This is a genomic window from Frankia sp. Cppng1_Ct_nod, assembly GCF_920656135.1.
Lineage (GTDB): Bacteria > Actinomycetota > Actinomycetes > Frankiales > Frankiaceae > Protofrankia > Protofrankia meridionalis.
Genome location: NZ_CAKKTK010000001.1, coordinates 1 through 101,571 on the forward strand (window position 1 = coordinate 1; position 101,571 = coordinate 101,571).

Annotated in this window: 99 protein-coding genes, 1 pseudogene and 1 riboswitch; of the genes and pseudogenes, 51 read left to right on the forward strand and 49 right to left on the reverse strand. The window is 68.5% G+C overall.

Translation table 11 applies throughout. The features are described 5' to 3' along the window. The 8 genes from NBW77_RS00005 to NBW77_RS00040 form a co-directional block, all read left to right on the forward strand. On the forward strand, positions 1 to 1,337 hold a 1,337-nt coding region (locus NBW77_RS00005), incomplete at its 5' end, for a helicase-related protein (RefSeq protein ID WP_250279098.1). Between the two features lie 165 nt (positions 1,338 to 1,502). Further along, positions 1,503 to 1,805: a helix-turn-helix domain-containing protein gene (locus NBW77_RS00010; protein WP_131746768.1), complete on the forward strand. Its 303-nt coding sequence runs from the start codon at positions 1,503 to 1,505 to the stop codon at positions 1,803 to 1,805. Positions 1,806 to 2,012: 207 nt separating this feature from the next. After that, positions 2,013 to 2,783 (forward strand): iron-containing redox enzyme family protein, encoded by a 771-nt coding sequence (locus NBW77_RS00015; protein WP_207387001.1) that lies wholly within the window; start codon positions 2,013 to 2,015, stop codon positions 2,781 to 2,783. Next, a complete protein-coding gene (locus NBW77_RS00020; RefSeq protein WP_207387002.1) occupies positions 2,773 to 3,441 on the forward strand; it encodes a hypothetical protein in 669 nt (222 codons plus the stop codon). Before NBW77_RS00015 ends, NBW77_RS00020 begins: the two co-directional genes overlap by 11 nt. Before the next feature lie 166 nt (positions 3,442 to 3,607). Beyond that, on the forward strand, positions 3,608 to 5,977 hold the full coding sequence (locus NBW77_RS00025) for an efflux RND transporter permease subunit (protein WP_250279099.1): 2,370 nt from the start codon (positions 3,608 to 3,610) through the stop codon (positions 5,975 to 5,977). After that, complete coding sequence (locus NBW77_RS00030) at positions 5,974 to 7,827, forward strand: AMP-binding protein (protein ID WP_131746771.1); 1,854 nt, start codon at positions 5,974 to 5,976, stop codon at positions 7,825 to 7,827. Before NBW77_RS00025 ends, NBW77_RS00030 begins: the two co-directional genes overlap by 4 nt. A 245-nt stretch (positions 7,828 to 8,072) precedes the next feature. Then, positions 8,073 to 9,257 (forward strand): peptidase M50, encoded by a 1,185-nt coding sequence (locus tag NBW77_RS00035; RefSeq protein WP_131746772.1) that lies wholly within the window; start codon positions 8,073 to 8,075, stop codon positions 9,255 to 9,257. Between the two features lie 64 nt (positions 9,258 to 9,321). Then, positions 9,322 to 10,212 (forward strand): PfkB family carbohydrate kinase, encoded by an 891-nt coding sequence (locus tag NBW77_RS00040; RefSeq protein ID WP_131746773.1) that lies wholly within the window; start codon positions 9,322 to 9,324, stop codon positions 10,210 to 10,212. A gap of 197 nt (positions 10,213 to 10,409) precedes the next feature. On the opposite strand, the gene NBW77_RS00045 is transcribed toward NBW77_RS00040, so the two are convergent. From NBW77_RS00045 to NBW77_RS00070, 6 genes are all read right to left on the reverse strand, one after another. Further along, positions 10,410 to 11,354 (reverse strand): class I SAM-dependent methyltransferase, encoded by a 945-nt coding sequence (locus tag NBW77_RS00045; protein ID WP_217497591.1) that lies wholly within the window; start codon positions 11,352 to 11,354, stop codon positions 10,410 to 10,412. Continuing rightward, a complete protein-coding gene (locus NBW77_RS00050) occupies positions 11,351 to 11,977 on the reverse strand; it encodes a thioredoxin-like domain-containing protein (RefSeq protein WP_131746774.1) in 627 nt (208 codons plus the stop codon). The genes NBW77_RS00045 and NBW77_RS00050 overlap by 4 nt, the downstream gene beginning before the upstream one ends. Before the next feature lie 234 nt (positions 11,978 to 12,211). Beyond that, positions 12,212 to 14,278: a copper resistance CopC/CopD family protein gene (locus NBW77_RS00055; protein ID WP_250279100.1), complete on the reverse strand. Its 2,067-nt coding sequence runs from the start codon at positions 14,276 to 14,278 to the stop codon at positions 12,212 to 12,214. A gap of 163 nt (positions 14,279 to 14,441) precedes the next feature. Beyond that, positions 14,442 to 14,783, reverse strand: a complete 342-nt coding sequence (locus tag NBW77_RS00060) for a glutaredoxin family protein (RefSeq protein ID WP_131746777.1) — start codon at positions 14,781 to 14,783, stop codon at positions 14,442 to 14,444. Further along, positions 14,780 to 15,481: a peroxiredoxin family protein gene (locus NBW77_RS00065; RefSeq protein ID WP_131746778.1), complete on the reverse strand. Its 702-nt coding sequence runs from the start codon at positions 15,479 to 15,481 to the stop codon at positions 14,780 to 14,782. The genes NBW77_RS00060 and NBW77_RS00065 overlap by 4 nt, the downstream gene beginning before the upstream one ends. Beyond that, positions 15,478 to 16,488: a cytochrome c biogenesis CcdA family protein gene (locus NBW77_RS00070; protein WP_250279101.1), complete on the reverse strand. Its 1,011-nt coding sequence runs from the start codon at positions 16,486 to 16,488 to the stop codon at positions 15,478 to 15,480. The genes NBW77_RS00065 and NBW77_RS00070 overlap by 4 nt, the downstream gene beginning before the upstream one ends. Positions 16,489 to 16,897: 409 nt before the next feature. On the opposite strand from NBW77_RS00070, the gene NBW77_RS00075 reads away from it, so the two are divergent. The 6 genes from NBW77_RS00075 to NBW77_RS00095 all read left to right on the forward strand — a co-directional run bounded on the left by NBW77_RS00075 (position 16,898) and on the right by NBW77_RS00095 (position 21,645). Beyond that, positions 16,898 to 17,377 carry a hypothetical protein gene (locus NBW77_RS00075; protein WP_131746779.1) on the forward strand — a complete coding sequence of 160 codons (480 nt, stop codon included), beginning with the start codon at positions 16,898 to 16,900 and terminating at the stop codon, positions 17,375 to 17,377. A 98-nt stretch (positions 17,378 to 17,475) separates the two neighbouring features. Next, positions 17,476 to 18,408, forward strand: a complete 933-nt coding sequence (locus tag NBW77_RS00080) for a DUF8832 domain-containing protein (protein ID WP_250279102.1) — start codon at positions 17,476 to 17,478, stop codon at positions 18,406 to 18,408. 158 nt (positions 18,409 to 18,566) lie between these two features. Continuing rightward, positions 18,567 to 18,677, forward strand: a complete 111-nt coding sequence (locus NBW77_RS22655) for a metal-sensing transcriptional repressor (protein ID WP_254697839.1) — start codon at positions 18,567 to 18,569, stop codon at positions 18,675 to 18,677. A gap of 28 nt (positions 18,678 to 18,705) precedes the next feature. Beyond that, entirely contained in the window at positions 18,706 to 18,864 is a 159-nt protein-coding gene (locus NBW77_RS22660) for a metal-sensing transcriptional repressor (protein ID WP_254697840.1), read from the forward strand. A gap of 86 nt (positions 18,865 to 18,950) precedes the next feature. Beyond that, a complete protein-coding gene (locus NBW77_RS00090) occupies positions 18,951 to 19,175 on the forward strand; it encodes a heavy-metal-associated domain-containing protein (RefSeq protein WP_131746780.1) in 225 nt (74 codons plus the stop codon). A gap of 19 nt (positions 19,176 to 19,194) precedes the next feature. Next, positions 19,195 to 21,645, forward strand: a complete 2,451-nt coding sequence (locus NBW77_RS00095; RefSeq protein ID WP_250279103.1) for a heavy metal translocating P-type ATPase — start codon at positions 19,195 to 19,197, stop codon at positions 21,643 to 21,645. Between the two features lie 114 nt (positions 21,646 to 21,759). On the opposite strand, the gene NBW77_RS00100 is transcribed toward NBW77_RS00095, so the two are convergent. The 6 genes from NBW77_RS00100 to NBW77_RS00125 form a co-directional block, all read right to left on the reverse strand. Then, entirely contained in the window at positions 21,760 to 21,990 is a 231-nt protein-coding gene (locus NBW77_RS00100; RefSeq protein ID WP_131746781.1) for a hypothetical protein, read from the reverse strand. A gap of 361 nt (positions 21,991 to 22,351) precedes the next feature. Further along, positions 22,352 to 22,912 (reverse strand): hypothetical protein, encoded by a 561-nt coding sequence (locus tag NBW77_RS00105; RefSeq protein WP_131746782.1) that lies wholly within the window; start codon positions 22,910 to 22,912, stop codon positions 22,352 to 22,354. A 35-nt stretch (positions 22,913 to 22,947) separates the two neighbouring features. Then, positions 22,948 to 23,202: an SHOCT domain-containing protein gene (locus tag NBW77_RS00110; protein ID WP_131746783.1), complete on the reverse strand. Its 255-nt coding sequence runs from the start codon at positions 23,200 to 23,202 to the stop codon at positions 22,948 to 22,950. 641 nt (positions 23,203 to 23,843) lie between these two features. After that, positions 23,844 to 24,872 carry a M56 family metallopeptidase gene (locus NBW77_RS00115; protein ID WP_131746785.1) on the reverse strand — a complete coding sequence of 343 codons (1,029 nt, stop codon included), beginning with the start codon at positions 24,870 to 24,872 and terminating at the stop codon, positions 23,844 to 23,846. Continuing rightward, the gene (locus tag NBW77_RS00120) at positions 24,869 to 25,354 is read right to left on the reverse strand and encodes a BlaI/MecI/CopY family transcriptional regulator (protein ID WP_131746864.1); all 486 of its coding nucleotides are present in this window, start codon (positions 25,352 to 25,354) and stop codon (positions 24,869 to 24,871) included. The genes NBW77_RS00115 and NBW77_RS00120 overlap by 4 nt, the downstream gene beginning before the upstream one ends. Before the next feature lie 252 nt (positions 25,355 to 25,606). Further along, on the reverse strand, positions 25,607 to 26,551 hold the full coding sequence (locus tag NBW77_RS00125; protein ID WP_250279104.1) for a cytochrome c biogenesis CcdA family protein: 945 nt from the start codon (positions 26,549 to 26,551) through the stop codon (positions 25,607 to 25,609). A gap of 79 nt (positions 26,552 to 26,630) precedes the next feature. On the opposite strand from NBW77_RS00125, the pseudogene NBW77_RS22665 reads away from it, so the two are divergent. After that, positions 26,631 to 26,840, forward strand: a pseudogene (locus tag NBW77_RS22665) (TlpA disulfide reductase family protein); the annotation flags it as partial. Between the two features lie 26 nt (positions 26,841 to 26,866). On the opposite strand, the gene nicT reads toward NBW77_RS22665, so the two are convergent. The 4 genes from nicT to NBW77_RS00150 form a co-directional block, all read right to left on the reverse strand. Beyond that, positions 26,867 to 28,012, reverse strand: a complete 1,146-nt coding sequence (gene nicT, locus NBW77_RS00135; protein ID WP_175324704.1) for a Nickel transporter NicT — start codon at positions 28,010 to 28,012, stop codon at positions 26,867 to 26,869. 290 nt (positions 28,013 to 28,302) lie between these two features. Next, positions 28,303 to 28,611: a heavy metal-binding domain-containing protein gene (locus NBW77_RS00140; protein ID WP_131746867.1), complete on the reverse strand. Its 309-nt coding sequence runs from the start codon at positions 28,609 to 28,611 to the stop codon at positions 28,303 to 28,305. 193 nt (positions 28,612 to 28,804) lie between these two features. After that, positions 28,805 to 29,464 carry a TetR/AcrR family transcriptional regulator gene (locus NBW77_RS00145; RefSeq protein WP_131746786.1) on the reverse strand — a complete coding sequence of 220 codons (660 nt, stop codon included), beginning with the start codon at positions 29,462 to 29,464 and terminating at the stop codon, positions 28,805 to 28,807. A 130-nt stretch (positions 29,465 to 29,594) separates the two neighbouring features. Beyond that, positions 29,595 to 31,151 (reverse strand): type 1 periplasmic-binding domain-containing protein, encoded by a 1,557-nt coding sequence (locus tag NBW77_RS00150; protein ID WP_131746787.1) that lies wholly within the window; start codon positions 31,149 to 31,151, stop codon positions 29,595 to 29,597. Position 31,152: 1 nt separating this feature from the next. Between NBW77_RS00150 and NBW77_RS21965 the strand changes: the two genes are divergently transcribed. Continuing rightward, on the forward strand, positions 31,153 to 31,284 hold the full coding sequence (locus NBW77_RS21965) for a hypothetical protein (RefSeq protein WP_284346864.1): 132 nt from the start codon (positions 31,153 to 31,155) through the stop codon (positions 31,282 to 31,284). Between the two features lie 343 nt (positions 31,285 to 31,627). On the opposite strand, the gene NBW77_RS00155 is transcribed toward NBW77_RS21965, so the two are convergent. The 3 genes from NBW77_RS00155 to NBW77_RS00165 form a co-directional block, all read right to left on the reverse strand. Continuing rightward, entirely contained in the window at positions 31,628 to 32,569 is a 942-nt protein-coding gene (locus NBW77_RS00155; RefSeq protein WP_250279105.1) for a hypothetical protein, read from the reverse strand. A 352-nt stretch (positions 32,570 to 32,921) separates the two neighbouring features. Beyond that, on the reverse strand, positions 32,922 to 33,356 hold the full coding sequence (locus tag NBW77_RS00160) for a VOC family protein (RefSeq protein ID WP_131746789.1): 435 nt from the start codon (positions 33,354 to 33,356) through the stop codon (positions 32,922 to 32,924). A 368-nt stretch (positions 33,357 to 33,724) separates the two neighbouring features. After that, positions 33,725 to 34,078 carry a YbjQ family protein gene (locus tag NBW77_RS00165; RefSeq protein WP_131746790.1) on the reverse strand — a complete coding sequence of 118 codons (354 nt, stop codon included), beginning with the start codon at positions 34,076 to 34,078 and terminating at the stop codon, positions 33,725 to 33,727. 398 nt (positions 34,079 to 34,476) lie between these two features. Here NBW77_RS00165 and NBW77_RS00170 point away from each other — a divergent pair, with 398 nt between their 5' ends. Then, on the forward strand, positions 34,477 to 34,851 hold the full coding sequence (locus NBW77_RS00170) for a TetR family C-terminal domain-containing protein (protein ID WP_131746791.1): 375 nt from the start codon (positions 34,477 to 34,479) through the stop codon (positions 34,849 to 34,851). 123 nt (positions 34,852 to 34,974) lie between these two features. Here NBW77_RS00170 and NBW77_RS00175 read toward each other — a convergent pair whose 3' ends face one another. Then, on the reverse strand, positions 34,975 to 35,661 hold the full coding sequence (locus NBW77_RS00175; protein ID WP_131746792.1) for an MBL fold metallo-hydrolase: 687 nt from the start codon (positions 35,659 to 35,661) through the stop codon (positions 34,975 to 34,977). A gap of 240 nt (positions 35,662 to 35,901) precedes the next feature. Here NBW77_RS00175 and uvrA point away from each other — a divergent pair, with 240 nt between their 5' ends. Continuing rightward, on the forward strand, positions 35,902 to 38,820 hold the full coding sequence (uvrA, locus tag NBW77_RS00180; RefSeq protein WP_131746793.1) for an excinuclease ABC subunit UvrA: 2,919 nt from the start codon (positions 35,902 to 35,904) through the stop codon (positions 38,818 to 38,820). Between the two features lie 113 nt (positions 38,821 to 38,933). Here uvrA and NBW77_RS00185 read toward each other — a convergent pair whose 3' ends face one another. Further along, positions 38,934 to 39,347, reverse strand: coding sequence for an SsgA family sporulation/cell division regulator (locus NBW77_RS00185; protein ID WP_131746794.1), 414 nt, complete (start codon positions 39,345 to 39,347; stop codon positions 38,934 to 38,936). A 472-nt stretch (positions 39,348 to 39,819) separates the two neighbouring features. On the opposite strand from NBW77_RS00185, the gene uvrC reads away from it, so the two are divergent. The 6 genes from uvrC to NBW77_RS00215 all read left to right on the forward strand — a co-directional run bounded on the left by uvrC (position 39,820) and on the right by NBW77_RS00215 (position 49,158). Further along, positions 39,820 to 42,033 (forward strand): excinuclease ABC subunit UvrC, encoded by a 2,214-nt coding sequence (gene uvrC / locus NBW77_RS00190; RefSeq protein WP_250279106.1) that lies wholly within the window; start codon positions 39,820 to 39,822, stop codon positions 42,031 to 42,033. Beyond that, positions 42,030 to 42,902, forward strand: a complete 873-nt coding sequence (gene rapZ / locus NBW77_RS00195) for an RNase adapter RapZ (RefSeq protein WP_131746795.1) — start codon at positions 42,030 to 42,032, stop codon at positions 42,900 to 42,902. Before uvrC ends, rapZ begins: the two co-directional genes overlap by 4 nt. After that, complete coding sequence (locus NBW77_RS00200; RefSeq protein ID WP_165486076.1) at positions 42,899 to 44,053, forward strand: gluconeogenesis factor YvcK family protein; 1,155 nt, start codon at positions 42,899 to 42,901, stop codon at positions 44,051 to 44,053. Before rapZ ends, NBW77_RS00200 begins: the two co-directional genes overlap by 4 nt. Positions 44,054 to 44,058: 5 nt before the next feature. Further along, the gene (gene whiA / locus NBW77_RS00205; protein ID WP_502799404.1) at positions 44,059 to 45,045 is read left to right on the forward strand and encodes a DNA-binding protein WhiA; all 987 of its coding nucleotides are present in this window, start codon (positions 44,059 to 44,061) and stop codon (positions 45,043 to 45,045) included. 283 nt (positions 45,046 to 45,328) lie between these two features. Continuing rightward, a complete protein-coding gene (locus tag NBW77_RS00210; protein ID WP_131746797.1) occupies positions 45,329 to 48,115 on the forward strand; it encodes an aconitate hydratase in 2,787 nt (928 codons plus the stop codon). A gap of 749 nt (positions 48,116 to 48,864) precedes the next feature. Beyond that, a complete protein-coding gene (locus NBW77_RS00215; RefSeq protein ID WP_131746798.1) occupies positions 48,865 to 49,158 on the forward strand; it encodes a hypothetical protein in 294 nt (97 codons plus the stop codon). A 172-nt stretch (positions 49,159 to 49,330) separates the two neighbouring features. Here the strand turns inward: NBW77_RS00215 and NBW77_RS00220 are convergent, their stop codons facing one another. The 4 genes from NBW77_RS00220 to NBW77_RS00235 all read right to left on the reverse strand — a co-directional run bounded on the left by NBW77_RS00220 (position 49,331) and on the right by NBW77_RS00235 (position 51,477). Next, entirely contained in the window at positions 49,331 to 49,675 is a 345-nt protein-coding gene (locus tag NBW77_RS00220) for a hypothetical protein (protein ID WP_250279107.1), read from the reverse strand. 97 nt (positions 49,676 to 49,772) lie between these two features. Beyond that, positions 49,773 to 50,753: an alpha/beta fold hydrolase gene (locus tag NBW77_RS00225; RefSeq protein WP_165486077.1), complete on the reverse strand. Its 981-nt coding sequence runs from the start codon at positions 50,751 to 50,753 to the stop codon at positions 49,773 to 49,775. Positions 50,754 to 50,821: 68 nt separating this feature from the next. Beyond that, positions 50,822 to 51,208 carry a PIN domain-containing protein gene (locus tag NBW77_RS00230; RefSeq protein ID WP_131746800.1) on the reverse strand — a complete coding sequence of 129 codons (387 nt, stop codon included), beginning with the start codon at positions 51,206 to 51,208 and terminating at the stop codon, positions 50,822 to 50,824. Next, on the reverse strand, positions 51,205 to 51,477 hold the full coding sequence (locus NBW77_RS00235; protein WP_242605829.1) for a type II toxin-antitoxin system CcdA family antitoxin: 273 nt from the start codon (positions 51,475 to 51,477) through the stop codon (positions 51,205 to 51,207). Before NBW77_RS00235 ends, NBW77_RS00230 begins: the two co-directional genes overlap by 4 nt. 9 nt (positions 51,478 to 51,486) lie before the next feature. On the opposite strand from NBW77_RS00235, the gene NBW77_RS21970 reads away from it, so the two are divergent. From NBW77_RS21970 to NBW77_RS00325, 17 genes are all read left to right on the forward strand, one after another. After that, positions 51,487 to 51,609: an SDR family oxidoreductase gene (locus tag NBW77_RS21970; protein ID WP_284346868.1), complete on the forward strand. Its 123-nt coding sequence runs from the start codon at positions 51,487 to 51,489 to the stop codon at positions 51,607 to 51,609. Positions 51,610 to 51,968: 359 nt separating this feature from the next. Continuing rightward, a complete protein-coding gene (locus NBW77_RS00245; protein WP_502799405.1) occupies positions 51,969 to 53,039 on the forward strand; it encodes a C40 family peptidase in 1,071 nt (356 codons plus the stop codon). An 83-nt stretch (positions 53,040 to 53,122) separates the two neighbouring features. Beyond that, the gene (gene clsA / locus NBW77_RS00250; protein ID WP_131746801.1) at positions 53,123 to 53,794 is read left to right on the forward strand and encodes a cardiolipin synthase ClsA; all 672 of its coding nucleotides are present in this window, start codon (positions 53,123 to 53,125) and stop codon (positions 53,792 to 53,794) included. An 11-nt stretch (positions 53,795 to 53,805) separates the two neighbouring features. Continuing rightward, positions 53,806 to 56,313: a mannose-1-phosphate guanyltransferase gene (locus NBW77_RS00255; protein ID WP_131746870.1), complete on the forward strand. Its 2,508-nt coding sequence runs from the start codon at positions 53,806 to 53,808 to the stop codon at positions 56,311 to 56,313. 115 nt (positions 56,314 to 56,428) lie between these two features. Then, the gene (locus tag NBW77_RS00260) at positions 56,429 to 57,289 is read left to right on the forward strand and encodes a DUF881 domain-containing protein (protein ID WP_165486078.1); all 861 of its coding nucleotides are present in this window, start codon (positions 56,429 to 56,431) and stop codon (positions 57,287 to 57,289) included. Then, the gene (locus tag NBW77_RS00265) at positions 57,286 to 57,618 is read left to right on the forward strand and encodes a small basic family protein (protein WP_131746803.1); all 333 of its coding nucleotides are present in this window, start codon (positions 57,286 to 57,288) and stop codon (positions 57,616 to 57,618) included. Before NBW77_RS00260 ends, NBW77_RS00265 begins: the two co-directional genes overlap by 4 nt. A gap of 86 nt (positions 57,619 to 57,704) precedes the next feature. Continuing rightward, positions 57,705 to 58,370: a DUF881 domain-containing protein gene (locus NBW77_RS00270; RefSeq protein WP_242605830.1), complete on the forward strand. Its 666-nt coding sequence runs from the start codon at positions 57,705 to 57,707 to the stop codon at positions 58,368 to 58,370. Between the two features lie 55 nt (positions 58,371 to 58,425). After that, entirely contained in the window at positions 58,426 to 58,830 is a 405-nt protein-coding gene (gene gcvH, locus NBW77_RS00275; protein WP_250279108.1) for a glycine cleavage system protein GcvH, read from the forward strand. 261 nt (positions 58,831 to 59,091) lie between these two features. Further along, positions 59,092 to 59,643: an FHA domain-containing protein gene (locus NBW77_RS00280; RefSeq protein WP_131746872.1), complete on the forward strand. Its 552-nt coding sequence runs from the start codon at positions 59,092 to 59,094 to the stop codon at positions 59,641 to 59,643. Between the two features lie 16 nt (positions 59,644 to 59,659). Next, positions 59,660 to 60,436, forward strand: coding sequence for a transcriptional regulator FtsR (gene ftsR / locus NBW77_RS00285; RefSeq protein ID WP_131746805.1), 777 nt, complete (start codon positions 59,660 to 59,662; stop codon positions 60,434 to 60,436). A 275-nt stretch (positions 60,437 to 60,711) separates the two neighbouring features. Further along, positions 60,712 to 61,197, forward strand: coding sequence for a bifunctional nuclease family protein (locus tag NBW77_RS00290; RefSeq protein WP_131746806.1), 486 nt, complete (start codon positions 60,712 to 60,714; stop codon positions 61,195 to 61,197). 304 nt (positions 61,198 to 61,501) lie between these two features. Then, positions 61,502 to 62,062 (forward strand): MerR family transcriptional regulator, encoded by a 561-nt coding sequence (locus NBW77_RS00295; protein WP_131746873.1) that lies wholly within the window; start codon positions 61,502 to 61,504, stop codon positions 62,060 to 62,062. Between the two features lie 587 nt (positions 62,063 to 62,649). Continuing rightward, positions 62,650 to 65,658 (forward strand): FtsK/SpoIIIE domain-containing protein, encoded by a 3,009-nt coding sequence (locus tag NBW77_RS00305; protein ID WP_131746807.1) that lies wholly within the window; start codon positions 62,650 to 62,652, stop codon positions 65,656 to 65,658. Then, positions 65,655 to 66,692, forward strand: coding sequence for a hypothetical protein (locus NBW77_RS00310; protein ID WP_131746808.1), 1,038 nt, complete (start codon positions 65,655 to 65,657; stop codon positions 66,690 to 66,692). Before NBW77_RS00305 ends, NBW77_RS00310 begins: the two co-directional genes overlap by 4 nt. A 70-nt stretch (positions 66,693 to 66,762) precedes the next feature. Beyond that, a complete protein-coding gene (locus tag NBW77_RS00315; RefSeq protein ID WP_131746809.1) occupies positions 66,763 to 67,026 on the forward strand; it encodes a hypothetical protein in 264 nt (87 codons plus the stop codon). Positions 67,027 to 67,371: 345 nt separating this feature from the next. Then, positions 67,372 to 68,877, forward strand: coding sequence for an alpha,alpha-trehalose-phosphate synthase (UDP-forming) (locus NBW77_RS00320; RefSeq protein ID WP_131746874.1), 1,506 nt, complete (start codon positions 67,372 to 67,374; stop codon positions 68,875 to 68,877). Positions 68,878 to 69,049: 172 nt separating this feature from the next. Next, entirely contained in the window at positions 69,050 to 69,244 is a 195-nt protein-coding gene (locus tag NBW77_RS00325) for a hypothetical protein (RefSeq protein WP_131746810.1), read from the forward strand. Between the two features lie 48 nt (positions 69,245 to 69,292). Here the strand turns inward: NBW77_RS00325 and NBW77_RS00330 are convergent, their stop codons facing one another. The 6 genes from NBW77_RS00330 to NBW77_RS00355 form a co-directional block, all read right to left on the reverse strand. Next, on the reverse strand, positions 69,293 to 69,820 hold the full coding sequence (locus NBW77_RS00330) for a SixA phosphatase family protein (protein WP_250279109.1): 528 nt from the start codon (positions 69,818 to 69,820) through the stop codon (positions 69,293 to 69,295). Between the two features lie 301 nt (positions 69,821 to 70,121). Further along, positions 70,122 to 70,490: a WhiB family transcriptional regulator gene (locus NBW77_RS00335; RefSeq protein ID WP_131746811.1), complete on the reverse strand. Its 369-nt coding sequence runs from the start codon at positions 70,488 to 70,490 to the stop codon at positions 70,122 to 70,124. A 585-nt stretch (positions 70,491 to 71,075) separates the two neighbouring features. After that, positions 71,076 to 71,870 carry a C40 family peptidase gene (locus tag NBW77_RS00340; RefSeq protein ID WP_250279110.1) on the reverse strand — a complete coding sequence of 265 codons (795 nt, stop codon included), beginning with the start codon at positions 71,868 to 71,870 and terminating at the stop codon, positions 71,076 to 71,078. Positions 71,871 to 72,035: 165 nt separating this feature from the next. Further along, positions 72,036 to 72,446, reverse strand: coding sequence for a rhodanese-like domain-containing protein (locus NBW77_RS00345; protein ID WP_131746814.1), 411 nt, complete (start codon positions 72,444 to 72,446; stop codon positions 72,036 to 72,038). Further along, positions 72,443 to 73,102 (reverse strand): cysteine dioxygenase, encoded by a 660-nt coding sequence (locus NBW77_RS00350; RefSeq protein ID WP_250279111.1) that lies wholly within the window; start codon positions 73,100 to 73,102, stop codon positions 72,443 to 72,445. The genes NBW77_RS00345 and NBW77_RS00350 overlap by 4 nt, the downstream gene beginning before the upstream one ends. Positions 73,103 to 73,322: 220 nt before the next feature. Then, positions 73,323 to 74,018 carry an MOSC domain-containing protein gene (locus NBW77_RS00355; protein ID WP_242605831.1) on the reverse strand — a complete coding sequence of 232 codons (696 nt, stop codon included), beginning with the start codon at positions 74,016 to 74,018 and terminating at the stop codon, positions 73,323 to 73,325. 16 nt (positions 74,019 to 74,034) lie between these two features. Between NBW77_RS00355 and NBW77_RS00360 the strand changes: the two genes are divergently transcribed. Beyond that, positions 74,035 to 74,229, forward strand: coding sequence for a hypothetical protein (locus NBW77_RS00360; RefSeq protein ID WP_207387008.1), 195 nt, complete (start codon positions 74,035 to 74,037; stop codon positions 74,227 to 74,229). 90 nt (positions 74,230 to 74,319) lie between these two features. Here the strand turns inward: NBW77_RS00360 and NBW77_RS00365 are convergent, their stop codons facing one another. The 4 genes from NBW77_RS00365 to NBW77_RS00375 form a co-directional block, all read right to left on the reverse strand. Further along, positions 74,320 to 74,904, reverse strand: a complete 585-nt coding sequence (locus NBW77_RS00365) for a DUF1003 domain-containing protein (protein WP_165486080.1) — start codon at positions 74,902 to 74,904, stop codon at positions 74,320 to 74,322. A 117-nt stretch (positions 74,905 to 75,021) separates the two neighbouring features. Continuing rightward, the gene (locus tag NBW77_RS00370; RefSeq protein ID WP_131746817.1) at positions 75,022 to 75,903 is read right to left on the reverse strand and encodes an SAM-dependent methyltransferase; all 882 of its coding nucleotides are present in this window, start codon (positions 75,901 to 75,903) and stop codon (positions 75,022 to 75,024) included. A 209-nt stretch (positions 75,904 to 76,112) separates the two neighbouring features. Further along, positions 76,113 to 76,355, reverse strand: coding sequence for a helix-turn-helix domain-containing protein (locus NBW77_RS22200; RefSeq protein WP_349816931.1), 243 nt, complete (start codon positions 76,353 to 76,355; stop codon positions 76,113 to 76,115). 172 nt (positions 76,356 to 76,527) lie between these two features. Next, a complete protein-coding gene (locus NBW77_RS00375; RefSeq protein ID WP_131746818.1) occupies positions 76,528 to 77,520 on the reverse strand; it encodes a tyrosine-type recombinase/integrase in 993 nt (330 codons plus the stop codon). 150 nt (positions 77,521 to 77,670) lie between these two features. On the opposite strand from NBW77_RS00375, the gene NBW77_RS00380 reads away from it, so the two are divergent. Together NBW77_RS00380 and NBW77_RS00385 are read left to right on the forward strand one after the other, a co-directional pair. Then, positions 77,671 to 77,976: a PPOX class F420-dependent oxidoreductase gene (locus NBW77_RS00380; protein WP_242605833.1), complete on the forward strand. Its 306-nt coding sequence runs from the start codon at positions 77,671 to 77,673 to the stop codon at positions 77,974 to 77,976. Between the two features lie 37 nt (positions 77,977 to 78,013). Beyond that, the gene (locus NBW77_RS00385; protein ID WP_131746819.1) at positions 78,014 to 78,199 is read left to right on the forward strand and encodes a hypothetical protein; all 186 of its coding nucleotides are present in this window, start codon (positions 78,014 to 78,016) and stop codon (positions 78,197 to 78,199) included. 115 nt (positions 78,200 to 78,314) lie between these two features. On the opposite strand, the gene NBW77_RS00390 is transcribed toward NBW77_RS00385, so the two are convergent. The 6 genes from NBW77_RS00390 to NBW77_RS00415 form a co-directional block, all read right to left on the reverse strand. Beyond that, a complete protein-coding gene (locus NBW77_RS00390; RefSeq protein WP_165486081.1) occupies positions 78,315 to 79,175 on the reverse strand; it encodes an aminoglycoside phosphotransferase family protein in 861 nt (286 codons plus the stop codon). Between the two features lie 60 nt (positions 79,176 to 79,235). Next, positions 79,236 to 80,246: a TniQ family protein gene (locus tag NBW77_RS00395; protein ID WP_131746821.1), complete on the reverse strand. Its 1,011-nt coding sequence runs from the start codon at positions 80,244 to 80,246 to the stop codon at positions 79,236 to 79,238. After that, positions 80,243 to 81,295: a TniB family NTP-binding protein gene (locus NBW77_RS00400; protein WP_250279112.1), complete on the reverse strand. Its 1,053-nt coding sequence runs from the start codon at positions 81,293 to 81,295 to the stop codon at positions 80,243 to 80,245. Before NBW77_RS00400 ends, NBW77_RS00395 begins: the two co-directional genes overlap by 4 nt. Positions 81,296 to 81,297: 2 nt before the next feature. After that, positions 81,298 to 83,331 (reverse strand): TnsB C-terminal domain-containing protein, encoded by a 2,034-nt coding sequence (locus tag NBW77_RS00405; protein WP_250279113.1) that lies wholly within the window; start codon positions 83,329 to 83,331, stop codon positions 81,298 to 81,300. After that, positions 83,328 to 84,077 carry a TnsA-like heteromeric transposase endonuclease subunit gene (locus tag NBW77_RS00410; RefSeq protein ID WP_207387014.1) on the reverse strand — a complete coding sequence of 250 codons (750 nt, stop codon included), beginning with the start codon at positions 84,075 to 84,077 and terminating at the stop codon, positions 83,328 to 83,330. Before NBW77_RS00410 ends, NBW77_RS00405 begins: the two co-directional genes overlap by 4 nt. Positions 84,078 to 84,351: 274 nt before the next feature. Then, positions 84,352 to 85,761 carry a DHA2 family efflux MFS transporter permease subunit gene (locus NBW77_RS00415; protein ID WP_131746822.1) on the reverse strand — a complete coding sequence of 470 codons (1,410 nt, stop codon included), beginning with the start codon at positions 85,759 to 85,761 and terminating at the stop codon, positions 84,352 to 84,354. Positions 85,762 to 85,855: 94 nt separating this feature from the next. Between NBW77_RS00415 and NBW77_RS00420 the strand changes: the two genes are divergently transcribed. From NBW77_RS00420 to NBW77_RS00430, 3 genes are all read left to right on the forward strand, one after another. Continuing rightward, entirely contained in the window at positions 85,856 to 86,341 is a 486-nt protein-coding gene (locus NBW77_RS00420) for a winged helix-turn-helix transcriptional regulator (protein ID WP_250279114.1), read from the forward strand. Positions 86,342 to 86,557: 216 nt separating this feature from the next. Next, entirely contained in the window at positions 86,558 to 87,469 is a 912-nt protein-coding gene (locus NBW77_RS00425) for a polysaccharide deacetylase family protein (RefSeq protein ID WP_242605835.1), read from the forward strand. A gap of 406 nt (positions 87,470 to 87,875) precedes the next feature. Then, a riboswitch (cyclic di-AMP (ydaO/yuaA leader) is annotated at positions 87,876 to 88,053 on the forward strand. Between the two features lie 2 nt (positions 88,054 to 88,055). Then, positions 88,056 to 88,403, forward strand: a complete 348-nt coding sequence (locus tag NBW77_RS00430; RefSeq protein WP_242605836.1) for a transglycosylase family protein — start codon at positions 88,056 to 88,058, stop codon at positions 88,401 to 88,403. Positions 88,404 to 88,607: 204 nt separating this feature from the next. Here NBW77_RS00430 and NBW77_RS00435 read toward each other — a convergent pair whose 3' ends face one another. From NBW77_RS00435 to NBW77_RS00460, 6 genes are all read right to left on the reverse strand, one after another. Beyond that, positions 88,608 to 89,090 carry an NUDIX hydrolase gene (locus tag NBW77_RS00435; RefSeq protein ID WP_207387016.1) on the reverse strand — a complete coding sequence of 161 codons (483 nt, stop codon included), beginning with the start codon at positions 89,088 to 89,090 and terminating at the stop codon, positions 88,608 to 88,610. Between the two features lie 257 nt (positions 89,091 to 89,347). Then, positions 89,348 to 90,823, reverse strand: coding sequence for a multicopper oxidase domain-containing protein (locus tag NBW77_RS00440; protein WP_250279115.1), 1,476 nt, complete (start codon positions 90,821 to 90,823; stop codon positions 89,348 to 89,350). Between the two features lie 282 nt (positions 90,824 to 91,105). Next, positions 91,106 to 91,402, reverse strand: a complete 297-nt coding sequence (locus NBW77_RS00445; RefSeq protein WP_131746824.1) for a hypothetical protein — start codon at positions 91,400 to 91,402, stop codon at positions 91,106 to 91,108. Between the two features lie 729 nt (positions 91,403 to 92,131). Continuing rightward, positions 92,132 to 92,953: an SDR family NAD(P)-dependent oxidoreductase gene (locus tag NBW77_RS00450; protein ID WP_131746826.1), complete on the reverse strand. Its 822-nt coding sequence runs from the start codon at positions 92,951 to 92,953 to the stop codon at positions 92,132 to 92,134. A 28-nt stretch (positions 92,954 to 92,981) separates the two neighbouring features. Further along, a complete protein-coding gene (locus NBW77_RS00455) occupies positions 92,982 to 93,797 on the reverse strand; it encodes a mycofactocin-coupled SDR family oxidoreductase (protein WP_131746827.1) in 816 nt (271 codons plus the stop codon). 87 nt (positions 93,798 to 93,884) lie between these two features. Next, on the reverse strand, positions 93,885 to 94,553 hold the full coding sequence (locus tag NBW77_RS00460; protein WP_165486085.1) for a haloacid dehalogenase-like hydrolase: 669 nt from the start codon (positions 94,551 to 94,553) through the stop codon (positions 93,885 to 93,887). Positions 94,554 to 94,631: 78 nt separating this feature from the next. On the opposite strand from NBW77_RS00460, the gene NBW77_RS00465 reads away from it, so the two are divergent. From NBW77_RS00465 to NBW77_RS00480, 4 genes are all read left to right on the forward strand, one after another. Next, on the forward strand, positions 94,632 to 95,810 hold the full coding sequence (locus NBW77_RS00465) for a coiled-coil domain-containing protein (RefSeq protein WP_165486086.1): 1,179 nt from the start codon (positions 94,632 to 94,634) through the stop codon (positions 95,808 to 95,810). Positions 95,811 to 96,011: 201 nt separating this feature from the next. Then, positions 96,012 to 97,718 carry a SulP family inorganic anion transporter gene (locus tag NBW77_RS00470; RefSeq protein ID WP_131746829.1) on the forward strand — a complete coding sequence of 569 codons (1,707 nt, stop codon included), beginning with the start codon at positions 96,012 to 96,014 and terminating at the stop codon, positions 97,716 to 97,718. A gap of 310 nt (positions 97,719 to 98,028) precedes the next feature. Further along, positions 98,029 to 99,447: a metal-dependent hydrolase family protein gene (locus NBW77_RS00475; protein WP_131746830.1), complete on the forward strand. Its 1,419-nt coding sequence runs from the start codon at positions 98,029 to 98,031 to the stop codon at positions 99,445 to 99,447. Positions 99,448 to 99,622: 175 nt separating this feature from the next. Beyond that, positions 99,623 to 100,081: a four-helix bundle copper-binding protein gene (locus tag NBW77_RS00480; RefSeq protein WP_242605837.1), complete on the forward strand. Its 459-nt coding sequence runs from the start codon at positions 99,623 to 99,625 to the stop codon at positions 100,079 to 100,081. A 58-nt stretch (positions 100,082 to 100,139) separates the two neighbouring features. Here NBW77_RS00480 and NBW77_RS00485 read toward each other — a convergent pair whose 3' ends face one another. Continuing rightward, on the reverse strand, positions 100,140 to 100,334 hold the full coding sequence (locus NBW77_RS00485; RefSeq protein ID WP_131746831.1) for a DUF5703 family protein: 195 nt from the start codon (positions 100,332 to 100,334) through the stop codon (positions 100,140 to 100,142). Between the two features lie 84 nt (positions 100,335 to 100,418). Further along, the coding region (locus tag NBW77_RS00490) for a mannosyltransferase family protein (protein WP_349816932.1) at positions 100,419 to 101,571 on the reverse strand (1,153 nt) is incomplete at its 5' end.

Sequence of the window (101,571 nt, forward strand, 5' to 3'; positions counted from 1 at the left end):
GCCCGGAACGGATGGAACGGGCCATCACGGGCATCGAGACGGAGCTCACCGACCGGCTCGCGGAGATGGAACGCCAGAGCCGGTTGCTGGAGGCCCAGCGACTGCGGATGCGAACCACCTACGACATCGAGATGATGCGCCAGGTCGGTTTCTGCTCCGGTATCGAGAACTACTCCCGGCATATCGACGGGCGTGTCGCGGGTACCCCGCCGTTCACGCTGCTCGACTACTTCCCGGACGACTTCCTGCTGGTCATCGACGAGTCGCACGTGACGGTCCCGCAGATCGGCGGGATGTACGAGGGCGACATGTCCCGCAAGCGCAACCTGGTCGAGCACGGTTTCCGGTTGCCGAGCGCCATGGACAACCGGCCGCTGCGCTGGGAGGAGTTCTGCGCGCGCATCGGCCAGACCGTGTACCTGTCGGCGACCCCCGGGCCGTATGAGCTGTCCCGGTCCGACAGCGTGGTCGAGCAGATCATCCGGCCGACCGGCCTGCTCGACCCGGAGGTCGTGCTGAAGCCGACCCAGGGCCAGATCGACGACCTCATCGGGGAGATCCGGACGCGCACCGCACGCGACGAGCGTGTGCTGGTCACCACGTTGACCAAGAAGATGTCGGAGGACCTCACCGACTATCTCCTCGAGCTCGGGATCCGCGTCCGCTACCTGCACAGCGAGGTGGACACGCTGCGCCGCATCGAACTGCTCACCGAGCTGCGCCGGGGCGAGTTCGACGTGCTCGTCGGTATCAACCTGTTGCGCGAGGGCCTGGACCTGCCGGAGGTTTCCCTGGTGTCCATCCTGGACGCGGACAAGGAGGGCTTCCTGCGGTCGGACAAGTCACTGATCCAGACCATCGGCCGGGCGGCCCGCAACGTCTCCGGGCAGGTACACATGTATGCGGACACGGTGACGCCCTCGATGCGCAGGGCCATCGAGGAGACGAACCGGCGGCGCGCCAAGCAGATCGCCTACAACACCGAACGGGGGGTCGATCCGCAACCGCTACGCAAGAAGGTCATCGACATCCTCGACGACCTGGTGCGCGAAAGCGCCGAGGGTGAGCTGATCGGTGGTGGTGGGCGCGCGCAGTCCAGGGGGAAGGCGCCCGTGCCGGGCATGTCGTCGAGGACGGGCCGTGACGGCGCGGTCGGGCGGCACGCGGCGGCGTTGGCCGGCATGCCCCGTTCGGATCTTGCGGCGCTCATCCGCCAGCTCGACGACCAGATGCACGAGGCCGCGAAGGAGCTGCAGTTCGAGCTCGCCGCACGCCTGCGCGACGAGATCGCCGAGTTGAAGAAGGAGCTTCGCGGCATGCAGGCCGCAGGGCTATGACTTTTCGGGCGCGGACAGCCCGGACTGGCCAGCCGCATGTAGTCGACGACGGGTTCGGGTAGCCTGTCGCGTAACGGTCACTTTGAGGAATGGACTTGTGTCGTAACGTACAACATCTCTCATGGGTAGGAGAACGGCCGCTCTCGGTGGAGAAGGAGCTGTGCCATGAGGTGGAACCTGCGGTTGGTCGCAGCTCAGCGCGGCATCTGGAAGTCCAGCGAACTGCAGCGCATGCTCGCCGACCATGGTCTTACGATCAGTACCGGGAAAATGTCCGGCCTGTGGTCCGGCCAGCCGGCCAGCGTCAAACTCGACGACCTTGACGTCCTCTGTGCCGTCCTCGACTGCGGCGTTGACGAGCTGCTCGTCCCCGACCCGGGCACGGTTCGGCGGCCGGTCGACACCCCCGTGTCCTCACCGTTCCGGCAGGAGAACTCGGTCGGGACGGCAAGTCCTCGGAAATCCTGAAGAATATTCAGGATAATGTTGGTGGACGGAAGATCGAGGAACCCATGAATTTTCTCGGGGCATTCCGGAATTCGGCAATTTAATCCGGATTCGGTCACCCGGTCCAGCTGTCCGATCTTTGACATGCGGACCAAGAAGGTCGTCCTTCGTGTAACCCTTGTGAAGTCGTACGGATCTTGTCTGTTTATTCGCACATAGGGGGCGGTGGTGGTGGTCCAGGATATCCTTGACGCGGTATCCATGCCGGAGGAGATCGTATCGAGCTCCATGCATGACGAACTGTTCACTCGACTCGACATCTCGATCGGCGACCTCTGGGCACAGGCCCGAAACGGCGCCTTCTGGCGGCACGTCACTGCGCATGGATTCGACCGTGAGCTGTACCGCATCATGATGACGCAGATCTACCACTACACGCGGCACAATTCGATCAACCAGGCGGTTGCCGCTTTCCGTGCCGAGCCGGAGCAGATCGGTCTTCTCCGTTTTGTCTACAGCCATGCACGCGAGGAACTGGGGCACGAGAAGCTGGTCCTGCACGACCTGCGCGCGGTCGGTCTCCTCGGCCCGGACGCGTCGGTCGACGACGTGCCGCTGCCCGCGACCGACGCGCTCATCCAGTACCTCTACGGCGTCGGGCTTCGTGAGGGCCCGGTTTCCCGGTTGGGCTACTCCTACTGGGCGGAGACGGTGTACGACCACATCAGCCCGGTGCTGTCGAAGGCCCGGGAGTCTCTCGGCCTGAGCGATCACGACATGGCCTTCTTCGCGGCGCATTCGGAGATCGATTCCAAGCACGCCATGGAGGTGCAGCACACCATCCGGCGTTCGGTGATCTCGCGTGAGCAGGCGGACGCAGTCCACCGTGTCGCAGTCACCACACTGTGGCTGACCACTTCCCTGATGGAGCAGTCCTACACGGAATGGGCGCGTCGCCGCAGCGACGGATCACCGAGGGAATCCGGCGATGGCCGCTGACGTTTCCGGGTCGCTTGACGTTCCCGGGTCGCTCACGGGCGGTATCCAGCTATTATGCTGCAATTCCGAAAGTGAGCGGCAGCTCGCCCGAGGCTTCCGGAACGAGGTCTTCCTGAATCGGCGCAGCGTCATGTTCAGCGATGCTCTGGAATGCCGTCGAGACGCGGAAAGTCACGTCATGCTTCTGCTGTACGACGGCACTCCTGTCGCCACCGCACGTTCACAACCGTATCCATCCGACGTCTCGGACGTGCTCGGGGTCTCGCGCGATCTGCCCGACTGGGGTGCGGACTCCGAGGTCGGCAGGATGGCGGCGGTGCGTTCGCCGTGGTCTGCCCGCTATTCACTCATGGTGTTGGTACTGGGGTCGATGTGGCTGCTGGAGCACACGAGCCACCGACGTTACGTCGCCTACTGCCTCCCGAAGATGTTGAGAATATTTCGACTGATCGGTGCGGAGGATACCGGAGAAACCTGCGTCGTCCCCGGCCGCACCGGCCGACACAGTATCATTCTCGGCAGCTATGAGGACTGTGCCCGGCTGGGCATGGCCCATCTGGGGATGAGCGGGGCCGAGGCACGCTCCGCCGTTCGCTGGCAGGTGGCGAACCCACAGCCCCGGGAAGACCACGCGATCATCTCCGGACATGGACAGTGAAGGCCAAGCCTCACCCCGAAAATGGTACACACGAACATGTCACCAGCAACGGCTCCCGCGGGATGGACACTGTTGTCGTGCGGACCAGCCAATGCCAGGACTGTGCCGGGGTCCCGGCCGCGAGCCTTCGGCCCACAGTCGGGCCGGAGAACTGAGGAGCGCGTGGGTGTCAGCATCGGGAGTCGCGGGTGGTGTACGCGCCGGTCGTATCTATGACAGGTTGGCGCGCCACCGCACGTTTGTTCTGGTCTGCCTCGTCCTCGGCGTTCTGGCCGGCGCGGTCGGCACGCTCGGTATGCGGATGGACATGTCGTTCCGTCCCGTCTTCACCGGTAACCATCAGCAGCTGGCACGGACGTCGGCGTTCGAGAAGGCTTTCGGCGACCTGGGGTTCAACGACCTTGTGGCGATTGCGGACGTCGGTGACGCAGGGGACCCGCGTGCGTTGACCCGTACCCACGAACTTGCGGACCGGCTGCGCGGCCTGCCGCATTTCGTCACGGTTCGGGACCCGCTGACGTTCCCGTTCTTCGACGCCGATGGTCGGCTGCATCCCGCCGGCGTGGCCGCAGAGCTGAGCGATGCCCGCACGCCGGGCGAGCAGCGGGCGGTCGTCGACTCGGTGCTGCACTCGGCGTCGGCCCGGCGGATCATCTTCGGCGACGACAACCGGCAGGTCGCGGTCACCGTCGCGCTCGATATCGCCAACGACGATTTCTCGCACTGGCGTGACGCGGTGAAACAGTTCCGCGCCACGGTACGTGACTGGTCCCGCCAGACCGGCATCGCGACCAGCTTCACCGGTTATCCCGAGGTCGAGCAGGTTTATGCCCACGAAGTGCTGTTCAGCGTGCTGCGCAGCATCGCGCTTCTGCTCGTGGTGATGCTGGTGATCCTGTTCGTCTACTTCCGCCGGGTGCGGGATGTGGTGACCTGCCTTGCCGGCGTCACCCTGTCGGTGCCACTGGTGCTCGGCGTCATGACGCTGCTCGGTCAGCCGTTCTCCATCGTCAACAGTCAGGTCCTGACCCTGGTCCTGATCGTCGGCATCGCGGAGGCCCTGCACCACCAGCAGGAGTACCTGCGGCGGCGCGAGGCGGGGCGGGACCACGCCACGGCGAACCGGGAGGCGTTCACGATCCTGGCCTGGCCGGCGTTCATGACCGGTCTGGCGACCACGGTGGGATTCGCCGCGCTGCTCACCGCGGACATGACGGCGATCTCGTCCTTCGGGATGTCCACGGCGCTCGGTGTGATGATTGTCTACGGCGTCAACTGGCTGACCGTGCCGTCGCTTATTCACCTGTTCTACCGCAACACCCCACCGAATGCGTTCCGCCGGCGCAGCGCGTCCTGGACGGTCGCGATGCTGAGCCGCGCCGACGGACTGCTGCAGCGCCGCCCCGGCAGGGTGGTCCTCGGCTTCGTCATGGGCACCACAGCCCTCGGGATCGTCGGTGCTTCCGGACTATCGATCGACCAGAAGGTGAACGAAGAGCTACCGAAAAATCATCCTGCCGTAATCGCCCAGTCAACATACGAACATCAGTTCGCGGGGTTTCTCGGCCCGGTGCTGTGGGTCAGGCCGCGTTCCGGCACGGTTGTCGGTACTGAGGGGCAGCTCGCCGCGCTGGTGAACCGGCTCTGCGCGATGCCGGATGTGCGCTATGTGGCGTCTCCGCTTGATCTGGTGCCACAGCCGTCGCTCACCGCGGGGCAGAGCGACCCGGGCTGCCTCCGTCGCCCTGCCGATCTGCGTGGTGCGGTGGCTGCACGGCAGGGCCGGGCGGGACCTGTCGTGCAGCGGTTCGCGGACACGCTGCTCACCCCGGCCGGCGACCAGGCCGCAGTGATCGTTCGGGTGCCGGACATCGGCACGGCCAGGTCCCTGCCGTTCGTCGAGCAGGTTCGTGCCGCGGCGCGGGAAACGATGCCGGATGCCGACGTGGCGACGGTCGGCGAATGGTGGCTGGCACAGCAGGGCATGCACAGCCTCTCGTTCGAGATGATGCTTTCGGCCATCACCGCGCTTGCGTTGATCCTGCCCATCATGTGGTTCGCCATCCGAGACGCGAAACTGTTCCTCGCCGGCATCGTGCCGACCGTCCTGCCGGTCTTCGCAACCCTGGGCTTCATGGGACTGACCCACATCAGCGTGCGCATCGGTACCGCGATGATCCTGGCCATCGCGCTCGGCCTCGCCGCTGACGACACGATTCACCTGTCGGTGCGCATCCGGGACCGGGTCCGGGCAGGGTCGGCCCCGTCGAGCGCGGTGACCGCCACGATGCTGCGCACCGGCCGGCCGGCGAGCTTCTCCTCCTACGTGCTGATCGGTGGTTTCGCGTCGATGACGGCCAGCTCGCTGATCGCCTTGCAGGAGATGGGTCTCATCGCCGCGTTCACCATGTCGTTCGCGCTCGCGACGGACCTGCTGCTGGGCCCGGCGCTGTACCTGCTGTTCGTCCGCGGCCGGCCGCGCCGCCGTGCCGCGCCACCCGCAGTCGTCCCGCAGCTTGTGGAGGTAGGAGCATGACGGCGTCATCGGTGATGACCGGTGCGGGCCAGCACACGATCACAGTGTCCGCCATGCTGGTGGACACCGTCCACGCGCACCCGGAACAACCGGCGATCACCTACCGTCGCCAACCGGCGGCGGAGAAATCGAGTCCCCGGCAGCGGCATGACGACTGGCACACGCTCACCTGGCACGAGTTCACCCATCTGGTACTCGGCGTCGTGGACGGGCTCGACCAGGTTCTTGCGGGGGCCCGAAGGGTCGCGGTCCTCGCCGAGACCGACGCCCGCTACCCGGCGCTGGAACTGGCGCTGGGGCTGTCCGGCCGCGCGGTGCAGCCGCTGTACGTGACATCCACGGACGACGACCTGCGCCGCGCAGCGCGGACGGCCGGAGCCGAGGCCCTCGTGGTCGGCCGTTCTCAGCGGGAGCGGGCGCGGGCAGCCGCGCTGCATCTGCCGGTTGTCGAGCTGGACATGCTCGTTCCCCTGCCGGGCGTCGAGGGAACGCCGCTGGCCACTCTCGCCGCCGACGTGGAGCCGTTCGACACCGCGCTCGTGCGCGAGCGGCTGTCCGCGCTGCCGACCCGCCCGCCCGGTGACACCCTGCTGTACCTGCAGAGCACCGGTACCACAGGCCCGGCCCGGGTCATCGAGGTGTCGGAGACTGCGGTGCTCGCCGCGGTGCTCGCGGTGCGCGGCGAGACCACGCATCCGTTTCCCCGGTTCCTGTCGTTCCTGCCGACCGCGCATATTTCCGAGCGGCTGTTGACCCTCTATGTCTCGCTCACGCTGGCCGGTCACACCTGGTATGGCGGTGGGTTGCCAACCCTGGAATCCGATCTCCCGGCCTGCCGGCCCACCGTGCTGCTCGCGCCGCCGCTGGTCTACGAGGCGGTCCGAGGACAGGCGCTGGCCTCGGCGGCGTCCAGCGCACTCGGACGGCGGCTGGCGGCCTCGGTGCAGCGCACCGCCGACGAGGCGCTTTCCGCCGGCCGTACCGGCGGGACCGGACGGCGTCCCGGCGCGTGGGTCTTCGGCCGCCAGCTGCGCCGCCGGGCCGGCCTCGCGCGGGTCCAGGACGCATTTGCCGGCACGGCGCCCGTCCCCGCCGACCTGCGGGCATGGTGGGAGGCGGTCGGCGTCCCGGTGCGTAACGTCTACGGCCAGACCGAGGTGGCCGGAGCAACGTCGATCACAGCCCGGTCCGGTGCGGCGTTCGACGGCGTCGGGGTCCCGGTCCGCAGGGTCGAGGTCACGATCGGCGACGACAACGAGCTGTTGGTACGCAGCCCTTCACTGTTCACGCGGTATGTCGGCGAGGACGCCGTTACCGCTCGTACACTGCGGGATGGTTGGCTGCACACCGGCGACCGCGCCACCATTCGTGGCGATGGCGAGATCGTGCTGCTAGGACGGGTGCAGTCGCTGGTGAGTGCCCCGGACGGTACGGTCGTGGACACCGGCGTACTCGTCGTGCAGATCGGCGCCGAACTCGGCCCCGCCGACATCGCTGTCGTTCCTGCCGGATCGGAAGCCGGGATGTTGCTGTACGTGGCGATCCACCCGGCGGGCACGCCGGAGCACACGCTGCGCGAGGCTGCCCGGCTGGACCCGGTCGCCGGCGAGGACCCGCGGTGGGCTCGGCTCGCCGCACTCGTGGTGCGCTGGGACCCGCACGCTGTGATCCGCCGCTTGGCGATGTTCGATGGGGCGTTCGCCATGTCCACCGGCGAGGTAGGGCCCACCGGCAAGCCACGCGGCTGGCGCATCCACGAACTGCGATCCAGCCACCTGCGTGAGCGATGCTCCCCTGCGGAGCTCGAAGGGCAACAGAGTCGTGAGCACCGCCGCGACGTACCAGCGTGAACGATGGTGAAAAGCGGGCGACGGCCGCGGTCCGGCCGTTGCGTGGCCTGACTCCGCAGCCGCGGCAACACGTCCGACCAAAAATCCGCTGACTCCGGGTGTCCGGCTGACCGGGAGTCGTAGTGGCGCAGGGCGGGCATAACGAGGTCGGCGAGGGCCACGCCCACGATGAACACCAGGAAGCCATCCAGCGACGCGACTTTTGCCACAGGTTGCGTCCGGGATGAAGAGGGGATTGAACGGACATGACAGCCGACCACGTACCGACAGGAACGGTCCACACACCGGTGTCGGTGCGGCCCGGGGCCTCCGTCACCGTGGCGATCCTGACCTTCCTGCTGGCCGCTTTCACCCTTCCCGACGCGGCGCCCGACCGGCCCGCCGTCGCCTACCTGTCCGCTGGTCTTGCCGGTGCCGGGCTGCTCCTCGGCCTGCTGCTGGTCGCAGACCTGGCCCGTGCCGCTGTTGCGCGTCGAGTGGGCGTGCGGGTGGACGGGATCATCGTTGGCCTTTTCGGCAGCCGGCTGCGTGCCGCGACTGACATCAGCGAGCCCGGGGCGGCGGCTCGCATCGCCTGCGCGGGCCTGCTGGTCACCGGGATCGGTGGCACGGCGCTTTTCGTCCTCGGCCGGCGGGCCGGTGACGGCAGCCTGGCCCTTGTCGGCGGCGTCGGGCTGTGGGTCGGGGGTGTGGCGCTCCTGCTCACCCTGTCGGCGCTGCTTCCGACCCCGCGCACGACCGGTGGACGGTTGCTCGCGGCAGCGGTGTACCGGCGGACGGGAAGCCGTGAACGCGCGGCCGAGGCCACCGCCCGAACCGGATTGATCACTGGTTGGCTTCTGCTGGCCCTGGGCGCCGCGGCGATCTTCCTGGTCGGTGTGGTGGGTCTGTGGGTGGCGCTGCTCGGATGGTTCGCGCTTGGTTCGGGTCGCCTCGAGCTCTCCCGGCTGCGGACGAAGGAGGCGCTCGCAGGTGTCCGGGTGGGGGATGTGATGGGGCCTGCCCCCCAGGTTCTGCCCGGCTGGCGAACAGTGTCCGCGGTGGTGGAGGAGACCGTGGTCAAATCGGACCAGTGGGTGTTCGTCGTCGCGGACTTCGGCGGTGACCTCGTCGGTGTGGTGCTGCTGCATGACCTCGCGTCGGTTTCGACCGATGACCGTGGGCTCACCCGGGTCGCCACGGTAACCGTGCCAATGGCCGCGGTGGCGACCACCACCCCCGGTGAACCTCTGGCCGACCTGCTTCCGCGGCTGGCCGACCGTCCAGCCGCCGGCCTTGCCCTTGTCTTCGACGGTGCCGTCGAGGACGCGGCCAGGCCGCGGCTGGTCGGCATCGTCAGCCATGTGGAGATCACGGAGGCGTTGGCGGCCGCGTCGCTGCGGGCCGCGGGGGCAGCCCTGCCCTCGGACCCCGGTCGGCTGATCGGCTGATCGGCTGACGGGCAGCGCACCGGATCCACGGGAAGCGACGGGTCGCCCGAGTACTCTTGCGGCCATGACGATCAGGACTTCGGAGGCGTTGGCCAGTGATGTAACCGTTGATTATCTGGCGGTGGGGAACCCAACGCTCGACGTCCGTCCCGACTCGTCCCTCGCGGTCGGTGGAAGTGTGGTCTACGCCGTTATCCAGGCGGCCCGGCTGGGCCTTTCCGCCGCCGGTTTCGGTCGTGGCTGCGGCCGGGAGCTGGAACCGGTATGGACGCCGTCCGAGACGGAGGCATTCCTCTACGTCCAGTCCTCGGCGGACACGACCCGTTTCCGCAACGAAAACACCGACAGCATCCGGACCCAGTGGCTGGAGAAGTCCGCGGGTGCCGTGTCGGGGCTCGACCGGCTTCCGGAATGCCGGGTGCTGCACCTCGCGCCCGTTGCGCAGGAAATCGTTCTCGACGAGGCTGTCCGGGGGAGTAGGCGAGGGCTTCTCGGGCTGACCCCGCAGGGCCTGATTCGTTCCTGGGACGGCCAGGGGCTGGTCCGCCACCGTTCGCTGGAGATTGACGGCCCGACCGCCGGCAGCATCGACGTGGTGGTGTTCGCGGACTATGAAGCCGCCTATCTGAGCAACGTGGCCGAGGCGGTCCGCCGGGCCGGTGGAATCGTCGTGGTCACGAAGGGCGCCCGGGGATGCGAGGTTCTGTTGGCCCACGGCACGCAGGAGTTTCCCGCCATCGCGGCTACCCGGCTTGTTGATGACACCGGAGCCGGTGATGTTTTTGCCAGCTCGTTGTTCATCGCGCTGGAGAGCGGGTCGCTGGTGAGTGACGCGGTCCGGTTCGCGGCGGCGGCGGCCACGTTGAGTATCGAGGGGATCGGCCCGTGGGCGATCGCCCCCCGCGGGGAGGTCCTGCGGCTCGCCGGTCAGGACACTACGGTCGCCGTGTCCTGACCGGCAAGTCGACGGCCACCGTCGGATATCGGGCTGTCCGGGGGTCCTTTTCTTTGCCCACAACATAGTCAACGCTGTTGACGACTCCGCCGGCGCATTTGATCTTTGGTGAGGTCACGCGGCCGGCAGCGCCTCGGTGAACAGTGACAGCGCCCGCTGCCAGTGCTGTTCGGCGCTGTTGCCGTGGTGTCGGACGACTAGGTGATGAACGTGGGCGGCTTGCGGGCCACGAGCCGTTCGACGATGCCGAGTTTGTAGCGTTCCTGTCGTTCGATCTTGAAGCCTTCGGTTTGCGCCTGTAGCAGGGGACGTCGGCGTAGGTGTTCGCCGCCAATCCGAATGGTGATCGTTTCGAGTAGTCGCTGGGTTGCTCGTACGTGCCACGGCGAGCCGGCCACATGGTCCAGGAGCAGCAGCCGGCCGCCGGGACGCAGCACCCGCTTCATCTCGGCGAGGGCCCGGTGGACGTCGGGGATGGCGCACAGGGACAGGGTGCATACGACGGTGTCGAAGGAGGCGTCGGGCAGGTCCAGTGCCTGAGCGTCGCCGACGTGGAGGTCGACGGTGCGGCCGAGGTCCTGCGCTCGCTGCCGGGCGATGTCCAGCATCGCCGGGCTGAGGTCGATTCCTGTGAGTGTGACGGTGTCTGGATAGTAGGCGAGGTTGCGGCCGGTGCCGATCGCGACCTCGAGCACGTCGCCGGTGGCCTGTGCGCAGACCCAGGCACGGCCGTCGCCGAACAGGACTCGCTCGAGGAAGGCCATTTCCCGGTCGTAGGTGTGTGCGTGCCTGTCCCAGTAGCGGCGCAGGTATTCGGTATTGCCAGGGTGGGGAGTTTCCGGCATTCGATCACGTCCTTCGCCCGGCGGGGGACGGTTACTGGGTAGGAACGTCGAACGTACGGAGTCACGGGGATCGTGACAGGGCGCGTGTGGCGGTTCTACCTGGACCGTACGGGACGGCTCGGGGGAATTGCCGCGGACGAGCGTGGGTGGCCGCTGGTTCGGGTCGGGCGGTGTGGTTGGTCGGGTGATGCGGCGCCAGCCGCGCAGGGTCAGGGCGGCCAGCCCGAGGGCTACCCGGCCGGCGACAATGTCGATCAGGTAGTGGTTGGCGGTGGAGGTGGCTTGGGTCGGGGTCACCCGGTCGGGGTGCCGGTTCCACCGGTGCACGGCCCTGCGGGTTCGGGTGCCTGGGCGCCGTTGCGCAAGGCGCGGAGGAACTGGGGCAGGCGGGGGTCGTCAGCGCTGGTCAGTTGGAGCTGGCGGGCCCAGGCGGAGACGACGATCGGGGCGGGAAGGTCGGGATAGGGGCTGAGGATTTCCTTGGCGTTGGTGCCGACGATCCGTCGCAGGGCGGCGACCTGGTTGGCTGCCAGGTCGGGCTGGTAGGTGATCCAGACGGCGCCGTGTTCGAGGGAGTGGACCGCGTTCTCGTTGCGGACGGGCTGGTTGTAGATCCCGCAGTTGAGCCATGCCGGGTTGTGGGGGCCGCCGGCGGGTGGGGTCTGCGGGTAGCGGACCGGCTGGTCGGTGTGCGGGTTGGTCAGGCCGCTGATTTTCTGCAGGCCGGTGATGTCCGACGGATTCCTACGGCCGGCGACCTGGACCACGACGATCGCGAGGATGACGACGGCGAGCAGCGCGGGGACGCCGAGGATGAGTAGCCGCCGGCGCCGTTCATCGCGACGCTGGGCGCGTTGCAGTTCGGCGAGTTGTCCGTGGCGTGCGGCTTTGCTCGGCGTGCGGCTGATCTTGTTGTTCATAACTGTCCTACCTGACGCGGGCGACGGATCCAACTACGCTCGCACAGAGTACTAACTTCCATCGTAGATGGATTGGGTGGCCCGGTCCCGCCTGCCCCGGGACGCAACGGCGCGGCTTCGGCATCGGTCACACCCCGTGGCTTCCTGGCACGGACTGTTATCGGGTGGTGGCAGGGTCTGTGCCGGCGGGTCTGTGCCGGGCGGGTCGATGCCGGGAGGGCGCCAGAAGAACCGTTATGGCCCGGTTCGGTGTTCCGCGCTGTCGGGTGGGCGGGCATCGGGATAGTCGAAGGTGCGTGCGAGGAGGTGGCCGGGTGCGGTGACCGTCTCGTGGAGGATCCGATGGTCGGGTCCGACGTCGAGGACGAAATAGAAGCTTGAGGGGACGAGCGCGAAGGCGAGCTGGGTGTGTCCGTCCCGGCGGCTCAGGATGGTCCCGTCGGTGGGTGCGGCGGCGCCATAGGGCTCAACGTCGAGGAACCGCTCTCCGCTCATCGGCGTGTCGGTGCCCGATGGTGCGGCAGCCGCGGTGTTGCTGGTGACGGTTTCGTGCAGGGTCAGGGATCCGACCGCCCGCATCGTGTCGATCACCTGGGTGAGCAGGGTGGCATCGGATGCCGGGGGCCAGGCGATGGTGAAGGTGGTGCTACCGCCGGTCCACCCGTCCGCGGCGGCGTGCAGGGTGAGCTGGCTGTCGGGGGAGGCCCAGCTGACCGGCGCCAGGTAGCAGCCGGTGCCGCAGCGTTGCGTTGTGAGGGTTCGTCTGACCCCGGCGGCGGTGAGTTCGGCGGTCAGCCGGAGGCGGGGCTGGCTGGTCGGGGTGTCGTCGGGCACGGCGAGGCGGACTTCCAGTTGTCCGTCGCTGGCGGCGATCGCGACGGTGACCTGGCCGGCGAGGCTGGCCAGCCGGAGGGTCGGCCCGTCCGGTGGTGGCGGGAACGCCAGGTCGGTGCTGGTGGGGGCGGGCGGGGTCATGGATACCAGCAGGCCGGTCAACGCCAGGACGCCGACCAGGGCGGTGCGTTCGATGCGTGCCGCGCCGGCAGGCCGGCCCGTGTCGGGTCCGGGTCCGGGTTCGGGTCCGGGTCCGGTGTCGGGTCCGGACCCGGTGGCGGTGGCGGTGGCGGTGGCGGTGTCGGTGAGCCGGGTCCGGGCCAGGTGTCGGCGGGCGGCCAGCGCGAGGGCGATGGCGAGGGTGACGAGTCCGAGTTTGACCAGCAGCACCCGGCCGTAGCCGGTGTGGAGGAGCGCGGGCAGGTTCGGGACGAGTTCGATGGAGGTGAGGGTGCCGGTGGCGACCACGACGAGGAACAGGCCGAGGGCGATCCGGCTGTATCCGGCGAGCAGTGCCCGCACCGCGAGCGGGCTGTGCCGCATACGGGCGGCGACGCGGACGACGTGCAGGAGCGTACCCACCCAGATCGCCGCCGCGGTCAGGTGGATCGCGGTGACCAGACCGCCCCAGCCGGGCGCCGCCGCGGTCAGATGGCTACGCCACGCCTCCGCGCCGACCATCGCCACCATCGGAACGACGATGAGGCCGCGGGGGCGGCGCAGGGCCGCCAGCCCGACGGCGGCGGCGAAACCGAGGGCCTCGACGAGGGCGATCCGGCCGGGCGCGGTGTCTGCCAGCCCGGACAGGGACAGCCGCCGTAGTCCATCGGCGATGCTGCCGTTACCGAGCAGGTGGACGGCCAGGCCGACCGCGGCGGTGAAACCGAGCAGGCTGCCGGAACGCAGCAACGGCGCTACGGCCGGCACGGTCTCACCCACTGGGGCGCGACGCCGCGTCCGGCCGGTCAGCTCGGCGCCGACGACGCCGCCGAGTACCAGCGCCAGCCCGGTGAACAGCAGCCAGCGCAGCACCGCCGCCGTTGCTAACCCTCGGGTGCCGGCGGCACGGGCGTCGCCGCCGGTCGCGGCGGGTATCCCGACGGCGAAGCCGACGCTGCCGGTGACGATGTCGCCGTCGTCGGCGACGACCTGCCAGTCCACGGTGTACCGGCCTGGGGGCAGCACGGCGTCCGGTCGTGCCGACAGCCGCCGGCCCGCATCGGTGACGGCCGGCGTGGACAGCGGGATCGGCCCCCGGGCCTGCCCATGTAAGGTCAGCGCCTGCCCGCGGATGGTGACGGGCTCGTTGAAGATCAACGTGAGCTGTGTTGGGGAGCTGGAGACGGAATAGCCGGCTGGTGGGCTGGTCGTCAGCAGCGCCGCGTGCGCGGAGGCCGGCGCCGCGGATATCAGGATCAGCCCCGCCGCGAAGACCATCAGGCTGGCCGCACGCCGGGTGTGGCTCACGGTTCCCCGCCTGCGGCCATCAGGACCTCGCCGGTCGGCGATGATCCGCCGTTTGCGGAGGTACCGCGTCCGGCGTCCGGCTGCATTGCGTTCCCGCGGCGGCGGGTCCGGATGGGTGTGCCGCGGCGTCGTCGCGTCCGTCTCTTCTCCAGAGAGTCGATCATCAGGATCCGGCGGGTCCGGATGGGCGCGCAGATCGTGCTGGCGAGGGAGGCAGGCGCGCGAGCGTGCGGCGTAGCCGGCGTTCGGAGAGCCGGCCGTAGGAGAACGGTGCGCCGTCCACCAGCACACCCGGCGCGAACAGCATCCCCGCCTGCGCGGCGAGGGTTCGGCCGGCGTCGCTGTCCAGGGTGACCTCTTCAACGGTGAGGGGATGATCGCGTGCGACGCGGGCGAGGACGGCCTTGGCGTGGTCGCACAGCGTGCAGTCGGCCTGGGTGAGTAGCGTCACCGTGACCGTCCGGACGGCCGGTGCAGGGATGGCGCTGGTGGGTGTGTCTGTCATGACGGGCGTTGCCCGGTGCGCAGGTCGGTGAGCAGGCGGGTCACCGGCACGTACATGGTGTAGCGGGGGGCGCCGCCGTAGTCGGCCCGCCAGCGGATCTTTCCGTCGGGGTCGACGAGGATGAAGCTGTGCCCGTCCCGGCTGGTGCCCATCATCCCGTACCGGTTGGCCTGGTAGGTCGCCGAGACGGCGAGGTCCGGGTCGGACAGGACCGGGGTGGACAGGCCCTCGTCCCGGACCTTCTGCGTGAGCAGGCCGACCGGATCGGTGGTGATGGACAGCAGCTGGTCGACGCCGGCGGCGCGCAGCTGGCTGCGGGACTGCTCGAGGTCGCGGATCTGATCCCAGCAGGGCTGGCAGGACAGGCCCTCCTGGAAGTACAGCAGCACGGTCTTGCCGCGGTAGGCGGCGAGGTCGACCTGGCCGCCGCTGGTGGCGGCCAGCCGGATCGGTGGCGCGGCGGCGCCGACGCCGGGGGCGCCGACCTGATAGGTCGCCGGGGCGCCGCCTGACGTGGTGTCGCCGGTGCGGCTGGTCTGGAAGATTGCGAACAGAACCAGCAGGACGGCGCCGACCGCGACGGCGGCCACGGCCGGGCGAACCCACGAACGCCGACGCACAGGCGCCGGGCGGGTACCGCCGGGTGCGCCCCGCGGGCGGGTGCGCCCCGCGGGGCGGGACGGCGTGGTTCGTGTCATCGGTGGGCCTCCAGCTCGGCGAGGGCGGTCCCCGTCCTCTCGGCGCAGCACGCGTCCGGCTCACCGGTCGGTGGGGACAGCGGCGCGGGCGTCATCGCACCGGCGGTGACCGCGGCGGGGTGGCGGCCAGCAGGTGTCACGTCGGTCGGTGGGGACAGGTTCCGGCGGCGTACGGCGTGGCGGACGAGCAGCCCCAGCACCCCGACGAGGATCAGGCCGGTGGCCCAGCCGGGCAGCCAGCGCAGGCCGTCGACGGCGGTCGCGGCGACGTGTTGCAGTTCGGCGCTGAACATCACCCGCCAGCCGCGGTTAGGCATCGACGGCCCGGCGATCGCCGACGCGATGGACAGTCCGCCCATCGCCACCAGCAGCACACCGGCCGCGGCGCTCCCGAGCGGGACTGTCCGCGTCCACCGCCGCCCGCCGAGGGTGACCGTGCCGCCGGCGAGTAGCCGGCTCGACCCCCAGCCGCGGCGGTCCCACGTCCAGGCGATCGCGCACAGCGGAGCGACCATCCCGAAGGTGTAGGTGACACCGATCGCCAACGCGGCTGTGAACGAGCCGGCGGCCCCGGACAGTACCGCCACCCCGGCCAGCACCGGGGCGCAGCAGGCGCTCGCCGCCCCGGAGAACGCACCCAACGTGAACACCGAGGTGACACCGCGGCCGGAGCGGGCCCGCATCCCGAGCATCGGCAGCCGTGGTTTCCACCCGACCAGCAGCCCCGCTCCGGCCAGCGCCATCGCTACCCCGCCGGCCGAGAACACCAGCGTGTGGTGGCCGGCCAGCGTGGCGCTGATCACGGACGCGCCCAACCCGATCGGGATGATCACGGTGCCGACACCGGCGGCGAACACCAGCGTCATCCCGACGAGGTTCGCCCGCCGGTGGAAGCCGCTGGCGAAGTAGGCCGGCAGCATCACCGAGATGCAGCAGGGCGCCAGCAATGCCACCAGCCCGCCCAGGAACGCCGCCAGCAGGGTCGTGCCCACCAGCACCTCGTGCACGCCGCACCCACACCTTCCCTTGACAGTCATGCCTGGTCGGGCAGTACTAGAGAGCGTAGTAGAGATGGTGGTGGTGGCGGCGCGCGGGGCCGCCTGCGACGGGACCGCACCAGCCACACCAGCGTTGTAGGGGTGCCAGCGTCCATGGCCCAGCGGACGCGGAATGAGAAGATGATCAGAATCGCGAACGTAGCCGGTAGCCGAGAAGTCGGCGATGGGGGGATGCGGTAGCGCGAGCCGGACACGGGCATCACGGCCATGCGCCAGATCGATGGTGGCGGGCGACCAATCAACCCGCGCGCGCTCCGTAGACACATGGATCGACTACTATGTCGAATAGTTGCCGCGTCACGTGGATCTGCTGCTTGCGTGGCCTCGGTCGTCGGTTTCGATGGGGCAGGGAGGCCCGGTGGGCAGCGGGACCGCATCGGCCCGGATGACCGCCCGGTTGGTGCTGGTGTACGTGGTGCTGGCCGGGTTGTTCGTCATGCACGGCGTGATGGTCGGGCCGGGGTGCCCGGGCGGCGCCGGCGCGGTGGGGTCGACGATGGCGGTGCGCGGTTCGGCCAACGGCGACGACATCTCCACGATGCCGCAGATGGCGGTCCTCGCTCCGGCCACCGACCACGCTGCGGCGTCCTCTGCGGTGGCGCAGAAGACGGCTGTGGTCAGAGGCGATGTCGGTGGGCATGGCGCGTTGTGCGTGTCGTCACCTCCGCGGCCAGGGCTGGTCGGGTTGCTGGCCCTTCTGCTCGGTGTCGGCGTGGTCGGGTGGGCGTGGCCCGCCTGGCCGTGGAGCGCCAGTGCCGGTCGTGCGGGTCATGGGTGCCGTGCCCCGCCGCCGGCGGGTTCGTGTCTGCTGGTGAGGTTGTGCGTGTCCCGGACGTGACAGGGCAGCGCTGACTGGAGCGAGGGCTCGGGTCGGCCGAGGTGTCCGTCCATCCGCACGCGAGCGTCGCGTGCCGTCCGGGAAGATCACTGATTTCGATGTTGACTGTGCTGCGTTCACCCGCCCAGGTCCACGCCCGTGCCCGTTCCGTGCTCGTGGCGGCCGGTGTCACCGTTGCCGTCGGGCTGACGGTCACCGCCTGCGGCGGTGGTTCCACGACCACGCCGACGATGCACCACACCATGACGGCGCCCACGATGATGTCACCCACGATGGCGGGGCACGCCGGGATGGCCGGGATGGAGGACCGGCCGGTTGGCGACGGCCTGACCGCTGAGGCGTCCGGTTTCCGGTTCGTCCCGGCCGTGTCCTCGCTGCCGGCCGAGGCGCCGACCTCGTTCCGGTTCCAGATCGTGGGCGGGAACGGTGCTCCGGTCACCGCGTTCAAACCGGACCAGACCATGTTGATGCACCTCTATCTGATCCGGTCCGATCTCACCGGCTTCCAGCACGTGCACCCGACCATGGCCGGCGACGGTACCTGGACGGTGCCGCTTGCGGCGGTGCAGCCGGGCACCTACCGGGTGTACGCCTCGTTCATCACCACGAACAGCTCGGGGCAGGACCTGCCACTGGTCCTCAGCCAGCCGGTCACCGTCGCCGGGAGGTCCGCCGTCACGCCGCTGCCGCCCGCGTCGACCACGTCCCAGGTCGACGGCTACACCCTGACCCTGGCCGGCGAGGTGATGGCCGGGGCGGCGCACACCCTGACGGTCACGGTGTCCAGGGACGGCACGCCCGTCACCGACCTGCAGCCCTACCTGGACACCTATGCGCACCTGAGTGCCTTCCACGAAGGTGACCTTGCCTTCGCCCACCTGCACCCGATGGGCGCGACCAGCGGTGCGGGTGGCGGCCCGACGCTGGCATTCGAGGCGATGCTGGCGAAAGCCGGCAACTGGCGGCTGTTCGTGCAGTTCCAGACCGCGGGGGTGCTGCACACCGCCGTCGTGACCCTGCCCGTCGGCTGACCGTCACCTGCCCGTCGGCTGACCGCCGGCGTCGGGTGCGTCGGTCAGCGCGGGCGCGCGATCAGCCGACGGACGCACTGGCTCCACTCGCGTGACCGCTACCCCCTAGGGGTATAGCCTCGGCGTGCGATATACCCCTAGGGGGTAGTGGAGGATGGATGGGCGCGGGCCACGGCTACATCGGCAGCAAGGACGACTACCTCAAGCGGTTGCGCCGCGTCGAAGGCCAGATCCGGAGGCTGCAGCGGATGGTCGAGCAGGAGGAGTGAGGAGTACCGCATCGACATCCTGACCCAGATATCGGCGGCGACGGAGGCGCCGCAGTCGGTCGCGTCGGGTTTGCTGGAGGAGCACATGGCGCACTGCGTCGTGCGTTCCGTGGCGGCCGGCGGTGACGAGGCCGACTGCAAGGTACGGGAGGCCTCGGAGGCGATCGCCCGCCTGGTCCGGTCCTGATCCGACGCGGCCCGCGCGGTCCTGTGAGGCCGCACCGGCAAGCCCGGTAAGCGATGACCTGTCCCAGCGAACGGAAGGAACGGCCTGTGACCACGAATACGTACACCGTTGTCGGCATGACCTGCGCGCACTGTGTCAGCGCGGTGCGCGGCGAGATCGGCCGGCTTGCGGGCGTCACCGACGTCCTGGTCGATCTTGCTGGCGGCACGGTGACGGTGACCAGCGGGCAGCCGCTCGACGAGGTGGCGGTTCGGGCCGCCGTGGATGAGGCCGGTTACGCACTGGCCGGCCCGGCGTCGAAAGATCGCTGAGGGTGGAGGGAGATTCTCGATGAGTACGATCGTGGATGCTGCGCGGCCTGTCGGCGGCGGCGAAATCGACCTGTCGATCGAGGGGATGACCTGCGCGTCCTGCGCGGCGCGCATCGAGAAGCGACTGAACAGGCTTGACGGTGTGAGCGCTGCGGTCAACTACGCCACCGAGCAGGCGCGTGTCGTCTACCCCGGCCGGCTCACCGCGGCCGACCTGATCGTCGAGGTGGAGAAGGCCGGCTACCGCGCCTCGGTACCCCAGCCGCGTCGGGAGCGGCCGGCCGGGCCGGTGGCGAGCCTCGACGGGGATGCCGGCGAGACCACCGGGGCGGCGCAGGCGGAACAGAACGGTCCGCTGCGTACCCGGCTGGTCGTCTCCGCGGTGCTGAGCCTGCCGGTGTTGCTGCTGGCGATGGTGCCCGCGTTGCAGTTCGACAACTGGCAGTGGCTGTCGTTGACGCTGGCCGCGCCGGTCGTAGTGTGGGGTGGGTTCCCGTTCCACCGTGCCGCGGGGAAGAACCTGCGGCACGGCGCGGCGACCATGGACACGCTGATCTCGATCGGCACGCTCGCTGCGTTCGGCTGGTCGCTGTACGCACTGTTTCTCGGCCACGCCGGCGAGCGGGGCATGACGATGCGCTTCACGCTCCTCGCCACCCGGGACAACGCCGCGGACAGCATCTACCTCGAGGTCGCCGCGGTGGTGACGACGTTCATCCTCGCCGGCCGCTACTTCGAGGCACGGGCGAAGCGCCGGGCCGGCGCCGCGCTGCGGGCGTTGCTGGAGCTCGGGGCCAAGGACGTCACGGTCCTGCGCGACGGCCGGGAGCAGTCGGTCGGAGTGGAGCAACTGGCCGTGGGGGACCGTTTCGTCGTCCGACCGGGGGGGAAGATCGCTACTGACGGGGTGGTCGAGGAAGGTCGCTCCGCGGTCGACACGAGCATGCTCACCGGCGAATCACTACCGGTCGAGGTCATGGTGGGTGACGCGGTCACCGGCGCCACGCTGAACGCCGGCGGTCGGCTGGTGATCCGGGCGACCCGGGTCGGGGTGGACACCCAGCTTGCGCAGATGGCGAAGCTGGTCGTCGAGGCGCAGAGCGGCAAGGCCGCGATCGCGCGGCTCGCCGACCGGGTCTCGGCGGTGTTCGTCCCCGTGGTGATCGTCCTCGCTGTCGCCACTGCCACGGTGTGGCTCGCACTCGGCGACGGGGCGACGGCCGCGTTCACGGCCGCCGTCGCCGTACTGATCGTCGCCTGCCCGTGCGCGCTGGGCCTCGCGACGCCCACCGCCCTGCTTGTCGGCAGCGGCCGGGGCGCCCAGCTCGGGATCCTGATCAAGGGGCCGGAGGTGCTGGAATCGACCCGGCGGGTGGACACCGTCGTCCTGGACAAGACCGGAACGGTGACCACCGGACGGATGAGCCTGGTCGACCTGGTGCCGGCCGATGGTGTCGACCCCGATGAGGTGCTGCGGCTGATCGGCGCGGTCGAGGACGCCTCCGAGCACCCGATCGCCCAGGCGATCGCCCGCGGAGCACGCAAGCGGATCGCCGACCTGCCAGACGTAGCGGATTTCACCACCCTCGAGGGACTCGGCGTGCAGGCGGTCGTCGCTGGTCACGCGGTCCTCGCCGGTCGTCGCCGGCTGCTGGCCGACCGCTCGGTCCACATCCCCGACGAGCTCGATCTGGCAGCACAGGCCGCCGAGCAGGAAGGCCGGACACCGGTCTTCGCCGGCTGGGACGGTGCCGCCCACGCGGTCCTCGTCGTCGCCGATACCGTCAGACCCACCTCGGCCGACGCGGTCCGCCAGCTGCGCGACCTCGGTCTGACACCGGTGTTGCTCACCGGCGACAACACCCGCGCCGCCCGCGCCGTCGCCGCGCAGGTCGGCATCGACGAGGTGATCGCCGAGGTACTCCCCAAGGACAAGGTCGACGTCGTATCCCGGCTCCAGGCGCAGGGCCGGGTCGTCGCGATGGTCGGCGACGGCGTCAACGACGCCGCCGCGCTCGCCCAGGCCGACCTGGGCCTGGCCATGGGCACCGGGACGGACGCCGCGATCGAAGCCGGCGACCTCACCCTGGTCCGCGGGGACCTGCGCGCGGCGGTGGACGCCATCGGTCTGGCCCGGCGCACCCTCGCCACGATCAAGGGCAACCTGTTCTGGGCGTTCGCCTACAACATCGCAGCCCTGCCGCTCGCCGCCACGGGTCTGCTCAACCCGTTGATCGCCGGCGCGGCGATGGCGGCGAGCTCGCTGTTCGTCGTCTCGAACAGCCTGCGGCTACGCCGCTTCCAGTCCACCAGCGGTGGCGAAGCTGCGGGCAGGCTCAGCCGGGGCGGTCGGTGGCCGACAGGCTGGCCGTCGAGCGTTCCCGTAGCCGGTCGGCCTCGGCACGGGCCGCGGCCAGCTGCCGGTCCATATCATCCGGCGGGGCGCAGCAGCCGGCGGCCCGGGGCGTGACCGATCCGGCCGGGTCGCCCGTCATGCGCGTGCCGCGCAGCATCGGCCGGACGCAGCACCGGTAGGTCAGCATGGCCGCGACGGCCGTCAGGGCGAGCGGCAGCAGCACCCCGGTCATCGGGGCTGCTGCTTGCTGCCAGCGGGCGCCGGACGCTGCGCGCCGCGCAGGTGCTGGATTTCCTCCCGCAACGCGGCGAGTTCGGTCTCCCGCGGATCGGCCTGCCTGGTACCTGCCAGGGGGGTCTGGCTGGGCCGGTTGCTCTTGCCGCGCATCATCAGCCACATCATTGCGCCCATCCCGACTGGGCAGGCCAGCGCCGGCAGGGCGTAGAGCACCGTGTCCATTTCTCCTCCTGGTGGGTCGATCGGTGGGTCGATCGGTGGGGTCGAGTAGGCGTCGGGTGATTCGGGTCCGATGGCGGATCGATGGCGGATCGATGCGGTGGGGCGGGCAGCCGGGCGAGGGTGTGGTGTAGCCGCTGTTCTTCCCGCGACGATCACACGAGTCTTGCTCGTACTATCCAACATAGTAATCAGGTTGGTGTCTCGGCGATACCTCGGGATGGGTTTACGCAGAGTGATACGCCGCAGACGGTGGGGTCCGTTCACCCTCGTCCGGTTCGGCCGGGTGGCGCAGGTGCAGGCCGGTGATGAGCCGGTTGGTAGGGGCGTAGTCGACGAAGTGGACGATGAGCCCGCCGTGGTGTCAACGGGTGTCAAGCTCGGTGTACATGCCAGCCGCATAGTGGTAAGGCAGGTTGCATACCAATTCGTAGCGGCCAGGAGACAGCGTCACCGTTGTCCAGCCCGTCGAACCGGTGGTGATTCCGGCCCCGGACCCGGCCCCACAGCTCCGCGACGCCTCACCGAGGCTGCCCGCCTCATCGATGCGACCATCGCCACCGACCGGGCGTTGCCCGACCATCTGGCCGGCCGGCAGCGGAAGCACCATCAGCTCGTGGGGCCGTCCCCCCTCGTTGAGCGCCCGCAGCGACACCGTCCCCGCCGCAACCACGCCAGCGCTGGCGAGGACACCCATCATGCCCATGCCCCCTGGGCCGCCCATCATCGGACCCGGTCCGTAACGCCCGCTCATCATGCCCCCGCCCCTGTCGGCCAAGGTCACGTTCACGACCGTGCCGGCCAGTGGGGGTGTACCGCACCGGGGCGCCGTGGGCGCCGGGCCGCGGAAGGATCCGCTCATCGCGGCGAACGCCACTGCCGAGGCGGCAGCTAGCACGAGCGTGGCCGCCACGGCCCCGGCCACGGCCGGCCGAGCCTTCCTACCCCCACCTGCCGGATTCACCGGCCTGCGCGTAGCAGGTCGGACCGCCGCTTGTACTCGTCCTCGTCGATCTCCCCGCGGGCGAACCGCTCGGCCAGCACATTCTCGGCATCGGCCCGACCGCTACCGGCATCCGGGCGGGCGGCCGTATGACCGGCGCCCGCATAGCGAACGAGTGCGACGACACCAGCGATGACCAGGCCCCAGAACAGGACCATCAACACCGACATCGCAAGCCAGGCACCCCAACCCCAGTCCCAGCCCCACATCATCGCTATCACCCTCCTGAGTGACGACGCGCCCAGCCCGTGGTGCGATCGTTCACCTCTCGTCTGGGGGCATCCCCAATTCCGCACCGCTGAACCGAAGCCCGGACAGGTCAACCCGGCCGGCCATCACCGTCGACATCGCCCTCGCGTGCAGGCCGGCTTCGCCACCCGGGTGGGCAACCCACGGCACCTCGATCGTCTTCTCGCGGACCGAGGACGTGTTGTTCCAGGCGGAATCGGGCGACCGTGCGCCGCCACGGGGATGCGACAAGCACACACCCGACTATCTACTATCACGGATAGTAGGATCATGTGGAGGAGGTCGACCACGGGTGTCCGGCACGGCTGCGGCAGCCCCACCCGGCTACCCGGGTAGCTCTCCCAACCTCACGATCGAGGGAGCAAACGGATGGACCGAAAGGGATGGATAGCAGCGGTCACCATGGGGGTCGCACTCGCGGTCGGTGTCCCCGTCGGCGCCGCTGCTACCAGCGGGAGCTCGACGCCCGCGTCACCGCAGGCAACGGCAGACGCCGCGACGATGCCCCGCCACTGTCAGCAGCAGATGTCCTCACATCCTGATGGGCGGATGCCGATGATGGGCGGCTGATCGACCGGATGGCGCTCCGGGGCGGGGGGTCCGGTCAGCCGGTGGGTGGTCGGCCGGTGGGTGGTGTGACGGTGGGTGGTGTGACGGTGGGTGGTGTGACGGTGGGTGGTGTGACGGTGGACAACGGGCAGTAGACGGCGTGGGTGGCAGCCAGCGCCGGACCGGCGGCCACGACCAATGGGGTCAGGAGCAGCACGGCCACGGCTACCGTGCCGAGGCCGGTGCGGGCAGCACCCAGGGGATGGGCGGGGCGCAGCAGGCGGCGGACCCGTCCCAGCGCGGTCTGGCCGCCGGCGGCCAGACCGGATGTGGGGCTGCCGCCGCCGGCGAGCGCGGCGAGTGCGGCGGCGATGGAGAGCCGTTCATGTCGGCGGGATGCCGCGTCGTCGGCGGCCAGTTCCAGGAGCCGGGCGACCTCGGCGCGTGCTGCGGTGAACAGGGGCACGAGCGGGAACGCGCGGGCGCATGCGTCGGCGCCGGTGAGGACGAGGTGGTGTCGCCCGGTGAGGTGTGCCCGTTCGTGGGCGAGGACCGCGTGCAGCTGGTCGGCGCTCAGTGTCTCGACCGCGGCGCTGGTGAGGACGATCCGCCGGGTGCGGCCGGGTAGGCAGTAGGCCGCGGCCGTGGGGTGCGGGAGGACGACCGCGCCGAGGGCGGGGGCGGGACGGGCGAGTAGGGCGAGTGTGTGGGCGTGCGTGCGGCGTGCGCGTCCGGCCCGGGTGAGGGCGGATGTGGCGCAGAAGGCGACGCGTAGCAGCAGGGTGGCGGTCAAGGTCAGTCCGGCGCCGGCGATCCCAGCGCCGCCGGGGGTGGCGTAGGAGTGTTGCAGCGACATCACGCAGGCGCGTAGCCATGCGGCGATATCACCGCTGATACGCGCGGAGGGCACGGCGAGTGCCAGCCCGGCGAGTGCCGTCGCGGCCAGCACCGACAGTGACAGCGCCTGCCACAGGCAGATCGCGAGTCGCGGCGCCTGGTCGGTCCAGGACGCGCCGCGCAGCAGCCGGGGTGCGACCGTGGCGAGCACGGTGGCGTAGGCCAACAGTGCCACCGCGACCGTCATGCGGTTTCCTCCCTCTGCCGCCTGGTCCTGTCGCCGTCCGCAGGCCCGGTCCGAGGAGTCTGCGGCCCGTCCACCGGGTCCCCGACGCGGGGTGTCGTAGCCCCGGAGCTGTCTTGGCTTCCGGCGTTCCCGCTGGTGTGGGCGAGAGCGTCGCGCAGCAGCCGGGCTTCCTGCGGCGACATCTGCTCCACGAAGTGGATTAAGGTCGTGGCCCGGTCGGTACTGGCGGCGAGGGCCTCACCCATCAGGTCCGCGCTGCGGGCCTCCCGCGAGCGCACCGGTTCGTAGAGGTAGGCCCGGCCGGCGAGCTGGCGGCGTAGCCATCCCTTGCGGTGCAGGTTGTCCATCACCGTCATCACCGTCGTGTAGGCGATCTGCCGCTGCTCGCGTAGATCTTCATACACCGCCCGGACCGTCCGCGGGCTGCCCGCCGACCACAGCCGGTCCATGACCACCGCCTCCAGCTCACCCAGCCCGCGCATGTCCGCAGCCTCCCCACCGCCGGTCCCGACGGATGCCCGACCCGCCGACCCGCCGGCCCGTCGTGCCCTCCCGACCGGACCGGGCAACCATCCACCTACGATCGTTGATCGTAGGTTATGGGACCGGCGGCCCGCTTCACCCGGACTGCTTGGCGCACCCGACCCCGGCCTGATCCCTACCGCGTTGTCTGATCCTTACAACGGTGTCTGATCCTTACAACGGTGTCTGATCCTTACAACGGTGTCTGATCCTTACAACGGTGTCTGGAAGCCGCTGATCAGTCCTTGCATCCGAACGATCAGCTCGGTCCACAGTCCGCTGACCTGTAACAGTCCGACGACAACGAGCATGATCCCCCCGAGGTGCATGATGGTCGCCGAATGGCGCCTGACTGCGGCGAACACCCGGACGGCCCGGTCGAAGGCCACCCCGGCGGCGATGAACGGCAGGCCCAGGCCCAGGCTGTAGGCGAACGACAGCAGCGCCCCCCGCCCGGCGGTACCGGCGTTGAACGACAGGCTGAGTACCGCGGCCAGGGTCGGCCCGATGCACGGCGTCCAGCCGATCCCGAACAGCACCCCCAGCAACGGTGCACCGGCCAGCCCCGCCGCCGGCCGGTAGCGGATCCGCACGGTCCGGCCCGCCCACGGCAGCCGTTCCAGCAGCCCGGCGAACATCAACCCGAGCAGGATCGTCACACCGCCGAGCACCCGGGTGATCACCTGCTGGTGGATCAACAGGAGGCGGCCCGCCCCACCGAACGCGGCTCCGTAGCTGACGAAGACCGCCGAGAAGCCCAGGACGAACAGCACACCGCCGACCAGCATGCGGCTGCGCCGCCACCACATCGTCAGCGCTCGGGTGGATGAGGGCGCGGCCAGCGGTGCTGCGACGGCGCCACCAGGGTCCGGGCCGCTGGTCCCGGTGCGGCCGGGTTGGCGGGCCTCGGCGCCGCTCAACCCGGTGACGTAGGACAGGTAGCCGGGAACCAACGGCAGGCAGCACGGCGACACGAACGAGATCACACCGGCGGCCACCGCAATCGGGAGCGCGACCAGCAGCGACCCGGACAGCACCACCGACCCCACCTGGCCACCCGCCGCCAGCACCATCCGCCCACCTCCCGCACCGACCCCATGGCCTCGCCGCGCGCCGCCGGCCTCGACGACCCCTTCGACCGGCCGTAGAAGCAGCAACCACTATCCGGCATAGTAGAGATATGCGTCTGCGGGGCGTCCCCGTGGTGTCCGCGATCGGACTCGCCGTTCTCGCCGGGTGCGCGAACCACGACGTGGTCGACCTGTCACCGGGCGGTCTCGGTTTCGTCGCCCAGGCGCACACCGCCACGGGTGCGATCCCATCCGTCTCGACGCCCTGCACGGCCGGCCCGTGGTCATCAACGTGTGGGCGTCGTGGTGCGCGCCGTGCCGAGCCGAAACCCCGGGGCTGGTCACGGTGTACCACCAGACCCACCCGCAGGGGGTGGCCTTCCTCGGTGGCGCCGGCCCGGATCAGCTTGCGGGTTCGACCTGGCCGGCCTCGTGGACGGTGGCGGACCATTTCTCCTCGATCCGGCCGTACTTCCACACCAGTAGCGCGACCGTCCAGGTGACGACGAACAGGCCGACGATGAAGTAGCCGACGATGTTCAGGTCGAGGCCTGAGATCCAGTCCCAGAAGCCGCCGGTGAGGTGCGCTTTCGCAGCGAGGATGCCGAGGAGCTCGATGCTGCCGATGATGAACGCGACCGCCACTGACAGGCCGGTGATAGTGATGTTGTAGTAGACCTTGCGGACTGGTTTGGAGAAGGCCCAGCTGTAGGCGAAGTTCATGAATGAGCCGTCGATGGTATCCAGCAGGCTCATGCCGGCGGCGAACAGGATCGGCAGGACGAGGATGGCGTACCAGGGCAGCCCGCTGCTGGCGGCGCCGGCGGCGAGGAACAGCAGGGCGACCTCGGTGGCGGTGTCGAAGCCCAGGCCGAACAGCACTCCGAGGGGGTACATCTGCCACGGCGTGGTGATTGCTTTGGTGAAGCGGCCGAGGAACCGGTTCATCAGTCCGCGGGAGTTGAGCTGCTCTTCGAGGGCGACTTCGTCGTAGTGGCCACGGCGCATGTCCCGGAACACGGTGACGATGCCGATCAGGATGACGAGGTTGATCGCGGCGATGAGGTAGAGGAAGCCACCGGAGACGGTGGTACCGATCCAGCCGGTGACGTTGTGCAGGGTGGAGCTGTCGTCTTCGACCTGCCCGGCGAGGGAGCGGACGCCGATGCTGAACAGGAACGCCAGTCCGAACACGATCGTCGAGTGGCCGAGGGAGAAGAAGAACCCGACCGATAGCGGCCGCTGCCCGTCGGCCATCAGCTTGCGGGTGGTGTTGTCGATCGCGGCGATGTGGTCGGCGTCGAAGGCGTGGCGCAGACCCAGGGTGTAGGCAGTGACTCCCAGTCCGACACCGAATACCTGGCTGTGGGCGCCGAAGCGGTAGTGGTGCGGCGCGATGATCGCTACCAGGCTGAACCAGCCGACCACATGCAGCCCGACGATGACCGCGGCCATGGCGGCAACCGTGGCCCACTCCCGCGGCCCCAGCGCGCCACGAACCCGCTGGTAGAGCGGTACACCGGACGCGGTGCCGGCTTCGACGGCCATGGTTGTCCCCCTCGCGTTTCCCACCCGTCCGTGCCACGCTCCCGGCCGGAGGCGTGCAGGCTGGCGTTCGACACTAACCGGCACATAGACGCTTCTGCAAGATTTTCGCAGTAGCGTAGTTATCGCAGGCTTGTCCGCTGTGCCGGGCCGTCCACAGGCCACGGCCCGGCGCAGCGGACCGCGAGCCGGTGCATGGGGCTGTCACCTGGATGCGCGAGGTGTTCCTCGCGTGTAAGCGTTGTTAGCGGCAGCCCTTCCCGGGCCAAGGGGCGATTTTGTTACGGTATGTCCTACCCCGCCCGCGGCTGGACTCCGGATCCGCCGAGGCCCGGGCGTACCCGACCGCGGTCCCGTCCGCCCAGCTCACGTGCGTGCTCGACCAGCCGCTCCAGCGCGGTGCGGCGGGCGGCGTTCACGACCTCGGTGTACCGCGGTACTTCACCCGCACGAAGCGCGCGCAATCCCCCGGTGACCGTACCGACGCTACGGACGATCAGCCTCCAGGACAGGCCCAGGGTCCGCTCGACGGTGAAGCCCGGAAGGTCGAACGTCGTGGAGATCGGCAGATCGATGATCGAGTCCTGCGGAGTCGGTGTCATACGGGTATGCGGACATTCCGCAACCTGGGTCACACCCTCCGGTAGTGCGGTGGACTCACCGGTTCCCGTCGCTGCTTTCGGCCATGGAAGCAAGTGGACCGCACCTGGACCGTCTTGGATAGATCCATATATACAAGAGTCGTCGTGGCTGATCCGATCATTTTTTCGGGACGACCGGCTCGCCGGCGATCCGTCAGATCGCGAGTGCGGCGAGGATGAGGCCGAGACCGTCGTGGAACTGCGTTTCCATCGGCTCGTCGAAGTGGTCGGCGACCGCGGCGAGGTGGGGGTAGCGGCTCGCGGCGGAGCTGACCGCGGTGGCCGGGGTGACCGGAACCTCCAGCCCTTTGCTGGCGATGGTCGCGGCGGTGTGCCGGGCTTCGGTGAGGGCGTGACCGAGCGTGTAGAAGAGCAGGGTCGCGAAGGCGTTCGCTGCGTCCCGGTCGGGCATTCCGGCGTCACGCAGCAGGCCGATCGCGTGGTTGGTGCGTTCCCAGCTGGCTTCACCGCCGGGTGGCCGGCGCAGGACGATCGGCGCGAGGGTGGGATGCCGCAACAGTGACCGGCGCAGTTGCGCGAAGGTCTCGCGGAGGTCGGCCCGGGGGTCGTCGGTGTGGGGGAGGGGTTCGTCGCCGCGGACCACCCGGTCGGCGAGGGCTTCCAGGAGCTCGTTTTTGGTACGGAAGTGCCGGTAGACGGCGGTGGGGTCGATGCTCAGGCGGGCACCGAGAGCGCGCATGCTGAAGCCGCCCACCCCGCCGATGTCGACGATCTCCATGGCGGTGTCGAGTAGGAGCCCGCGAGACAGCGTCCCGCGGGGGGTGCGGGTGTGGCGGGGCGGTGTCGTCTCCACCGTTCTCCTCCGGTAGGGCCGTGCCGGCTCTCCTCCCTGACTCTACAGTGTAGTCAACGCTGTTGACGTCATCTCGCCGTCTGTATTCGATCTTGATGTTCCCGGCTGCCTCGTCACGGTGAGGAGTGGCTCAGCCGCCCTTCCGGCAGCCGGTAAAGGCGGGCGCCGTGCCGGGAAAATCCGTGACGGACGGGAAGGACCAGTCGGTGAAATCCAGTTTGCGGATCATAATCAGCCGGTTCGCCCCGCCGCCGAACCCGTTGAAGCTGACGTAGCCGCTGGCCCCGGGAATGCATGTTCCGTTGAGAACGGTCCTGAGATTGTCCCGTAATTTTTGGCTCCCCTGGTCGTCGGACAGGTCCGCCGACGAGTTGATGAGCGCGTCGGCGAGTTTGCGGGTGAGGACCGACGTGGCATCGAAAGCCAGCATGACGTGACCGGAGATCAGGCCGGGATTATTGTCGTAGATTTCCTTCCACTTTTCGGGGAGGTAGATTTCCCCCCGTTTTTGGGTGAGTGGATTCTTCAGGTAGTCCGGTGGTATTTCCTTGATCCGTGAGAGGCCGAAGTCGGCGAAGTAGAATGGATGCCTTCCGGCGCGGTTCGTACCGATCTCGGTGTCGTCCGTCTCCAGCTCCATGGCGTCGTCCCCGGCGATGATGGGCATGGTGGGGTTGTGTTGCCCGCAGTCCGACTGGTCCAGGGCGTAGAGGGCGTCGAGGAGGATGTTGACGTTGGTGGTCCGACCTGTGTAGATGAGCAGGTTGGGCAGCTCCTGCTCACACTGGCGCTTCAGGGCCTGGATGAGCTGGTCCTCTTCGCTCCCGCCGTGGGAACCGGCCGTTGCCGTGACGCCGTCCGCGGATCCGGGAAAGGGGATGACAGCCGGCTTCCTGTCGACCAGATCGCGCTTCCGCAGTTCGTCGCCGACGTCCTGGGCCAGGTTATCGCTGTAATTGTCCTGATAGTTCTCGACGGCGCCTTCCACGATCAACGGCCGTAACGGCGCGTCGGTGGACACTTCGCTGATTTTTCTGTCCGCCACGGCGTCGGCGATCGCCTGCGCCTCCTCCCTGTTGGTCGGGCCGACCCGGAAGTACCAGGGATAGCGGCGTTTCCCCGCACTGTCCGGTGCCGTGAGGATGTCGTCGGAAGCTGTGGAGGAGACGATCGGGATCCGCGTCGTGTCGTTCAGGAACTCCACGGCTTTCTCGGCCGGGCCCACGCTCTGGAAGAAGCCGAGTACTCCCACCAGGCGATGATCCTGTCGGGCGGCGCGGTCGATCTGCCGTGCGACGACATCCGCATAGCCGGACTGCCAACCCACATTCGCGACCAACAGCCGGATGACCGGTTTTTTCGTCCCGGTCGCCTGGTTCTCTTGCACGGCCGCGCTGTTCCACGCCGCCTGCGCGAGCATCGCTCCGCGCAGTTCGTTCACCCCGCCCTGCCCCAGCGTCCCGGGGGAGTATCCCTGCCCGCTGGAACCGGTACCGGTCAACGGCGCGGCGACAACCACGGTGTACAGGGGAAGCCCTGACCCGGCTACCTCGATGTTCTGCCTGGCGATGTCGCTGAAAAGACTCTCCAGGGCTGTGCTGTCGGTGCCGAAGCGGTATCCGCCGTCACTGAAACCGATGCACTGGGTCCCCTGCCGGTCGACCCAGGTCTCGGTCGGCAGTAACAATGTGACCGACCTGGATGGCGTGCACCGCGACACGGAAGAGGGCGAGGAGAGCGCCAAGCTCCTGATCAGCCATCCCAGAGCAATGCAGCCGGCCATCAAGACCACTGTCATGACCGTCGTCCAGGACCGGTGATTGTCGACGAAGGATCCCAGGCGGGTCCGGCGGCTACGGCCCCGGTTGCCATCCGGCGTATCCGTATCCGTCGGCGAGTTGTCCACACCCGCTGCCATTCTCGGTGCTCCGTCCCCTTTGCCGTCCGGGTCCGACTGCCGTCCGGGTCCGGCGTTCTGGACGCCGTATCCCACGCCCGGAAGCCGCCTGGGCATTATCGGCCATCGTCCGGACAGCTGGGCAGCGGGTGACGGTTTCCCGACCGCGGGGCCCATCATCGATGTCCGGATCCGGCGTCGAAAGCATCGCCGCCGCCTGACCGGCCGTTGCGGAATGACAAACGTCAGGGATGGTCGGGCCATGGTCAGTCGGGTCGTCGGTTTTCCCCGCGGATCGAGCCGCCCACCTCTGTGATCTGCCCGAGTATCGGCATGGAGATCCCGGCCCGGTGCAGCAACCCGATAACGGTGACGCTGGCCAGTGTGGTCAGCATCGGGGCCACCGGGCCGAGTTTCACGGAGAACGCGGTCAGCGCCACCATTCCCGCTGCAGCCATCCCCGCCGCCGTGATAACCGCCCACTGGCGTACCCGTGACCGGGCGGTGACCGGTGTCATGGCGGATTGCGGGTCCGGCAGGTCGTGCCACCGCCCGTCGATGAGGAGCTTCAGGGCCACGTTCAACTGTCCGACCAGGTCCGTGAGGGTGGAATCTGTCGGTGTGACCGTCCGCAGCTGCAGTTCCCGCAGGCCGTCCGCTTTCACCCGGCTCACCCGGAGCGTCTCCGCGCGCACCGCCGGGGCAAGTCCCCGCCACGCGAGGGGGATGCGTTCGACGAGTATCGCCGCCCGCTCCAGATCCGCCGCGATCTCTCCGCGGAAGTCCGTCTTCTTCCAGCGTTGTCGCGGGTGGCTGCTGTCGGTGGACCGGGAATTCGGCGTCAGTTTCTCAAGAATTGTGAAGATCTGGATCGCCGCACGGCTTTCAGGCCTGCCCCGCCCCGTCCACAACCCGGTCGCGGTGAACATCAGATAGGCCAGGACGACCCCGGCCTGGACGGCCGCGAGTATCCAGGGGCGCGTCGCGAACGGTAACGCCGGGTCCGCGTTCAGCAGTGCCACACCCGCCAGCAGGACGACACTGCCCAGCCCGATCCCGACATCCCAGCGGCCACCCGGTCGGGACCGGCGTCCGTCGAGATCTGTCAGGAGCACGGCGAGCACCTCACTGTCAGCGGGGTTGAGTGAGGTACACCGCATGATTTCCGCGATCTGTTCCTGACGGTCCCCAGCCCTGCCCGCAGCCACGACCCATCTCCTCCCACCGACCCGGCGTTGCGGAGTGCACCGATTTTGCCAACGTTGGTGCCTTGCCGGGCGGCGCCTGCGTCGAGGTGGTAGCCGTTCCGCAACGGTGGCGAGGTGCACCTGACCAGCCAGAATGCGATTTCTCCAGGATCATGATCTGGTTGAGGTGGGTGCACCTCTTGCGTGCAACATACTTTGTGGGCCGACGGGCTGGAACTCGTCGGCGATGACGAGCGGCTGGTTCATACGACCGCGTCCGGACCCTCCTGGTGTTGGGGAAGCTTCAGCGCAGCCGCGGCACGCCTCGACAGCGGAGCCACTTCCAGGAGCAACAGATCCGGGAAAGGACGAGCTACGGGTTACTGAAGTCGGGGATGGTGATCGAGCCGTTCTCCGCGAGTAGAAAGCCCGGGTTATGCGCGATCTCCCAGGCATGGCCGTCGGGGTCGGTGAAGACCCCCGCGTAGCCGCCGTAGAACGTCCCGGCCGCAGGACGGGTAACCGTGGCCCCCGCCCGCTCCGCCGCCGCGAGGACATCGTTGACCTCTGCCTCGGAGCGGACGTTGTGCGCGAGGGCGACACCGCTGAAGCCACCCGCCTGCTCCTCGGCGATGCCGCAGTCGCGCGCGAGCTTGTCACGGCCCCAGAGGACCAACGCGATGCCGCCTGCCTGAAAGAACGCGGTCTCTTCGACCTCTTGGCCCTGCCAGCCCAGCCGTTCATAGAAAGCCCGAGCGCGCTGTACGTCGGTGACACCCAGTGTGATCAAGCTGATGCGCTGCTCCATGGCCGGAGGCTACTGGCTGCCACCGTCCGGCACCCGCTTCGGTACGGAGGACGCGGGCACTGACATGTGCTACGCGGTTTTCCACGCTCCGGTTCCCCGGGATTTTCCCGCCGGGTGGCCGACGTGCCAGGCCTTGTGGACCGGGCACCGGTAGGCTCTGAGCCATCGTGCGCCGCTGCGCTTCTGAATGGCGATGGCTGCCGTTATGGCATCGGCCTGTGTCCTATAGATGATCTTTTTGCACTGGCTGTCGCGCCTCATCCGGTCGCCCCGATCAGCGCGGCCGGCTTCGCCACGCCCATCCCAGGCGTGAAGACGACCTCCTGTCGCTTGCGGATACCAGCGGACCCACGGCTCATGGACCGGTCTCAGAGCGGCCGGACGACCACCGCGGTGCCATAGGCGATGATTTCGGCAAGGCCGCCGCCGACATCCGAGGAGTCGAAACGGACACCGAGGACGGCGTTGCCACCCAGCTCACGTACATGCGTGACCAGCCGTTCGAGCGCGGTGTGGCGCGCCGCGTTCACGACCTCGGTGTACTGCGGCACTTCGCCCGCGCGCAGTGCGCGAAATCCCCCGGAGATGCCCTTGACCGTGCCGACACTACGGACAATCAATCCCCAGGACAGGCCCAGGGTCCGCTCGATGGCGAAACCCGGAAGGTCGAACGTCGTGGAGATCGGCAGATCGGTGATCGAGTCCGATGAAGGTTGAGTCATGCGAAGATTTTGCCATCCCGATGCGCAGTGCCCGTCCGCGTGGTGCTTCTTCGGCGGGCGGCACGGTCGTTGTGGCGGGACCGGCCGATCCGTGATCTTTGGTCCTGTAATGAAATGCAAATAAGATAGTCAACGATGTTGACGACCACCTGTGTACTTTTTGATCTTCAAACAACAAAAACAAAACCCCACCCACAAAAACCCAAGGATCAACTACTTACCATAAAACCCATCCCCATGGCCGGTAGTCATCCCGTTTTTGAGCGGAGTGCGCTTCCGGGGCTACCCGTTCCTGGCGGGCCTGTCCGAGTCCCGCCAGGAAGGCCGCGGCAGAGCAGGGTCACGCTTGGCCATCAGGTCACAGAACTCGCGGACGATACGGGCTGGATCGCTCATTAGTGGGCGGATACCACCAGCGGTGGCGACGCTTCGCGCGTCTCCGGCACGGCCTCCCGGGATTCCTCGACGCGTCACTCCAACCCAGGGTGCAGCGCATCCTGCTGATCGACGGACCGGCCGTCCTCGGCTGGCGAGAATGGCGAGCGATCGAGGAACGCTACGGACTCGGCGCGATCCACGCCATCCTCGACCTCGCGGTGGCGGAGGAAACCATGCCAGCCCAACAGCTCAACGCTCTCGCCCATATCCTGCTCGCCGCCGTCGACGAGGCGGCCCTGTTCATCGCCAGCGGTGACGACCCGGTCTCCGCCAAAGACCAGGCCGTCACCACCATGGACCAGCTACTCACGGGACTGAAAGTCAATCACCGCTAGGACCGCCAACGACCATGTGATCGTTACCAGAACCGGGAAGTGACCGCATGCGACCATCGGTCTCGTACAGCTGCCCAGATCATCGCGGACGACCACGAACCGGTGTCGAGCCCGAGATGTGGGTCACCAGCCGCGTGCGCGCCATCCGGCCAGGTGGGGGCGTTCCGTGCCGAGGGTCGTGTCCCTGCCGTGCCCCGGGTAGATCCAGGTTGTGTCGGGTAGCGGGCCGAAGACCTTGCGCTCCAGATCGTCCATGAGCGAGCGGAACATCGCGGCGTCCCCGAATGTCGTGCCGGGCCCGCCGGGGAAAAGGCAGTCACCCGTGAACAGGTGTGGCGCTTCAGTACCCGCGTCGTAGAGCAGCGCGATCGATCCGGGGGTGTGCCCGACCAGGTGGATGACCTTCAGCGTGGCCGCGCCGACCCGCACCTCGTCGCCGTCCGTGACCCGGGTCGTGGTCGGCACCGGAATGACACCGGCGTCGTCCGGATGGGCCACCGTCCGCGCCCCGGTCGCCGACACCACCGCCTCCAGTGCCTGTACGTGGTCGCCGTGGCGGTGACTCGTCACCACGGTGGCAAGCCCGGCATCGCCGACGAGGCCGAGCAGGGTGTCGGGTTCGTTCGCGGCGTCGATCAGAAGCTGTTCGCCTGTCACGGGGCATCGCAGCAGGTAGGCGTTGTTGTCCATCGGCCCCACCGCGACCTTGGTGATCGTCAGCCCCGGTAGCGTACGGGTATCGGCCGGCCCGCCGACACGTACCGCCCCGGTGTAGCCGTCGCCGTCGATCTCGCGTCCCACGCGTCCCATCGTTCCTCTCCCGGTATCGGGTTCTGTCGTGTTCATCGTCCCCCGGATGCCGGCCCGGGGCGCCGCGACCCGTCAATGATCCAACAGCGATGAGCTGAAAACGGTGATGGATGTCCGGCGGCGGGAACCGGCCGCTCCGAAGTTGTCGGACCCCGTCCGTAGCATGGCACTCGCCGCGGACGTGCCGTTCGGTTCGTGGCATGACCCGTCACATCCGAGTAGACCGCGAAGGATCCTCCGATGGCAGACCGTCTTGTCGTGCGCGGCGCGCGAGAGCACAACCTGCGCGACGTCGACCTTGACCTGCCACGGGACGCGCTGATCGTCTTTACCGGCCTGTCGGGTTCGGGAAAGTCCAGTCTCGCGTTCGACACGATCTTCGCGGAGGGGCAGCGACGCTACGTCGAGTCGCTGTCGGCCTATGCCCGCCAGTTCCTCGGCCAGATGGACAAGCCCGATGTCGACTTCATCGAAGGTCTGTCACCGGCCGTTTCCATCGACCAGAAGTCGACGTCGCGTAACCCTCGCTCAACCGTCGGGACGATCACCGAGGTCTACGACTACCTGCGGTTGCTGTTCGCGCGGGCGGGCCGGCCGCACTGCCCGAAATGCGGCCGGCCGATCTCCCGGCAGACCCCGCAGCAGATCGTCGACCGTCTGCTCGAGCTTTCCGAAGGCACCCGCTTCCAGGTGCTCGCCCCGGTCGTGCGGGGTCGCAAGGGCGAGTACGTCGAGCTGTTCGCGGACCTGCAGGCGAAGGGTTTCGCCCGCGCACGGGTCGACGGTGACGTCATCGCGCTCACCGACGTACCCAAGTTGGAAAAGCAGCGTAAGCACACGATCGAGGTGGTGGTCGACCGGTTGGCGGCGAAGGCCTCCGCCAAGCAGCGGCTGACCGATTCCATTGAGACGGCGCTCGGTCTCGGGGGCGGTCTCGTCCTGCTCGACTTCGTCGACCGTGACGCGGGCGACCCCGACCGCGAGCGGATGTACTCCGAGCATCTGGCCTGCCTGTACGACGACCTGTCCTTCGAGGAGCTGGAGCCGCGGTCGTTCTCCTTCAACTCCCCGTACGGTGCCTGCCCGCAGTGTTCCGGGCTGGGTACCCGTAAGGAGGTCGACCCCGAGCTCCTCGTCCCCGATCCGTCGCTGTCACTCGACGGAGGGGCGATCGCACCCTGGTCCAACGGTCACAACAAGGAGTACTTCACCCGGTTGCTGGAGGCGCTGGCGAACGATCTCGGCTTCCGGATGGACATCCCCTGGGAGGGGCTTGCGGAACGGGCCCGCAAAGCCGTGCTGTACGGACGAGGCGAGACCGAGGTCCAGGTCGCCTACACCAACCGCTACGGCCGCCAGCGCCAGTACTACACGGCGTTCGAGGGTGTGGTCGCGTTCCTGCAGCGTCGGCACCGGGAGGCCGAGTCGGACAGCAGCCGCGAGCGCTACGAGGGCTACATGCGTGACGTCGCCTGCTCGGTCTGCCGCGGCGCCCGGCTCAAACCCGAGTCACTGGCGGTGACGCTGGGCGGTCGGTCGATCGCCGAGATCGCCGGTATGGCCATCGGGGAGTGCGCGCGGTTCCTGCACACGCTCGAGCTCAGCGACCGGGAACGGACGATCGCCGGCCGGGTCCTCAAGGAGATCGACGCGCGGCTCGCGTTCCTGCTCGACGTCGGGCTCGACTACCTGTCGCTGGACCGCGCGGCCGGCACGCTGGCAGGTGGTGAGGCGCAACGGATCCGGCTCGCCACCCAGATCGGGTCCGGGCTGGTCGGCGTCCTCTACGTCCTCGACGAGCCCTCGATCGGCCTGCACCAGCGGGACAACCGTCGTCTCATCCAGACCCTCGTCCGGCTCCGGGACCTCGGTAACACCCTGATTGTCGTCGAGCACGACGAGGACACGATCCGCGCCGCCGACTGGGTGGTCGACATCGGACCCGGGGCCGGCGAACACGGCGGGAAAGTCGTCGTGTCCGGCCCGGTGGACGCGCTGCTCACCGAGGAGTCCTCGATCACCGGGGCGTACCTGTCGGGCCGCCGGGAGATCCCGGTGCCCGACATCCGGCGGCAGCCGACCAAGGGCCGCGCGCTGACCGTCCACGCCGCCCGTGAGCACAACCTGCATGACGTGACGGTGTCGTTCCCGCTCGGCTGCTTCGTCGCCGTCACCGGCGTCTCCGGTTCGGGAAAGTCCACCCTCGTCAACGACATCCTGGCCGCGGTGCTCGCGAACAAGCTCAACGGCGCCCGGGAGGTGCCGGGGCGGCACCGGACCGTCACCGGACTCGACCACCTCGACAAGGCCGTCCGGGTCGACCAGTCGCCGATCGGGCGTACCCCCCGGTCGAACCCGGCCACCTACACCGGAGTCTTCGATCACGTTCGCAGGCTGTTCGCCGAGACGACGGAGGCGAAGGTCCGCGGCTACCTACCCGGGCGGTTCTCCTTCAACGTCAAGGGCGGCCGGTGCGAGGCCTGCGCCGGGGACGGCACGATCAAGATTGAGATGAACTTCCTGCCGGACGTGTACGTGCCGTGCGAGATCTGCCACGGTGCCCGCTACAACCGGGAGACCCTGGAGATCCACTACAAGAACCGCAGCATTGCCGAGGTCCTCGACATGCCGATCGAGGAGGCCGCGGAGTTCTTCGCCGCCGTCCCGGCGATCGCCCGGCACCTGCGTACCCTCAACGATGTCGGTCTCGGCTACGTCCGCCTCGGCCAGCCGGCACCGACCCTTTCCGGCGGGGAGGCGCAGCGGGTCAAACTCGCCGCCGAACTCCAACGGCGCTCCACCGGGCGCACCGCCTACGTGCTGGACGAACCCACGACGGGCCTGCACTTCGAAGACATCCGCAAACTCCTCGGGGTTCTCGGCCGGCTGGTGGACGCCGGCAACACGGTCATCGTCATCGAGCACAACCTGGACGTCATCAAGACGGCGGACTGGATCATCGACATGGGTCCGGAGGGCGGCACCGGCGGCGGCCGGGTGGTTGCGCAAGGGCCACCCGAGGTGGTCGCCGCCGCCGAGGTTAGCCACACCGGTCTGTTCCTGCGGGAGATTCTCGGTTCGCGGGTGGACACCCCGGTGTCGGCCACGCCGTCACCCCGCGTTCCGCTGCGGCGTTCCGCGGATGCCGTGGCGGGCTAGCGCCGGGAGGAGCGATCGTAGCTTCGCTCGCGCCTCCGGTGGTCGCACCGGAGGCCACGCAGACGGTCCATGCCGGCTGGGCGATCGGCGACCGACCGGCATGGATCCCTGGGTCAGGTACGCAACATGTCCGCGAGCACGGCTTCCAGTTCCTCCTCGGGACGTTCTTCGCCCCGCGGCACAACCCGTTCGGTCGCGTCGAGGAACGCCCGTGCGGCCTCGATGTCCAGCCGGACGACGGAGTGCAGTTCACCGGAGGACAGGTCGAGGCGCACACAGCCACGATCGGGTTCCGGTGTGATCCGGACGTCGCCGCCACCGGTCGGGATCTCCAGGCCGGCACGCAGCGCATCGCGCAGTACCACCCAGGTACCGCGCGGTAGCGCGGGGTGGTCGGGTCGTGAGATGAGGTCCAATGTCACAGCGAGCGGGTCGGCCCGTCGCCAGTTCACCTGGAGCACGGTCAGGCGCCCGCGGGACGGTGCGTCATCGACGATCAACTCGGTGGTCACATCCTCCACCTGCATGCGTCGTGCCTCCTTCGTCGTCCTGCGACGCTGTGCACCGCGGTATCGAGGGTGACAGCCAGTCAGGCAAGATGCCACTCGGACAGCGTGAAGGGACTTGTTCGGGACCAGACGGGACAAGGTCGGCGCCAGCCATCCAGTGTCTGTTCCGGGGGTGTCGCCGCGGAGATGTCGCGGGGTAGGTGCCCGCAGCCCTGGTTGTGTCGGCCACCAGGGCCATCCGCCTTGGAGCGCTCGACGGATCATGCTTCGCACACCGCTCATGGTCTCCGAGCATGGACCCTGATGCCGCCTGCCGCAGGACGCCATGAGCGGTGTCCCCGCAGCTGTGAGATATGCCCGAACAGGCCTGTCCCAGGGCTCCCTCGCATCGCAGGTCAGAGCCACCCCGCAAGGTTGAGCGCGCAGCGTGGTGAAATGGTTACGTGGAGGCATTGTTCTGTGGCAATCCGGCGCGCCGTAGGCTCAGTTCATGGCTGATCCGGCGTCCTACCGTCCCGCGCCGGGATCGGTTCCGCAGACCCCCGGCGTGTACCGGTTCTCGGACGAGGACGGTCGCGTGATCTACGTGGGCAAGGCGAAGAACCTTCGCGCCAGGTTGTCGAACTACTTCACCGATATCCACGGCCTCCACCCCCGCACACAACACATGGTGACGACCGCGAGTTCGGTGGACTGGACCGTCGTCGCGACGGAGGTCGAGGCGCTCCAGCTCGAGTACACGTGGATCAAGGAATTCGATCCCCGCTTCAACGTCCGCTACCGGGACGACAAGAGCTACCCGAGCCTCGCCGTCACGCTGTACGAGCAGTTCCCGCGCCTGCAGGTGATGCGCGGCCCGAAGCGGGCCGGCGTGCGCTACTTCGGTCCCTACGCCCACGCATGGGCCATCCGGGAGACCCTCGACCTACTGCTGCGCGTCTTCCCGGCCCGCACGTGCAGTGCCGGTGTGTTCAAGCGTGCGGGTCAGATCGGTCGTCCCTGCCTGCTCGGCTACATCGACCGGTGCTCGGCGCCATGCGTCGGCCGGGTCGACGCCGCCGAGCACCGGCGCATCGTCGAGGATTTCTGCGACTTCATGTCCGGGCAGACGGGCCGCCACGTCCGCAAGCTCGAGCGGGAGATGGGCGATGCCGCGGCCGGGCAGGACTACGAGCGCGCGGCCCGGCTGCGCGACGACGTCGGCGCGTTGCGCCGAGCCATGGAAAAGCAGGCTGTCGTCCTACCCGACGGCACCGACGCCGACGTCATCGCGTTCGCGCAGGACGAGCTGGAAGCCGCTGTCCAGATCTTCTACGTGCGCGGCGGCCGGGTCCGCGGGCAGCGTGGCTGGGTCGTCGACAAGATCGAGGAACTCACCACCGGGGAGCTGGTCGAACAGTTCCTCACCCAGGAGTACCTCTCGGGTGGCGTTACGGACGTCCCGGCACGCGCTGCGCACACCGCCCCCGATGCCGCCCCCGATGCCGCCGCCGGTGAGATCCCGCGGGAGGTGCTCGTCCCGGAACTCCCACCGGACGCGGACGCCGTCACCGAGCTGCTCAGTACCGCCCGCGGCAGCCGGGTCGACCTACGGGTTCCCCGTCGCGGGGACAAGCGGACCCTGATGGAGACCGTCGAGCGCAACGCCCAGCAGGCGTTCACCCTCCACCGCACGAAACGGGCCAGCGACCTGTCCGCACGCAGTCGGGCGCTGTCCGACATCCAGGACGCGCTCGGCCTCGCCGACCCGCCGCTGCGGATCGAGTCGTTCGACATCTCCAACCTGCAGGGCACCGACGTCGTCGCCAGCATGGTCGTCTTCGAAGACGGCCTGCCCCGCAAGTCGGAGTACCGGCGGTTCGCCATCCGTGGGGTCGACGGGCAGGACGACGTCGCGAGCATGCACGAGACGATCAACCGACGCTTCGGTCGTTACCTTGCCGAACGGGCCCGCTCCGGGGACCTCGCCGGTCCGCCGGAGTCCCTGGAGCAGCCGGAGTCGGGTAAACCTGAAGCCGGCGCGGAGGCGTCCAGCGGACCGCTGGACCCCACGACAGGCCGGCCGCGGCGCTTCGCCTACCCACCGAACCTCGTCGTCGTCGACGGCGGCCCACCACAGGTCGCCGCGGCCCGCCGCGCCCTCGACTCACTGGGCATCGACAGCGGCCCCGGCGGGGTCGCTCTGTGCGGGCTCGCCAAGCGCCTCGAAGAGGTGTGGCTGCCCGGCGAGGACGATCCGGTGATTCTGCCCCGCAGCAGTGAGGCGCTCTACCTGCTGCAGCGGATCCGGGACGAGGCCCACCGGTTCGCGATCGCCTACCATCGCCAGCGGCGGTCCAAAGGCATGGTCCGCTCGGTTCTCGACGAGGTGCCCGGCCTGGGGGAGACCCGCCGCAAGGCGCTGTTGGGCGCCTTCGGCTCGCTTGCCCGAATACGCGAGGCAACGGTCGACCAGATTGCCGAGGTTCCGGGAATCGGCCACCGCACGGCACAGGCCGTGGTGGACACGCTTGCCCGGACGGGCCCGGGATCCGTCGACGCCACCCCGCCCGCGGTCGACCCGATCACGGGCGAGATCCTTCAGGCTGACGAATCCGCGCCGGCAAGCCAACCCGCACCGGTGCGACCCGGATCCACCGCAACTCGTGTCCGCACCCGTGATCCCGGTTCCGATGCCACATCGACATGGGGTGCTTCCACATGACGTCCGTCGTGCCGCTTGAACTCACCATCATCACCGGACTGTCCGGCGCGGGTCGTAGTACCGCGGCCAAATGCCTGGAGGACCTCGGCTGGTTCGTCGTCGACAACCTCCCGCCGACGCTGCTGGCCACCATGACCGAACTCGGGCTGCGTTCCCAGGGCGCGGTCAACCGCATCGCCGTGGTCGTGGACGTCCGAGGCCGTGCCTTCTTCTCCGACCTGCGCACGACGTTGAACGTCCTCGAGGCTCGCGGAATGCATCCGCGGGTGGTTTTTCTGGAGGCCTCGGACGAGACACTGGTCCGCAGGTTCGATCATGTCCGCCGGCCGCATCCGCTGCAGGGCGACGGTCGCGTGATCGATGGCATCAGCCATGAACGGACGTTGCTTGCGGAGCTGCGCGGTGAGGCGGATCTGGTCCTGGACACCACGGACCTCAACGTCCACGAGCTACGGGCGAAGATCGACGCCGCGTTCGGCCAGCCGACGGCAAATCGTCTGACCGCGACAGTGGTCTCCTTCGGCTACAAGTACGGTCTTCCACTGGATGCTGATCTTGTTGCCGACTGCCGGTTCCTGCCGAACCCGCACTGGGTGGAGGCGCTGCGGCCGTTCACGGGCCGCGATCCAGATGTCCGTGACTACGTCCTCGGACAACCCGGGGCGGCGGAGTTCGTCGAGCAGTACGCGGCACTGCTGCGGCTGGTAGGGGAGGGGTATGTGCGTGAGGGCAAGCGGTACCTGACACTCGCGGTCGGATGCACCGGCGGCAAGCATCGTAGCGTGGCCGTATCCGAGCAGCTTGCGGAACGGCTCGCGGGCGACGGCGTCGGTGTTCGGGTGGTTCACCGGGATCTGGGGCGGGAGTGAGCGGTACCGGACCCGCGGTGGTGGCCTTCGGCGGCGGTCACGGCCTGGCCGCGTCGTTGCGTGCGCTGCGACGCATCACCCGCGATCTCACCGCGGTAGTGACCGTTGGTGACGATGGAGGATCCTCGGGTCGCCTGCGGGTCGAGCTGGGAGCGCTGCCCATGGGCGACCTGCGTATGGCACTGGCCGCTCTCGCTGATACCGATACCTGGTCGTCCACCTGGATGGAACTGTTCCAGCACCGGTTCGGTGGTGACGGATCGCTGGCCGGTCACGCGGTGGGCAACCTGGTGCTCACCGCCCTTGCCGAACGCCTCGCCTCCCCGGTTGCCGCGCTCGACCTCGCCGGCCGGCTGCTGGGGGCCGCTGGGCGCGTGCTGCCGCTGTCCGACGACGGCATCGACATCGTGGCGGAGGTCGCCGGGCTCGATCCACGCCGGCCGGCCGCCACCGTCGAGGTTCGCGGCCAGGTGGCCGTGGCCACCACGTCAGGTCGGGTCGTGAACCTTCGCCTGGAGCCGGCGAAACCCGCCGCGTGTCCACAGGCGCTGGAGGCCGTCGAGCGCGCCGACTGGGCGGTGTTCGGCCCAGGTTCGCTCTACACCAGCGTGCTGCCCCATCTGCTGATGCCCGAGATGATCGAACGGCTGTTCGGTTCGTCCGCTCGCCGGGTGCTGGTCCTCAACCTGGTGCCCCAGCCGGGTGAGACCGAGGGGTATCCGCCGGAGGAGCATCTGAAGGTGATCGGGACGCACGCGTCGGGGTTGTCGTTCGACATGGTGATCGCCGACTCCGATGCGGTAACCGAGTCGGCCGTGCTTGTCCGCGCCGCGGCCGACCTGGGGGCACGCCTGCTTCTGGTGCCTGTCGCGTATCCCGGTGAGCCGCGTCATGACCCGGGGCGGCTGGCGGCCGCGTTCCGCACGGTGTTCGAGACTGCGCTGGACGACGCGGCGTCACTCGACGTGGCAGTGGACCGCGCGATGCCCGGTGACGGTGTTCTTGGTGACGAGCTGTTCGGGGACGGCCGGCTGCGTGAGGACGTCGAGCCGTCCAGTGACGAAGTGATGTTTGGTGACGAGGTGGTATCAGACGATGAGGTACGCGGCGAGTCCGCTACCGCTGTCTGGGCCCGTGAAGGTGAGGAATGATTCGCGTGGCCGCAATGACTGCCACCGTGAAGGACGAGCTCAGCCGACTACGGGTGGCGAAGCCGTGTTGCCGGAGGGCGGAGATGGCCGCCCTGTTGCGTTTCGGTGGCGGCCTGCACATCGTGCGTGGCCGTATCGTTGTCGAGGCTGAACTTGATGCCGGTGCCACTGCCAGGCGGCTCCGCCGTGAGATCGCCGAGGTCTTCGGCTTCCCGTCGAGCATCGCGGTTCTCGCCGCGGGCGGGCTGCGCCGTTCCGTCCGCTACATCGTCCGGGTGGAGCGTGACGGTGAGCAACTGGCGCGGTCGACCGGCCTTCTCGACCAACGCGGCCGGCCGGTACGTGGGTTGCCGCCGCAGGTTGTCACCGGTGCCTCCTGCGACGCCGCGGCGGCGTGGCGGGGGGCTTTCCTGGCGCATGGTTCGCTGACCGAACCGGGACGGTCGTGTTCGCTGGAGATCACTTCTCCCGGCCCGGAGGCGGCACTCGCACTGGTGGGCGCGGCTCGCCGGCTCGGTGTCGCGGCCAAGAGCCGGGACGTGCGCGGTGTGGATCGGGTGGTGATCCGGGATGGGGACGCCATCAGCGCGCTCCTGACCAGGATCGGCGCCCACGACAGCCTGCTGGCCTGGGAAGAGCGGCGGATGCGCCGTGAGGTGCGGGCTACCGCGAACCGGCTGGCGAACTTCGACGACGCCAACCTGCGCCGTTCCGCCCGCGCGGCGGTCGCGGCAGGCGCCCGGGTTCAGGCGGCGTTGCGGATCCTGGGGGACGACGCGCCGGGGCACCTGCTGGCCGCTGGACGACTGCGGCTCGAGCACGCGCAGGCGTCCTTGGAGGAGCTGGGCGCGCTCGCGGACCCGCCGTTGACGAAGGACGCGGTGGCCGGCCGTATCCGGCGGTTGCTCGCCCTGGCCGACAAGAGAGCCCATGCACTCGGGTTGCCGAACACGGAGGCGAGTGTCTCCCCGGACCTTCTGGAGAACGCCTGAGACGCCGCCGGGCGTTCTGAACGCCCGGCGACGCATACTTTCGGTCATCACATGTCTGCGGTGTGCCGCCACACTTCGAGTGGCCTCGCGTGCGTGTCGGTTGATCCTCTGGTATATCCTTAGCAATCCTAAGTAAATAGGATATTGCTGGTCCCGGCTACGGTTGGCCGGGAAACTCCTGGCCCGGTGGCGTGATCATCGTCCTTCTCGCGTCACCGGAGGCCTCGAGGAGCCCAGGACGAATGCCAGGATGGTCCGCGAGGGAACGCGGCGAGGAGGAGATATGGACAGCTTCGGCAGCACAGGTCATCTCAAGGTAGGTGACCACACGTATACGATCCGCCGACTGGACGCGGTTTCCGGAGCCGACCGGTTGCCCTACAGTCTGCGCGTCCTGCTGGAGAACCTGCTGCGCACCGAGGACGGCGCCAACATCACCGCCGACCACGTCACCGCGCTCGCCTCCTGGGACCCGGCCGCCGAGCCGAGCCAGGAAATACAGTTCACCCCGGCCCGGGTGATCATGCAGGACTTCACCGGCGTGCCGTGTGTGGTCGACCTCGCCGCGATGCGCGAGGCCATGGTGGCGCTCGGGGGCGATCCTGCGAAGATCAACCCGCTGGCGCCGGCCGAACTGGTGATCGATCACTCGATCATCGCGGACGTCTTCGGCCGGGCCGACGCCTTTGCTCTCAACGCGGAGCTGGAGTTCGGTCGCAACCGCGAGCGTTACCAGTTCCTACGGTGGGGTCAGGCCGCCTTCGACAACTTCACGGTCGTGCCCCCGAACACCGGGATCGTTCACCAGGTCAACCTGGAGTACCTCGCCCGGGTGGTCTTCACCAAGGACACCGCCGACGGCCGGCTCGCCTACCCCGACACCCTGGTCGGCACGGACAGCCACACCACGATGATCAACGGTCTCGGTGTGCTCGGCTGGGGCGTCGGCGGCATCGAGGCCGAGGCCGCCATGCTCGGCCAGCCGGTCAGCATGCTCATCCCGACCGTGGTCGGCTTCAAGCTCACCGGCGAGCTGCCGCCCGCCACCACCGCCACCGACCTCGTTCTCACGATCACCGAGAAGCTGCGCAAACACGGCGTGGTCGGCCGTTTCGTCGAGTTCTACGGCGAGGGCGTGGGCAACGTCCCGCTGGCGAACCGGGCCACGATCGGCAACATGAGCCCGGAGTACGGCTCCACCTGCGCGATCTTCCCGGTGGACGCGGAGACGTTGGCCTACCTGCGGCTGACCGGCCGTCCGAAGGAGCAGGTCGACCTCGTCGAGGCGTACACCAAGGAGCAGGGCCTCTGGCACGACCCGAGCCACGAGCCGGTCTACACGACCACCCTCACCCTCGATCTGTCCACGATCGAGCCGTCACTGGCCGGGCCCAAACGCCCCCAGGACAGGGTGCCCCTGCGTACCGCCAAGCCCGGGTTCCGCGCGGCGCTCGCCGACTACGCGAGTCCGAGCGTTCTCGCGGACGGCGGGGCGGACGAGGCCAGCGCCGAGTCCTTCCCCGCGAGCGACCCCGCAGCCGCGTTCGCGGACAAACCGGGCGACGCGCCGGTGTCGTCCAACGGCGTCGCCGGTGACCTCGGCGGGCGCCCGTCCAACCCGACCCGGGTGACGCTCGCGGACGGCACCAGTTTCGAGATCGACCACGGCGCGGTCGCGATCGCTGCGATCACCTCGTGCACCAACACCTCCAACCCGCAGGTGATGGTCGGCGCGGCGATCCTCGCCCGCAACGCCGTCGAGCGCGGGCTGACCCGCAAGCCCTGGGTCAAGACCACCCTGGCGCCGGGTTCCAAGGTCGTCATGGACTACTACGAGCGGGCCGGGCTCACCCCGTACCTGGACAAGCTCGGCTTCAACCTCGTCGGCTACGGCTGCACCACCTGCATCGGCAACTCCGGGCCGCTGCAGGACGAGATCAGCCAGGCGGTGAACGCGGCCGACCTGGCCGTGGTCAGCGTCCTGTCCGGCAACCGCAACTTCGAGGGCCGGATCAACCCGGACGTCAAGATGAACTACCTGGCGTCCCCACCGCTGGTCGTCGCCTATGCGCTGGCCGGCACGATGGACATCGACCTGGCCAACGACCCGCTGGGCACCGACACCGCGGGTAACCCGGTCTACCTACGCGACATCTGGCCGAGCGAGGCCGAGGTGGCCGCGGTGGTCGGCGACGCGATCCGCTCGGAGATGTTCACCGAGGACTACGGCGACCTGTCCGGCGACAAGCAGTGGCAGTCGCTGCCGATCGGTGACGGAGGCGAGGTGTCCCAGACCTTTAACTGGGCACCTGACTCGACCTACGTGCGCCACCCACCGTACTTCGAGGGGATGGCGGCGACGCCGGCGCCGCGCCCGGACATCGTCGGCGCCCGGGTGCTCGCGCTGCTCGGCGACTCGGTGACCACCGACCACATCTCGCCCGCCGGATCCATCAAGCGGGATTCGCCGGCCGGCCGCTACCTCGTGGAGCACGGGGTGGAGCCGACGGACTTCAACTCCTACGGGTCCCGGCGCGGCAACCACGAGGTGATGATCCGCGGGACGTTCGCCAACATCCGGCTGCGCAACATGCTGGCTCCGGGCACCGAGGGCGGTGTCACCCGGCACCTGCCCGACGGCGAGCAGCTGGCGATCTACGACGCGGCGCAGAAATACGCCGCCGATGGGGTGCCGCTGGTGGTGCTCGCCGGCAAGGAGTACGGCTCGGGTTCGTCGCGTGACTGGGCGGCCAAGGGTACGGCCCTGCTCGGCGTCCGGGCGGTGATCGCCGAGTCCTACGAGCGGATCCACCGGTCCAACCTGATCGGGATGGGCGTCCTGCCGCTGCAGTTCCCGACCGGGCAGTCCGCGGCGTCGCTCGGCCTGACCGGCGAGGAGACGTTCACCATCGTCGGGCTCGCCGGCGTCGACGAGAAGACCCCGACGTTGCTCGTCCAGGCCGACGACAAGCGGTTCGACGCAGTCGTCCGCATCGACACGCCGGGGGAGGCCGAGTACTACCGCAACGGCGGCATCCTGCCCTACGTCCTGCGGTCACTGCTGTCCTGAGCCCGCGGGGGTAGTTCAGGGGTAATTCGAAACGATCTTTCGAGCTTTGTGCGATCAACGAGAGCATTCTCGGCACACAAAGCTCGAAAGATCGTTATTAACGATCGTCGGACCAGCGGTGACGTGGTGCTCAGCGCCATTTATCCAGATGCTGGCAACCAGTTCACCCACCTCGACCTGCGCAAGAAGGGCTTCGTGCCCTGGACGGTCCGGGAGGCATGGCTGATCAACGCGCCCACGCCGAACCACTACGTCGATATCACCGAGACGTTTGACCGCAAGATAGCCGCCGCCCGGGCACACCAGAGCCAAGTCGGCAACAGGCCCAACCTATATGGCGAGCTGTATAAGACGACTTCCCGGAAAAGGGGGCGGTGCGCGGGTGGACCCGGACGGGCGGTGCGTCAACAAGTGGAAAGGACGTCGGGCGGTGGCCACCCGGTACGACAAGCGGGACTACGTCTTCAACGGCACCTTGACCGTCGCAGCGATCATGATCTGGCTCCGCGATCTCGTCAAAGAGCCGTCAGATATGTTTTAGTTTTGGGTGGATCTGGCGGATCTGGCGGAGCCGGTCGGCATGGAGATGGTGCTGCCGATGAATGGACTGACGGCAACAGGCGCGCGACCGAGCCGCACGGGCTGATTCCTATATCGTCCGGCTTATGAACGCCAGTCCAGCAACTGTAGTGAGTCTCGGGGCTTGGGGCGACCTTGAGGAGGGTTCAGCCGGCGGGACGTCGTGCAAAATGCGTGAGTTCGCGCTGCTGTCCGATGGTCGTGAAGTTACGCTCCTGGACGACCGGGGGTGGACGACGTCGGCGCAGCTGGGCGGGATCTCGCTCACCCACGTTGTGCGCAACGTCTACAACGTGGTCTTGCCCGACGATGCCGAGGAGACGGGCGAAGAGCATGAGTGGCAGCGCTTCGAACAACGTTTGCGCGAAGCCGGGGTCGCGGTCACTCCGGACGAGCTCCGGGCGTTGCCGTACCGCGTCATCTTGAGCGTCCCCTGTGGAAGTGCCCGATGGCAAGCGGGGTGAGGTTGGATCACCCTGACTCCGCCGGAGGCTCCGATCTCACAAGAGCAGGCTGACCCTCGGCGCCGCCGGTGTAGGCCCGGCCTATCAGGCCTCGGGCTGGGGGCAAAGGGACCGAGGCATACCGGGTCCGGCTGGCAGTCGAATCCCCGCCAGGAGAGTTCGGCGACGTTCGTCACGTGCCGTACGCGTCGCGTGTAAGGGCGGATAGTGCCGCTCGCAGATCGGTGTGAAGCTGGCTGTGCGTCGCGCTGAGCGCCTGTTCCTTCTTCGTCCGCTCCGGGCCATACAGGTAGACGGGGCCGATCCGAAGACTCTCCTCCTCCCATCTGTAAAGCGCGTGTACATGCCCGTGGAGATGCGGCCAGAGATTTCCCAGTACCTCGTAGTTGATCCGCAGAAATCTTTGGTCCCGAGTCGCGCATACCTGGGAAACAGCCTCGCCGAACCGGCCGTAGCACAGAAGGTTCGCGATCATGTCGGCGACCATCCCCACCTTGTCGCCCCACTTCGACGCCACGCCGAACATCTACTTGACCAGCTGTAGCCACTACTCGCCGGCGGTGGACCAGCGCCAGAGCGCGGCCGGCGACGTCGGGGTTGGTGCGGATCCCGGCTCAGGACCCGGGTGCTGGGGTCACCGGATGCCGATCTGCCGATGACTGAGTTTTGCGCCCTCCTTGCCTCGGCAGCACTGGGGAGACCGTCCCGCCTTCGACGTCCTCGACGAACTCGGCAATCCAGCCGGCCAGCTGCGCCGGATGGCTCAGCGGCAGCCAGTGCCCGGCGCTGATGCGGTGACGACGCAGCACAGATGACCATCGGTCCAGGTCGTCGTAGATGTGGGGGGAGAGGAAAACATCCCGGGTCGGTACGACGAGTTGGACGGGGACTGTGGCGTAAGGGTCCTCGCGGGGGTGACGAAGCCGGGCCAGAACATTGCGGCGATAGAGGTTGGCACCCCGAACAGCATCGCCTCGCAGCGTTGGTGAGGGGTACCCGTGTGGGAGCGACCCACCGGCGGCCCGCCGCACCAGCGCAGGCCAGCGCCGACCGACCGGACCGTTCCAGGCCAACGCCGGGCCGCCTGGAATGTGCAGCGCACCCACGTACCAGGAACGCACGCTCTGCGCCGCCAAAACCAGGACATCGCTCAGGCGGTGGCGACGCCGCCGATCAGCCACCCAGTGCCCGAAGTGGTCAAGGGACGGCCCTGAGATCGAGGTGAACGAGGCCAGCCGGCCGTCCAGTCGTTCGGAGGTGGCGAACTCCCACCCTTGCACCGAACCCCAGTCGTGGCCGACCAGGTGCACCCGCAGGCCAGCCGCGACCGTATCGAGCACCGCGAGGACATCGTCGGTGAGCTGCTCAAGGTCGTATCCGCTCGAATGAGCGGGGGCGGTCGAACCTCCAGCACCGCGCACATCGTAGGTGATGACCTGATAGCGCTCGACGAGCTGCTCGCGGACGAGATCCCACACCGCACTCGTGTCGGGGTAGCCGTGGATGAGCAGGATGGTCGTCCGGCCCGGGGCGCCGTAGCTGGTGGCTGCCAACTGCACACCACGGCCAGAGATCCGATACTGCCTACTACTCAACTGCCTGCCTCCCGTATTCGGACCACCTGAACCGCGATGAACGCTCGCGCGGCCGCTACGGCGGAGGTCTATACGCCCGCGATGGCGAGTGGCCGCGTGCTGTGTCCAGCGAGGGCAGTAAGATCATGCGGGTCGCTCGTCAGTACGACGGGAGCGCGACAGGTGGCGGCGAAGGCGGCTACGACCGCGTCGGTAGCTGAAATCGTCCCAGCGCGTCCGGTCGCGGCACGTAGCCGTGCGCCCTCGCGAGCGAGCGGTTCTGTGACGTCTCGGACCTGGCAGCCGCGGAGCAGGCGGTTGGTGTGAAAGTCACGTCGGTAATCACCGGTGAGAGCCTCCGCCAGTACCACTGCGGGAACCTGCGCCGGCCAGTATCCACGCTGTCGCAGTTCCACCAGTCGGGCGCGCTGCCCGGCCAAGGCGGAGAGGCCGCCCGCGTCCAGAACCAGGGTCATGCCGTGCCTGCCCGCCGGGTTACGCCGGTGTCGGCGGGTCTGGTGGGCGCAAGCCGGTCGGCCCACTCGCGGGCAGCAGCCGTCTCGTGGGCAGGTACCGGCCCGAACTCTGCTTCCAGGTCGGCCAGGTAGGCGTCCAACTCGGCGATCTTGGCACGTCGATCCAGTTCCTCGGCCAGAGCCGTCGAAGCGAGGCGGGAGACGTTCAGATCGGCGGCCCGGGCCTGCTCCAGCAACTCGTCGGGGACCGTGATATTCACCCTCGCCATGCGCATACTATACACACTCCGGCGTGCTCGTCGGGTGGACCTGACGAGGTAGCACACACGATCACCTGGCTGTGCTCACCTGAGGCCTCCTACGTCACCGGCGCGATCCTCGACGTCAGCGGCGGCCGCTAGGACCGGTGCCGGTCACGACCTTGGCTACCCCATCTCGATGCACAACGCAAGGACTACATCGGGCCACTGGTTGAATGTGGCCAACTGTTGGGTTTGGGGGTATTGCCTACCCGTACGGGCTACCCGATATCGTTTGACACGTCATCTGCACCTCCGAAAGAGATCACCACCCGCACACACATCGAACCGAAACGCCGAGTCCTGCCCCCGGTCCGATGTTCCCTCCGAGCAGCCAGGGGCAGGAGTGAGGTCCTGCGGTCGACACCTGGCTTCTCCCGCCCGGTCGTAGTCCTGAACTTTGCCGATGGCATGGGTCGTGGTCAGGCCCATGCCGCCTCACAGGCGTCCGGGAAGGATGCGTGTTGCTTCCACGTGGCGTGATCCGGTTCCCCGCCGGTGCGGAGGAGGCCGGCCGCGGTCGCCACCGTCATCAGGCACCCGACGGTGTGCCCGAGGACAGGCCCGGTCCCCGCCGTATCCGTCTGAGCCCGCAGTCCCGTCGAGTCGCGACGATCGCCGCGGTGACGACCGGGACCCTGGCGGCCTCGACGGCGGGCTTCGCCGCGGCGACGCCGGGCTCGGGTGGGAACGCCTCGTTGGAGCCGATCGCCGCCACCCTCGACACCGCCTCCATGATCGGCGGTACCTCGTACGGGACCACTCGCGCCGCTTCCACGGTCGGTCTCGCCGGCAAGATGGGTAATCCGGATCCGATCTTCACCGCGGTGTCGATGGTTGCCGACCAGTCGACCGTCGCGCCGAACGCGCCCGTCCTACTCACCGTCCGCGCTGTGGAGATCGGGACCGAACAGCCGGTCAGCGGCCAGCACGTCCGGATCGCGGTGGCGAACGGCCCGCAGTGGACCACCACCGCCGAGCTGCAGACGGACGGAACCGGCACCGCGAAGATCACTGCGCGCCTGCTGTCGACGACCACTCTCACCGCGGTGTTCGACGGCACGAACGTCCTGCGTCCCTCCCTCGCCGGTGCGACCACGGTGACGGTCAGGAGCCCGACGGGCTCGACCACCGGTTCGCCGGGCAGCGCGGCGACCATTCCCATGGTCATCCCGGGTAGTTCCATCGGGGAGAAGGCCGTGTACCTGGCGTCGCTACAGAAGGGCAAGCCGTACGTCTACGGAGCGGAGGGCCCGTACTCGTTCGACTGCTCAGGCCTGGTGCAGTACGTCTTCAAACAGCTCGGACGGTCCCTGCCGCGTACCGCGCAGCAGCAGTACGCCGCCTCGATCCGGGTGCCGCAGTCCGGCAAGCAACCCGGCGACCTGATCTTCTTCGGAACGCCGGGCGACATCACCCATGTCGCGATCTACGCCGGTAACGGGTATGTGTGGAGCGCTCCGGAGACCGGGAAGACTGTCGCGCTCGTACCGATCTGGAGTTCGACCTACTACGTCGGCCGGATACTGTGACGGTCGGCCGGCACAGCTGACCTCGGACGCCCGAGCGGGTCGCCCCGGTCCGCCGGGACTCGGGCGAGGAGGAGGTGCCGGCCGTGACCACTGCGGTCGATCCGTCGGGCCGGGTGCTCACAATCCCGAACCTGCTCTCGGCGCTACGCCTGGCCGGTGTTCCCGTCTTCCTGTGGCTGACGCTGGGGCCGAATGCCGACGGCGTGGCCCTCGGCATTCTTGCCTTCGCGGGGGTCAGTGACTATCTGGACGGCAAGCTTGCGCGGGCGCTCGGCCAGACCAGCCGCCTCGGGATCCTGCTCGATCCGCTCGCGGACCGTCTCTACATCCTGGCGACGATCATCGCGCTCACCCTGCGCGGGATCGTTCCCTGGTGGTTCGCGGCCCTGCTGATCGGCCGGGACGTCCTGCTCGCGGGATACGTGGTGCCCATCGTGCGCAGGCTCGGCTACGGTTCGGCGCTGCCCGTCCACTATCTGGGCAAGGCCGCGACCTTCAACCTGCTCTATGCCTTTCCGCTGTTGCTGCTGTCCGCCGGGGACAACTGGATCGCCGTTGTTTCCCGTCCGCTCGGGTGGGCTTTCGCCATCTGGGGTACTGCTCTGTACTGGTGGTCGGGAATCCTCTACGGCGTTCAGGCCCGCCGGCTCACGCGGGCGGGGCGTGTCGGAGGCGACGCTGATCCACCGGTGTTGCCCGCGACCGATCCCGACTGTGGTGAGGCCGGCCGAGCAGACGCGGAGGTGGGTCGGTGAGAGCCGTCGTCATGGCCGGCGGTGAGGGCACGCGCCTGCGTCCGATGACCGCCAACCAGCCCAAGCCACTGCTTCCCGTCGTCAACCGGCCGATCATGGAGCATGTGCTGCGGCTGCTCAAACGGCACGGTTTCAACGAGACCGTGGTCACCGTGCAGTTCCTCGCCGCCCACATCCGGACCTACTTCGGTGATGGGGACGAGCTGGGAATGCATCTGTCCTACGCTACCGAAACCACACCGCTCGGGACTGCCGGGAGTGTGAAGAACGCCCAGGACGCGTTGCGGCACGACTCCTTTCTGGTGATCAGTGGGGATGCGCTCACCGATATCGATCTGACCTCGCTGGTGGCCTACCACCGCAAGCAGGGGGCGCTGGTCACGGTCGCGCTCAAGTCCGTCCCGGACCCGCTGGAGTTCGGGATCGTCATCACCTCCGAGGACGGCAGGATCGCCCGGTTCCTGGAGAAGCCGACCTGGGGGCAGGTTTTCTCCGACACGGTCAACACCGGGATCTACGTGATGGAACCCGAAGCGCTCGACCACGTTCCCGTCGGCGAGTCGGTGGACTGGTCCAGCGACGTGTTCCCGAGACTCGTCGCCGCCGGTGCCCCCGTCTACGGCCACGTCGTGGACGGCTACTGGGAGGACGTCGGCACCATCGCCAGTTTCCTGCGCGTCCAGGGAGATGTGCTCGAAGCCAAGGTCGACGTGGAGATCGGCGGATTCGAGGTCTCGCCGGGGGTGTGGGCCGGGCGGGACGCCGACGTCCACCCGGAGGCGGTGCTCTCGGGCCCGCTGGTCATCGGAGACTACACAAAGATCGAATCTGGGGCTGAGCTGCGGGAGTTCACGGTCGTCGGTAACAACGTGGTGGTCAAGCAGGGCGCCTTCCTGCACCGGGCGGTCGTCCAGGACAACGCGTTGATCGGGCCGCAGGCGAACCTGCGCGGCTGCGTGATCGGCAAGAGTACCGACGTGCTACGGGCCGCGCGGGTCGAGGAGGGCGCGGTCATCGGGGACGAGTGCGTGATCGAGGAGGAGGCGTTCGTCTCCCACGACGTCAAGGTGTACCCGTTCAAGACCATCGAGGCCGGAGCGGTGGTCAACACCAGCGTCATCTGGGAGTCCCGGGGACAGCGTTCGCTGTTCGGCCCCCGCGGCGTCTCCGGACTGATCAATGTCGAAATCACGCCGGAGCTGGTGGTCCGCCTCGCGAGCGCCTACGCCACGACTCTGCGCAAGGGGTCGACGGTGACGACGGCCAGGGACGGTTCCCGGGCCGCCCGGGCACTCAAACGCGCGGTGATCAGTGCACTGACCGCGAGCGCGATCGACGTGCGGGACCTGGAGGTCGCGCCGATGTCGGTGACCCGCTTCGACGTCCGGTCCTCGGACGCCGCCGGTGGGGTCATGGTACGCACGACACCCGGTGACGCCGAACGGGTCGACATCATCTTCGTCGACGCCGAAGGCAGTGATCTTTCCCCCGCGATGCAGCGCAAGCTCGACCGTGTGGTCAGCCGCCAGGAGTTCCGCCGGGCGTTTCCCGCGGAGATCGGGGAGCTGCGCTTTCCGGCTCGTACCGCCGACATCTACACCCGCGACCTGCTGGACCGGGTGGACACGTCAGGTCTGCCCGAGGCCGACCTCAAACTTGTGATCGACACGGCCGGGGGGGCGGCGTCGCTGGTGCTGCCGACCCTGCTCGGCCGGCTCGGGGTGGACGCGCTCACCGTCAACGGCCGGCTGGACGAGACCTTCCCGGCCCGGCCGGCGAGCGTTCGCCGACAGGCCCTGGATCGGCTGGGTGCCCTGGTCGCCAGTTCCCGGGCTGCCTTCGGGGTCCAGTTCGACCATGCCGGTGAGCGCATCACGATCGTGGACGAGCGCGGTGACCTGATCGATGACGAGCGGGCGCTGCTGGTCTTCCTCGATCTTGTCGCGGCCGAGAACCGGGGTGCCGAGGTGGCGTTGCCGGTCACCACCACCCGGATCGCCGATCAGGTGACCCGTTTCCACGGGTTGACGGTGCGGCGGACGTCGTTGTCGGCGGCGGACCTCACACGGGTCGCGGGCGAGCCGAACATGGCGTTCGCGGCGGACGCCCGCGGAGGGTTCGTGGTTCCCGAGTTCGCGCCCGCGATCGATGGCCTGGCAGCCTTCGTCAAGCTGGCCGCACTGGTCGCCCGGACCCGGCTCACCCTGAGCGCGATCGATGCCCGTATCCCGGCGGTGTCGGTGCTGCGTCGGTCCGTGTCGACACCGTGGGCGGTCAAGGGCACGGTGATGCGTCGGGTGGTGGAGTCGGTGGATCCCGACGCCGGGTGCACGATCGACACCACGGACGGCGTCCGGGTGGTCATGCCGGACGGTGCCTGGGTTCTGGTGCTGCCCGATCCCGCCGAGGCCGTCACCCACCTGTGGGCGGAGGGGGAGGACCCGACGGATGCGCGCAAACTCCTGGACCACTGGAGCGCCGTGGTCGAGGCCGATGGCAAAGGCGCGAGCATCATCTGAGCCGTCCCGGCGTCCGCGCTGTCCCCGGAGCCATCCCCTCGGGGCGCCACCTGGACCCGGCCGGATGGTGACCGCGCTGGTGACAGCACCGGCGGCCCACGACAGAATGCCGGGTGTGTCCGAATCCGCAGGAGCGCGATCCCCGGCCGCGCGGCGCCGGACGCTCGTCCACGACATCGCCCGCGATGCCCTGGAACCGGTGTATGCGGCAGTAGGGACCAGCGCGTCCCTCGGTGCAGGCCGACGCGGGCTGGTTCGCCTCACGCCTCTAGTGCTCGTGGGGTTGCTTGCGGCAACCGCTGGATACCACCAGTCGGAACGTGATCTCGACCCGTCCCGGACCCGTGCCGCGCTGGTCGCGGACGTGCATCGCTACACGGCGGCGAACAGAACTCTTGCAGGTCGGGTCGCGGACCTGAGGGAGCTCACCGACGGTGACACGACACGGCGGGACGGCGCGCGCGACGCGGATCCGGCCGCGCGCCTGGAACAGTTGCGGTCCGCTGTCGGTGGCACGGCGCTGCGGGGCCCGGGTGTGCGGATCGGACTGTCGGATTCGGTGACCGCGATGGCGAGAGCCGGCACGGATGCGTCCGGGAAGCGTGGGTACGGCGCGCAGGCCGACGACGGGCGGGTACACGACCACGAGGTGGCTGAGGTGGTCAACGTGCTGTGGGCGGCCGGCGCCGAGGCGGTTGCGGTCGGTGATGTGCGGATCACGTCCACCACTGCGATCCGTGCCGCGGGCCAGGCCATTCTGGTCGGGTTCCATCCGCTGGCCTCTCCCTACGAGGTCACAGCGATCGGGCCGGGAGCGACGCTGTCGGGGGCGGTGGAGAACTCCGCGGTGTGGCGACGTCTCGCGGACCGGCATACCGCGGTCGGCGTGTCATCCACGCTCCTCCAGCAGGGTGAGGTCACGGTGCCGGCCGCGACGTTGACCCTGCCCATGGTCGCCCGGGAACTGATACCATGATCGCTGTCCTGGCGTTGGCGGTGGGGGTCGCCGCCGGGCTGCTCCTGCACCCGGGTACCCCTGACTGGCTCGACCCGTATCTGCCGATCGCGGTGGTGGCCGCGCTCGATGCCGTGTTCGGCGGGCTGCGCGCGGCGCTGGAGAGGGTCTTCGACGACCGGGTGTTCGTGGTCTCCTTCGTCGGCAACGTCGCCATTGCCGGGCTGATCGTGCTGCTTGGGGACTCCATCGGAGTCGGCGGGCAGCTCAGTACGGCGGTGGTGGTCGTCTTCGGAATCCGGATCTTCGCGAACGCCGCGGCGATCCGTCGTGTGCTGTTCAAGGCATGATCATGGCCATGGCCGTTGACGGTTCCGTTCCCACGCAGCCGGAACCGGAGCCGCGCTCACACACACGCCGTCAACGTTCCGGCCCGTTGCGGATCGTCGTTCTACTGCTACTGGCCGTCTTGGGCTTCGGCCTGTCGCTGGCCATCCGGACGAACACGGCCACCGCGGGGCTTGCCACCGCACGGCCTGCCGACCTCGTCCGGATCCTCAACGGCCTTGATGCCGACGGGGAACGGCTGCGTGGCGAAATCGAACACCTGCAGGGCACCCGCCAGCAGCTGGCCGGCACCCCCGGCACGCAGGCAGCCCTCGACGACGCTCGGTCCCAGGCCGACGGCCTGGCGATTCTCGTCGGTACCGTTGCCGTCCAGGGACCCGGCGTCGCACTCACCGTCACCGACCCGCGGGGCACGGTCGGTTCCGAGGTGCTCGTCGACGCCCTGCAGGAGCTGCGTGACGCGGGGGCGGAGGCGATGGAGCTCTCCGGCGTCCGGGTCGTAGCCGCCACATCCGTGGTCGATCGGGCCGACGGGGGCATGACCGTGGACGGCAGCGCGGTGCTGCCACCGTACCGGCTGTTGGCGATCGGTGACGCCCACACGCTCGCTGCAGCGATGAGGATTCCTGGTGGTGTGGTGGACACGGTCGCAAGCCGGGCGGGTGCGCAGGCCGGCCTGACGGAGCTGGAGCGCATCGAGGTGCGGGCGTTGCGGCAACTTCCGCCACCCCGCTACGCTCGGCCGGCCGGATAGCCGATCCGGGCGGCCGGCCAGAGAACGAACGGTCATCACGACGATGACCGCAACGATGATTGGGAGGCGATCCCCGGTGTACCCGGACGACCTGAAGTACACCACGGAGCACGAGTGGATCCGGGTGAACAACGGCACCGTGCGGGTGGGTATCACATCCTTTGCACAGGACGCGCTCGGTGACATCGTGTTTGTGACGTTGCCGGCCGTGGGGGACCGTGTGCAGGCCGGTCAGCCGTTCGGGGAGGTGGAGTCGACCAAGAGCGTCTCCGACGTCTACGCGCCGGTCTCCGGCGAGGTCGTGGCCCGCAACGAGGTGCTCGACAGCACCCCTGAGCTGGTCAACTCCGATCCCTACGGTGAAGGCTGGCTGGTGGAGGTGGCCGTCGAGGACACTTCCGTCACCGATGCGCTGCTGGACGCCGTCGCCTACGCCCAGCACGTCAAAGCTGGTCCTTGAGACCCTCGTGACGGCACGCCGGAATGGCTGACCCGCTCCCTTTTCGCAGTAGTGGGTCTGATGCACTAGCCTCGTTGTGCGCCGGAAGGGCGACGCGAGGCCGGGATGTCACGGTCGGTGTCGTCTGTTTCGGTCGGGGGCCGTCCGGGCAGCGACGGGGGTCCCCGAGGAGGAAACGAACGTTTTCGCCACCCCAGGCAGGTGGCCCGAGCGGCCGGCCCCACCGCGACCGCGGCGGTCCGGCAGGAAGCAGACGCGACCGTGTTCTGCACGAGGTGCGGACAGCAGAACCCGTCCGATGCGTTGTACTGCGCACGGTGCGGGTCTCCACTGGTACGTCCAGGTGAGCCCGTCGCGCCGGAACGACCTGCCGAGCAGACTTCCACGCTGAACCTTGCCGCCGCACTGTCGGGTATCGAAGGTGACCATGTCGACGAGTCGACGGAGCGGGACGCGGTCGCCGCGGTCGACGCGCTGCCGCCGGGTTCCGGCCTGCTCGTGGTCAAGCGGGGACCCAACGCGGGCAGTCGTTTCCTGCTGGACGCCGACCTGACCACGGTTGGCCGGCATCCGGAGAGCGACATCTTCCTCGACGATGTGACCGTTTCGCGGCGCCATGCCGAGTTCCACCGGTCTCCGTACACGAAGGGCTTCGCGGTGCGTGATGTCGGAAGTCTGAACGGCACCTACCTCAACCGTGAGCGGATCGACTCGGCCGAGCTGTCCAGCGGCGACGAGGTCCAGATCGGCAAGTTCCGGCTGGTGTTCCTGACCGGATCGATCATCGCGACGGGTGGCGGGGGCCCGCAGTGAACCGAGGATCTCACCGATGACCGCCGGTGGTGCTGCGGCCACGTCGTTGCCCACGTCCGATCGGGCGCGTCACGGTCGAGTGGGTGGTTCCGCCGCCAGGACTCTCAACATCGGCGAGGTGCTCGACCGGCTGCGGGTGGACTATCCCGACGTGACCCTGTCCAAGATCCGCTATCTGGAGGCGGAGGGGCTTGTCGTTCCGGCGCGTACCAGTGCGAACTACCGCAAGTACTCACCTGATGATGTCGCACGGCTGCGGTACGTGCTGGGGGCGCAGCGCGAACGTTTTCTGCCACTAAGAGTGATCAAAGAGGAGCTGGAGTCCCTCGACCGTGGCGAGACCCCGCAGGAACGCCCCGGTCCGCGTCCGGTGGCGCCGCCCGCGCCACGTGCTCTCGACGTCCTGCTCGACGGCGGCGAGGCGACGCGGATGTCACGACGGGAGCTCCTCGCGGCTACCGGTCTGAGCGAGGAACAGCTCGCCGAACTCGAACAGTGCGGGCTGTTGGCACCCCGTCCGGGCGGAAGCTACTTCGACGCGGACGCGGTGGCTGTTGCCCACACGTTCGCCGCGCTGAGCGCTTTCGGTGTCCAACCCCGTCACCTGCGCTCGTCACGGGTGGTCGCCGACCGGGAGGCGGGGCTGATCGAGCAGGTGGCGGCGCCGCTGCGAGGCCAGCGCGACCGCAGCGGTGCCCGTGCGGAGGATGCCGTCGACGAGCTCGCGGGACTCCTCCTGCGGTTGCACGCGGCCCTGCTGAGGTCCCGGCTGCGGGCCGGTCCGAGCGGATGACAGTGATCCGCGAAGCCCCGCATCCTCCAGGCCGGGGGGCCGGGCGCGTCGTGCAGCGGCCGGACGGGCCTGCCCATGCCGGGACGCTTGGGGCGTCCGGCGAGCGGGCACCTATCGTGGAAAGTGTGGCAGAAGGCGTCCACAAGCGGTCGATCTTGCCGGAACCACCAGGCACGCTGACGAAGTCCGGCGACGGAGATACTGTCAGCCGGTGGGGCTCTACGGATTCGGGTTGGATCAGCCCACCCCGCCCACCTGTCCGAGGAGGTAGATCGGTGCATCGGCTGGATATCGTCGGCGTTCGTGTCGAGCTGCCGTCGAAGCAGCCGATCGTCCTGTTGAAGGAGGTCGGTGGTGAACGCTATCTGCCCATCTGGATCGGCGCGGTGGAGGCAACCGCCATCGCGTTCGCGCAGGAGGGCATCACGACCGCTCGTCCGATGACCCACGATCTGATGCGTGACGTGTTGCGGGCCATGCAGACCGAGCTCACCCGGGTGACTATCAACGATCTGCAGGACGGTGTGTTCTACGCGACACTCGTGTTCGGTAACGGCGTTGAGGTGTCGGCCCGTCCGTCGGACGCCATCGCGCTGGCGATGCGCATGGGCGCGCCGGTCTACGGTGAGGAGTCGGTGCTCGCCGAGGCCGGCATCACCGTGCCCGAGGAGCAGGAACAGGAGCAGGAGAACGAGTTGGAGAAGTTCCGGGAGTTTCTCGACACGATCTCGCCGGAGGACTTCAACACACCGGGTTCCTGACCGCGGGCTCCTGGTACCGGTTGCGGGCCGTCACAAAGCGTCACGAAGCGTGGTTCCGCACGGCCACGGCGTGTGCACGGCTGTATTCTCAACAATGGTCTGGCCTGGGAAGATTTTCGGTCTGTTACGAGACACGCCAATCGTGATCGTTGAAGGGACTGTCCAGGGCTCTTACCGTCAGGTCAAGATTCCGGTCCTGCCGCCAGCGGGGCTGCGGCCGGCAGTCGGATGGGCGGAGGACCGGGTGCACCTTCCAGGCGGTTGGCCGGGCGGACGAGATGGCGGCAGCGATGAGCGGACGGCGATGATCGTGCAGGGTCAGCTCTTCCCAGACGATCTTCCAGTGCCTCCCGGGGATGATGTCGGCTACCGGGGCCCGACCGCCTGCGCCGCCGCGGGGATCACCTACCGGCAGCTCGACTACTGGGCCCGCACGGGGCTTGTCGTGCCGAGCGTCCGGGGCGCGACGGGATCGGGCAGCCAGCGGCTGTACTCCTTTCGGGATGTCCTTGTCCTGCGGGTCGTGCGCAAGCTTCTGGAGGCGGGTGTCTCCCTGCAGAACATCCGTGCCGCCGTGGACTGCCTGCGCATCCGTGGCATCGAGGACCTCGCCGAGGTCACCTTGGTCAGCGACGGGTCGACCGTGTACGAGTGCACCTCCGACGATCAGGTCATCGACCTTGTACAGGGCGGGCAGGGGGTCTTCGCCATCGCGGTAGGACGGGCCGTACGGGACATGCGCGGGCAGCTGTCTCAGCTGCCGACGGAGCGGCCCGAGCGTCCGGTCGGGCACGCCGGGCACGCGGTGGTCGGCCATCCCCGGGACGAATTGGCGAATCGGCGTGGCCGGCGCAGCTCGGCCTGAGCAGCCGTCGGGTTTCCTCCGTCGGGTTCCCTCTGTGACAGATACCCGGCGTACGATCACGAACCGTGGCTGACAAACCCGCGGTCCTCGCGCGGGATCTTCACAAGCGCTTCGGTACGAGCGTGGCGCTGGCAGGTCTTGATCTCAGCATGGCGAGGAGAACGGTGCATGCGGTCCTCGGCCCCAACGGTGCCGGCAAGACCACCGCGGTACGGATCCTCACCACGGCTGTTGCGTGCCGACTCCGGGCGGGCAGAGGTGCTGGGGCTCGATGCGGTGTTCGTGCCGTGGTGCATCCGGGCCTACCGCCGGTCCGCGGGGGGCTGACGGAAGCTGCCTTCGGGCAGTACCCACGGCCGGCGCAGACACGCCGGGAGACCTGTGGCGGGGGAGCGATAACCCCGTCCGGTAGCGTCACATCGACGCAACCCGCCCAGTCGGGGGAAAACCCCGCCTCCGGCGGATCTCGCCGTTAGTTTGGTGCTACCGGTGGGGCTACCGATCAGGTAATGGGCTCCAGGGTGCCACACCGCCATGGTGCCACACCACCATCGTCGTGCCATCGGCTTGATCGTGGGGAGGTCGCGGTGTCGGGCACTCGGCGGGTGCGGACGCTTGTCGCCGGCATCCAGACCTGCCTCGGCGAAGCGCTGAGCCTGGCTGATCGACTGGACGCGCTGGCGGACCAGGTCGAGTCGTCCGGAGTCGATCTACCGGTGGCGGCCGGCGCCCGTCCGCCCGAGCAGCGTCACCCCCGCGACGACGCCTGGCATGCCGTCGCGGGCACCGCCGAACGGGTGCCCGCTGCGATCAGCGCTGCTGCCGCGATAGCACGTGAGCAGACCCCGGACCTCGCCGGTGCCCGCTGGTCGGCACCACTGTGGACACAGATCCGCCACGGCGGTCACCACCCCGCAGGCCCCGGATCCCCCCCCGCCATCCCACCCGGGCAGGAGACCACCGGCATGTCCTACCGGCCGGGCCTGTGGCGGTTGGGAAAAGTGATCGTCCCGCCGTTGCTGCCCGGCGGGGACACCACCGAGGTGCCCCTGGCCGTCAGCCTCCTCGACGGAGGCAACCTGCGCATCGTGGTGGGCCGCGACCGGCGTTCCGAGGGTGTCGGTGTCGTGCGGGGGCTGCTCACCCGTGTCCTTGCGGCGGCTCCGGCAGGATCGGTCCAGGTCACCGTCTACGACCCCTACGAGCTCGGTGCCGGACTCGCAGGCTTCGCCCCGCTGCGGGCCGTGGGGGTGGCGAGCCCCACCCTGACCACCCGGACCCGGCTGGAGGGCGTACTCGGCGAACTGTCCGCGGACGTCGGGCGCATCACCGTCGACCGGCTCGCCGGCCGGTTCGCCTCGCTGCGGGAACGGGAGGCTGCGGGCCTGCCGCGAGCCGAGCCGTGGCAGCTGCTGGTGCTGCTCGCCTGGCCCTCGCTCGCGGATGACGCCGCCCGGGCGTTGGAAGCGATCGCCGCGCAGGGTCCCGCGTGCGGCGTGCACATCATCGCCCTGGTCGAGGACGGTGTCAGCGCTCCCGTTACCCGGCGCGGGCATGACGCCCTGGCGAACGCCGAAACACTGCGCCTGGCCGATGACGGCGGTGGAGCCTACGTGGACGGACCCGGCGACGGCAGGCCGGTGTGGCGCTGCTCGCTGTCCGGACCGCTTCCCTGCGACCTGGACGAGCCGCCGCCGCCGGACCTGGTGGCCGCGGTGGCCGCGGTGGTGGCCGCGGCCGCGGCCAGGGAAGCCGCCCGGCCGCCGAACGCCCGGGCGCTGCTGCCCGACACCCTGTGGGGTCTTGACGCCGCGGGGGGTCTCGGCGTCCCGGTGGCGTTCGGCCCCGACGGCCCGGTGACTTTGCGGTTCGACGACGACACCGTTCACGCCCTCGTCGGTGGGCAGGCGGGTTCGGGTAAGTCGACGTTGCTCCTAGACGTCGTGTACGGGCTGGCCGCCCGCTACGCCCCCGACCAGCTGCGCTTCCACCTGCTCGACTTCAAGGAGGGCCTGGAGTTCGCCCAGTTCGCCCCCCGCGGTGAGGACCCGTTCGTTCTGCCCCACGCGGACACCATCGGGATGGACAGCGACCGGGAGTTCGGCGTCGCGGTGCTGCGCCACGTCCGCGCCCAGATGCAGCGCCGTGCTCTCACGATGCGGGCGGTCGGCGCCCGGGACCTGCGTGGCCTGCGCGCCGCGCAGACCGGCGCCGGATGGCCGCGGATCATGGTGGTGATCGACGAGTTCCAGGTGATGCTCACACCGCTGGACGCGGTGTCGCGGGAGGCGGTCTCCCACCTGGAGGTGCTGGCCCGCCAGGGACGCGCCTACGGAATCCATCTCCTGCTCGCCAGCCAGACCCTGTCAGGTATCGACGCCCTGGACGCGACGGCCGGCAAACGGGGTTCGATCTTCGGCCAGTTCGCACTGCGAATCGCGCTGCGTACGTCGATCTCGGAGTCACGGGTGCTGCTGTCCACCACGAACGAGGCGGCTGGTGCGCTCTCCGGTGTCGGTGAGGCAATCGTCAACCGGCGCAACGGCCACCCGGCCGGTAACGAGCTCGTCCGGGTCGCCTACCCCGATCCGACGGTGCTCGCGACACTACGTGCGAATCTGTCCCGGGCGACAGCGGCGAGCGTTCCGGGGATCCGACCCCCGCGGGTTTTTGTGGGCCACGCTCCGGCATTCCTGGACGACAACCCGCTCTACCGGTCGCTTTCGGGCGTGCCTGCCCCGCACGAGCGCGCCGACACCGATGCCGGCCATACCGAACCCGCGGCCGAACCCGCGGAGGTGGGCGAGCCGCTGGCGCTCGTCGGGGTTCCTCTCGACCTGCATCCCGCAGCCGTGGGCGTGCGGCTGTCTCCGCTGCCCGGACGCAACCTCGCGGTTCTCGGACCGCTGCGCCGTGAGGCGGTCGGAGTGCTGCAGGCGGCCGTCACCAGCCTCGCCGCCCAGGCCCCACCGGGCGGGGTGCTCGTCGACGTCGTCGCGGTCGGAGGTGACACGTCGCAGGCGGCCGACACTCTCGCGGACCGGGTCCGTGCCTTCGGGCAGCCGGCCCAGGTGCACCCGCCGGCCGCGCTGCGTCGCGTGCTGCGGGAGACCTGTGACGAGGTGCGGGCCCGTGAGGAGTCCTCCCTTGCGGGCATGTCGGGCGCGCCCGACATGCCGCTTCGTCTACTCGTCCTGTTTGCCGCGGACGCCGGACGGGCGGTGTTGGAGGCCAAGGACCCGGCCACCCGCCGGTCCGGCCTGGACGACCTGCGTTTCGTGACCCGTCGGGGTCCCGGCCAGCGGGTGCACCTACTCGGCTGGTGGCGTGGTCCGGGCCGGCTGCTCGACGATCTGGGTCCCACCCACCGCGACGATATCGGGGCGTGGGTCGCGGTCGGTCTTCCCGGGAACGATCTGTTCAGCCTTGCCGGGAACCGGATGGTCACAGCGGGCACCAGCCCGAACCGGGCAGTGCTGTTCGACCGTCACGGGCAAGCGGAACCGCGCACGGTCGTCCCGTTCGCGCCACTGCACCGGATCGCGGACACCCCCGGCATCTTGCCTCCGAGTTTCGAGAAGGGACCGTTTCGGTGACCCGGCCGGCTGTACGAGTGGACAAGCACGGTCCTGGGGGTTCGCTGTCGGTGTCCTCGGATGCGGCCGGGCCCGCGGCCGAGGTTGATCTGTCCGACCAGACGGGTAGATCCCTTGCCGTGCCAGGCGATGATCGACGACGTGGTGGTGGCGACGCGCACGACCCTGATCTCGACGATCCGCGGATCGCGGCCGCGCGTTACCGGGCGCTGCTTGCCGAGCTCGACCAGGCTCGGACCAAGGTGGCGGACCGGGTGCTGGCCGGTCAGGAACGGCGCGGCGCGCTCGCGCGGACACACCGGGAGTCCGCGGAAGCGATCCGTGCCCGGGTCGACGAGGTCTGGAACACCGTGGCCGGGCCACTGGCCCACCACGGCATCAGCGACCTCGACCAACTGCGGCCGGCTCCGGTCCCGGCGGCGGATGATCCGGGTTTCGACGTGTCCGCCACGGCGCTGTCCGGGCGCGGTGGCCGGGCACACCACGGTCGTCACGCCTCGGGCCGAGGCCCTGGCGGGGAGCCGGGGCGGGGAGCCGGGACGGGACAGGCCGGTAGCCCAGGCGTCCATGGCGCGGCGGCTGGTTCACCTGACGACAGCGCGTTCGATCCGTCCTCGGCGCTCGGACGTGCCCACGAGCTGTGCCTGACCGCGATGGGGCAGGCGGCCGAGCTGCGAGGGATCACCCGGGCGGGCGCGACCGGGTCGACCGCGATCGTCATCGGGTTGGCCTGCCTGCTGGTGGCCGGCGGGGTGACCGCGCTGCGGGTCTTCCTTGGTGTCCAGGCGTTGCCGCCACTTGTCGGCGCCGCCGTTGTCGCCGCTGTCTGTGTGGTGGCCCTCACTGACGCGGGCCGCGGGGATATCGCCCGTTCGGCGCTACTCGGGGCCGGTACGGCAGGTGTCGCGGTGGTGGCGACCGCTCGGGTCGCGCCGCTGGACCCACCGGATGTGATCGCTTCACTGACGGCTCTTGTGCTTGCCGGCCGCTTCGGGCTCGGCATCGGAGCACCGCGAAGCCCGCGCGGGAAGTGAACCGTCCGTCGGAGACCGGCTGTCCGGATACGAACCCACACGGGTGTGACAGAAGAAGGGCGGGACTTCCGTGACGAGCACGATCGCCGACGTCAAATCCCAGCTTGGTGAGGCGTTCAAGCGCACCGATGAGGTCACCGGACAGCTGGACGGCGCACTGACCATGATCGAGGAAGCGCAGGCGATCGTTCTGGCCGCAACCGACGGCAGCGCTCATCGGGCCGTCGAGCAGCTGACCAGCGCGCTGGTGGAGACCCGGGAACGTATCCAGGAGTCGCTGGCGGCCCTGGGCTCCGCCGTCCAGGAAGTCCGGGACTACAGCGACAGCCTGTAACGGCTGCCGGTGGGACTCGCCGCGGCGGATTGTCCATATCGGGCGCGATGCCGTCAAGGGTCATATATGGTCGGTGAGCAGCTGCCCGCATTCGGTTGCCAGTGTGTTCCAGGTGAAGATCCGGGTAACAAGTCCGCAGGTGGTTCACAACAGGATGCATCCGTTAGCGGGCCTTACTAAAGTCCGGATCGTCTGGTAAGTCGACGAGGGTATGATTGTGATTGCTTTCACGCCGTCGGAGGCCCAGGTAACGCTAGTGCGTGCGGAAGTTCCCGGGCCCGGCCGTTCTCCGGCGCCGCTTCCCCGCGCGACTGAGGAGGCCGCACCGCCGTGCCGGTTACCACAATGCTCGACCTGCCGCTCGTGCTGTTGTCCAACCGCGGCCCGGTGAGCTTCGACCGCGGCACATCCGGACGCACGGTCATCCGCGGGGCAGGGGGACTTGTGTCCGCGCTGTCCGGTCTCGCCGAACACCTCGACGACGCCGTCTGGGTGTGCGGGGCGGCGACCGAGGAGGACACCGTCGTCGCCAGCGAGGCGGAGGGAGGGTCGATCCTCGTGCAGACCTCGCCGTCTCCGCACGTGGTCGTCGGTGAACCTGATGGTCCCGCCATCCGGGTACGCCTGGTCATCACCGATCCGGGCGCCTACGCGGACTTCTACAGCGTCTGGTCGAACCCGATTCTGTGGTTCGTCCAGCATGGACTGTACGGCCGCGCACTGTCCCCCGTGATCACGCAGGCCGAGCATGACGCGTTCGAAAACGGCTATGCCGCGGTCAACCAGGTGTACGCGGAGGCGGTCGCCGACGAGGTCCACGCCCGTGGCGGCAAGGCACTGGTCCTGTTGCAGGACTACCACTTCTACCTGGTGGCCGAGCGGGTCCGGGAACTGTGCCCCGACGTGGTGCTGACCCACTTCGTGCACATCCCGTGGCCCAGCCCGGACGAGTGGCGGGTCCTGCCGACCGGCATCCGCGAACGGCTCCTGCGGGGCCTGATGGGCAGCGACGTCGTCGGTTTCCACACCCGGCGCTATGCCCGCAACTTCGTCCTGTGCGCGCAGGAACTACTCGGTCTGGATGTCGACCTGGACAACCTGGAGATCACCATCGGGAACCGGACGGTCCGGGCCCGCTACTACCCGATCTCCGTGGATACCGCCGCGTTGGAGGCGACCCTCACCACCGAGGAGGTCGCCGCGCACGTCGCCATCCTGCGCTACGCATTTCTCGACGGAGACCGCCAACTCGTCCTGCGGGTGGACCGCACCGACCCGAGCAAGAACGTCGTACGTGGCTTCCTCGCCTTCGGCACGCTGCTTGACCAGCATCCGGAGCTTGTCGGGAAGGTCAGTTTCCTGGCCCTGATGCAACCGAGCCGCACCGACGTCCCCGAATACGCCGACTACATCGCGCTGATCGGTGCGGTCGTCGCGGAGATCAACGCCCGGCACACCAAGGATGGGCAGCAACCCATCGATCTGCGGATGGCCGAGGACTTCGCGCTCGCGGTGGCGGCCTACTCGATCTGCGACGTGATCATGGTCAACGCCCTGGCGGACGGGATGAACCTCGTCACCAAGGAGGTCGCCGTGGTCAACCGGCGTGGCGGCGTCCTGACGCTGTCGGAGAACGCCGGCGCCCACGAGGAGCTGGGGGAGTACGCGGTCACCCTGCATCCCTTCGACGTGCAGCAGATGGCGGACGCCCTGTATGAGGCCCTGACCATGCCGGTGGAGGAGCGTTACCGGAGGCTGGCCGCGGCGGCCGAGCAGGTACGCACCCACGACCTGAGCCGCTGGCTCGGCGAGCAGATGGACGATCTCACCCGGCTCTCCGGGCTTTTCTGATGTCCTCTCTGATGTCCTCGGACCCGCCCCACGGCGCCCGTTTCCGGCGCGGTGGGTCCGGGTCCGGGTCCGGGTCCGTATGGTCCCGCACACCCGGACGGGACTCCGCCGCGGCTCGCGGGTAGTCTCTGAATCCGGCAGGGTAACGGTTGTCGATGTTTGGGGAGCGGACGTGGCGAGTTCCGGCGGTCACCACAAGGCGAACACGGGTTCGTGGGCCGCGGTGATTCTGATCATTGCCGGGTTCGCGATCGGTGTCTTCGCGCTTGTTCTCCACTCGGTGTTCCTGTGGATCGTCACCGGCGTGGCGCTGGTTGTCGGAATGATCGCTGCGGCGACCTCCCGGATCATGGAACAGGCGTACTGACCGCGACTGAGGACCACCTGCGCTCCTGACTCGTCGACCACGGGGTCGTCAGTGGCTGGCGGAACCGGCCAGGGAGCGTGGGGTGGCAAAGGACACCAGGCGGGTCGTGCTCGGTCCGAGTTCCGCCCAACGACCTACGGCAAGATCCTCAACCGCCAGTGCCGCGGTGGGAAACGTGGGAATACGTGGACGCTCGCCGACGGGAAGCAGACCCGCGGCAAGCGCATGAATTCCTGGGTTGTGCCCCACGAGCAATACCGTGGGAACGCCGTCGTCGAGTTCACGGAGACGATCGAGGAGATCTGAGACCTCGGCGAGATAAAGCCGGTCCTCGGCCAGTACCGGGATGTCCGGCGGAAGTGCCCCGGCAATGTGCTCGACGGTCTCACGGGTCCGGCGCGCGGACGAACACAGTACGAGATCGGGTACGAGTCGATCCGCGCGCAGGTGCTCCGCGATGAGCCCGCAGGCTGCCCGACCACGTGGCGAGAGCGGCCGGTCGACGTCAGCGGTGGCGCTGTCCGTCCAGTCCGACTTTCCGTGACGCAACAGCAACAGGCGACGCGGAGCCCTCACCGCGCGACCTGCCCGGTCGTGGCGGACACACGCACGCCACGACCGGACGCGGGACGAGCCGACACGCAAGTCCTCCTAGAGGGCCAAAGGCGGCACGATCGTGGTTCTTTCGCGCCGTCCGAGTAGCCCAGGTCCCCGAGTCACTCGGATGGCGACGACACGCAGCCTGCCCATCCTGGACCGGGGCGTCAATGGTTCTTTTCTCACCGCCGCCCCGGTCGCCTCGGGGTGTGGCGTCTGCGGCAGCCCGTGGACGCCACACCCCGAGGCGACAACGGATGCCCCGACGGAGATGGTAAGATCAGTTTGTTGCGTACGTTGAGACCAGGAGGCGATCAGCGAAGGCCAGCGCGTCATCCGGGCTCAGTCGACCACGGGGAACGATGGAATTGCGCTCGTCCGAGGTGAGCCCGCCCCATACTCCGTGCTCTTCCTGACGGAACAGGGCAGTGGCAAGGCAGGCCCGCCGTACCGGACAGCTCGCGCATATTTTGCGGGCTCGGGTTTCGGCTGCCGCCCGCGCCTTGGTGTTGCGGCCGTCCGGTGGGAAGAATGCGTCCGGATCCCCGTCCTGGCAGGCGGCTTCCTGCCGCCAGTATGCGGGCCATCCGGGGCCGTAGGGCTGCGGCGGGAGGTCTCGTCCGGGCAGGACCGGTACTCCGGCGCTCATCGTGTTCCCTCGATCCTGCTCGCATCCGCGTGCAACCTGGATCGGGGGTCCGGAACGGCAGTGCTACCCGCGGGTAGCGAACGGGACTGACTGGGCATACCGTCTCCTGCTGGACATCGCAAATGGCGGACATAACAGGGAGGAGCACCGCGCGGGTGTGTTCTGGAACACATCTGCCCTGCTCGGATGGGACCACGACCGTTGCGGAAGACGGCGACGAGGTTCACCGGCACGGAGTGCGCCACGACAAAGGCGCCCCGCGCGTTGGAAACGAACCTGTCTCGTCTCGTTAACCGAGGAACGTAGACGGCTCTCGACCGGATAGCAAGGGTTCCGGAACGGTCACGTCCGCGGTTTGTGTCACAGGTCGCATCCATCTGTCCGTAGCGATCCCGTCACTACAATTTTGGAACTATAAGTGATTATTCGATCACTTATAGTAGATAACTTGATTGTACAATCAGCAATAAATGGGGTATTTCGGGGACCTGCATGTCGGTGGTCGACTCAACACCACATCTGTGATGATCATGGTTGTGACGAGGATCACAACCATGATCGTCCGTGTCCGGGTGGAGAGCCGGGTCAGACCCGTCCGACGCGGTAGTCGTCCGTCCAGATCTTCTGGTATTGCACGACGGTGCCGGGCTTGCGGGAGACGATCATCTCGCCGTTTCCGGCGTACAGGCCGTCGTGATATGCCTGTCCCTGATCATTGAGGAAGAAGACCACGTCTCCCGGTCGGGCATTGGCACGGCTGACCGGGGCCAGCGCGTCGAACTGCTCGTAGGTGGTTCGGGGGACCGACACACCCAACTGTGCGAAGACGTACTGGATCAGACCTGAACAATCGAAGACGTCCGGTCCGTCACCGCCGTAGACATAGGGCTTGCCGAGTTGTTGCCGGGCGATTACAATCGCCGCCGCGCCGATCGAATCCGAAGTCGTTATCGGATTCCGTGGTGTCGAGGTACCGAACAGCGCGCCCCAGGTGAGCGGACCGACTATGGCGTCGGTCACCAGGCCTGCCTCGAACTGGAAATCCAGGACGGCGTCTTCGGTCCGTGGTCCGAAGACGCCGTCGGCGGTGATCCCCAGCTGACTCTGGACCTGCGCCACCGCCCGACCCCGGCTGCCCAGGCTCAGCAGCTTACCGGAGTACGCCAACGCGGCCACCGGTACGGTGCGCAGGTCCTGGGTGGCTGCGCTACTCAGGACCGCGCTGGTCGCCGTGGTGCTGATCGCCGCAGTAACCGTGATCGGGCTGCTCGGGAGAGCGGTGGCCGCGGTGGCCGGACGAGGCGTCAGAGCCACCGCGACGGCAACAGCACAGGAGACCGCGGTGACCGTCGGTGGGACCGTACGGCTTGAGATGGACATGCCATCGCCCCTCTGCCGCCGTCCGGGCAGGTGAGCCCGGGTCCCGTCCACGTCGTGTCGCCGGTACGGGGATGCGGACGGGCCTCGGCGGTCATCCCCGTTACTCACCGTCACGGTGAGCGCTCTTACGCTAAGAGACCGGCCGAGAACTTTCAGCGATACTGATTACCTAGGGTGACAGTCTTGGGGTTGCGTTCCGGTCGTCGTCGGAAGACCGCGGCGGGCCCACGCGCGGAAGCCGCCAGCCATATCGGTGGCCCGGTGCAGGCCGAGATCCTGGAGCGAGGCTGCGGCCAGGCTGGACGTGTAGCCCTCCGAGCACACAACGATGACCTGGATGTCGTCGCCGGTCGCCTGGGGCAGCCGCGCGTCCGACGTGGGGTCCAGCCTCCATTCGAGGACATTGCGTTCAATGATCAGGGCTCCGGGGATCTCTCCCTCGGCGGCGCGCTGGGCGGCGGGCCGGATGTCGACCAGGAAGGCGCCGTTCGCGGTGGCTGTCGCTGCCGCGAACGGGTCGAGCCGGTCGAGCCGGGCACGGGCGCGGGCGAGCATCGCCTCGACCCGGCTGCTCATGCCCGGTCCCGTACCCGGACCGGGCCCGGCTGGGTCTCCATCCCGGCGGCAGGGGCCATCGAGTCCGGGTTGTACCGCAGCGGCACCTCCGGCGGGGAGTAGGCGTGGATGGTCGTGGCCGGGCCGGGCCCCGGATTCACCACCCGGTGGATGTGGCTGCGGCCGAAGGTGGCTGACGTTCCCTGCCCGAAGTGTCGTGAACCGCACGGTTGCCACCGCCTGTCGTGGATGACCTCTTCGACACGGCCCTGGGCGACACAGAGCGCGCCCAGGGCGCCGCCATGATCGTGCGTGGCGGTCTCCTGACCGGAGTACCACCCGATCAGCCACACCTCGACCGATCCGGACAGGACGAGACGGGTGTACCAACGTTCGACCGGGTCATGGCGCACGATCGGCGCCCAGATCCCGGACGCGGCGCTCAGAGCTCGGGTCAGTGCCTCCAGAGTGGTCGAAGGGATGGCTTCCCTTTCGTCCCGCAGGAGGAAGTCGGGCACGAGCGTGGTGCCCGCAAGTCTGGGGTGGACGAGCGGCATGGCTGGCTCCGGTGGCGTGTGCGGGGTCCGGGCGGCCTCAGGAATCGCGACAGGATGCGAGGCGATCATGAAGAGCGCGCTTTCGCGCCGATTCGTCCAGGCGGCGGCGAACACGCGCACTGGGACGAGTACTCGGAGCTTCCCGGACAGTCGGAATGAACCGCGCAGTGGTGTCGTGGACCCTCGGTGGCGCGGGTGAACTACGGTCGCGCAGCCTGTGGCGTGTCAGCGCATTGCGCGCGGGTCACGCCTGCCGGTACACGCCGCGCTGATCGCAAGAGCGAGATCGGTGACCCGGTCGCTGTGCAGCAGAACGCGGCGAGATGCCATATCGCTGATCTTACAACGTGTCGGATGCCAGCTCGAAGGGCATGCCGTGGCGGGCTCTCTGCCTGGCCTCGTCCGGGAGCGCGTCGGCGACGAGCAGACGAGGCAACAGCCGAGGCTCGGTGGTCAACGCGCGGAAAACCATCCCGACCGTGACATCATGGTCGGGACGGTGCACGACCGTCACCGGGTCACCGACCTGAATCACCCCTGCTTCGACAACGCGCAGGTAAGCCCCGGGTACCGCCCGGGTAGTGAATGTCTTCACCCATCCTCGTTCGTCGAGCCATCCGGCGAAGGTCCGGCATGGAATGCGGGGGACGGCAGCCTCCAGCACAACGTGTCCGCCGATCTGCCAGCGTTCCCCGATCAGCGCGGCGGTGACGTCGACTCCCATGGTGGTCAGGTTCTCCCCGAACGCCCCACACGGCAGGGGGCGGCCCAACTGCGCGGACCAGGCGTCCAGATCCTCGCGGGCGTAGGCGTAGACGGCCTGGTCATCTCCGCCGTGATGCCTCAGGTCGCAGACCCGGTCACCGACCAGTCCACTTCCGCCGACCCCTTTGGGACCAGGCGCACGCACCTCGACAGGACCTGTCACCGGCCTCTTGTCGATACCGGTCATACCGATCCGTGAGTACTCGGTGGGGCTTTCGGCTCCGAGATTGACCGACAGCAGGAACGGCATGATCAGACGATATCCGGCCACATTATTCCTATGCTGCATGATCGCCGCACAGGCGCTGGTCTCAGCAGCCAGGGATGCACTGCAGGCCGCCGAGACGATGATCGAACGCGAGGAGAAGGAACTGCACGCGCCGACAATGGCGACTGCCATGGCGGCGTTGGACGGCGAACGCCGCACCGCTCGGGTCCTGCTGCGCGCCCTGCCCCACGACCCGGATGCCCCGCCACGTTGACAGCCCTCCACGCGGCTGGGGTGAGGTCGGTGCCATCCGAATGCCATCCGAATGACACCGGACGAAACACCGCGTCCCGCGGAACCGGTATCAGGATTGCGGCAACGGCGGCTTTCTGTCGTACTCCGGTCGCTCCTCTAACAGCGTCCGGGGGTCCATCGGTGCGGCCTGACCGTTGCTGATTCCCGCCCTGGCCTGTTCGATGATCTCCTGGACGTGTCGCTCGATCTGTTCCGCGTCGAGCCCAAGCGCCTTGCCGATGTGGACCGACCACACCTCGGACCGCAGGTTGGTCTCGAAGTCCAGGTCGGCTCGCAGATTCTGCCGCGCCGCTTCGCGGTTCTGGCTCACCATCACGAAGGTGGACAGGAAGATCGCCTCCAGACTGACGATCATCGTGAGCAGCCCGAACGGATACGGGTCGAAAACTTCGGCCTGCCCGAACACGCCCTCGTTCATCAGGACCCAGACACCGAACCAGGCCGCGTGAAGATAAACGAAGGGCAGCGAGCCCGCGAACGACGTGATCGCGTCCGCCGCACGGTCCTGCGACGTACGCATCCGCATGAAGACGATTCGCTCGTTGGGGACCCGGACGTGTAAACGGGGGTGACCGCCTCCAACGGCGCGGCGTGTCTGGTCGTGGCCATCAGCGGGTGAGTTCACGACACTCATGCTGATGGAGCGTCCTCACGGAGGAGCGGCCACCATGTTCTCCCGCAACATGGCCACTGTACGAACGGGTCCAGGCCCGCCATCCTGCCTACGAACTCGACGCGTTGACCGACGCGCTCACCCGTCGGCCGGCTTGCGGCCGACGCCGGCCCACAGCGCCGTCGGGGCGGGATCGTCCGTGCGCCACTGGGTCGCGGGCACCACCCCTGGCTCGAGCAGCTCCCAGCCGTCGAAGAACCGGGTGACCTCAGCGCGGCTACGCATGGTGACCTTCTCCGGCATCATCTGGTTCATGCGGGCCGCGGCAGCACCCGCTCCGGTCGACGGGTTCACGTCGTGGGCCGGATGGGACAGCACCAGGAAACTGCCGGCGGGAAGCGCGGCGGACAGCGTCGCGACGACTCCGTAGGGGTCGTCGGTGTCCGGGACGCAGTGCATGATCGCGACCAGCATCAACGCGACCGGGCGGCGGAAGTCCAGGGTGTCCGCCGCCTTGGCGAGAATGGCGGCCGGTTCGCGGACGTCACCCGAGAGGTAGGCGGTCCTGCCCTCCGCGGTGGTGGTCAGCAGCGCCCGCGCGTGCACCAGGACGATCGGGTCCTTGTCCACGTAGACGATCCGCGAACTGGGGGCGGCGCGCTGCGCGACCTCGTGGGTGTTGTCCGCCGACGGCAGGCCGGTGCCGATGTCCAGGAACTGGCGGATGCCGGCCTCGGCGGCCAGGTAGTTCACCGCCCGGCTGAGGAACGCCCGGTTGGTGCGGACGCTGGCGGTCATGCTGGGCATCGCCGCGATGGCCTGCTCCGCCACCGCGCGGTCCGCGGCGTAGTTGTCCTTCCCACCCAGCCAGTAGTCGTAGATCCGGGCGATGTGCGGGACATCCGGGTTCAGCTCGACCGCCGGCGTGCCGACGGCATCCGGGTCGGGTGCGACCGACTTGAAGTCCCACGACCTGCCACGCTCAGCCACCGGATTGTCCCCTTGTGTGGTAACCGACATTTGTCTGTACAAGCGTAGCGGCTTCAACCGGCGCCAGAGCGGCGCAACCCGGACAGGCCGCCGAGTACGCCGCGGCGTCGGTAACCCATCCCAGTTGGTTCCGCGGCTCCGCCGCCGACGCCGGGGTCATGCCGATCGGCCCGGTCACGCCAGGCACTCCCACCGGCCCCATCGTCGTCAGCATGAAATGACGTCTCCCGTTCGCCGCGTCATGAAGCCGCGGCGACGCCTCGAGTTTTCGTTCTTTCGGACGTGCCAGGTTCTCCTCGCGGCGTCGCTGCGCCTCGACCGCACGATATGGCCGTCGCCCCGCCGTTCCGGTCGATCTCCCGGGATATCGTCGAGTGGTGCCGGCCGAGCATCTGCCCGATGTAGCGCGCCGACTTGTGCCGGCTCAGTTCCCGGGAGATGGTTTCCCGTTCCTCGATTTTCAACAGCTCGTGCCGGGCCATCCACCGTCCAGTCTGTCGACGCTACCGAGATTATCCTATCGGAGCGTCGCTATGACCCTTTGACGCCGCCAGGGAACAGCGGCTCCGCGTTCAGTCTGCTGAACACCGGTATCCGGACAGAAGCACCTTGTTCCGCAATAACCCCTCCGGCAAGGTCGGTCTGTGAATGGTGCTACAGGCCGACCTTGCCGGAGGGGTTGTCCCGGTCGAACAGGCGGCCTGCCCGGACGTAGCTGTCCAGCGAGGTGGATGACCGCCAGCGGCCCTGGCGCATGATCGCTCGGTCTGTGACGCCGGCGCGGGCGGCCGCGGTGGCGAACCCCGACCGCAACGAATGGCCGGCGAAGTCGGCAGGGGACAGGCCGGCCGCGGCGACCCGGCGCTGGACGATCCGGGCCACCGAACCCGGGTAGAGCCGGCCGGAGCTCACTGCGCCATGGCGGTTCACCGCCCGAAACGCCGGCCCGTCGACCAGGCCTGCGGCCTCACGCCATGCAATCCACGACCGGACCGGGCAGGTCGGCCGGTAGGAGCCATAGGCGAGTCCGACGAGTGCACCCGCCCACTCCTGGTCGGTTTTGGAAACGCGGATGGCAAGGACCAGACCGTCGGACGTCTCGGAGATGTCTGCGACGTCGAGGGCCACGAGTTCGCTGCGGCGCAGGCATCCTGCGAAGCCGACAAGCAGCAGCGCCCGGTCCCGGATGTCGGTGAGGCGGTCGCCGTCCATCGCGTCGAGCACGCGGGTCAGCACGCTGGTTTCCAACGCGTGTTTGCGCGCGGGCGCGACACCGTGGGTGCGGCGGATGCCGTCCCAGATCGTTGCCACCTCGACAGATGTTGTCGGGTTGAGGTGGCGGCCGAGCTGGTGCGCCACGGAGATCGCCGCCATCCGACGTCGGATGGTCGCCGGTTTGTATCCGCTGTCGGCGAGCGCCGTCAGATAGCCCGCCACGGTCGCCGGCACCGCCGGCAACGCAGCCAGCGGCGGAGAGTGCTCGATGCACCACGCGGTGAAGTGCCGCAGGTCGCTGTCGTAGGCGCGCCATGTCGAGGAGGCCCGTGCCGCGCGGGCATAGTCGGCCATCCGCTCGATCAGGGCGGGTGACAGCGCAGAGTGCTCTATATCGTCACGGATCGCAACCTCTGAGTCGCCTTCGCTCATGTCCGTCTCTCCCCGTTTCGTCGCTCGTCTGACGCCTGAGAAGTAAAGCTTATCGGGCGTCAGAAGCTGGAACGTTCTGTTCCGAAAATCCAAAACGATACGTAACATGGATACGAAACTATACGTAACATAATGAACGCGGAGGCGGGGATGCGGGGCATCCGTGTCTTCAATCCCGGTGCGGCCACGGTGAAGGGCCGGGCACTACGCCGGGAGGGACGTGCCAGCCTGTGCGTGGACGACGAGAGACCGCCGTTCTCCTTCGTGCTGGTCGAGGGGCCGGTGACCATTTCCGAGGATCCCGCCGAACTGCTGCGGTGGGCGACCGCGATCGGCGGCCGTTACATGGGCACGGACCGCGCTGAGGAGTTCGGCCGGCGCAACGGCGTACCCGGAGAGCTGCTGGTCCGGCTGACCCCGACAAAACTGGTCGCGCAGCGCAACATAGTGGGCTGAACCAGTCAGCATCGGCGACTTGAAGATCGGCCAGCTGATGCCAGCGAGCGGCAAAGGTACCCTCGCGCAGGGCTACCAGCAGGTTGTCCATGTGCCCGTGGAGTTCACCCTGCTGCAGGAGCATGCCGCGTCCATACCGGACGGCCACGTCATCCGGGGCTACCTCCTGGCCCGTAACAGCGATGGCCGGCGCTGGCTCATCGTCGATGAAGGACCCGCCTGACAGCACGACTGTCCGCTTCTTCCTCGACAAATCATGAGAATTGGCCGGGGCGCCGACCTGGAGGTTCTCAGGTTCCATGGACCATCGGAGGTTCCATGGACCATCGGACCTGCCGTCATCCCATCGTCACCGGTTGGTGAAGCAGTCTGGCGAGACGGTCACACTGCTCCGCGATCATGACCTGGTCGCCGCGCGTGTCGAAGTAGACGACAGCCGAGAGGTATTCCAGGGCGAAGACCGCGGCAAGCCGGTCGCGGATATCGGGACGTGCCGTGTCCAGCCCGTATGCCTCACAGAACGCGGTGCTGAGGACTGGGTGCAGCGTCAGCACCGATTCGGTGATCTTGACCATGTCGTAGAGGGGATCGGCGAGCCGTGCCTGCTCCAGGTCGATCGCGGCGGCGAACAGCCCGTCCTGCACCACGATGTTGGCGTCTCGAAGATCGCGGTGGATCAGGGCGACAGGAGCTCCGTCCAGGGCCGGTCGGACGCGCTGCCAGAAATCCTCCAGTTGGATGACCAGCCCCGTGGCGAGGTGCCCACGCTCCGCGCCGTGGCGCAGCTTCGCCGTGAAACGCCGGTCCGCCTTGCCCAGCCAGTCCCGACCCGGCGCCGTGATGCTGTGCATTCTCGATAGCCAGGCACCCAGGTCCCGGCCGAGGCGGGCGGCCTGCTCCGCGCTCCATCCGCTGACCGGTTCGTGGGAGAGGTCGTGGCCGTCGATCCAACGCACAGCGATCAGCCAGCCGGCCGGCGTGCGTGTGGGTGGCACGACGACGTCCTGGTGGGGCAGACCGTGGCTGGACAGCAGGTGCGACGCCGTCCGTGCCACCACCAGTGGCCGCACGTCGGACCGCACCTTGACGACCAGCTCGCCGACCTGCGTCGCGACTCGAAAGGTCCCTCCGCCGTACCCACCGGGCAGAGGCGTGATGCGACCGGCGGCAAGGCCGACGGCGGCGAGAGCGCCGGCCACCGATCGCACCGTCTCCGGGCTGGTCTCAGAACCTGATGAGGAAGTGTCCATTCCCAAGGATCATGGTTGGTGATCAAGCTGTGACCTGGACTCGGACAAGTTCGATGGGAATCCGGCGGGGGCCTGTCCGTGTGTCGTTTTGGCCGCGCCGGCCGGTGTGTTGCGTTCTTCCCAAGGATCATGTTCGTCGGGGTGGTCGTGACCTGGCATGGGACAGGTTCGCTGGGACGTCGGTGGGCGTTTTCTCATCGAAGTTGAGTTTTTCGGTGGCAGGTCGGCGGTCAGGTCGTGGTGTGGGATGCCGAGGCGGCGGGATGCCTCGGCGGGTAGCCGGTCGTGGTGCCGCCAGTGCGTGGACGTGAGCAGGCTGGTCAGGATGACGCTTTCGGGGTAGGTGGCGAGTTCGACGCGCTGGTCGGAGGGGCGGTGGGGATCACCGAAGGGTTCGGTGGGCAGGGCTGCGAGGCGCTGGTTCCAGCGGTGGTGCAGTTCGGGTGGGCTGCTGGTGCGGAACCATTGGAGAGTCAGTCGCGCGGCTTCGGGATAGGCCGGGCTGGTGCCGCGGCGGCCGTGGCGTCGCTGGATCCGGTGGTGGTGCCTGTGCGCGCGGAGCACATCGGGCAGCGGGGAGACGTCGAGCTGGTCACTGCCGGTGAGCCAGCGCCGGTGGCTGGGGCAGAGGTGTTCGTGGTCGGCCGTGCGGCGCAGGACCAGGTTGTGGATCCCGAGGCGGGCCGCGCAGAGGCGGCAGGCCAGTCGGATGACGTGGTGTTGCTCGCTGCCGGGCGGGATGTCCGGGTTCGTGGTGTCGAGGGCGCGCAGTGCGGGCAGGGCGTGCAGGAGGGCGGGGATGGTCCTGCTGGTCAGGGCGGCGAGTCGGGGCAATGCCTCGGGTGGCCAGCCGTCGGTGGTGTCGTCGGCGCGCTGGTAGCGCCGGCCGTGCCCGAGCACGACCGCCAGGGTGGTCACGGTGGTGTGGTTGGCGTCGGCGAGGCGGTGCAGGTAGGAGCCGATCGTCTCGCCGTGCATCGGTGGTGGCGGGATCGGCAGGCTTCGGACGTGGGTCGTCACGCTGTGCGCTTCGGGGTGCCTCGGTGTTTCCGTCGGCGGGTGGGGTTCTGCTGTTCGGCGGCTTCGTCGAGTTCGACGGCGTCCAGCCCAGCGCGTGTGATCTTCTCGGTGCCGGTGAGGATGGCTGTCAGTGCGGCCTCGCGGACGAGGTGGGACAGGCTGCCGATCATTCCGCCGGTGCGTTCGTGCAGGTAGGGGCTGAGTTTCAGCAGCGTTCCGGGCTGGTGGTTGTGCAGGCGCAGCGCGTCTTCGAGGGTGACGACGAGCGCCCGCCAGGCGTCGCGTTCGGGGGCTGTGGCGTGGCGGAACGGGCTGGTGGGGATGAGGCTGTAGCGGCTGGCGATCTGGCCGCCGCGGCGGCCAGCGAACAGGCTGGTGCCCTCTATGTCGACGCCGGCGAGCACGAAGGTCGCGGCGAGGTGCTCGGAGAGGTATTTGATCTGGTCTGATGCTTCCGCGCCGACTCGGGTGCCGATGTCGAGGTTGTGCAGTTCGTCGATGAGCACGAGCCGGCAGCCGAGGGTGGTCAGAAGGTCGCAGACCCTGTTGGTGATGTCGATCTGGTTGAGTCGTGCGGGCAGCGGCAGGCCGAGGAAGCGGGCGAACTCGACGGCGAGCATCTTCGGGGTCGCGGCCGGCGGGACCGTCAGGTAGATCACCGGCAGGCCGCCCGGCGGCAGTTCGCCGCGGCGGCGGGTGAGCTGCTCGTAGTTCTTCCCAAGCTGGGTGATCGCCGTGGTTTTCCCGGTGCCGGCGGCCCCGGAGACGATCAGGCCGCGGCGGGCCGAGTGCTGGCGGCGGTTGAGCTGGATGCGGGCGCGACCGGTCGCGGTGACGTGCCGGATCGTCGGCGTGGACACGATGACGAGCTGGGCGTGGTAGTCCTCGCGAGCCGTGTCGTAGTCCCGCCGCTCGGTCTCGGTCAGCCGCTGCAGGGCCGCGGGGGCGAGCGGGGTCGGCGGCGCGACGAGTTCGTCGACGAACGCGGCCCACCCCTCCTTGGTTGTCAACGGGTGGCCAGCATCGTCCGGGCTGGCCAGCTGGCTCACGGTCAGGCCCCGTCAGTGAAGGCATCGAACACGCCGAAGGCGACGACCGGGGCCGCCGGCTCGTCGGCGGGTTCGTCGGCGTCGGACGTCGCAGGGTCGCCGGCTGGCCGAGGACGTGGCGGCGTGGTGGCGGTCGCGGCGCGGGTGCGTGCCGCGACGCGGCGGTCTGGGCCTGTCGCGGCGCGGGTCAGCAGGTCCTCGACCGCTGCGGCGATGGCCCGTTCGTCGGTGTCGTCCTGGCCGCGGACGGCCAGCAGCGAGCGGGCGTGCCGCCAGGTAAAGTCCGCGAACGGCGCCGAGACCGAGCCCAGCCGGGTCCACGGAACGGTGATCCAGCCACCCTGCCGGGAGTCCCGGACCCAGACGTGAGACAGGTCGTAGGGGTCGTGGTGGACCTCCCAGAGGCCGCCTTTGGTCTCGACGCCTGACGGCTGGCGGCGGTAGGGGCCCAGTTCCGGGCAGTCGTAGGTGCGGTAGTCGATCCGAATGCCGTAGTCGTTGATCTTCCGCCATTCCACCGGCAGCAGCTCGACGTAGTCGTCACCGTCCAGGCAGACAGGCAGATGGCCGGACCGGGCGACCAGCAGCGCGTACGCCTCGTTCGGGGAGAGCGCCCGCCCTGACAGGAACGGGGTACGTAGTCCGTCGTGCGGTCGGGCCTGCCAGCAGGCGATGATCCACTCGGCGAACAGGTCGGCGAGCTCGGGCAGCGTCCAGACGGCCTCGACGTCGGCGCCCCGCTCGGTGACGTTCGACCCGACATAGCCGGCGACGTGCTGGCAGAACAGTGTGTTGATCGAGGAGAAAGTCCGCTCGACGACGCCCTTGTCGGTCGGGGTCGCCGGCCGCGCTGGCTGCACCGAGACACCCAACGTCCGACACGCCGTCAGGAACGTCTCGGAGACGAACACCCTGCCGTGATCGATCACGACCGTCTCCGGGACGATCACCGGTTTCGCCGCGGCGTGCTCAAGGCGCGCGTCGATGCCCATCAGGCGGGCGTGCGGGATCAGCGACGCCGACATCCGCAGCGCGTCGATCCAACCCGGCCGCAGCGGTTCGGGCACCAACATTCGGGCCAGCAGCAGCGCCGCGTCCACCGCCTTCGTCCCCGCCGGCCGTAGCACCGCGGCGCAGATGCTGCGGGTAGCGACATCGACCGCGATCGTCAGCTCGACCCGGCCGGTCACCCCGTCATCGAGGACCGCGAGCACGTCGAGCGGAGTGGTATCGATCTGGACGATCTCCCCAGGCCTCGCCGCCATGGTCGGGGTGAACGGCGCTTCCGGCCGCCGTGCCTGCGACCTGCGGGTGGTCGCCTGCCCGAAGCTGTGCCGCCCCTGGGCAAGGTCGTTGATCAGCCGGTAGAACGTCGACTTCGGTGGCACCGGCACGACGCCTTCGCCGTGCCGTTCCGCCAGGAGTCGTTCGATCTGGCGCATCACCCGGCCGCGGGTGCCAGTCGAGACGTTCTCCTGCGCCGCGAGCACCTCGCGCGCCACGGCGACCAGCCGCTCGTCGCACCGCTCACCCGCCGGCGCCGAGCCGCGGGTCGCCCGGCGATCGACCAGGCCCCAGACTCCCTGCTCCCGCCACCGGGTCCGCATGCGTCGCAGCGTCGCCTCCGACACCGCCGTGCCCCCGGCCGTCAGTTCTGCGGCCTTCGCCGCGATCCGTTCCTGCAGCGTGCGCCAGGCCGGATCAAGCTCTGGACGCGGCCTCGTCCCTTCCGGCGCATCCGGTGGGAGACCGGTCTCCACTTCGGCCAGGTGGCGCTCGAAGAACCGGGCCCGCGCCAAGACACCCTCCGGGACGGTGTCCAACAGCCCGAACGGCGGCAGGCCCGGAGCGTCAGGCCCCGACTCCAGCAGCTCGAAACCCTCGGAACCGACCAGATACGAGAACATCACCAAGGACGCGACCTGCCGCTCGTCGACCAGCGTGACCGTCGTTCCGGCAAGCCCGGCCACCGTCTGCACCCGCCCCTCGGCGCGGACACGGTCGCCGACACGCAAGACCCCCCGCGGCCCACTCATGGCCGCCCGCTTCGGCGCACCAGCGTCCGATCGCTCAGCGGCATGGACAGGTCCGCTGTCAGCCGCCCGGCCCAGAGCAGGTGGAACACCACCGGGAGCACGGCGATCGGATCCCCGACCGTCGCGGCCTGCCCCGTCAACGGCGCCGGCACTGCGAACGCGGCGGCGACCGCGGCAGCCAGACTGGAAGGCTCGCCGAACCGGGGATGTCGGTAGCCAGCCAGCCAGCGCAGGTTGGTCACCCGCGCCCCGTCGAGATAGCCGACCAGCCGATACGACCAGCCGACCTGCTCACACGCCCGTCGCATCGTGGCGAACGACTCCGCCGACCGTGCATCGACCCGGTCGACCGGCCGGCAGTCCACCACCAGCCCGGATCCGTCCGTCGCCCGTGCGAAGTAGTCCGGCGCATGTGACCGCGCGCCGCCCGGCGAACCATCCCGCCGCCACCGCAGCCAGAACGGCTGCGACGCGAACCCCACGACCAGCGGGTCGAAGTCGAGGAGCATCGCATGGTCACGCTCGAGCCAGGACTCGAACCCGACATGGCGCCCCATCGTCGCCGACCAGTACAACCCCGGGAAATGCCGCTGCCCCCGGTAGGACGGAAAGTCCCGAACCGGAGCGACGTCCTCGAACGCGACCGTGCGCACCGACGTCAGCGGCTGGCGCACTTCCCGGGCGCCCTCCACCCACAAGAGCTCGACCTCCCCGACATCCGACGACGTCACACCTTGCGTGTCCATCGCGTCACTCATGGGCGCAACCCTGACACACGCAAGATCCAGTGAGAAAAGCCAGCTCAACCGGGACGTGCAGCGACGACAACAGCGACAGACCGGGCAAAGCCGCCACTCACAGCCCAGATCACCTGGGAATCGACCTGGTCCAACGCGGCTTCGCGAGAAGGTCCCAACCTCGCAGGGAACGGACAGGAAGTCATAGGCATTTTCGCCGAGACGGACCGGCGGATCGACGCAACTTCTCTGAGACAAGAGCACCTTCAGCGAGACCGGACAGTCATGCCCCGACCGCGACCTGTGGCTTCGTGTCAGTCGTGCCAGCCGTGCCGGTGGGCGCGCGGTGGACGCGGCCGATGAACAGCGCGGCTGAAGCGCCGAGCGCGCCGACAATGATCATAAAGATCCAGCCGTGGTCGAACGCGGTGACCGGATGCGTGGGGCTGGGCGTCCCGAGGACGGCTACGAAGATCGAGACTCCGAGGACGAAACCGGTCTGACGCGTCATGGTGAATACCGCCGAGCCGGTGGCGAAGCGTGTCGGGGGCAGGGCGGACGATGCGGCGCTGGCGAGACTCGGTAGGACCAGTCCGACGCCGATGCCGGTGATGAGCAGGCCGGGCAGCATCTCGCCGGCGTAGTTGGGTGACTGGCCGATACGCAGCAGCCACCACAGGCAGCCGAGGCTGAACAGCACGATACCCAGGGTGCCGAGTGTGCGCTGCCCGAAGCGGTTGATGTACCGCCCGGACGTCGCGGCGAAGGCGGCGGCCGTGGCCGGCCCCGGCGTCAGCGAGAGTCCGGCGACGAGGACCGAGTTGTGCCACACCGACGTCATGAACAGCACGTTACCCAGCAGGAAGGCGGCGAAGGCCGCCGAGAAGAACAGGGACGCGACGTTCGCCGCCATGAAAGCCCGGACCCGCAGCATGGCGGGATCGATGACGGGGGACCGATGTGTGCGACAGCGTGCCCAGAATGCCAGCAGGCCGACGGGCGTGCCCGCGAGCGCGGCGATGGTTCGCGCGTCGCTCCATCCCCAGCCAGGAGCCTTGACCAGGCCGAGTGCCAGCACCCCGACGGCCACGATGATCAGCCCGGAGCCGAGCAGGTCAGGACGCTGCTGCGTCTCGTCGCGGCTCTCCCGCAGCAGGCGCATGCCGTACGCCAGCGCGGCAAGTCCGACCGGCACGTTGACCAGGAACACCAGCCGCCAGCTCGCCTGGACCAGAAGCCCGCCGACGGGCGGTCCCGCCGCGGCTGCGAGCCCGCCGATCGCCGCCCAGACACCGATTGCCGCTGGACGCTCGGCCGGCTCGAATTCGGGTAGCAGTAGCGCCAGGGACGTCGGCAGCAGCAGCGCCGCGCCGACAGCCTGCACGACTCGCGCCCCGACCAGTGCCCCGACCGAGGGAGCCGCCCCACAGAGGGCCGAGCCTACGATAAAGATCAACAGGCCGACCAGGAACGCGCGGCGCCGGCCATGCCGGTCGGCCACCCGACCCGCCGAGACCATCAGCGCGGCCAGCACGATCGCATAGGCGTTCAGTACCCACGAGACCGTGGACACGCTCGACCCGCGGAAGTCACCCTCGATCTTCGGGAACGCGACATTCACGATGAACAGGTCGAGGCTGACCATGAAAACCCCGATCGACACCAGCGTCAGGACCTTCCAGCGGCGTGGCACCGGCAACCCCCCCAGGAGGTAGCGTTTTGCAAGCGGATCGGCACCGTAGCAGAGGCTGCTATCGAAATGCAATCAGGTCGGTTAGGATGACCTGGTGCCGTACCGTCCGTTCACAGATCAGAATTGCTCGATCGCGGCAGCGTTGGAGATCGTCGGCGAGCGTTGGACGCTGCTGGTCATGCGCGAGGTTCTCCTCGGCCGCCGCCGGTTCGCCGAGATCAGACGAAACGTCGGGGTCGCGCCCAACATCCTCAGCGATCGCCTGCAGGTGCTCGTCGAGCACGGACTCCTGCGGCGCAGGCGCTACAGCGAGCACCCGGAGTCCTACGAGTACGTTCCGACGCGCAAGGGCGTCGACCTCAACCCGGTGATCATCACCCTGCTGCAGTGGGGCGACCGGTACGCCACGCCGGGCGGACCGCCGCGGGTGCCGGTACACACCACCTGCGGCCACGACGCCGACCCACGACTGCACTGCAGCCACTGCGGCGAGATCATCCAGAACGGCGAGCTGACGGTCAGGCCCGGGCCGGGCGCCACCGCCGGGCAACTCGCCGAAGGCGTCCTACCCAGACCCTGACGGGCTGCTACAGCAGAGATGGCCCGGCGGCTGATCGACAATCTGGGCGCGATCGTCACCGCATGTGCCGAACCGGGACCGTTCATCTATGCCGTTCACTCCAACCAGATCAAGAAAATGGATCTCGGCTAGCCGTGCCCACGTGCCTTCTCTTCTGCCACCATGATGGCCGTAACCGGTCGATGTGAAGAAGAAGAAGAAGGAGAAGGAGGACGGTTGTCACTGAGCCGTCGCGCCCTGCTGGCAGCCGGGACGAGCACCGTCCTTGCCGGTTGTGCCGGCCAGGCACACCCCTCGACCCCTCGGCCGGGGCCTGCTGCCGTACCAGGCTCGAGGTCGGAGGAAACCGGGTCAGGCTCCTCGATCGCCGTCGTGTCCTCGGCCAGCCCGGCGCCAGTAACCGGCGCGGTGACCCGCAACGACATGATCGTCCGCTACGGGCGCATCCGCCCCATCGCCTGGGGCACCGAAGTCCCTGGGGTGACCACGACGCTGCCCACCACCGACAGAGTGATTGCGTTGACCTTCGACGCGTGCGGCGGGCCACACGGCAACGGCTACGACCAGGCGTTGACCGACTTTCTCCGCCGACACGGGGTACCGGCAACCCTGTTCCTCAACTCCCGCTGGATCGACGCCAACCCCCAGGTGTTCCACGATCTCGCCACCGACCCGCTGTTCGAGATCGCCAACCATGGGACGTTCCACCGCCCGCTGTCGGTGTCCGGTCGGTCCGCCTACGGCATCACCGGCACACACAACGTCGGCGAGGTCTTCGACGAGGTCGCCGGGAACCGGGACAAACTCAACGCGCTCCTTGGCCATCCGCCGGGGTTCTTCCGATCAGGTACGGCACACTGCGACGACGTAGCGACACGCATCGTCGCCGATCTCGGTGAACGCGTCGTCAACTTCGACGTCAACGGCGATGCCGGGGCGACCTTCACCCCCGACCAGGTTACGCACGCCGTGCTCACCGCACGGCCCGGATCGGTCGTCATCGGCCACATGAACCACCCGTCCGGCGGCACCGCCCAGGGGATCGCCGCTGCGGTGCCCCGACTGACCGGTTCCGGCTTCCGTTTCGTTCGCCTCTCCGACTGTCCGATCTCCGGCTGTCTGCGCTGAGAACCGGTTGTGGAGAACCGGTCAAGGACACGACCACTGACGGCCGGATCAGTCCGAAAATGACATCGCAGGCCCCGACCATACGCGTACCGGTACTCGTTCCGCGATCGCCACCCGGTCGACCCGACTGCTTACGTAACGCGAAACGCGCAATCAAAGTCGGTGCGTGAGGATGCGGTGACGATTCCGTATCCGGCCGGGATGGAACGGCGCCGATCATTTTGTGACCGGTGTGCGTACGTGCTGTGACCGGTGTGCGTGCGCGCGGGCGCGGTACCGGTCGTGTTTACCACCGTCAACATCGGACGTTTAATGTGCGCCTCTTCACTGCGCGGTGGACTGCCTTGCCTTCTGGACGGGCGATGTGTGTATGGTCTTCGCCGTGCCTTCGACCAGGAAGGCGCCGTCGGACGGCACGCCGAATCCTGCCCCGTCCGACGAACATCAAAAAATGGCAGGAGCGGGGGAACCATTTTTTTGGGCGTCGCAGTCAGGCGTCCTTGGGGTGAAGCCGCGTAGCGCGGCCGGGCGACTTCCCAGTCCGAACCCGACAGCTCACCTCGAAGGCGTGGGGAAGGGCATTTTTATGTCCCGAATCACCATGCGTGCCCGTGCGATGGTTGTTGTCCCGGCGCTTGCTGCCGCTATCGGTGGCGGTGTTGCGATGTCCCAGTCCGCGAGTGCGGCAACACCGGATCAGGTTCTGGCATCCATTTCCCTCTGTGAGTCGGGTGGAAACCCCAACGTGGTGAACTCGATCGGGGCGGGTGGGCTGTTCCAGTTCCTCCCGGACACCTGGCATGGGGTGGGTGGATCAGGTCTGCCGCAGAACGCGAGCGTTGCCGAGCAGTGGCAGCGTGCGCGCATCCTGTACGCGCAGCAGGGCACCAACCCCTGGTACGCATCCAAGCACTGCTGGGGCGGCAGGAGCTGACCCACAGCGCCCGACATGACTCCGGGTATGACAAGTACCCGCGCCGGGCAATGTCCGCCTGGTAGCGCACGGGCCCCGGGCTGGATTCGACTACCGAATCTCGCCCGGGGCCCGGCACGCTGTCATCCGCCGACCGCGACGAAAACGGCACCTGCATATGTCAAAACACCTGTGCCAGAAACACCTGTGCCAGAAGGGTGTACGTCAGGAATGTTCGCGGTCCACCCGACCGGCTGGCGGGCGGGTGCGTTCGAGTTTCAGCGCGACGTCTACCAGATCGCCCCGGTCGAGTGCATCGACCCGGTTAAGATCGATCCATGCGGCCTGGTCGGTGGAACCGCCGATCTCGTGCCGCAACGCGCCGTTGACCACTCGTGCCGTGTAGAAGACTCGAACGGCGTGGTGGTCGGCTTCGACACCGCGCCCACGTGGATACCGCCGCAGGATCGAGTCCACGCCCAGTAACGATTCGATGACGACGTGGTAGCCGGTTTCCTCCTCGACTTCCCGGATCGCCGCGAAGTACGGGTCTTCCCCGTGATCAATACCGCCTCCGGGTAGGGTCCAGACCTTCCCGCTCCTGCCGACAAAACGTGCGAGAAGGATTTTTTCCTCCTGGATGCAGACAGCGTATGCCGCGACCCTCAGCTCCCGTGCGACCCGGTCGCGTCTCCTCATCCACTGCATGCCCACACGCCTTTCCTGATGACAATGACCACCCTCGCCCGCTCAACCGTTGAGCTCATGATGCCGGCAAGGGTGGTAACCCGGGAACCGCCGGTCGGCCGGCCGCGCCATGCGACCGCCCGGATGCCTGGCGAGCGTGTCGACGACGGCTTGGAGGTGCGTGTTCAGGCCGATCCCGGCGCGTGACGCGGCCCTGGCCGACCCCAATCCGGGAGGAGTCGGGGTGGCGGCCAGGGCCAGGCAGCACACCTGATGTTCTAACGTCCGGGAAGAAGCGCGCGACGGCGCCGGGCGATCATGCTTCGGCTGACCAGTGCCATCGCCACCACGGCCACCGCCGGGACAACCGGGAACGATGAGCGCGACCCGGCTACCCCACCCTCACCTGCGGGGACGCCTCCTACCGGTACCGGCATCGTCGTGGCGGACCCATCCAAGGCTGTGGTGTCGGACACCACCCGATACCGGGTGATCATTCCGGCGAGGATGTGGTCGTTGACATGGCAGTGGTAGAGCCAGATGCCGACGTTGTCGGGCACCATGTCCGCCACGGCCATCGTGCCGGGCAGCACACCGACCGTGTCCATGCGCATCCCGCCGACCACCACGTCGTTGCCGTGCCAGTGCGGTGTGTGCAGGTCGGTCTCGGAACCCATACTCATCACGTACCAGCGGACGTGCTGACCCTTCCGCATCGTGATCATCGGTTCGTTGCCGAAGATATAGCCGTTGACACCGTGCGGCTCATTGATCCCGGCGAGCCTCTGGTCGTTCTGCTGCGAGGAGGCAGGCTTTGCGAAACGCTTCAGGTTCTCCTGCAGATACGGGCTTTCGTTCTCGTTCGTGATCGAGAAAAGAGTGACGAGCTCACGGTCGACGTCCTTGGGGCTGCCGTCCGGGCGTGCCATCCCTCTGGCGGTGATGAGCATCGGGCCTATCAGGCCCGCGTTGGTGTCGAAGACCTCGTTGGTATGCGAGTGGTACATCCACATGACCGAGCTGCCGTCATGCGGGCCCGGACCGGCACGGTCGGGCACCAGCCAGGTGTAGGTGCGGATGCCGCCGGTGGCAACGGCATCGTCCATTTTCTCCTCTCCGGAGGTGTTGTCGGCGTACGGTGTGCCCTCGTTGGCCTTCGTGTAGAAGACGCCGTGCGGGTGCACACTGGCCGGGAAGCGGCATCCGTTGCGGAACACCACCTTGATGGTGTCACCGACCTCCGCGTGGATCACCGGGCCGAGAAAACCGAGGTAGGCATCCTGCGCAGGGCGCGGCGCCAGCGCAGCGAAGCCTTCGTCGGTGTAGCCACGGTAGAGACATTTGAGATAGCTTGTCCCGATACGACCCGAGCCGGAGTCGATGTACATTTTCGTAATGGAATCGAACGGCTGGTCGGTGATGTCGTTGCGTCCGTCCGGGGCGTAGTTCCACACCACCTCGTCGGCGCCGATGTAGTAGGTACGCACCTTTCCGGTCGGGTGGAACGGCTCGCCGCCGACGCTGTTCCAGTACGAGTCGTTCGGCGTGCCCGACATGGCCATACCCGACATGTCTGGCATATCGGTTCGCTCTGCCGCGGCGGCGGAGGCGGACCCGGCTGCGGTGAACCCCAAAAGCAGTGTCAGCGCACCCGCGAACACCACTCGCGACGAACGGCGTCTTGTCAACGGGGGCGATGTCGTCGCAGCCCCTGCCCGGCCGGCCGCGCCGGCCTCATTACCTGTGCGCCACATGGCGCGCAACCTGTCAGTCACGGAACGTGACGATAGCTGTCCGCAACTTGTTACGCCTAGTGGAAGTCCACAACCTGCTACACCAAGCAGGAAAGGATGTTCAGGTAGAAGAAGGCACTACACGCTAATAGTAATATCGATGGCCGCAAGGCCGAGATCAAACAGGATCGACACAGGAACACCCGCTTCGTCGGCATGTGTAACCCGGTGGTCGCGAGCTGGAGCCGTTGCCGCCCAGGGATCCCGAGCGATCGCCACCCGACCGTCGGATCGGCGCGGCGGTCAGAAGTTCGGGAGCGTGAACAGAACGTCTATATGATTGCGGCTGGTGCCGATGAGGAAGACTTCGATCTCGTTGACGGGAGGCATCGGCGCCACCATCTCGGTGTTTTCCGTGCCAGTGCGCTCGACCACGATCTCGCCCATTCCTGCTTCCTCCTCCTGCCATCGCGCCTCGGGGAAGCCGGCCACCTTCACTCCGACGCGCTCATGCCTGCGGGTCATTGGGGACAGTGAACCCACAAACCAGCGCGTTGACCGCCGGATGTCGCGCGGACGACCGGCGACCGGATTCTTCACACACCCCTCTCACCGCCGTTGCGGTGGCCGATCGGTTACCGATCGGCCACCACGACTACTCGGACACGTCAGGCCGTGGTGCGCTGGGGCGCACCACTCGGTGGCGCACCTCCCGGTCCTCCACCGGGTCCTCCACTCGGCGGCGCTCCGGTCGGCAAGGTGAGACCACATGCCTTGAGAGCCTTCTGTACCTCCGCATCGTCAGCGGGGTTGTTGCCCGATCCCGCCGACGATCCCGCCGACGGAGCGGCCGACGGCATGGCGGTCGGGGGAGTACCGCCATTACCGCCATTACCCGCGGGAGGGGTCGGCATGGTGATTCCGGCCTTTGCGAGACACTGCTGGATCTGGTCACGATCCGAGGAAGATCCTGAACCGCTCGCGGCGGTGGCGGAACCGGCCGACGTCGTCGACGACGACGTGCCACAGGCTGACAAAACGAGCATCACGCCAAGCCCCAAGGAGGCCAGAGCCAGGGGACGTCTATGCATCGAACAACTCCAGGGTTCGGGCTGAATCGAGGCCCTCGCCCGCCGGCTATCACTGGGAGGAGGGGCCTCTTCAGGTGGTCCGTGTTAGCATAAAGTCCGATTCTTTGAATCACCTGTGAATGTGAAACAGAACAGCGGATGACCTGGGAGCCGTTTGTTGTTGATCTCGGATCTCGTAATCTTCTTCAGTATCCTTTGACAAACCTTAAGAATCTTGTGACCGCTGCTGGCGAAGAGGTCAGGAAGCGACGGTGGACGTCGAGCCGTCGGCCAGGCGGCGCACCAGGTCCGTGTCCGCGGTCCGGCGCAGGATGTACTCGCGGACCTGCCCGGCGGCGGCGTGCACCACTCGCCCGGTGATGTCGCCGGCCCCGGGCGAGGCGAGAAGAACAACCACCCGCGACACATGTTCAGGCGCGAGGTCGAGTCCGGTGGACATGCCGGCGTCAAGCACTCCCGCCGACATACGGGTCCGGGCTCCGGGCGAGACCGCGTTGGCAGTGATGCCGTACGGGGCGCCGTTCTTCGCCGTGGCCATGGTCAGCCCCCAGACTGCCGCCTTGGCGGAGGAATAGGCGATCGAGTCGGCCATCCGCATGTCCAGCGCGGATTCGGAGATGGTATTGATGATCCGTCCGAAAGCCTGGGTACGCATGTACGCGAACGCGGCACGGGTGGTGGCCACACTGCCCTTCACATGGACGTCGAGGACCCGGTCGAGGGAGTCCTCGGCCAGGTCCTCCACGCCCGAGGTGTCCATGATCCCGGCGTTGTTCACCAGGATGTCGATGCGCCCGAAGGTGTCCACCACCCGCCGCACCGCGGCAGCGGCCCCCGCGAAGGTCGAGATGTCGCAGGTGTCTGCCACCGCACGACCCCCCACCGCCGTGATATCGGCGACCACGTCAGCGGCCACCTGCTCACCGCTGGTTCGACCGTCCAGGCTGGCGCCCACATCGTTGACGACCACCGCCGCTCCCTCGGCCGCGAGAAGTCGCGCGTGTGCCGCGCCCAGGCCTCGGCCGGCGCCGGTGACCAGAGCGACCCGTCCCGTCAGCATCTTTCCGTCCTGTCAGCGAATGGTCCTGTCAGCGGACTGTGACGCCTCGGTCAAGGATCAGGTTCTGCCCGGTCACGCTGCCGGAGGCGTCGGAGGCAAGCCACAGCACGGCGTCGGCGATCTCCTCGGCGGTACTTATCGGCGGGTCGAGCAGAGGGTTGTAGCTGGCCATGAACAACGCGGCCCGGCCCGGGTCGGCGAACAGCTCGGGGATGCCTGGATCCTCGCCCATCGCGGTGGTGACCCCACCAGGGCTCACGCAGTTGACCCGGATGCGGTGCTCCGCGAGTTCCACCGCCAGTGCCCGCGTCAGACCGAGGACCCCGTGCTTGCTCGCCACGTAGTGCGCCTCGAAGGGGACCACCTTCACAGAGGCGACGGAACCGATCAGCACCACGGAACCGCCGTTACCCGCCGCCACCATCGCCGGCACCGCCGCGCGCAGAGTGCGCTGGGTGCCGGTCAAATTGACCGAGATCATGTCGTCCCAGTCGGAGTCGGACATCTCCAGGAACGGGCGGAAGTAGGACACGCCAGCGTTGGCGACGATGACGTCGAGACGTCCAAACCGGTCCACCGCCTGGTCGATGACACCACGCAGGGCGCCGGAGTCACGGATGTCGGCCCGGGTGGCCAGCACCGTCGCGCCGGCGTCCGTGGCGAGCCGTTCGGTCTGCGCCAGATCCTCCGGGGTGGCGGACGGATAGCCGGTCGGTGCCACCTTGGCGCAGACGTCCACAAGGATCAGGTCGGCGCCTTCGCCGGCCATCCGCACGGCGTGAGCGCGGCCCTGCCCCCGTGCGGCCCCGGTGATCAGGGCGACCTTGCCTGCCAGAACCGCCATTGTCGCCCTCGATCTTCCAGAGTCGTCGCCTTTGTCAAACTGGTTGTCCTCTTTGTGGGGCTCACGGTACCGCCAACCATCCCGGCTTTACCAGCGGACGATCTCCAGGCGGCTACCCAGTTCGCGGCGGGCACGAATCACCAGGTCCTGATCGGGATTGACCAGAACCGCACGGCGGGCGCCAGCCAACATCGGTAGGTCGGCGGGCGAGTCGCCGTACGCATGGTCCCACGGCGGTAGCACCCCGTAGGCGGCGAGCTGCCGGGGTTTCTCGCGTCCGTAGTTGTGCAGGCTGCCCCGGCCGACCCCGAAGCGACCCCAGCCCAGGCGGGACGCGACCAGTTCGACGTCGGCCAGCCCCAGTGCGTCAAGGACGGCACGGGCCAGATCGTGCTCGCACGCGGTCACGACCACTACTCGCCCGCCCGACCCGCCGTGGCTGCGTGCGGCGGCCACAGCCTCGGGGATCGCGACGCCGTGATCGGCCGCCAGCTCACGGCCGAACGCCTCGGCCTGTGCGCGGAACCGGGCGGGATCCCAGCCGATCAGCGCCAACCTCATGATCAGACGTGTTGCTGTTGGACGCAGCACAGGGATGGCCGTCAGGGGTAGCACAGGCACGACCAGCACCGTGCGCGACAGGGAGCCCGACAGGTGCCGGCGGAGCAGACGGGTGAACGTGTCACCCCGCACCAGGACGCCGTCCAGGTCGAAGAGCGCAACCGTGGTGGCCGCGCGTTCTGCTGTTTCACTCACTCGTGCATCCTTGTTGGCATGGTCGAGGGCACGGCGAACAACGAGACCGAGCCGGTGGCGTGTGCGTATCCAGGATGTGTGCATCCACCGAGCGCACCAGCCGGACCGGGCCGGCCACCGGCGTACTGCGATGATCCCACGCACAACCGGCTGTCGGCCTACCGCCGGCGGCGTGAGCTGTCCATGCAGCCCGGCAACGCGGTGGCCGGAGGACCGGTCGGGCCGGAGCGTGCCGCCGGTGCACGCGCACGGGCTGACGCGCTGGCCGAGCAGATCACGACGCTTGCCGCCGGCCTCACCCGGACCCTGGACGGTTTCGTCCGCGAGATGGCGAACCTCGGCGATGTGGCCGCCACCGAGGCACATGTCGAGACGGTCGAGGCGGAAGCCGCCGAGCGGGTCGCCGAAGCGATCGCCCGTGCGGTCCGCGCCGAACAGGCCGCCCACAGCGCCCACGGCGCGCGGGTCGAGGCGGAGGCTGTCGCGGCCGAAGCGGTCGCCGCCGTTGACCAGCTCGACGAACGGCTTACCCGCCTGCACGCGGAGCGGGACGCCGAGGCCGCGGCCTGGGCTGACACACAGGCGGTGCTCGAAGCCGCCCGAGCCGAGGCCGTGGCCGCAGCCGAGACGGCCCGGCGGGACGCTGACACCCACGTAACCACGGCACGCGGGCAGGCGGCAGAGGAGATCCGCCAGGCCCGCCAGGATGCCGACGCCGTCGTCCGGGCGGCCCGTGACGAGGCCGTGACCGCGCTTGCCGAGGCCAGGAAGGACGCGGCGCAGGTGGCCGCGGCCGCCCATGCCGCCAGGGACTCCGCGTTGACGCGGGCCGATGCCCTGGAGCGCGCCGCGGCGGCGGCCCGGGCGGAGGCCGACCGGCTCCACGCCGATCTGGTGCGGCTGCGGGACAGTACCGACGCCGAGATCGCCCGCATCCACGCTGACGCCGACAGGCGTATCGACGCGGCCAACCGGGTCGGCGAGGAGCGCCAGGCCGTTCTCGTCGAGGCCAGGGCGGATGCTCGTGCTCGCGCCGAACGCGCGGAACGTCAGGCCGACGAACTTGCCTCCGAACTGCGCGCCGTACGGGCCGAACTGGCCGAGCTCCGTGGCCGCCTCGCCGGTGCGGGTCCGATGGATGCCCCAGGTCCGGGGGAACCGGAGGGCGCCGCGGCCGGACAGCCGGTGGATCCACCGGTCGCAGGCATCACCGGTGTGGGCGAACGTCCCGAACCGGGCCACGCGCTCCTGGCCTGACCATGGTCCGGCCTGCCTGTAGTCGACCTTCCAATCACCGAGGCATGAACTGCCAGGAGGATGAATTGCAAAATTTTTCAATTGCTGACATAGTGTGTGCTGCTGACCCGTCGGACGCTACCGATGAAGGGTCAAGGACGCACCGAGGGGAGACCTGCTGACCGAGAAGCAGGAGACCGAGACCATCGGCACGTGATCAGGATGATCGACGGGGCATGGGCCTGCGTACGGCCGCTGCTGCCCACCCGCACCGACTTCACCCCGATGCGTCGGCAGCCACGCCGGGACCTGCTGGCCGGGGTGACGGTCGCAATCGTGGCTTTGCCCCTGGCACTGGGATTCGGGATCTCCTCCGGCCTCGGAGCCGCGGCCGGGCTCGCCACCGCGGTGATCGCCGGCACACTGGCCGCCCTGTTCGGCGGCTCCAACCTGCAGGTGTCCGGGCCGACGGGCGCGATGACCGTGGTTCTCGTCCCCATCGTCCACCAGTACGGCCGTTCCGGAGTCCTCACCGTCGGCCTGCTGGCCGGGGTGTTGCTGATTGCGCTGGCCGTAGCCGGGGCCGGTCGCTACATGCGGTACGTGCCCGCGCCGGTAGTAGAGGGGTTCACTCTCGGTATCGCCTGCGTGATCGCCCTGCAACAGGTACCCGCCGCGCTCGGAGTACCCACCCCGAAGGGGGACAAGGTCGTCGGGGTGGCGTTACGCGCCGTCGAAGAGTTCGCGCGGCATCCGCGGTGGGCCGCAGTCGGTGTTGCCGCCGGGGTCGCCGCGGTCATGCTGGTAGGCGCCCGCCGGCGCCCCACCATCCCATTCTCCCTGCTCGGTGTCGCCTTCGTCACAGTGCTGGCCGAAGCGGTTCACCTGGACGTACGCCGTATCGGCAGTCTCCCGGCCGCGCTGCCCGCACCCACGCTGGGCTTCCTCGACCCGTCCATGCTGATCTCGCTGCTCACCCCGGCGGTGGCGGTGGCGGCCCTGGCCGCGTTGGAGTCCCTGCTGTCAGCCGCCGTCGCCGACGCGATGAGCGTCAACCAGCAGCACGATCCGGACCGGGAACTGTTCGGACAGGGCCTTGCCAACCTCGCGGTCCCGCTGTTCGGCGGGGTACCGGCCACCGCCGCGATCGCCCGCACCGCGGTCAACGTCCGTGCAGGTGCCTACTCCCGACTGGCCGCTCTCACCCACGCGGTCGTCCTGGCCGTCGTCGTCCTCGTCGCGGCACCTCTGGTTGCCCGCATTCCCCTTGCCGCGCTGGCCGGGGTGCTGCTGGCCACCGCGACCCGCATGGTCGAGGTCGGCTCGGTTCGGGCGATGGCCCGTGCCACCCGCGGTGACGGGGTTGTCCTGGCGCTGACCGCGATCGCCACCCTTGCCCTGGACCTGGTCATGGCGGTCATCCTCGGCCTGGCCGTGACCGCGGTGCTGGCCCTGCGTTCGGTCGCCATGAACGCCCGCCTGGTCGAGGTTTCCCTCACCGAGGACCTGCCCGGTGACCATCGCGGCGAAGAGCGTGCCCTGCTGGCAGAACACATCATCGCCTACCGCCTCGACGGCCCGCTGTTCTTCGCCGCAGCCCACCGCTTTCTTCTGGAGCTGACCGGTACCGCCGACGTATCGGTGATCATCCTGCGCATGTCGCGGGTAACCACCATCGACGCCACCGGCGCCCTCGTCCTCAGGGACGCGATCGAGAAACTGGAACACCGCAAGATCACCGTGCTGGTCTCCGGCATTCGTACCGATCATCACCGACCCCTGGACGCACTCGGGGTGATCACCCGACTGCGCCACGACGGGCGGGTGTTCGCCACCACTCCCGAAGCCATCGCCTTTGCCCGCATCCGACTGCACGACGCGGGCCTGCTGCCCGCTGCCCTGACACTTGACCCTGCCGGTAACGGTTAGTTAGCTTTGGTGCGTGTCGGAAGCCTTCTGGACGCCGACAATGGAGGACACACGTGCGTAGCGCCAGGTTTGAGACGGCCGGTGTGCCGGCCTCCCACGCGGCGCAGTCACAGAACTTCACGGCCCGTCGTTACCTCGACACCTGCCGCGTATCCAGCACCGCCTGTCGACGCTGATTTCGGATGCTCCCCGCGGGTGCCGCTGTCGATGACCCGAGCATCCGACATCCCAACCCGGAAACCGGCGGAAAGTAGACGAAAAGCGGCGGAGCGGTTCGCGACCTTCAGCATACTTCGGCAGGAACGGCCCCATGACCAGTACCAGAACCGACAGCCCGGCCCGGCACGCCACCCGCGCTGCCGACGGTTTCGTGCTCCGTGGTGTGCATGCGCTCGACAACCACGGCTATTTCACAGCCCCGGTGGATGTCGCGGTACGCGGCCGGCGTATCACCGCCGTCGGCCCGCATCTTCCCCTGGATTCGACAGCCGTCGACATCGACGCCCACGGGCTGTGGCTGATGCCCGGAGTGATCGACTGCCACGCCCACGTCACCTTCCCGACCTACGACCCGCTGGAGCTGCTGACAACATCGTTGTCCGAACGTTTCCTTGAAACGGCGGCGGCGCTGCGCCGCACCCTCGCCGCCGGAGTGACCTATCTGCGCGACGCCGGCGGCGCGGACGCAGGCGTCCGTGACTCGCTGACCGCCGGGCACGTTCCCGGTCCGCGTCTCGCGGTGTCGGTGATCGGGCTGACCCGGTCGGGTGGCCACGGCGACGGGGCTCTGCTCGGCCCGGGCCTGGAAGCGTCAGCCACCGTCACCGTCCCCGACTATCCCGGCCGGCCCCAGCATGTCGTCGATGGGCCGGAAGGGATGCGCCGAGCTGTCCGCGGGGTTCTGCGGGCCGGCGCCGACTGGGTCCACGTTTTCGCCAGTGGCGGGGTCATGTCGGCCCACCCAGGCGAACCGTTGCCGGAGTTCACCACCGCCGATCTTGCCGTCGCGGTCTCGGAGGCGGCAGCGTTCGGGCGCGGGGTCATGGCGCACGCCTTCGGAGCACCCGCCGTCGGCACGGCGGTGACGGCCGGTGTCCGTTCGATCGAGCATGGGATCGGTCTCACGGAGCGTGAGGCAACGTTGATGGCTCAGCGTGGGGTCACCCTCGTCCCGACCCTCGCGCCTTACCACGAGCTCGCGCACCTGGCCGGATCTGGGTACCTGCCGCAGTGGGCCGCCGACCGCGCGCTTGCGACCGAGGCGCTGCTGGCCGACACGATCGCCGTCGCCCGTGACGCGGGGGTCGCCATCGCTTTGGGCAGCGACTGCCGCCACCGTGACCGTCATGGCGGCAACCTGGCCGAGATCACTCATCTGCACCGGGACGGGTTGTCGGTCCCCGAAGCACTGCTCGCCGCAACGATCAACGGTGCCCGGTTGTGCGGCGTAGCCGACCGCATCGGCCGCATCGCGCCAGGTTACGAGTTCGACGCGCTCCTCCTCGACGAGGACCCGGGTGACCTGTCGTTGTTCGAGCGGCCAGGGTCGGTCACCGGTGTCTTCCTCGGTGGCGTTCCCGTGGTGCCGCATGCCCGCATGCCCCTTGCCGGGACCTCCGCCACCGTGCCCACGGGCATGCCGACCGGCGCCCGACCGTTCGCGGCGCGCGGTCCGTCCGGGGCCTCCGACGAGGTGAGGCCCAACGAACCCGGCCACGCGACGTCCTAGTACACCGGAACAAAAGACGGGAGTTTGGAGCACCCTATTGTCGGGCGCTCCGAACTCCGGAAAACCCCGAAAGAGCCGATGTCACGTATTTCTTCTTTGTCGGCGATATAACGATATTTTCTCGACATTGTCACCGTCGCGGCGCCGGTGTGCAAGCGCGTCACGACGGGTTATCGTGATTTCGAGCTCTCGCGGAACCCACGAATGCGAGGGCGCGAACGCGATCAGCGTCAGTGGCTGCGGTGACCCGCACCGCGCCAACGTCGAGGAGGCTTCCGTGCAGCACGCCGAAATGATCAGCGAGGACACCCGTCGGGCGATCGACAACTGCATGTCCTGTTCATCCATGTGCGAGGAGACCATCGCCTACTGTATGGACATGCCCGGCACGATGATGGATGCGATGAACATGCGTACCCTGATGGACTGCGCGGCTATCACGAAGGTCTGCGCGGACATGATGTGTCGCATGTCGCCGATGCAGAAGGAAATGTGCGCCATGTGTGCACGGATGTGCATGATGTGCGCCGAGATGTGCATGAAGATGCCCGGCGACGCGCAGATGATGAAGCTGGCCGAAGCCTGCCGGGCGTGCGCCAACTCCTGCCAGACCATGGCCGGTGCCGCGGCCTGAGCGCGCTCCTTCCCGGCGGAGGCGGGACGGCTACACGACGGTCGCCCCGCCGACCGGATCAGGTGGGTAGGTAGCCGGGTAGGCCGCCCGCGCGGCGCGGGCGGCGCAATACCACTCGCCGGGACCCGTCGGGCAACAGGCGCAGCCGCTCCAGTTCCCAGTCACCGAACTCGGCGTGCAAGGTGAGCACTGTCAGGGCCTGCATCCGGTCGGTGCCCGGCGGCAGGTACAACCGCTGGTACTCCACGTCCATGACGCCACCGTAACGACGAGGTGGACAGCAGGAGCGGGGAACCCGCGGTTTTCTGCCCGCCGCGAACTACGAACCACAATGTGGTTACGGTACGTAGAGGCCGAGGAATGCCAAAGACGCGTAGACCACCATCATGGCGACGCACACCGCGAGGACTCCACGCAATACTTCGTCGCGGCGAGTCATGGCGGCTGCGACGAGAAGGAACGGGAACGTGCCGAAGGCATACCGTTCGCTCGAGTCGAGGTTGCTGCCGGTGAGCACCGCGGCAATGCTGACCGTCGCCCACACCGTGTACGACGACGGGAGCGTCCGTGCCATCACGACCACCAGCACGACGAACAGCCCGAGCCAGGGGACGTGCAGGCCGGTACCCACATCACCGTGGATGATGCCCCGCGCCGCATGCCAGACCACCGCGGCAGGGTTCGACGACCTCCCATGCAACGACTCCTGCCGTTGAACCCGGACCGGTAGGAGAGCGTCCCCATAGGCGATCCGAGTCCACAGCAAGAACACCGCGAGGCCCGCGGCCGGCGAGACAACAACCATCCCGCGGCGCAGCCGGTCGGTTGCCCCGGCGGCCCCGATCCCACGGAAGGCCTCGACCGCCATCGGTGCGACCAGCAGGATGCCGACGGGCCGGCACAGCCCGGCGAGTAGTCCGCAGGCGCCGGCAAGCTCCCACCGGCGGGTGCGGATGCCGGCGAACACCCCGACAGCCAGCAGCCCCCACAGCGCCTCGGTGTAGCCCATGACCAGGACGAACGCGGGCGGGGCTAACGAGGCGAGCCACACCGTGCGGGAGACCGCCGCCGCATCGAAGCCTTCCGCTCGAGCCAGCCAGGCGAGCCCCGCGACAAAGACGAACGCGATCACGTTCACCAGGACGACCAGCGTGACACCGGTGTGCGCGCCCAGACCGGGAAGCACCGCGATCGTTCTGGCCAGCAGCGGAAGCAGCGGGAAGAACCGCAGCCCCTGCTCGCCGACCCCGGCGTAGCCGTGCTCGGCGATGGCCGAATACCAGCCTGCGTCCCAGCCGAGCAGTCCCGTCAGCCTGGGCGGCGCACCCCCGCTCGGATGCGCGCCGGCAAACCGCCCGATGATGTAACGGGCCAGGGCGTAGGCGGCTGCGGTGACGATACGTGCGGTCAGCCACGCGATGGCGATGTCACGCAGGGGCAGTGTGCGCCATCCGCGACGCTCTGCCGCATCCCGGGGATCGCCGCAGAGA

What these genes read in the sequence shown, in the direction of transcription:
- NBW77_RS00010 (WP_131746768.1), top strand. Translation starts at nt 1,503, where the DNA reads ATGAGGTGGAACCTGCGGTTGGTCGCAGCTCAGCGCGGCATCTGGAAG.
- NBW77_RS00020 (WP_207387002.1), top strand. Translation starts at nt 2,773, where the DNA reads ATGGCCGCTGACGTTTCCGGGTCGCTTGACGTTCCCGGGTCGCTCACG.
- NBW77_RS00030 (WP_131746771.1), top strand. Translation starts at nt 5,974, where the DNA reads ATGACGGCGTCATCGGTGATGACCGGTGCGGGCCAGCACACGATCACA.
- NBW77_RS00035 (WP_131746772.1), top strand. Translation starts at nt 8,073, where the DNA reads ATGACAGCCGACCACGTACCGACAGGAACGGTCCACACACCGGTGTCG.
- NBW77_RS00040 (WP_131746773.1), top strand. Translation starts at nt 9,322, where the DNA reads ATGACGATCAGGACTTCGGAGGCGTTGGCCAGTGATGTAACCGTTGAT.
- NBW77_RS00050 (WP_131746774.1), bottom strand. Translation starts at nt 11,977, where the DNA reads ATGAACAACAAGATCAGCCGCACGCCGAGCAAAGCCGCACGCCACGGA.
- NBW77_RS00060 (WP_131746777.1), bottom strand. Translation starts at nt 14,783, where the DNA reads ATGACAGACACACCCACCAGCGCCATCCCTGCACCGGCCGTCCGGACG.
- NBW77_RS00065 (WP_131746778.1), bottom strand. Translation starts at nt 15,481, where the DNA reads ATGACACGAACCACGCCGTCCCGCCCCGCGGGGCGCACCCGCCCGCGG.
- NBW77_RS00080 (WP_250279102.1), top strand. Translation starts at nt 17,476, where the DNA reads ATGTTGACTGTGCTGCGTTCACCCGCCCAGGTCCACGCCCGTGCCCGT.
- NBW77_RS22655 (WP_254697839.1), top strand. Translation starts at nt 18,567, where the DNA reads ATGGGCGCGGGCCACGGCTACATCGGCAGCAAGGACGACTACCTCAAG.
- NBW77_RS00095 (WP_250279103.1), top strand. Translation starts at nt 19,195, where the DNA reads ATGAGTACGATCGTGGATGCTGCGCGGCCTGTCGGCGGCGGCGAAATC.
- NBW77_RS00100 (WP_131746781.1), bottom strand. Translation starts at nt 21,990, where the DNA reads ATGGACACGGTGCTCTACGCCCTGCCGGCGCTGGCCTGCCCAGTCGGG.
- NBW77_RS00110 (WP_131746783.1), bottom strand. Translation starts at nt 23,202, where the DNA reads ATGATGTGGGGCTGGGACTGGGGTTGGGGTGCCTGGCTTGCGATGTCG.
- NBW77_RS00115 (WP_131746785.1), bottom strand. Translation starts at nt 24,872, where the DNA reads ATGACGGTCGCGGTGGCACTGTTGGCCTACGCCACCGTGCTCGCCACG.
- NBW77_RS00120 (WP_131746864.1), bottom strand. Translation starts at nt 25,354, where the DNA reads ATGCGCGGGCTGGGTGAGCTGGAGGCGGTGGTCATGGACCGGCTGTGG.
- nicT (WP_175324704.1), bottom strand. Translation starts at nt 28,012, where the DNA reads ATGGCCGTCGAAGCCGGCACCGCGTCCGGTGTACCGCTCTACCAGCGG.
- NBW77_RS00140 (WP_131746867.1), bottom strand. Translation starts at nt 28,611, where the DNA reads ATGACACCGACTCCGCAGGACTCGATCATCGATCTGCCGATCTCCACG.
- NBW77_RS00160 (WP_131746789.1), bottom strand. Translation starts at nt 33,356, where the DNA reads ATGGAGCAGCGCATCAGCTTGATCACACTGGGTGTCACCGACGTACAG.
- NBW77_RS00165 (WP_131746790.1), bottom strand. Translation starts at nt 34,078, where the DNA reads ATGACTCAACCTTCATCGGACTCGATCACCGATCTGCCGATCTCCACG.
- NBW77_RS00175 (WP_131746792.1), bottom strand. Translation starts at nt 35,661, where the DNA reads ATGGGACGCGTGGGACGCGAGATCGACGGCGACGGCTACACCGGGGCG.
- uvrA (WP_131746793.1), top strand. Translation starts at nt 35,902, where the DNA reads ATGGCAGACCGTCTTGTCGTGCGCGGCGCGCGAGAGCACAACCTGCGC.
- NBW77_RS00185 (WP_131746794.1), bottom strand. Translation starts at nt 39,347, where the DNA reads ATGCAGGTGGAGGATGTGACCACCGAGTTGATCGTCGATGACGCACCG.
- uvrC (WP_250279106.1), top strand. Translation starts at nt 39,820, where the DNA reads ATGGCTGATCCGGCGTCCTACCGTCCCGCGCCGGGATCGGTTCCGCAG.
- rapZ (WP_131746795.1), top strand. Translation starts at nt 42,030, where the DNA reads ATGACGTCCGTCGTGCCGCTTGAACTCACCATCATCACCGGACTGTCC.
- NBW77_RS00210 (WP_131746797.1), top strand. Translation starts at nt 45,329, where the DNA reads ATGGACAGCTTCGGCAGCACAGGTCATCTCAAGGTAGGTGACCACACG.
- NBW77_RS00215 (WP_131746798.1), top strand. Translation starts at nt 48,865, where the DNA reads ATGCGTGAGTTCGCGCTGCTGTCCGATGGTCGTGAAGTTACGCTCCTG.
- NBW77_RS00230 (WP_131746800.1), bottom strand. Translation starts at nt 51,208, where the DNA reads ATGACCCTGGTTCTGGACGCGGGCGGCCTCTCCGCCTTGGCCGGGCAG.
- NBW77_RS00235 (WP_242605829.1), bottom strand. Translation starts at nt 51,477, where the DNA reads ATGGCGAGGGTGAATATCACGGTCCCCGACGAGTTGCTGGAGCAGGCC.
- NBW77_RS00255 (WP_131746870.1), top strand. Translation starts at nt 53,806, where the DNA reads ATGGCCGGCGGTGAGGGCACGCGCCTGCGTCCGATGACCGCCAACCAG.
- NBW77_RS00265 (WP_131746803.1), top strand. Translation starts at nt 57,286, where the DNA reads ATGATCGCTGTCCTGGCGTTGGCGGTGGGGGTCGCCGCCGGGCTGCTC.
- gcvH (WP_250279108.1), top strand. Translation starts at nt 58,426, where the DNA reads ATGATTGGGAGGCGATCCCCGGTGTACCCGGACGACCTGAAGTACACC.
- ftsR (WP_131746805.1), top strand. Translation starts at nt 59,660, where the DNA reads ATGACCGCCGGTGGTGCTGCGGCCACGTCGTTGCCCACGTCCGATCGG.
- NBW77_RS00295 (WP_131746873.1), top strand. Translation starts at nt 61,502, where the DNA reads ATGATCGTGCAGGGTCAGCTCTTCCCAGACGATCTTCCAGTGCCTCCC.
- NBW77_RS00320 (WP_131746874.1), top strand. Translation starts at nt 67,372, where the DNA reads ATGCTCGACCTGCCGCTCGTGCTGTTGTCCAACCGCGGCCCGGTGAGC.
- NBW77_RS00335 (WP_131746811.1), bottom strand. Translation starts at nt 70,490, where the DNA reads ATGAGCGCCGGAGTACCGGTCCTGCCCGGACGAGACCTCCCGCCGCAG.
- NBW77_RS00340 (WP_250279110.1), bottom strand. Translation starts at nt 71,870, where the DNA reads ATGTCCATCTCAAGCCGTACGGTCCCACCGACGGTCACCGCGGTCTCC.
- NBW77_RS00345 (WP_131746814.1), bottom strand. Translation starts at nt 72,446, where the DNA reads ATGAGCAGCCGGGTCGAGGCGATGCTCGCCCGCGCCCGTGCCCGGCTC.
- NBW77_RS00360 (WP_207387008.1), top strand. Translation starts at nt 74,035, where the DNA reads ATGATCGCCGCACAGGCGCTGGTCTCAGCAGCCAGGGATGCACTGCAG.
- NBW77_RS00365 (WP_165486080.1), bottom strand. Translation starts at nt 74,904, where the DNA reads ATGAGTGTCGTGAACTCACCCGCTGATGGCCACGACCAGACACGCCGC.
- NBW77_RS00370 (WP_131746817.1), bottom strand. Translation starts at nt 75,903, where the DNA reads ATGTCGGTTACCACACAAGGGGACAATCCGGTGGCTGAGCGTGGCAGG.
- NBW77_RS22200 (WP_349816931.1), bottom strand. Translation starts at nt 76,355, where the DNA reads ATGGCCCGGCACGAGCTGTTGAAAATCGAGGAACGGGAAACCATCTCC.
- NBW77_RS00375 (WP_131746818.1), bottom strand. Translation starts at nt 77,520, where the DNA reads ATGAGCGAAGGCGACTCAGAGGTTGCGATCCGTGACGATATAGAGCAC.
- NBW77_RS00380 (WP_242605833.1), top strand. Translation starts at nt 77,671, where the DNA reads ATGCGGGGCATCCGTGTCTTCAATCCCGGTGCGGCCACGGTGAAGGGC.
- NBW77_RS00385 (WP_131746819.1), top strand. Translation starts at nt 78,014, where the DNA reads ATGCCAGCGAGCGGCAAAGGTACCCTCGCGCAGGGCTACCAGCAGGTT.
- NBW77_RS00405 (WP_250279113.1), bottom strand. Translation starts at nt 83,331, where the DNA reads ATGAGTGGGCCGCGGGGGGTCTTGCGTGTCGGCGACCGTGTCCGCGCC.
- NBW77_RS00410 (WP_207387014.1), bottom strand. Translation starts at nt 84,077, where the DNA reads ATGGACACGCAAGGTGTGACGTCGTCGGATGTCGGGGAGGTCGAGCTC.
- NBW77_RS00430 (WP_242605836.1), top strand. Translation starts at nt 88,056, where the DNA reads ATGTCCCGAATCACCATGCGTGCCCGTGCGATGGTTGTTGTCCCGGCG.
- NBW77_RS00435 (WP_207387016.1), bottom strand. Translation starts at nt 89,090, where the DNA reads ATGCAGTGGATGAGGAGACGCGACCGGGTCGCACGGGAGCTGAGGGTC.
- NBW77_RS00440 (WP_250279115.1), bottom strand. Translation starts at nt 90,823, where the DNA reads ATGTGGCGCACAGGTAATGAGGCCGGCGCGGCCGGCCGGGCAGGGGCT.
- NBW77_RS00450 (WP_131746826.1), bottom strand. Translation starts at nt 92,953, where the DNA reads ATGCTGACGGGACGGGTCGCTCTGGTCACCGGCGCCGGCCGAGGCCTG.
- NBW77_RS00455 (WP_131746827.1), bottom strand. Translation starts at nt 93,797, where the DNA reads ATGGCGGTTCTGGCAGGCAAGGTCGCCCTGATCACCGGGGCCGCACGG.
- NBW77_RS00470 (WP_131746829.1), top strand. Translation starts at nt 96,012, where the DNA reads ATGATCGACGGGGCATGGGCCTGCGTACGGCCGCTGCTGCCCACCCGC.
- NBW77_RS00475 (WP_131746830.1), top strand. Translation starts at nt 98,029, where the DNA reads ATGACCAGTACCAGAACCGACAGCCCGGCCCGGCACGCCACCCGCGCT.
- NBW77_RS00485 (WP_131746831.1), bottom strand. Translation starts at nt 100,334, where the DNA reads ATGGACGTGGAGTACCAGCGGTTGTACCTGCCGCCGGGCACCGACCGG.